The sequence below is a fragment of the Salipiger abyssi genome, assembly GCF_001975705.1.
GTDB classification, from domain to species: Bacteria; Pseudomonadota; Alphaproteobacteria; order Rhodobacterales; family Rhodobacteraceae; genus Salipiger; species Salipiger abyssi.
The window spans coordinates 3,232,501-3,346,014 of the sequence record NZ_CP015093.1; the positions used below are offsets into that span (position 1 = coordinate 3,232,501).

Consider the following 113,514-nt stretch of genomic DNA (forward strand, 5'->3'; position numbering starts at 1 on the left):
GAGACGGTGCAGTTCAAGGTGAGCGTGCCGCTGCGGTAAGTGACGCGGTCGGAACGACGCACCAAAACGGCCTCAAGTAGCCGATAGGCGGTAGGCCAAACATAAAAACGATGACACTCCGACACGGAGTGTCGGGTTGTCATCAGTGTCCAGTCTTGTGACGGCGTACCTTTTGTATAATGGGTCATCGACTTGGTCTATCTAGCAAGCTTAAGCCGGTAGGTGTAGGCGCAGCGAAAGCGAGTCTTAATAGGGCGTCGAGTTAGATGGATCAGACCCGAAACCGAGTGATCTAGGCATGACCAGGATGAAGGTAAGGTAACACTTACTGGAGGTCCGAACCCACACCTGTTGAAAAAGGTCGGGATGAGTTGTGCCTAGGGGTGAAAGGCCAATCAAACTCGGAGATAGCTGGTTCTCCGCGAAATCTATTTAGGTAGAGCGTCATCCGAATACCCCGGGGGGTAGAGCACTGGATGGGTAATGGGGCCCCACAGGCTTACTGATCCTAACCAAACTCCGAATACCCGGGAGTACTAGATGGCAGACACACAGCGGATGCTAACGTCCGTTGTGGAGAGGGAAACAACCCTGACCTACAGCTAAGGCCCCCAATTCATGGCTAAGTGGGAAAGCAGGTGGGACGACCAAAACAACCAGGAGGTTGGCTTAGAAGCAGCCATCCTTTAAAGATAGCGTAACAGCTCACTGGTCTAATCAAGTTGTCCTGCGGCGAAGATGTAACGGGGCTCAAGCCATGAGCCGAAGCTTAGGATGCCGTAAGGCATGGTAGCGGAGCGTAGTGTGACATAGCACTTGTCTTTATTATCGCCCTTCGGTCGTTGAGCACGTGTGCTCAAGTAGCCGATAGGCGGTAGCACAAGACAAAGTGCTTTCTGTGAAGCCGGGCTGTAAGGCATCCGGTGGAGAGATCACTAGCGAGAATGATGACATGAGTAGCGACAAGGAGTGTGAGAGACACTCCCGCCGAAAGTCCAAGGGTTCCTGCTTAAAGCTAATCTGAGCAGGGTAAGCCGGCCCCTAAGGCGAGGCCGAAAGGCGTAGTCGATGGGAACCAGGTTAATATTCCTGGGCCAGGAGATGGTGACGGATTGCGAAGATTGTTCGACCTTATCGGATTGGTCGGGCCGTTCAGCAGTCCCTGGAAATAGCCCTCCATGAGACCGTACCCTAAACCGACACAGGTGGACTGGTAGAGAATACCAAGGCGCTTGAGAGAACGATGTTGAAGGAACTCGGCAAAATACCTCCGTAAGTTCGCGAGAAGGAGGCCCAGTTTCTAGGCAACTAGTGGCTGGGGGCACAAACCAGGGGGTGGCGACTGTTTACTAAAAACACAGGGCTCTGCGAAGTCGCAAGACGACGTATAGGGTCTGACGCCTGCCCGGTGCCTGAAGGTTAAAAGGAGGAGTGAGAGCTCTGAATTGAAGCCCGGGTAAACGGCGGCCGTAACTATAACGGTCCTAAGGTAGCGAAATTCCTTGTCGGGTAAGTTCCGACCTGCACGAATGGCGTAACGACTTCCCCGCTGTCTCCAACATCGACTCAGCGAAATTGAATTGCCTGTCAAGATGCAGGCTTCCCGCGGTTAGACGGAAAGACCCCGTGCACCTTTACTACAGCTTCGCACTGGCATCAGGATTGTGATGTGCAGGATAGGTGGTAGGCTTCGAAGCAGGGACGCCAGTCTCTGTGGAGCCGAAAGATGAGATACCACCCTTCGCACTCTTGATGTCTAACCGCGGTCCCTCATCGGGATCCGGGACCCTGCGTGGCGGGTAGTTTGACTGGGGCGGTCGCCTCCTAAAGCGTAACGGAGGCGCGCGAAGGTTGGCTCAGAGCGGTCGGAAATCGCTCGTTGAGTGCAATGGCAGAAGCCAGCCTGACTGCAAGACTGACAAGTCGAGCAGAGTCGAAAGACGGCCATAGTGATCCGGTGGTCCCAAGTGGGAGGGCCATCGCTCAACGGATAAAAGGTACGCCGGGGATAACAGGCTGATACTGCCCAAGAGTCCATATCGACGGCAGTGTTTGGCACCTCGATGTCGGCTCATCTCATCCTGGGGCTGGAGCAGGTCCCAAGGGTACGGCTGTTCGCCGTTTAAAGAGGTACGTGAGCTGGGTTTAGAACGTCGTGAGACAGTTCGGTCCCTATCTGCCGTGGGTGTAGGATACTTGAGAGGAGTTGCCCCTAGTACGAGAGGACCGGGGTGAACGATCCACTGGTGGACCAGTTGTCGTGCCAACGGCAGTGCTGGGTAGCTATGATCGGACAGGATAACCGCTGAAGGCATCTAAGCGGGAAGCCCCCCTCAAAACAAGGTATCCCTGAGGGCCGTGGTAGACCACCACGTCGATAGGCCGGAGATGTAAGCATGGTAACATGTTCAGTTGACCGGTACTAATGGCCCGATAGGCTTGATTTGATCCAGTAACAGACAGGCTCACACCTATCTGAAAACTGGTCAGAAGCATACACACCAATAAAGTGTGACTTGGACAACGTGATTTGATCGCTGCGCCTGAAATGGATAGGTGCGGGAACGCGTTATCGTCTGCGACGAAACGCTGCCTCCCGCAAATACCAAATCGCGTAGCGATTTGGTATTTCCTCGGTTTGGTGGTCATAGCGCGAGCAAAACACCCGGTCCCATTCCGAACCCGGCCGTTAAGTGCCGTTGCGCCAATGGTACTGCGACTCAAGTCGTGGGAGAGTAGGTCACCGCCAAACCTAGTAAATACCAAATGTCTCTCTAATCGATGAAAACGAGAACCCAACAAAAGCGCCCATAGGGCGCTTTTTGCGTTCAAAAAGCAGACTAAGCCAAAAAACATACGCAAAAACGCACTCATACCGACGCACCGTCAGGGGGGGGGACGAAATTTCCTCGCGCTTTGCTTTACGTGACGTAAGTCGGTTATGGGGTAGAGAGCGGGCCTTCATATTATTAGGCTACGTCGCGTAATGCCGATTTTTCAGTCGGTACGACAAAAACTGACTAATATAACGGACCATTTTATGCCGGAACTTGAGCTCTCGCCCCTCACCACGGATTTTACCTATAACCCATGGCAGGGGGGGCCGACGCGGGTTCCGCTTTACCGCGATGTGGCCGCCTTGCCGGAGGGCGGATTCGTGTCGCTCTGGAGCACGGATGCCGGCGTTTACGCGCGGTTTCACGATACCGAAGGGCAGGCCGAGGATGGCGGCGTCGTGGTCTCGGGCGCGGGCTCGGCCCGGGTCGATGCCGAGGTGCTGGCCGATGGCACGGTCGCTGCGTTCTGGATGACCGATGGCGAGCTGCGGGTGCAGCGTTTCGACACGGACGGTACATTGATCGGCGCATCGGTTTTGCTGGCCGAAGACGATCCGAACTATCCGAGCCAGGATCTCAATTCGCTCCATGCCAGCGCTCTCGCGGATGGCGGCTATGCGGTGAGCTGGCGGTTGGGAAATAACTTTGACGCCAATCTGGCCTTTTTCGATGCCGATGGCACCGCACGCGGGGCCAGTATCGAGATCGACAACCGCGACGCGCTCGACGCCAACGAGTCGGCCGGGCAGGGCCGGGTGCTCGATATGGTCGAGATGACCGACGGTACGCTGGCGGTGCTGTTCCGCGGAGACGGCCGGGACAATACGGTCGACAGTTTCACCACATTTTCCGATCTTTATGTGCAGCGCTTCAATGCCGATGGCAGCGCGGTCGACGATCCGTTTCGCCTGACCGACGCTCCGGGCACCGAGCTGCGCGGCCAGATCGCGCAGCTCGCCGATGGCAACCTGGCCACCGCCTGGCAGACGGGGAACGGCATCTTTGCCCAGGTGGTCACCGCCGACGGCACGGCGGTCAGCGCGCCGGTGCTGCTCGACGACCCCGAAGACTTCGGTAGCCACTATACCAACGGGATCGTCGCGCTGGAAAACGGCGGTTTCGCGGTGACCTATTTCGAAGGCGTCGTGGGGGACGATCCGGTCTATGCCCGGGTTCTTGATGCCTCGGGCGCGCTTCAGGGGGAGGCGCGACTCGTCGGCAGTCAGACCGACCTTGTCGACGACGCGCCGCTGATCGCCATCGGCGAGGGGCGTTACGTGCTTGGTGCCCAGGCCGATAGCGACGGGTTCGAGGTGCTTCAGCTCAATACGCAGGCCGAAGGCACCGTCGTCATCCCCGCGAGCATGGTTCTGCGTGAGGATACACCGCTGGATCCATCGGCTCTGGACCTGTCGGGGATCACCGATGCAAACGGGCTGGGCGAGATCGAGGATTACTCCGTCACCTGGTTGTTCTACGATGAGAACGGCACGTTCCTGTCGTCGCAACCGGCGTTTCCGGGCGGCGGCCAGGCCTATGCTCCGGGAGATATCTATGTCGGTGCTTCGGTCGCCGCCGAGGTGACCTTTGCCGATGCCGCTGGCAATCTGGAGACCGTCTCTTCCCTTCCGACCGGGGCGATCGAGGCGGTGAACGACGCGCCGGATGTGGCGCTGTTCCGTATATTCAGCGAGGAGCGGGTGTATACCTCACCGGGGTATTCCGTTCATCGGACGATCTATACCGATACCGTCTCGCCGGAAGAGGACGCCTATCCCGAACTGGAGGTGTCGCTGACCGGATCGATGGGGATCTATGATGCCGACGGCATCGGCGACGCGGCGGATATGAGCTATCAGTGGATGCGTGACGGTGTGGCGATTTCCGGGGCCACCGAAAGTACCTACCTCCCGGTGCAGGCGGATGTCGGGCACCGCATTACGGCCCAGGTGACCTATGTGGACGGTCAGGGCTTTACCGAAACCGTGACCACGCAGCAGACCGGCGAGGTGACGAATACGCCCGACCCTCTCACGGGCCGCGCGACCTACTTCGGCACGACGGTGCAGTACGGGACCGTCAGCGTCGATGCGTCGGGCCTGGCCGACGAGGACGGCATCGCCTCTGTCACCTATGCATGGCGTCTGGGAAACAGCGTCTTTGAAAGCGAAACAGGGTCCAGCCTCACAGTGACGGAGCAGCATCATGTGGGCTTGGATCTCTTTGCCCTGATTGGGGTGACCGACAATTTCGGTGATACCGAGACGTATCGGCTGTTCATCGGGCCCATCGTCAATGATGACGATCCGACCACAGGCGCGCCCACGATCACCGGGCTCGCGCAGCAGGACGAAACCCTTGTCGCGAATACCAGCGGGATCGAGGATATCGACGGGATCGGTTTCTTCACCTACCAGTGGCTGCGCGATGGCGCCGAGATCGCGGATGCGACGGACTCCACATATACGCTGGGGCAGGCAGATGTGGGACATGAGATCACGCTGCGGGTCCAGCACGTCGACCCCTATGGCGGGTGGGCCAGGCTGACCAGCGCCGCAACCGCCGCGGTGGCGAATGTGAACGATCCGGTGACCGGAACGGCCGAGCTCTTTGGGCCGCTTGTCGAGGATGCGGTGCTGAGCGTCGACACCTCGGAGCTCGCCGACGCGGATGGGCTGGGCGCGTTTTCCTATCAGTGGCTGCGCGACGACGACCCGATTGCCGGCGCGACGGGTCAGACCTACACGTTGGGCCAGCCCGATGTCGGCGCGGAAATGTCGGTTTTGGTGAGCTATACCGACGGCCAGGGCAGCGCAGAGCAGCTCCTTGTGGAGCCTGTCGATTATAATGTCGTGCAGAATGTGAATGATCCGGTCACCGGCGTGCCGGTCATTCAGGGGATCGCGCTCGAAGACGAGCTTCTGCGCGCGGATACGAGCGGCGTCGCAGATGAGGACGGTATCGGGTTGCTGGAATACCGGTGGTTCGCGGACGGCGTTCAGATTGGCGGTGCGACACTGTCCGAGTACCGCCCGCGTGAACATAGCATCGGCGCGCAGATCACCGTCCAGGTTACGGTCTACGATGCGTTCGGCAATTCCGAGCGTATCGAAAGCGTTGCAACCGACCCGATCGAGGCGCTGCCGCGTCTGCTGGTCGGCACCAATCTCAACGACGATCTCGTCGGGAATATGGGCAATGACACGCTGATCGGCGAAGAGGGCGACGACCGCCTTGTCGGCTTCGGGGGCGATGACAGTCTGGTTGGCGGTGATGGCACCGACACGCTGAACGGTGGCGACGGCAACGATACGATCGCCGGCGGAACGACAGCGCTGGATCTGCGCGATTTCATCTATGCCGGAAATGGCAACGATCTGGTCGATGCGGGGGCCGGCAACGATCTGGTCTATGCGGGGGCTGGCAACGACACCGTGACCGGCGGGCTGGGCGTCGACGAGATCATCGGTCAGCTCGGCGATGACGTGCTGACGGGCCAGGCATGGTCGGATGCGCTTTTCGGGGGCGATGGCGACGATTTCCTCAATGGCGGGTTCGGGTTCGACCGGCTGAACGGCGGCGCGGGGGCGGACAGGTTCTTCCATCTCGGTGCGGCCGGGCATGGCAGCGACTGGGTGCAGGATTACAGCGCCGCCGAGGGCGATTTGCTGCTCTATGGCGGTGTGGCAACGGCGGATGATTTCCTGATCCAGCGGGCGAATACCCCCGGCGCCGGCGATGCCGGCATCGAGGAGATTTTCGTCACTCATGTGCCGAGCGGCCAGATCCTCTGGGCGCTTGTCGATGGCGACGCGCAGTCCTCCATCCATCTTCAGAGCGGCGGTATCGTCTACGACCTGCTGGCGTGATCCGCCCGGCTCGGGGTTGGGCCGCAGACCTTGCGGCCGCAGCGCCGGGCGGTCGCCGGCCTTTTCGGCAATCGGGACCTCCGGCGCATAAAGCCGGGGCCCGGGACAGCGATTTCTTGCCCACGCGACGCGCGGCTGTCATGCTGCGAGGGGACAAGGGCAGGGCACAAGCAGGGATTTCAGGAGCGGCATGGCAGTCTTCAACGGAACGAGCGGCAACGATCCGCTGACAGGCACCGACGATCCCGATACGCTGAATGGCTTCGGCGGCAGCGACGAACTGGTTGGCAATGCGGGGAATGACCGGCTCGACGGCGGCGCGGGATCCGACCGTGTGGTGTATTTCCGTGAGACTGGGCCTTCCGGGATATTGGCGGATCTGGAGACGGGTCGGGTCACGGATACCTGGGGCGATACGGACACGCTGATCGGGATCGAATGGCTTTACGGCTCGGCGCTGAACGACACGATCCGGGGGTTCAGCAGCGGCAACGACCTGATTTTCGGCAATAGCGGCAACGATTCCATCGACGGGCGCGGCGGTGACGACGTGCTGATCGGCGACCAGGGCAACGATACGCTGCAGGGCGGGGCGGGCTCCGACCAGGCGGCCTATTTCTTCGAGACCGGGTCGCTGGGGATCTCGGTGAACCTGATCGCCGGCACGGCGACGGATACCTGGGGCCACACCGACACGCTGTTCAATATCGAGCGGATCATCGGGTCGGACCATGCCGACACGCTGCGCGGTTCGGCGGCGGCGGATTATTTCCACGGCCATGCCGGTGCGGACCTGCTGGAGACCTATAGCGGCGAGGATACGCTGGTCGGCGGCGCCGGGGCCGACACGCTGCGCGGCGGCGGCGGCGCCGACATGGTGGGCTATTTCCTGGAGGGCGGCGGCAGCGGGGTCACTGTCGATCTGCGCGCCGGCACCGCCACCGACAGCTGGGGCGACAGCGACACGCTGGAGGGGATCGAATACGTCCACGGCACCGATCACGGCGACACGCTGCTGGGCTCTGACGCGCATGGCGACCGGTTCTTCGGCTATGCCGGCGACGATTACATGGACGGTCGCGACGGCAACGATCTCTATTACACCGGCGCCGGCAACGACACGATCGTCGTCGGCGGCACCATCGCCGATGCCCGCGACACGATCGTGGTCAACGGGGCGGGGCACAACACCGTCATCGGCGGCGATTCCGAGGGCACGCAATACGGCCATCACATCGTCTTCACGCTGAACGAGGCGGTGACGGTCAACCTGGCCACCGGTCTGGCCAGCTCGGCCAGCATGACCACGGATTTCAGCGCGGCGCTGTATTTCCTCGAGGTCAACGGCACGATGCATGACGACCTCCTGGTCGGTGGCAACCCGCGCTTCGACTATCTGGAATGGTATACCGGCAACCAGGGCAACGACACGATCGACGGTGGCAGCGGCACCGCCGACACGGTGGTCTATCAGCCCGAGGAAGAGATCGGGTCGTATAATTTCGATCTCGGCCGGGTCGAATACGGCACCATGGGGGTGGTGGTGAACCTGGCCACCGGGGTGGCACGGGACACGTTCGGCGACACCGACACGCTGATCAATATCGACCATGTGCGCGGCACGCGCTTTGCCGACGCGATCACCGGCAGCGCCGAGGGCAATGCCTTCTGGGGTCTGCAGGGCAACGACACGTTCAACGGCGGTGCCGGCGAGGACACCGTGCATTACGGCGAGGATTACCTGCGCGGCGGCACCGCCGGGGTCACCGTCAATCTGTTCAACCAGACCGGCATCGACGGCTATGGCAACACCGACACGCTGATCAGCATCGAACATGTCCATGCCACCGCGCGCAACGATTTCCTGACCGGGGACAATGCCGGCAACCGGCTGTTCGGCGAGGAGGGCAACGACACGCTGGTGGGCCATGGCGGCCGGGATGTGCTGGTGGCGGGCGCCGGCAACGACGCGCTACGCGGCGGCGCCGAGCATGACGAGCTGGTGGGCGACGCGGGCAATGACACGCTAGATGGCGGCGAGGGCGACGATCTGGCGCGCTACCGCGACGACCCTGCCGGGATCTCGGCGGATCTGCTGACCGGGCGGGTCGCCGACGGTTATGGCGGCACCGACACGCTGATCAATATCGAGGGGATCCACGGCTCGGATCACGGCGACACGCTGTCGGGGGATGCCGGGGCGAACGAGTTTTCCGGCTTCGGCGGCAACGATCTGATCGAGAGCCGCACCGGGGCCGACACGCTGCTGGGCGGCGACGGGCGCGACACGCTGCGCGGCGGCGGCGGCAATGACGAGCTCTGGGGCCAGGCCGGCACCGACACGCTGGACGGCGGCGCCGGGGTCGATCTGGTACGCTATCGCGACAGCGCTGCGGGGGTTTCGGCGAGCCTGGCCACGGGCAGCGCGCAGGACGGGTTTGGCGGCACCGACACGCTGCTGAATATCGAGGGCATTCACGGCTCCGATCACGGCGACACGCTGACCGGCGATGCCGGCGACAACGAGCTGTCGGGCTTCGGCGGCAACGATCTGCTCGACGGCCAGGGCGGCGACGACACGCTGCTGGGCGGGGCGGGGCGCGACACGCTTCTGGGCGGCACCGGCGCCGACGAGATCTGGGGCGAGGCGGGCGACGACACGCTGGACGGGCGCGGCGGGTTCGACCTTGCGCGCTACGGCAACTCGGCCTCCGGGGTGACGGCGGATCTGGCGGCGGGCAGCGCGCAGGACGGGTTCGGCGGCACCGATGCGCTGAGCAATATCGAGGGTCTGCACGGCTCCGATCACGGCGACGTGCTGCGCGGCGACGCCGGCGGCAACGAGCTGTCGGGTTTTGCCGGCAACGACACGCTGCAAGGCCAGGGCGGCGCCGACACCATCCTCGGCGGCGACGGAAACGACAGCATCCAGGGCGGAGCCGGAAATGACACGATGCTCGGCGGTGCCGGCAACGATACGTTCGAGGGGGGCGAGGGGGCCGACCTCGTGCGTTATCGCGACAGCACCTTGTCGATTTCGGCCAATCTGGCGGCGGGCCGGGTGCAGGACGGGCTCGGCGGCACCGATACGCTCGTCAATGTCGAGAATGTCGATGGTTCGGATTTCGCGGACGACATGACCGGCGATGGCGCCGACAACCGGCTCTTCGGTTTTGACGGCAATGACACGATCTCCGGCAATGGCGGTTCCGACACGATCCTCGGGGCGCCGGGAATGACAGCCTGTCGGGCGGCGCCGGCAATGACCAGATCTGGGGTGAGGCGGGCAACGACACGATCGACGGCGGCGCCGGAACCGATCTGGTGCGCTACCGATATGCCAGTTCGGGGCTCGTGGTGGATCTGGTGCAGGGCACCGCCACCGGCGAAGGCACCGATATCCTCTCCAATGTGGAAAATGTAGACGGCTCCGATCAGGCCGATCTGTTCATCGGCTCCAGCGCGATCAACGTGTTTTCAGGCTTTGGCGGCGCCGACACCTTCATCAGCGGTGCCGGCAGCGATGTGCTCTCCGGACGCCAGGGCGGCGACCGCTACGAGTTTCGCGCCGGCGACGGGTCGGATGTGGTCAACGATCTTGGCGACGGCACAGGCACGGACCGTGTCGTGTTCCACGATTACACCGCTGACAACGCCACCATCGTGCGGCAGAATCCCGCGAACGAGGCGATCCTGATCCTGTTTGGCGACACCGGCGACATGGTGGTGCTGGCCAATACGCTGAACGCCGGGCACAGCGGCGCGATCGAGCAGATCGAATGGGCCGACGGCTCGGTTTGGAACCATGCGGATCTGATCGCGGCGATAGGCCAGCATGGCGAGGTGGAAGAGCCTCCGGTCAGCAGCGGCGGGCTGAACGAGACCGGCGATTCCGGTTCGAACCTCATGGAGGGCACGAGCTATGCCGACAGCCTGAGCGGCCTGCGCGGCAGCGATACGCTGATCGGGCTGGAGGGCAACGATACGCTGCGTGGCGGCGATGGCAGCGATACGGTCAATGGCGGCACCGGCGACGACGTGCTCTTTGGCGGCGACAGCGAGGACGATCTGCGCGATGTCATCTATGGCGGTGCCGGCGACGATGCCCTGGACGGCGGCTATGGCAATGACGAGCTGCGCGGGGATGCCGGCAACGACACGATCGTGGGCGGTTACGGGGTCGATGAAATTATCGGCGGCGCGGGCAATGATCAGTTGACGGGCCAGGCCTGGTCGGATCTCATCCTGGGCGGCGATGGCGACGATTTCATCAATGGCGGGTTCGGTTTCGACCGCGTGAATGGCGGCGCCGGCGCCGACCAGTTCTATCACTTGGGCGTGTTGGGGCACGGTTCGGACTGGATCCAGGACTACAATGCCGCCGAAGGCGACCGTCTGGTCTATGGTGGCGGCGTGGCCACCGCGGACGATTTCCTGATCCAGCGTGCCAGCACCGGTGGCGCCGGCGATGCGGCCGTACAGGAAATCTTTATCACCCATATCCCAAGCGGCAATCTGCTCTGGGCGCTGGTCGATGGCGATGCCCAATCGGAGATAAACGTGGTGATCGGCGGAGTGGAATACGATCTGCTGGTCTGATAGCTTCTCTGCGTGGGAGATTCTCCCGCGCATTTCCTCAATGTCGTTACCGGAGAAAAAATGCCTACTGTATTCGTAAGTCGTGCCGTTGCCGAAGAAAGTTATAACTCATACCTCCAATTTACTGTGACATTGTCGGAACCGGCGGTGGATTCGGTCACTCTGGACTACCGCACTTTGCTGAATGGCACGGCGTCCGATTTCGACACCCGTTACGCCAGCACCAGCAGCAGCAATAACGGCACCGTCACCTTCGCTCCTGGCGAGACCAACGCCACGATTTCGATCCGTGCGGACTCTGACACCACCGACGAACCAGACGAAGCCATCACGCTGGAATTGAGCAACCTGTCGGAGAATGCCGACTTCGCCAATGGCGAGGCGGTGACCCGCGTTTTCGGCACGATTCTGGACAATGACGGCGACGGCTCGAACCTGTCGGTCTTTGTCTCCGATCCGGTGATCGTCGAAGGTGACAACGGCGCCCGTGAGGCGGTGTTCGACATCGTTCTTTCGCGCGAAGTCAACGACAGCTTTTCGCTGAGCTATTACACTGTCGACGGATCGGCACAGGCGGGCAGCGACTACACCGCGACGAATGGCAGTGCCACTTTTCTGCCGGGACAGACCTCAACCCAAATCAGCGTTCCGATCACGACGGATACGGTTGCGGAAACCAGCGAGTATTTTTCACTCGTCGTTTCGCCGCCGTTGTCGCCGCAATTCGACACGACCGGCGCGGTCGGAAACGCGCATATTCTGGATGATGACAGCGGCGCCGGAGCAGTGGTCTCAATCGAGGGCAGCGCCACCCAGGAGAGCTATAACAACTATGTGCGCTTTACCGTCACCCTGTCCGAGCCGCCGGTCGATGCGGTCAGCATGGACTACCGCGTGCTGTTGAGCGACAGCGCTGGAAATGACGACCTCCGCTACTATTCGACCTCGACTTCGAACAACGATACGCTGACATTCGCGCCCGGGCAGACGACGGCCAGCGTTTTTGTCCGGCTGGACAGCGACAGCATTGACGAGCGCGACGGCGCTTTCACGCTGGAACTGACCAATCTCTCCGAGAACGCGACATTCGCCGGTGGCGGCAACAGCCTCTCGGCGCTCGGCTTTTCGCTGGATAATGATGGCGTCGGCGCAAATGCAATTCTCGAGGTTCTCGATCCTGTCCTGACGGAAGGCGATGGCGGCATTCAATATGCCGTGTTCGAGATCCAGCTTTCCCGCCCGGCGACCACCGCCTTCACCGTTGATTACGAAACCGCCGATATCACGGCCTTTGCCGGCAGCGATTATGTGGCCACCTCGGGCACGCTGACCTTTGAAGAAGGCCAGGACAGGGCCGCTGTCCGGGTTCGGGTTCTGGGGGATACGCTCAGCGAAGCGACCGAGAGCTTTGCTCTGAACCTCTCGACCTCGCCCAACGTGTCGCTGGGCACGGCCGGTCTCTCCGGTGAAGCGACCCTCATCGACAACGATTCCGGGTCCGGGCTGCTGCCGGTTCTGTCGATCACCGACACGGTGAATACCAATGAAAGCTATAACGGCTATCTGCGCTATGTGGTGACCCTGTCGGAGCCCTCCGACGAACCGGTCACGGTGGACTACACGACCGTGCTTGGGTCGGCTCTGGACAGCGATCTCTATTACACCTCGAGCAGCAGCAGCAATAACGGGTCGCTGACCTTCCAGCCCGGCGAAACCAGCCACAGCATCTATCTGCGGGCGGACAGCGACAGCCTCGACGAGCGCGATGAATCGGTTCTGATCCGGCTCGAAAACCCGGCCGGCGCCGTGCTTGCCGGTGGCGTGTCCAGCCTGACCGCCGCGGCCTTCATCCAGGACAATGACGGTCTTGGGCTGAACATCGCCGCGGTCGGACAGCCCGCGCGGATCGACGAGCCGGCCTCCGGTGCGGTCACGGTCGCCGTGCCGCTGACCCTGTCGCAGGCGCCGGACGAGGAACTGGTTTTCAACGTCTATGTCACCGGGGGCACCGCCTCGCAGGGGCAGGATTTCTCGCTGGTGTCGTCGCAAGTGGTGTTCGCCGCAGGACAGACCAGCTCGGCCGTGCGGTTGACCGTATCTTCGGATTTCGCCGACGAGGCGCCGGAAACGGTGATCCTGAACTATCAGCCGGTCGCGGGCTCCGAATTCGCAGGGACCATCCCCGAGCATATCTTGACGCTTGGAAACTTCACGCAGGCCACCGAGCTCGACGACAGCATTCGCGGATCTGTCGGCAACGACTCCATCGACGGGCTGGCGGGCAATGACTGGATCCTCGGCGAGGATGGGAACGATACGCTGCGCGGCGGCAATGGTGTCGATACGATCAGCGGTGGCAGCGGCGACGATTTCATTTTCGGCGGCGGCGATGCGGCGGATCTGCGCGACGTGATCTACGCCGGTGCGGGCAATGACAGCGCGGATGGCGGCTACGGCAACGACGAGCTGCGCGGGGATGCCGGCAATGACACGCTGGTCGGCGGGTTCGGCGCCGACACGATCATCGGCGGTGACGGCAATGACGTGCTGACCGGTCAGGCCTGGTCGGATGCGATCTTTGGTGGCAACGGCAACGATTTCATCAATGGTGGTTTCGGCTTCGACCGGGTCAATGGCGGCGCAGGGGCGGATCAGTTCTATCACCTGGGCGCCGATGGCCATGGCTCGGACTGGATCCAGGACTACAGCGCGGCGGAGGGCGACCGTCTGGTCTATGGCGGCGGCGCGGCTACGGCTGACGATTTCCTCGTACAGCGCGCCACGACCCCCGGCGCCGGCGCGGCGGGGGTGCAGGAGGTCTTTATCACCCACATCCCGAGCGGCGATCTGCTCTGGGCGCTGGTCGATGGCGACGCGCAGGGCGCGCTCATGGTGACGGCGAACGGCGTGAGTTTCGACCTGTTGGCATAGAGGCGGCAAGCAACGCCCTCAGCGCAGTTTCGAGGCGGGCGCGGGACCAGTCCCGCGCCCGTTTTGCGTTCCGCGCGCAAGGAGGGCAGCGGTAACGCGATGCTTGCCAGAGCGCTGTATCCTATTTAACGTCACGTCACTTCATTAAGACCACCAAGAGATTTCGACATGACAACAGGTACTGGCGGTACGTTTTTCCTCGGCCCCGAGGGGCTTTCGCAATTTGGCAGCCTCGTCCGGATGATCGGAGATCTGAACGGCGACGGCATTGTGGACATGGCCATCACCGCGCCAAGAGCGGGCAACGGCTACGCCACGGCCGGGTCGGACAACATGGATCAGGTTGGCGTGACCTGGATCGTCTATGGCCGGTCCGGCGACCTGAATCCGCTCTACGATTTTGCGTTCGGCGGCGATTTCAGCCCGGATGGCGCCACGGTCTCCGTGATCCAGGGCGCGGAAGCCAATGGCAACCTCGGCTATACGCTGAACCCGGCGGGCGATGTGGATGGCGACGGGATCGACGATCTGCTGATCGGCTCGGACCGCCTCGACGGCAGCAGCGGCGGGGCCTTCGTGATCTATGGTCAGCCGGGCGGGCTGCCCGCGGTGGTGGATGTTGATGCGCTCGGGCCGGGAACGGGCACCGCCCTGACCGGCGCGTCGTCGGTCCAGTTCGCGCTGCTGGCCGACGGGCCGGGCGACGTGAACGGCGACGGGCATGACGATATCTACATCACCAGCCAGAACGACAACCTGGCCTATCTGGTCTTTGGCAATGGCGCCGATCTGCCCGCCACGATGGATCTCGACAGCGCCGCTGTCGCCGGCCGTGTGCATGTGTTCGAAAATGCCGACACGCGCGGCGGTGCCATCGGCGATATCAACGGCGACGGGATCAACGATCTGCTCGTCCAGCGAGAGACCGGATCGGACTCCGTGGTGCTTTTCGGAGGCGCGGGGCTACAGCCCGGGCGCACCGATCTCGATACCGCCGTGTTCGATGGCAGCAACGGCTTCGTGCTGGAGGCAGGCGGTTTCTGGACGGCAGAAGGACTGGACGACGTCACCGGGGACGGGATCGGTGATCTGCTGTTGCAGGGCTACAGTTATAGCTATCTGATCTTCGGCTCCGACGAGGGCTTTCCGGCGGTGCTCGACGTAACGGCGCTGGACGGCAGCAACGGCCAGCGCCTTTCGGGCGGCGTCAGCATGTCTGCGGGGGGTGTCGGCGATGTGAATGGCGACGGTATCCGCGATTACGTCATCGGCTCGCGCAACGATGCGACGGCGGGCACGGGGGCCGGGGTCACCTATCTGGTTTTCGGCCAGGTCGAGGGGCATGCGGCGGATGTGGATCTCACAACGCTCGACGGCAGCAATGGCTACCGGATCTATGGCTCTGCCAATTTCGACAATGTGGCCGGGGGGCAGCTCGGGGACGTCAACAATGATGGGTTCGCGGATCTCCTGACCGGCATTATCCGCTATGACGGTCCTCCGGTGAACGGCATTCCCGCCTATGATATCGGCGGCGCGGCGGTGATCTACGGCGGGCCTGCGCGGCTCGCGGCGCTGGATGCGGCGGATGGCGCGGTGGATGGGGTGCTCGATCTGACCCATCTCGCCGACAGCCTGAGCTTTACCGAGCCCGAGCCGGTACCGATCGGCACCGGCACGCCCGAGGGCACCGAGGGGGACGACCGGCTGACCGGGGGGGCGGCAGGTGACGTCATCGACGGGCTCGATGGCAACGATACGCTGGACGGTGGCGCGGGCGCCGACACGCTGGATGGCGGCGATGGCACGGATACGCTGATCGGCGGGGAGGGCGACGATGTGCTGATCGGCGGCACATCCGAGGCGGATCTGCGCGACGTGGTCTATGGCGGCGCGGACGAGGATTCCATCGACGGCGGCTACGGCAATGACGAGCTGCGCGGCGATTCCGGAAATGACACGATCATCGGCGGCTACGGTGCCGACACCATCATCGGCGGTGCGGGCGACGACGTGCTGACAGGCCAGGCCTGGTCGGACGCGATCTTCGGCGGCGACGGCATGGATTTTATCAATGGCGGCTTCGGCCACGACCGGGTGAATGGCGGCGCGGGCGCGGACCGGTTCTATCATCTCGGCGTGGAGGGGCACGGGTCCGACTGGATTCAGGATTTCTCCGATGCCGAGGGCGACGCGCTGGTCTATGGCGGCAGCGCTGGGATCGGGGATTTCCAGGTCAATTTCACCGAAACCGCCAACGCCGGCGCGGCGGGGGTCGAAGAAGCCTTCGTGATCTACCGGCCCACCGGGCAGATCCTCTGGGCGCTGGTGGACGGCGCCGCGCAGGATCACATCGACCTTCTCATTGGCGGCGTGAGCTACGACCTGCTGGCGGTCTGAGAGCCGCCGTGCCGAGGGGCTTGTCGGCGCGGCGGACCTCTGCTTGACTCCTGTGGAAAGGGCGCGCCGTTGCGCGCTGTCTCCGGAACAGGGCAGGGCATGTCGCGCAAGAAGGACAGGCGCCAGAAGGCGATCCTCGATCAACTATCGATCAACCCGACGCTGCGTGTCGGGCGATTGTCGGACCTGCTGGAGGTGACCACGGAAACCATCCGCCGCGATCTCGAAGAACTGGCGGCTGAAGGGCTCATCAGCCGCACCTATGGCGGTGCGATGCTGCGCCAGCCGGCGGAGCCGTCGCTGTCGCAGCGCCATACCGAGCTGGTGGAGGAGCGCGCGGCGATCGGGCGGGCTGCGGCGCCGCTGCTGAGCGGCGCGCGGGTGCTCATGCTGGGCTCGGGCGCCACCACGACGCAGCTCGCCAAGCGCATCGCCTTCGAGATGAGCGATCTCACGGTGATCGCGCATTCGGTCAGCGTGGCGGCGGCGCTGGCGATGAACCCCACGATCCAAGTGGTGATGGCGCCGGGGATCTATCATCCGGGCGAGGGCGCGCTGCACGGTGCGCAGACCGTGCGCTTCCTCTCGGATTACTCCGCCGACTGGTCGGTGACCGGCGCCAGCGCGATCTCGCCGCTGGGCCCGTCGGATGCGCTGATGGAGGCGGGCGATGTCTATGCCACGATGCTGCGGCAGAGCGCGCGGCACATGGTGCTGGCGGATCATTCGAAATTCGACCGCATGGCCACGGCACGTTACGCCGACTGGGGCGAAATCGACGTTCTGGTCAGCGATGCACGTCCGCAGGGGCCGTTGCAGCGCGCGCTGAAGGCGGGTGGGGTGGATCTGCGGCTGGCGCGGGGCTGAGGGCGCTCAGGGCAGGACCGCGCCGGCGAAAGCCTCGGTGAAGCGGTCGGCCTCGGCCTGGCTGAGGCAGAGAGGTGGGCGCAGCTTCAGCGTCGCGCCATAGCGTCCGGCGGCTCCGATCAGCACGCCCGCGTCGCGCATCGCGTCGATGACCTGCACGGTGAACGCCGCATCCGGCGTGCCGGGCGCATCCGGCGCGCAGAGATCGACGCCGAGAAACAGCCCCGCGCCACGCACCGCCGCCACCCTGGGCGCGCGCGCCGCGATCTCTTCGAGATCGGATTTCAGCCGCGCGCCGACGCGCTGCGCGTTGTCCTGAAGCCCTTCCTCCTCGATCACCCGCAACACCGCCAGCCCGGCGGCGCAGGCCACGGGATTGCCGCCGAAAGTGTTGAAATAGCCGGTGTCTTCGCAGAAAGCGGCGAGATGCTCGGGCCGCGCCGCCATGCCGGCCATGGGAAAGCCGTTGCCCATGGGTTTGCCCATGGTGACGATATCGGGGGCCACGCCGTGGCGCGCATAGCCCCAGAAGGCGCTGCCGGTGCGGGCGAAGCCGGGCTGCACCTCATCGGCGATATAGAGCCCGCCCGCCGCTTGCACCGCCTCGACGGCGGGGCGCAGAAAGCCCGGCGGATCGGCAAAGATCCCGTCGGAGGAAAAGATCGAATCCGCCAGAAGCGCCGCCGTGCCGATGCCGCGCGCGTCGAGCTCGGCCATGGCGGCGCGTATGGCACGGGCGAACCCGCCCGCGATGTCGTCGCCATAGGCTTCGCGACCCGGCGCCGGGACGGTGACCACATGCGCCGGCGGGGCGGTGCGTTTCAGTGCCGAGGGCGAGGCTTCGGTCACCAAGGCGGTGTTACCGTGATAGGCGGTCTCGGTGACGACGAACCCGCCCGCGCCGCTCACCTGCCGCGCCACCCGCATCGCCAGATCGTTGGCCTCGCTGCCCGAGCAGGTCAGCACGACGTTCGACAGCGCCGAAGGCAGCCGCGCCTTCAGCGCTTCGAGATAGGTGTCGACCCCGGCGACCAGATAGCGGGTATGGGTGTTGAGCGTCGCGATCTGCCGCGACACCGCCGCGACCACCTCCGGGTGGGAGTGACCGACCGAGGGCACGTTGTTGTAGAAATCCAGATAGCGGGTGCCGTCCACCGCGACCATCCAGGCGCCCTGTGCGGAGACCATCTCGATGGGGGCGCGGTAGAACAGCACCGAGGCCGCGCCGAGATTGTCGAGCCGCCGCGCCACCGGCCCGGCACCGCCCTGACGGTTGTCGAAGGCGTTCATCTCGAGAATCCGGCGCGGTTCGCTCATCTCTCCTGCTCCGCGAGATAGGCCTCGGCCAGCGCCACGGTGCCCTCGGTATAGGCGGCGTGCCCGGCCATGGCGGCGGTTTCGGTCTCCGCATGGCTGGCGATCCAGGCGGTGAGCAGCAGGCGGCGGAACATGATGAAGGTCGGGATCATCGCCACGTCCTCGTCGGACAGCGGCGCGACCGAGCGGTAGCCGCGTACCCAGGCCGCTTGCAGCGCCGGCACGATCGAGTCGGTTTCGAGGAAGGAGATCGCTGCGGCGAAATCGTAGATGAACCAGGAAAACCCGCAATCGTCGAAGTCGATCACCGCAAGATTGTCGCCATCGGCGAGCAGGTTGGCGAGCCGCAGATCCGCATGCACCAGCCCAAAGCGCTCCGGCCCGGCGCCATAGGCGGCGAGTTTCTGCTCCAGCACATTGCAGAGCCGCTCCAGCAATGCTCCCTGCGCCACGGTCAGCCCCAGCGCCGCGCGCCAGTCGCCCCAGAGCGGGGCGGGGCCGAAGGCGGTCTCGAAATTCCAGGTCTTGCGCAGGAAATGCTCGGGCGGTGTCCAGTTGCGGCTGTGCCCGTGCAGCTGGGCGGAGATCGCGCCCAGCGTCTCGAAACCGGGCACGAGGCTGGCATCCGCATCGGGTTCGCGCCCGGGCATGAATTCGAAGCCCACCACATGGCGGGTCTGGCCGCTCTCCTCGAAACTGGCGATATGGCTGCCGTCGCGCAGGCGCAGCGGCTCCGGCGTCAGCACCGCGCCGCTCTCGCGTAGGGCGGAGATCCAGGCGAGCTCGGACTCGATCTCGGCGCGGCTGTGGTAATCGGGCCGGTGAACGCGCAGGATCAGCGGCGCGTCGCGGGCGGGATCCTCGGCAAGGAAGGTGGCGTTTTCCGACAGCGTCAGCAGCCGGATCGTCGTGTCGGGGCCAAGACCCCATTCCGGCGCGAGCGCTTCGGCCCCCCGCCGCAGGCGCTCGACAAAGTCGTCCTCATACAGTCCCGACATCTGCCTGCCCTTTTCTTCCGCATCGCCCCATCGGGGTAACCAGAGAATTTGTATCTTGCAACATTTTGCTTGCTCACCTCCACATTCGTGCAAATCATCCGCTTCAGATGCGCAAAAAACACCCACGCCGCCGGCGGATGCGCGGCGGGCGCGGGGACCTCGAACAACCTCGAACAAGGAGCACTGATATGCTGACATCCATTGCGGGAAAATCGGTGATCGTGACCGGCGGGTCAAAGGGGATCGGCAAGGGCATCGCCACGGTCTTTGCCCGGCAGGGGGCAAAGGTGATGATCGCGGCGCGCGGGCAGGCAGCGGCGGAGGCCACGGTGGCCGAGATCGCGGCGGCGGGCGGCACGGCGGCCCATACGTGCTGCGACGTGGCGGACTGGGACAGCGTGCAGGCGATGGTGGCGGCCACGGCGGAGGCGTTCGGCGGCGTCGATATCCTCTGCGCCAATGCCGGGATCTTTCCGCAGGTGAAGCTGGTGGATATGGACCCGGAGCAGTGGGACAGCGTCCTGTCGACCAATCTCAAGAGCAGTTTTCTCTGCGTGAAGGCCTGCATCCCGTATTTCGAAAAGGCCGGCAAGGGCCGGGTGGTGCTGACCTCGTCGATCACCGGGCCGGTGACGGGCTTTCCGGGCTGGGCGCATTACGGCGCGTCGAAATCCGGCCAGCTCGGCTTTCTCAAGACCGCCGCGATGGAGCTGGCGCGCTATGGCACCACGATCAACGCGGTGATGCCGGGCAATATCTATACCGAGGGGCTCCAGGATCTGGGCGAGGATTATCTGAAGACCATGGCCGCCTCGATCCCGCTGAAACGGCTGGGCGCGGTGGAGGATATCGGCAACGCGGCGCTGTTCTTTGCCAGCGACGAGGCGGGCTATATCACCGGCCAGCAGATCGTCGTGGATGGCGGACAGATCCTGCCGGAGAGCCTTGAGGCGATGGAGGAGATCTGAACACGTCCCGTGCCCCGCTCCGGGGCATCTTTTCACCGGTGAGGCCCCGGATCAGGTCCGGGGCGGGTTGGGAGACAAGACCCATGAGCTGGAAAACCGCCTGGCGCTCGTTCTATTACGAGACGGCCGAAGAGCCCGAGGATATCGTGCTGGAGGCGCCGAAGACGGCGCTTCTGGTGATCGACATCCAGAACACCTATCTGGAGCTGCCCGACGACCCGGCGGAGGCCGCGCGCTGGGCGCCGTTTTTCGAGCGGATGCGCGAGGTGGTGATCCCCAACACGGTGGCGTTACAGGCCTGGGCGCGGGCAAACGGGATCGAGGTCATTCACGCCCGCATCGCCTGTCTGAAAGAGGACGGGCGCGACCGCTCGCTGTCGCAGAAAAAGCCCGGCTTCAACTATCTGCTGCTGCCAAAGGACCGCCCCGACAGCCAGATCGTCGACGCAGTGGGCCCGGCAGGGGACGAGATCGTGGTGACCAAGACCACGGATTCTGCGCTGACCGGCACAAACCTGCGGATGATCCTGCACAATATGGGCATTCGCGACGTGATCGTGGCGGGGATCTTCACCGATCAATGCATCTCGTCTTCGGTGCGCTCGCTGGCGGATGAAAGCTTCGGCGTCGTGGTCGTCGAGGATTGTTGCGCGGCGGCGACGCGGGAGCTGCACGAGGCCGAGCTGCGGATCATCAACATGATTTATTGCCATGTGGTGAGCAGCGCCGAGGTGAGGGGCTTTCTGGCCTGAGCGATGCTAGGGCCCGCACAGGGCCTCACTCGGTCATCGGATAGCCCTTGAGCCGCAGGAACAGGCTTTCCTCGTCGTCATTGCGGAAGAACGGCACCGAGGCCGACGGGGCGTCGTCGCGGGCGCGGGCGGTGACCTCGGCCAGCACCACCTCGGTGATGAAGGGCATGTCGAAATGCCGCAGCTCCTCCAGTCCGATCCATTGCAGGTGGCTCAGTTCGTCGCAGGCGGCGGAGAAATCGTCGGGGTCGGTGGCGATGGCATCGGCATCGACGAGAAAGAACCGCGCGTCGAAGCGGCGGGGACGGCCCGGCGGCGTGATGGCGCGGAAGACAAAGCGCAGCGCCGAGGCGTCGGGCACATGGCCGGTCGCGGCAAAGCTGCGCCAGTCGGCGGGCGGGTCGGCCCAGTCGCCGGGGGTGCCGAGGATGAGGCCGGTTTCCTCCCAGAGTTCGCGAATCGCCGCCACCGCCAGCGGATGCGCCATGCCGGCGCGGGAATCCTCGGACAGCCGCGTCTGGCAGAGCGGCGGCAGCGGCCGGGTGAGGGGCACATCGGCATCCTCGCGATCCACCGCGCCGCCGGGAAAGACGAACTTGTTGGGCATGAAGGCCGCGGTGGCGCCGCGCTGGCCCATCAGGATGCGCGGTGCGCTGTCGCGGTCGCGCATCACGATCACCGTGGCCGCGTCTCGGATCGCCGTCTTGTCGATGCCCATTCCTCCTCCTGCCGCCGGGGCGTGGCGGCGCGCTCAGCCTGGGGCCGCGCCTCCCCGCGCTAGAACCCGTGCATGTGGCGCGCCCACTGGAACCCCACGATCGCCCCTTTCAGTCTGGGCAGAAGATAGAGCGACAAACCGATGCAGCCAATGGAGAAAATGGTGATCAGGATCAGCGGCTCCGGGCGCCAGGTGGTGAACACCCAGAGCAGCGCCGGCGCCATGATATGGCCGACGATCAGGATCGTCAGATAGGCCGGCCCGTCATCGGCGCGGTGGTGGTACAGCTCTTCGCGGCAGACCGGGCAATGGTCGCGCACCTTGAGATAACTGCTCAGGATCGGGCCGGTGCCGCAATTCGGGCAGCGCCGGCGAAAGCCTTTCCAGATCGCGGGCCAGGTTTCGCGCTCCTCCTGCGCGGCGGCGGCGCTGGTATCGGGGGCGGCATCGAGCGCCACTTCCGCGGGGTCGATGGGGCGGGCCGTCTCGGTGGCGGTCTCATGTTGTGTCATTTCGGACATCGGGTTCCTCGTCTCCTCCCGGCACGGTGCAGCAGGCGGACATAACAAAAAAGTGGGCAGACTGTCCTTGCGGCGCGATGTCGCAAATCGGGGTGAAGCATACATCTTTGATTTTCGCGGCAGCACGCGGCATGTGCAAATATTTTCGACGGGATGGCGGCGCTGCCGCGTGCAAGGAACAGATCGGCGCCGCAGAGGATGCCGACACAGACGCGACAAACAGGAGATCGCAGCCATGACACGCATGACCAAACTTCTTACCGGTGCCGCCATCCTCGTGATGGGCACGGCGGGTCTTGCCTCGGCTTTTCCCGGTGGCAACGGGCAGGGCGGCAATGCCCAGGGCCGCGCGCCGATGTTCCAGCAGATGTTCGAGCAGCTCGATACCGATGGCGACGGCAGCGTCACCCAGGCGGAACTCGACGCGATGGGGCCGGGCTCGGCCTTTGCCGACGCCGATGCCAATGATGACGGGCTGCTCGAAGGCGACGAGCTGCTGGCCTTCCAGGCTGCACGGCAGGCCGCCCGCGAGGCGCAGCGCCAGCAGCGCATGCTGCAACGTTTCGATGCCGATGGCGACGGCAAGCTGAGCCTTGAAGAGCTTCAGGCGAATGCGCAGGGTCCGCAGCGCATGTTCGACCGTCTCGACGCCGACAATGACGGGGCGGTGAGCGAAGAGGAAATGGGCGCCTTCGATTTCGGGCGTCAGGGCAACGGCTCCCGCATGCGGATGAACCGTCCGGACGACCGCCAGCGCGGCCCCGATATGAACCGCCAGTATATGCGCGGGCAGTGGGGGGCGCCGCACGGCCATTACGGCCATGGCATGTATATGCACGGTCAGGGCTACGGCCACCAAGGCTACGGTCCGCAGGGCTATGGTCCGCAAGGGTACGGTCCCCAGGGCTACGGCCCGCAGGGTGGCATGCGCCCCGGCGATTGCGGCCAGATGCCGCGCTGGGGCCGCTGAGCCAGAGGCGAGGCTCCGGGCGGCGCCTGCCGCCCGGGACCGTTGCGCCGCGCCCGGCTTCGGGCTAGCGCATTGGGATGGACCGGATGCCGTATGACGCGATGAGTGACAGGAGCGACGAGTCTCTGCTGGCCGCCTATGCGGAGGGCGAGCCTGAGGCGGCGCGCGCGCTCACGCTGCGGCTGGGGCCGCGTGCTTTCGGTCTCGCCATGCGGATGCTGAAGGACCGGGCCGAGGCCGAGGACGTGGCGCAGGAGGCGCTCTTGCGGCTCTGGCGCGCGGCGCCGGGCTGGCGCGAGGGCGAGGCCAAGGTCTCGACCTGGCTCTACCGGGTGGTGTCGAACCTGTGCATCGACCGGATGCGGCGGCGGCGCGGCGGCCATGTCGATCTCGACGCGATTGCCGAGCCCGCCGATCCCGCGCCTTCGGCAGAGAGTGAATTGCAGGAGAGTGAGCGCGGCGCGGCCTTGCAGGCGGCGCTCGACACATTGCCCGAACGGCAGAAACAGGCGGTGGTGCTGCGGCATCTCGAAGGGCTCTCGAACCCCGAGATCGCCGGGATCATGGACATTGGCGTGCGTGCGGTCGAAAGTCTGACCGCGCGCGGCCGCAAGGCGCTGGAGGGGCTGTTGCGCTCCAGGCGCGCGGAGTTGGGATATGACGATGACTGACAAGCGCAAGGCGGAGGAAGGGGGGCTGGCCCCCTGGTTCGAGGCGGGCCGCGCCGAGGCGCCGGCGCCGTCGGGAGACTGGCTCGCGCGGATGGAGGCGATGGCGCTGGAAGAACAGCCCGCGCGGCGTTCGGCTGAAGCGCCTGTCGCACGGGCGCGCCGCAGCCGGCTGCGCGAGATGTTGGCGGCGCTGGGCGGCTGGCCGGCCATGGCCGGTCTGGCAGCGGCCTGCGCCACCGGCATCTGGTTCGGCGCGGCGGCGCCCTCGGGGCTGCCCGACTGGCTGCCGGTGTCCGAGGGCGATGCGATCACCGCGCTCGAACCGGCAAGCGGGTTCGATTACGCCATGCTGGGGCTTTGACCGATGAGTGATGACGCGAAAACACCGACGAAACCGGCGCGCGGGCTGCGCCTTGCGCTCTTTGCCTCGCTGGCGGTGAACCTGGCGGTGCTGGGCCTCGTGCTCGGCGCGGTGCTGCTGCGCCCGCCCTTCGACCGGGCCGGGCCGCCGCACGGGCGCGATTTCGTCTTTCCCTATACCCGCGCCTTCGACGAGGGGCAGCGCCACGAGCTGGGCCGCAACCTGCGCGGCGCCTTCGAGCGGGATCGCGAGCGCGATCCGCTGCGCCCCCATGGCGGTCTGCTCGGCGGCTATCGCGCGGCGCTCGAACTGCTGCGCGCCGAGCCCTTCGATCCGCAGGCCTTCGGCGCCGCGCTCGACGCGCAGAGCGCCCGGGCCGAGGCGCGTCAGGCGGCGGGCCAGCGCGTGCTGATCGACTATGTCGCCTCGCTGACGCCCGAAGAACGCGCGGCCTATGCCGGGCGCCTGGAGGCCGAGATCGAGCAGATGGCGGAGCGGTTCCGGAAATACCGCCGCTGAACACGCGCGGCGTCGCTCAGGGCGCGGCGGAGGCGGCGCGTCCGGCATCGTCCCAACCGGTATCTTCGGCCAGTGCGATACGGTTTCGACCGGCATCCTTGGCTTTGTAGAGCGCCCTGTCGGCGCGGTCGAGCAGGGCTTCGGGCCGTTCGGTCACACCGCGCCTCGCCAGCGCCACGCCGATGCTGACGGTCGTGCCGATGCGCGCGCCATCGCCCGGCAGGGTGACGGTACTGCATTCGATCACCCGGCGCAGCCGCTCGGCGGTGCGCAGTGCCGCCTCCCGCCCGGTATCCGGCATCGCCACGAGAAACTCCTCGCCGCCGATCCGCGCCACAAGATCCGCCACCCGCAGGTTTTCGGAGATCCGGCGCGCCACCTCGGTCAGCACCGCGTCACCGGTGGCATGGCCATGGCTGTCATTGATCTGCTTGAAGCGGTCGAGATCGGCAAGCAGCAGCGCGTAGGGCCGGTTCTGTCCGGCGGCGCGATCCGACAGACGCGCAAGATGGGGCAGGGCATAGCGGCGGTTGTAGAGCCCGGTCAGCGGATCGGTCACCGCCGCGCGCAGCCCGTGCTGCATATTGGCGCGCAGCCGGTCAGCCGTGCGCTTGCGCGAGATCTGTTTCGGCAGGCGCAGGATCAGCTCTTCGGGATCGAACCCGTTGACCAGCAGGTCATTGGCGCCGAGATCGAGCGCGCTGGCGGCCTCCTGCCGGCAATCGGCCCGTGTGACGTAGACGATGGCAGTCTGCCGCAGGTCAGGGGAGGTGCGCAACTGGGTCAGCAGCGACAGCCCCGCGCCGGACATGCTGCCGGTATCGACGATCACAAAGACCTCGGGCACCGGCGCGTCGAGATGCAGCGCCTGTTCCGGGGTCATCTCTTCGAACCGGTCGGGCAGGCAGGACCGCATCGCGGCGATGCCGTCGCGCAGGGGGATATCCATTTGGACCGGAACGATGGCGATGCGCGCGGGCACCTCGAGCCCGGCCGGCGGTTCGGCCAGCCCCAGAGCACGGCGGGTGTCGTCGCGCAGACGCAGCTCATCTTGGGCGTGGCGCGCCCGCAGCAGGCTGCGCAGCCGTGCCTGAAGCACCAGCTCGTCGATCGGGCGGGCAAGCACATCGTCGGCCCCGGCGGCCAGCGCGCGCATGCGCTGGCCCCGGTCCGGTTGCGGATGCACGAGGATCACCGGCGTGTCGGCGGCATCCGGCATCGCCCGCAGCCGGGTGCAGAAATCCCGCCCGGTCATGTCCGGTAGGTCCGTAGCGGCGAGGACGAGATCCGGTTTTTCCCGCCGGACCGCCAGCAGCGCCTCGGCGCCCGAAGCGGCTTGCAGCACCTCGTAATAGGCGGCGGTCAGCTTGACCCGCATGATGATGCGGTTGGTCGGCACACCATCGGCGATCAATATCCGTCCTGTCATTGCACCGGTTCCGGCCATGGGGTAGGCAAACGCATGGCTTGCGCTTCCTGTCGAAGGCAGTCTTCCTTAAAAACGGTTAACAAACTCTTTCGGATTTGAGGCGAAATCATGCTGTCGCGGGAATCCGCCGAAATGATCGGGTTGCAGGCCGTCGCCTGGCTGGCGGCGAATGAAGAGCTTTTGCCGGTGTTTCTGGGCGCGACCGGGGCCTCGGCAGAGGAGTTCCGCGCCGGGCTCGAGGATCCCTCCTTTCAGGGCGCGGTGCTGGATTTCATCCTGATGGACGATGCCTGGGTGTCGGCGTTCTGCGAGGCGGAGCGTCTCGACTACGAACGCCCGCGCGCCGCCCGCGCCATGCTGCCCGGCGGCGGCGAGGTGCACTGGACATGAGCCTGCGCGCCGATGCGGTGCTGTTCGACAAGGACGGCACCCTGTTCGAATTCGGCGCCACCTGGAACGCTTGGGGCCACGGAGCGCTGCGCCATCTTTCCGGCGATTGCGACGTGGCGCTGGGCGCACTGGCCGCCGCATCGCGCTTTGATCTCGCGCGCGGAGAATTCCTGCCCGACAGCCCGGTGGTGGCCGGCACCAACCGCGAGGCGGCGGAGTGTTTGGCCGGAGCGCTGCCGCATCTCGTGGCCGAGGAGGTCGAGCGCTACCTGACGGAGACCGGCAGCGAGGCGCCGATGGTCGAGGCGGTGCCGCTGATGCCGCTGATGGCTCAGCTCGAGGCGCTGGGGCTGGCGCTTGGGGTGATGACCAACGATGCCGAGATCGCCGCCCGCGCGCATCTGCGCAGCGCCGGGATCGAGACGGCGTTCCGCTTTATCGCGGGGTTCGACAGCGGCCATGGGGCCAAGCCCGACCCCGCGCCGCTTCTGGCCTTTGCCGATGCCATGGGGCTGCTGCCCGCGCGCGTGGTAATGGTCGGCGACAGCCCGCACGACCTCTCTGCCGGTCGCGCGGCGGGCATGCACACCGTGGCGGTGCTGACCGGGCCTATCGGGGCGTCGGAACTGGCGCCGCTCGCCGATGTCGTGCTGCCGGATATCGGCCATCTGCCCGCCTGGCTCGGCGCCGCCTGAGCCACCGCGTTTTTCCAACAATTTTGTCTATTACCGACTTCTTAAACCGGCTCTGCAATTCTGCCCAAAACGACAGGCAAGCGGGACAAGCAGATGCACGGGCTGATCGCCAGGACACTCCAGTGTTTCCTGCAAGATACCTACGGGCAGGGCGCGTGGCAGGAAATCGCGCGCAGGGCAGAGATCGACTTCGCCGATTTCGAGGCGATGCTCGACTATGAAACCCGGGTGGTGGAGCAGGTGCTCGACGCCGCCGTGACGCGGCTCGACAAGCCGCGCGAGGCGATTCTGGAGGATATCGGCACCTATCTCATCACCCATGCCAACAACGAGGGGCTGCGCCGCCTTATGCGCTATGGCGGGGTCGATTTCATCGACTTCCTGCATTCGCTCGAGGATCTGCCGGGGCGCGCCCGGCTGGCCGTTGCCGATCTCGACCTGCCCGAGCTGGAGTTGACGGATTCGTCCCCGGGCCAGTTCCTGCTCTCCTGCAATGGCAGCCTGCGCGACGCGCCGGGATTCGGACATGTGCTGGTGGGGGTTCTGCGGGCGATGGCGGACGATTACGGCGCGCTGGTTATACTCGATCACCGCGGCGCGCTCGACGGGGCCGAGATCATCGATATCACCGTGGTCGAGACCGATTTCGCCGAGGGGCGGGAGTTCGATCTCGGCGCGGTGCTGCCGGCGCGGCGGAGTACCGCGCCATGAGCCTGCCGCCGGAAACCATGGATACGCTCTGCCCGATGTATCTCCAGATCGGGGCGGACGGGCGCGTGCGGCGCATGGGGCCGACGTTGCACAAGCTGCTGAAAGGACGCTGCGGGCGCGGCATGCCCTTCGCCGAGGTGATCCACATCTACCGCCCGAAACGGGTGACCACGTTGCCGGGGCTGCTGGCGATGGCCGGCCGCAAACTGCAATTGCGGCTCTGCTGCGGGCCGCGCATGACGCTCAAGGGGCTGGCAATGCCGGACGGGGAGGACGGCGCGATCATCAACCTGTCCTTCGGCATCGGCGTCGTCGAGGCGGTTCGGTGTCATTCGCTGACCAGCACCGATTTCGCGGCCACCGACCTGGCCATCGACATGCTTTATCTGGTGGAGGCGAAATCCGCGGCGATGGAAGCGTCGCGGACGCTGAACCGCCGGCTTCAGGGCGCCATGCTTGCCGCCGAGCAGCGTGCCTATACCGATACTCTGACCGGGCTGCGCAACCGCCGCGCCATGGACCATGTGCTGCAACGGCTGATCCGGGTCGGCGAGCCGTTCGCGGTTCTGCATATCGACCTCGATTTCTTCAAGCAGGTCAACGACACGCGCGGCCACGCGGCGGGCGATCAGGTGTTGCAGGCCGTGGCACGGGTGATGCTCGATCTGACCCGCAAGGAGGACACGGTGGCGCGGGTCGGCGGCGATGAATTCGTCATCCTGCTGGCGGGGCTGACCGATGTCGCGCGCCTGTCGGAGCTTGCCGAGCGGCTGATCCGTCGCATCGAGCGACCGATCTCGCTTGACGGGTCGCTGTGCCGGATCTCCGCCAGCATCGGACTCGCCCTCAGTCAGCCTGACAGCGAGTCGCCGCAGACCGCCGAAGCGCTTTTGGAACAAGCGGATATCGCGCTTTACACCGCCAAGCGGCTCGGCCGCGGGCAGCATGCCTTTCACGAGCCCGAGAGCGTCGCGAACCCGCGCTGACAGCTTCGCAAGAAAGGTGCGTTTTTTTGCGATTGGAGGTCTTGATCCCCGTGAATTGGTAGCGTAAGACCGCCGCCACGGTTGGGGTGTAGCCAAGTGGTAAGGCAACGGTTTTTGGTACCGCGTACCGCAGGTTCGAATCCTGCCACCCCAGCCAGTGTTTCCCTTGATGCTCGAAATGAGTCACTCGCGGCGATCAAGTGAGCGCTTCTGAGCCCGCTTGCTCAGCCGAGCCGCCGGCATCGCATGCGTGCAGCTCGTATGGAGGCAAAGGGGCCAGCAGAAAGCCGATCTCGGTCTCTCTGATTGCACGGCCTTGGGGGTGCGCCAAACTTGAGTTTGGAAACCGTTGCGGGCAGTTGGCGTGATCGCTTTACTGACCAGCAAATCTTCATGACAGAGATCACGCGGCCACAAGGAGATCTCATATGGAGACACGTACCGGCGGCTGCCTGTGCGGTGCGGTCCGCTTCGTGGCGAGCGGCCTGCCCGAGCGCGTGGGAATATGCCATTGCATGGACTGCCGGAAGCACCATGGCGCTGTCTTCTACGCCGCCGCGGTTTTTCCGGAGAGATCGTTCCGATATTCTGGGAACCCAAAAGAGTACGATGGCAGGTTTTTCTGTCCAGACTGCGGGTCGTCGGTATTCTCGAGAAGCGAAAACGAGGTGGAGGTGCATCTGGGGGCGTGCGATGCCCCTGGCCAGTTCGAGCCGACATATGAACTCTGGTGCTGCCGCCGCGAGCCCTGGCTGCCGCCTTTCCCCAACATGAGGAAGTTCACTCGGAACAGGACGGTCGACGACAGCGCCGAATAGGCTGAGCGGCTTCGAACGGCAACAAACGCTACCGGGAAGCGCACTAACCTCGTCGCGGGCCCCCGTCTTAACGCGGTGGATCTATTCCATCGCCAGGATCATGTTGCGCACCACCGGATAGATCTCGTTGTCCCAGCGGCGGCCGTTGAAGACGCCGTAATGCCCGACATTGGCCTGAAGATGGTGGCGCTTGAGATGCGGGCGCAGGGTCGAGCAGAGATCATGCGCCGCCGTGGTCTGGCCTAGCCCGCAGATATCGTCGCGCCCGCCCTCGACGGTGAGCAGGGCGGTGTTGCGGATCTTCGACGGGTCGACCTTGCGGCCGCGATAGGTGAAATCGCCGGTGGCGAGCTCGGCCTTCTGGAACACCCGGTCGATGGTCTCGATATAGAACTCCGCCGTCAGGTCGAGCACCGCGAAATACTCGTCGTAGAAATCCTTGATCCTCTGGGCGTCCTTGTCCTCGCCCGCCGCCAGAAGCTCGTAGAGCTTGCGGTGCTGCGCCTGGTGGCGCTCCATGTTCATGGTCATGAAGGCGGTGAGCTGGACGAAGCCCGGGTAGACCTTGCGCCCGCCGCCCGGGTAGCGCATCGGCACCGTCGAGATGACATTGCGCTTGAACCACGAGAGCGGCTTTTCATTGGCCAGATCGTTCACCGAGGTCGGGCTTTCGCGCACATCCACTGGCCCGGCCATCAGCGTCATCGAGCGCGGCGTGGCGGGGTTCTTGTCCTCCGACATCACCGCGACGGCGGCCAGCGTCTGCACGCAGGGTTGGCAGACGCCCAGAACGTGGCAGCCCGGACCCAGCTCTTCGAGAAAGCGGATCACGTAGCTGACGTAATCCTCCACCCCGAAATCGCCGGCGTCGCGCGGCACGTCGCGGGCGTTTTTCCAGTCGGTGATATAGACATCGTGATCGCGCAGCAGCGTGCGCACCGTGCCCGCCAGCAGCGTCGAGAAATGCCCCGAAAGCGGCGCGGTCACCAGCACCTTTGGCTGGTAGGTGTCGATGTCCTTCCTGAAATGCAGCAGCGTGCCGAAGGGCAGGTCGAGCGCCACCTCCTCGGTCACCGGCACCTCTCGGTTTTCCACCGGCACCGAATGGATGCCGAAGGGCGGACGCTCATGGCTGAGCTGGAAACGCGAGATCATTTCCATCAGTGCCGCGTTGCGGCGAAGCATCTCTCCGAACGGTCCGATATCGCGGGGCGAAAACGCCAGAGCCGAGAGCGCGGCGGTGCGAAAAGGGGCGATAATATCATCAAGCCCTTGATAAGCTGCATAAAGCACGATGATCAGACCTTATTGTTCCATGAAATATCTAGCCAAAACCAGATGGCTGTGCGACAAAAAATTACCGCAGTGCAGCATGAGGGGCGAAGTGAAGACGTCATGACACAGGCCACGCTCACGATTTCATCGAAAAACTACTCCTCCTGGTCGCTGCGCGGCTGGCTTCTTTGCAAGATGTCCGGGCTTGATTTCAAAGAGCAGCCGGTCGACCCGACCGATGCCGATGTGCGCCAGGAACTGCTGCTGCTCTCGCCCACCGTGCGGGTGCCGCGCCTGACCCATGGCAAGGTCGAGGTCTGGGACACGCTGGCCATCGCCGAATATCTCTACGAGATCTTTCCCGATGCCGGGCTCTTCCCCGAGGACGTGGCGCAGCGTGCCCATTGCCGCGCGGTCGCGGGCGAGATGCATTCGGGGTTCTACAACCTGCGCTCGGCGCTGCCGATGAATCTCAAGGCGCGGCATGAGAGCTTCAAGATCTTCTCCGGCGCGCGCCCGGATGTGGAGCGCGTCAAGGAGATTTGGGGCGAGTGTCTCGATGCCCATGGCGGGCCGTTCCTGTTTGGAAAACCGACCGTGGCGGATGCGATGTACGCGCCGGTCTGCACCCGGTTCCGCACCTATGCCGTCACACTCGACGATCGCTTGGAGGGGTATATCGACACGGTACTGAACTGGGCGCCGATGCAGGAATGGACCGAGGCGGCGCTGGCCGAACCCGAAGAGATCGAAGAGCTCGAAGTCGAGTTCTGAGGCCCCTCTGCCGCAGCGCCGGGGCGGTAAAACTCTGGCAAAACGCGGGTTTGGCCTCTATAGCTCGGGCCTGTCCGGTCCTCAGGTGCATGCCATGTCGAATTTCCTTCTCCGCGATCCCGATTGCATTCTGATCCACATTCCCAAGACCGGCGGCTCCTCGATCCGGCGCGGGCTCTGGCAGGGGCGCTATGACGGCCCGGCCTTTGGCGAGATCCCCGAAGACTGGCCGCAGCTCTTTCGCTTTGCCTTCGTGCGCCATCCGCTCGACCGTTTCGTCTCGGCCTATGCGGATTTCACCCAGATCCGCGGCTACAAGGGCAGTATGGGACGCTTTGCCGATATCGTCATGGACGAGAGCGTCGGCTATGGCGAAGAGCGCGCCACCCGCAAGGAGCGCATCCGCCACCACACCATCCCGCAGACCCACCCGTTCAACTGTCTCGATCTCGCCGATACGGTCTATCGGTTCGAGGCGTACGAGGCCGAGGTCGCGCGGCTGGCGGAAAAGACCGGCGTTTCGCTTGACGGGCTCCAGCACCGGCGCAGGACGCGGCACGAGGGCTGGCGCGAGATGCTGGAGCCGGAGCTGGTCGGGAAACTGACCGGGTTCTACGAAGAGGATTTCACCCGGCTCGGCTACGCGCTGCCCTGAGGCGCCGCGGGCACCATCCTGCGGGCCAGCGCCAGCGCTCCGTCGAGCGCGCTGCCCCTGGCGGGGTGCAGCGCCTGCGCCATCTCCCGGGGCAGCCAGTCGGCATAGCTCGCGGCCACGCCGCCGATCAGGCAGAGCGGCTCTTCCGGCCCCCAGCCGAGCGCGTTGAGCCCGGTGGCGATATAGCCCGCGCCGCGCCGCATGAGAAAATCCGCCACCGCATCGCCCCGGGCGCCGGTGACCCTCGGCGCAAGCGTGCCGAAATCCCGCGGCGTGGCACGCGCTGCGAACGTCACGATGCCGGGCGCGCCGCCCATCTCCTCCAGCACCGCGTCGGTGAGCGGGCTGCGCACCTCGAGCCCGTCCCGCGCCCGGAGCACCTGGACCAGCAGCTCGCGCCCGAGCCAGGCGCCCGAGGCCTCGTCGCCCAGCACCAGCCCGTAGCCGCCCAGCGTGGCAAAGGCATCGCTCTCCTGCCGTGCGAGAAAGCTGCCGGTGCCGATCCCGGCGACGCAGCCCGTCTGCTCGCCGAGCGCGCCCGCCACCGCCGCGCGACGGTCCTCCTCGATCACCGCCTGATCGAGCGGCAGCGCCGCCGCGACGCGGGCGGCGATCTCCGGCCCGGTCACGCCCGCCAGCGCCAGATAGGCCGGGCAGGGGCGCAGCGCGTCGAGGCTCAGCCCGGCCTGTTTCGCTATTTCGGAAAGACCCGAAATAAGCGTCCGCAGCGCGCCGTCGAAATCGCTGGTGACATTGGCCGCGCCCAGCCGCGTCTCGATGCGTTCGCCGTCGCGCTCCAGCGCGAGACGGCAGGTGGAGCCGCCCGCATCCGCCGCGAGGATCATCGCGACAGCTCCCGCATGCCCCGGTCGATCCCCTCCAGCGTCATCGGCACCATGCGCTCCTCAAAGATCTCGCGGATCATTGCGATACTGTGCGTATAGCCCCAATGCGGCTCGGGCACCGGGTTGATCCAGAGGTGATCGGGCCATTGCGCCCGGGCGCGCTCCAGCCAGGTCTGGCCGCTCTCGGCGTTCCAGTGCTCGTTGGCGCCGCCGGGATAGGCGACCTCGTAGGGCGACATGGAGGCGTCGCCGACAAAGATGCATTTGTAATCCGACCCATAGGTGTGCAGCACATCCCAGGTCGATATCTGCCTGTCCCAGCGGCGGCGGTTGTCGCGCCAGACGCCTTCGTAAAGGCAGTTGTGGAAATAGTAATGTTCGAGATGCTTGAACTCGGCGCGCGCCGCCGAGAACAGCTCTTCGACCACGCGGATATGGTCGTCCATCGACCCGCCCACATCGAGAAACAGCAGCAGCTTCACCGCGTTGCGCCGCTCCGGTCGGGTCTTCACGTCGAGATAGCCGTGCTCGGCGGTGGCACGGATCGTGCCGTCGAGATCCAGCTCGTCATGGGCGCCGTCGCGGGCCCATTTGCGCAGCCGCTTCAGCGCCACCTTGATATTGCGCGTGCCGAGCTCGACGCTGTCGTCGAGATTGCGGAACTCGCGCTTGTCCCAGACCTTGACCGCGCGGCGGTGGCGGCTTTCGTGCTGGCCGATGCGCACCCCCTCGGGGTTGTAGCCATAGGCGCCAAAGGGCGAGGTGCCGGCGGTGCCGATCCATTTATTGCCGCCCTGATGCCGGCCTTGCTGCTCCTTCAGCCGTTCCTTCAGCGTCTCCATCAGCTTGTCGAAGCCGCCAAGCGCCTCGATCTCGCGCTTCTCCTCTTCGGAGAGATGCTTCTCCGCCATCTTCTTCAGCCAGTCGGCCGGCAGGTCCACCGCCTCCAGCATCTCCTCGAAAGTGATCTGCTCCAGCCCCTGAAAGGTCGCGCCGAAGGCGCGGTCGAAGCGGTCGAGATGACGCTCGTCCTTCACCATGGCGCTGCGCGCGAGGTAATAGAACGCCTCGACATCATAGGTGGCGAGCCCGGCGCGCACCGCCTCCAGAAAGGTCAGGTATTCGCGCAGGCTGACCGGCACCTGGGCTTTTCGGAGATTCTCGAAGAAGGGCACGAACATGTGCGGTCCTTTCGGGCGGCTGCCGCCATCCTACGCAAACGCGCGCGCGCTGCAACCGCCGCGCCCTGTGCGTTTCCATTGGCTGAAAATATCCCGGGGAGTCACGGCTTTGCCGTGACGGGGCAGCGCCCCGATCAGGTCGCGAGTTTCTCGATCGCGATGGTCAGGACGAGGCCCGCCAGCCCGAAGGCGATGGCATAGACCACCACGAACTGCGCAATATCGGCGGCATTGCCCTTGCGGCGACGCGCGGTCAGCCCGCCCAGAATGGCGCCGATCAGCACCCCCGCGATCACGATCATGGCTAGCCCTCAGCCCCCCTTGAGCGGATTGAGCGAGCCGATCTCGCGCAGCTTGGCGCGGACGGCCCAGTCCGAGCCGAACCCGTATCGCGCCCAGCCCAGGGAGTCCAGTCGCACCTGCCGACCTTCCGACACCCGGCCCGACAGCTCCAGCGCCTCGGCGCGCAGCAGCATCAGCGTGGCGAGCAGCGCCGCGTTCTCGTGCCGTGCGGCGGTGTCGAGGTGCCGGCCGAGCAGCGCCAGCGCGTCCTCGGGGCGGTTGTCGTTGATCGCATAGGCGGCGAGCTGCGAGGCGACATAGGCCTGGTGCAGCTGTGTGTTCGGCGAGGCGGCGAAATAGTGCTGTGCCCGCATGAACTGATCCTGCGCGTCCTCGGCGCTCACCCCTTGCAGGATGCGTCCCATGGCATAGTGGGAAAAACCCCTGCGATGATCGGTCCAGCCCAGAGACATCGCGGTGTTCAGCGCGCGGGTGGCGGCGGCGCGGCGCTCGGCGGGGCTGGCGCCGGGGCCGAGCGCGGTCTGGATCGCGTCGATCCAGACCCTTGGCGTGGCGGGCAGGTCGCGGGCGGGCAGCGTCTCGCCCTGCGGATTGACGCGGGCGAGGATGGCGGGCAGCCGCGCGGCGACATCATGCCGCGACATGCCCGAGCGCAGCGACGGGTCGTAATAGGCGCGCAGCACGGTCATGTCGAAGCCGGTCAGCACCGTGTGCACGTTGTCGTCGTTGAAGACGCTGTCGGCCAGCCGGTAGAGATCGTTGAGCGGCCCGAGCGCCTGTGCGATTTCCTCGTGGAGGCAGTCGCGCACCTCCTGCGGGGCGGCGTCGGCGGGCAGGAAGATCGCCAGCGTTTCGCGCCGCGCCACCCGCGTCCAGCTCACGGCGCTGGAACGCCGGGCGGAGAGGTACTCCCGGAGCGACGAGACATTGGGCACCACGAAACAGGCGGCCTGCGGCAGGTGGCGGCGGATCTCGGCGCGCGGGATGGCGACGAGGGTGATATTCGCCTGCGGTCCCGAGACCTGGCGGATGTCGATCTGCGCCTCGCTCCGCAGCCGGTGAAGCAGACGATTGAGATCGGGCGCCAGCGCCGCCGGCGGGCTGCCGGTGACGCGCAGCGTGATCGGCCCCTCAAAGCGGGTGAAGGCGGGCAGGGCGCGACCGGATTCCAGCGAAAAGGCCAGATCCAGGAAATCGCGTGCCAGATCCGCGTTCGAGACCACCGGCGCCATCGGGCGCGGGGTCGCAAAGCTCTTCATCGCCGGCAGGCCGCTGACACTGGTTACCGAAGCGGCGGCGCGGGTGGCGGTGTCGGGTGAGGGCACCGGCATGCAGGCACTCACCGCGAGACACAGCGGAAGAAGAAGCCGCCGCATCAGGGGCGCTGATACTTGATGAACGGGGTCAGCGTGCCGATGCGGTCGTAAAGCTGCCGCGCGGTATGGTTGAACTCCTGCGTCAGCCAGTAGACTGAGGGCGCGCCGGCGCGGTCCGCCTCGGCATAGACCGCCTCGATCAGCGCGCGCCCGACGCCCTTGCCGCGCGCCTCGGGCGCGGCATAGAGATCCTGAAGGTAGCAGACGTTTTCCACGCGCCAGCAGTGACGGTGAAAGAGGTAGTGCACGATGCCCACCGGCACGCCGTCGATCTCGGCCACGAGCGCGTGGAATTCGTGTTCTTCGGGGCTGAGCAGCCGGGCGAATGTGGTGCGATAGACCTCTTCCGGCACGGAGCTTTCATAGAAGACGAGATACGCCTTCCACAGCTCGCGCCAGTTTTCTTCGTCTTGCGCGGTCAGCGGCCGCACGATCACGTTGGAATGGGACACTGTCTTCAAAGCCTGCCTGCTCTTGGTCTCGGATGTTTGGACGATCCGATGTTTTTCTGTCCTCTATGGGGACAGTATAAGGCAAAACCGGGATTTCTGCACAGCCTGAGAGAAAGGCGGTGCAAAGTTTTTGCAACCCATGCGGGTTCTTGAGGTAAGGCTTTGTTTTTATAGGGCCGGAGCAGTGCATCTCTGCAACAATCGCCTGTTCGGGTGGCGACTGTTTCCAAGTGCAAAATGGCAAACCAGCCCCATTTCGCACCCGGCCCGGGGCCGGAGATCAGCCGCCGGTATGGCTCATGTGGCGCGAGACGCGGCCTTCGACCGACTGGCGGGAATAGTCGAAATCGTGCCCCTCGGGCTTGCGCTCGATGGCGGCACGGATCGCCGCCTCCAACGCCGCGTCGCTGTCCGGATGGTTGCGCAGCGCGCTGCGAAGATCGGCGCGGTCTTCCTGACCGAGACACATGAAGAGCTCGCCGGTGCAGGTCAGCCGCACGCGGTTGCAGCTTTCGCAGAAATTATGTGTGAGCGGGGTAATGAATCCGACCTTCTGACCGGTTTCCTCCAGCCGCACATAGCGCGCCGGGCCGCCGGTGCTCTCGGCGAGATCGGTCAGCGTGTATTGCTCGGAGAGCCGGGCGCGCAAGTCGCTCAGCTTCCAGTACTGATCCAGCCGGTCCTCGTTGCCGATATCGCCCATCGGCATGACCTCGATCCAGGTCAGGTCCATGCCGCGCTCGGCGCACCATTCGGTGATGGGGAAAAGCTCGTCTTCGTTGAAGCCCTTGAGCGCCACCGCGTTCAGCTTGACCCGCAGCCCGGCCTCCAGCGCCGCCTCGATACCGCGCAGCACCTGGGGCAGGCGGCCCCAGCGGGTGATTTCGGCGAATTTCTCCGCATCCAGCGTGTCGGCGGAGACGTTCACCCGGCGCACGCCGGCCTCGTAGAGCGGCTTGGCGAATTTTTCCAGCTGCGAGCCGTTGGTGGTCAGCGTGAGCTCGCGCAGGGCGCCGGAGTCCAGATGCCGCGACATCGACTGGAAGAATGTCAGGATATCGCGCCGCACCAGCGGTTCGCCGCCGGTGATGCGGAGCTTTTCGACGCCCATATGCACGAATGTCGAACACAGCCGGTCGAGCTCTTCGAGCGTCAGCAGCTCCTTTTTGGGAAGGAAGGTCATATGCTCGGACATGCAGTAGACGCAGCGGAAATCGCAGCGGTCGGTGACCGAGACCCGCAGGTAAGAGATCGGGCGCGCGAAGGGGTCGATGAGCTTTTCCATATCGTGAACCTAAGCACGAAACCGCCGCGCGGCAAGCGCGGTCGCGATTGTCTCGCGGACACTTTGGTCCTAGGTTGCGTGGCATGAAGCCGCTGTTTCTCCTCCCGCTCCTCGTGCTGGCCGCCTGTTCCGAGCTGCCGCGTCTCAATGCGCCGTCGTCAGAGCCCGCAGCCGGCGGGGCCGAGGCGACCCGCCCGCAGGCGCGCCCTGCCGCGCCGCCGGCCGGCGCGCGCACGGCGGAGGCCTACGACACCACCACTGCCGAGGAGCGCGCCGAGGCCTCCGCGCCGCAGGCGGCGGGTGAGCGGCTGCTGGGACGCAGCGTCGCCTCGCTGGGCGATCCGGCGCGGCCCGGCTTCTGGGTCGAGACGCCGCTGGTGAGCGCGCCGACGCAGGGGCGCGTCGTGGCGCCAGGCGGCAAATCCGCCCGGGTCGAGCTGATTCCCATCGAGGGGCCGGCCAGCGGGGGCAGCCGCCTCTCGCTCGCCGCCATGCGGCTCATCGGCGTGCCGCTGACCGATCTGCCCACCGTCGAGATCTATTCCGGCGGATAGGACCGGGCGCGGGATAGGGGCTCAGAAATTCCTTGGCAGTCGCGGGCGCTTTGGCCATGCTGCCGCCAGACGGTCCCGGCCGGGATAGGCCATTGGTCTAATATGCCCGACGCTTGCAGCGTGTAGTCTGGGACTCAGGAGAGAGAGGACCACCCACATGCACATGAGCGACACCCGCGAGATCAAGGCCCCCCGGGATCTGGTCTGGGCGGCGATACTGGATCCCGAAGTGCTCAAGCAATGCGTGCCCGGCTGCACCGAGATGTCCGGCAGCCCCGAAGAGGGGTTCGAGGCCTCGGTGACGCAAAAGGTCGGCCCGGTGAAAGCCACCTTCAAGGGCCAGGTGACGCTGTCGAACATGAACGAGCCGGAGAGCCTGACGCTCTCGGGCGAGGGCAAGGGCGGGGCTGCCGGCTTTGCCAAGGGCGGCGCCGATGTGACCCTGACCGACAAGGGCGACGGCGTGACCGAGCTGCATTACGAGGTCGAGGCCAAGGTCGGCGGCAAGCTGGCACAGCTCGGCAGCCGCATCATCGACGGCTTTGCCAAGAAGATGGCCGATCAGTTCTTCACCAATTTCCAGGAGGCGGTCGAGGGGCCGAGCGATCCCGAAGCGGCGCCCGAGGCCGAGGGCGATGCCGCAAGCGACGGAAAGAAGAAGGGCTGGTTCAAGCGCATGGTCTCGAGCTGACGCCGCGCTGCGGCGTTTCGGGACGGGCGGGCAGGCAAGCGGCCCGCTGAACGACGACACAACAGGACACAATAGAATGGGACACCCAGGGAGGACTTGATGACCAAGGTGACGATGACGGTGAATGGCAAAGCCGTCTCGAAAGAGGTCAGCGGCAACACGCTGATGACCGAGTTTCTGCGCGACGCGCTGCATCTGACGGGCACCCATGTGGGCTGCGACACCAGTCAGTGCGGTGCCTGCGTCATTCATGTGGACGGCAAGAGCGTCAAGGCCTGCACCATGTTCGCCGCCGAGGCCGAGGGGGCCGAGGTGGTGACCATCGAGGGCATGGCCAACCCGGACGGCTCACTCTCGGTGATCCAGCAGGCGTTTCAGGACCATCACGGTCTGCAATGCGGCTTCTGCACGCCGGGCATGGTGATGACGGCGGCAAAGCTGCTGGAAGAGAACCCCAGGCCCTCCGAACATGAGATCCGCGATTATCTCGAGGGCAATATCTGCCGCTGCACCGGCTACCACAATATCGTCAAGGCGATCATGGCGGCGAGCGGTCAGGACGTGAGCGGAATCGCCGCCGAGTAAGGCGCCTCTGCCGTGGCGCCGCGCCCTCTGGCGGGCGCCGCGACGGGAGTATTTGCAGAAAGATGAAAGGACGGGGCGCGGGGAGGAACGCGCCCGGATCCGCAGTCGTCTCGGGCGGGTAGGACCGCCAGGTTTTTGGGAGGAGTTTTCATGCCGAAGGATCATGGGATCGGCGCGGCGCAGAAACGCCGCGAGGACGTGCGGTTTCTGACCGGCGCCGGGCAGTATACCGACGATATCAGCGTCTATGGCCAGACCTATTGCGCGTTCCTGCGCTCGGATGTGGCGCATGGGACGATCAAGAGCATCGACACCAGCGACGCGGAGGCGATGCCCGGCGTGCTGCGCATCTTCACCGGCAAGGATTTCGAAGGCATCGGCGGGCTGCCCTGCGGCTGGCAGGTGACCGACAAGCATGGCGAGCCGATGAAGGAGCCGGGCCACCCGGTGCTGGCGCAGGGCAAGGTGCGCCATGTGGGCGATCCGTTCGCTGCCGTTATCGCCGAGACGCTGGAGGAGGCGCGCGACGCCGCCGAGGCTATCGTCTACGATATCGAGGAGCTGCCGGCGGTCGTGAACATGAAGGCCGCGCTGGAAGAGGGCGCCACCAAGGTGCATGACGATCTGTCGGACAACCTTTGCTACGACTGGCAGTTCGGCTCGGATCAGACGGATGTGGACAAGGCCTTTGCCGAGGCCGCGCATATCACCACGCTGGAGCTGGTGAACAACCGTCTGGTGGCGAACCCGATGGAGCCGCGCGTGGCGCTGGGCGAGTACAACCGCGCCAATGACGAGAGCACGCTTTACACCACCAGCCAGAACCCGCATGTGATCCGGCTGCTGATGGGGGCGTTCGTGCTCGGCATCCCGGAACACAAGCTGCGCGTGGTGGCGCCCGATGTGGGCGGCGGTTTCGGCACCAAGATCTTCCACTATGCGGAGGAGGCCTTTGTCACCTTCGCCTCGCGGCAGCTCAACCGGCCGGTGAAATGGACCTCGACGCGGTCGGAGGCCTTTATGTCCGACGCGCATGGCCGCGATCATGTGACGAAGATCGAGCTGGCGCTGGACGCCGAGAACAACTTCACCGGGCTGCGCACCGATACGCTGGCCAATATGGGCGCCTATCTCTCGACCTTCTCGAGCTCGATCCCGACCTGGCTGCACGGCACGCTGATGGCGGGCAATTACAAGACCCCGGCGATCCAGGTGAACGTGAAGGCGGTGTTCACCAATACCGTGCCGGTCGATGCCTATCGCGGCGCCGGACGGCCCGAGGCGACCTTCCAGCTCGAACGGCTGGTGGACAAGGCGGCGCGCGAGCTGGGGGTCGATCCCATCGCGCTGCGCCGGCAGAACTTCATCGACAGCTTCCCCTATGCGACGCCGGTGGCGGTGGAATACGACACCGGCGATTACGTCGCGACCATGGACAAGCTCGAAGAGATGATCGACCGGCAGGGTTTCGAGGCGCGCCGCGAAGAGAGCCGCAAGCGCGGCAAGCTGCGCGGGCTCGGGGTGAACTGCTATATCGAGGCTTGCGGTATCGCGCCGTCGAACCTTGTGGGCCAGCTCGGCGCGCGGGCGGGGCTTTACGATGCCGCCACCGTGCGGGTGAACGCCACCGGCTCGATCTCGGTCATGGTGGGGGCGCATTCCCACGGCCAGGGGCACGAGACGGCGTTTCCACAGGTGGTGGCCGAGATGCTGGGCATCGACGAGAGCATGATCGACATCGTGCATGGTGACTCGAGCAAGATCCCCTTCGGCATGGGCACCTATGGCTCGCGGTCTCTGGCGGTCTGCGGCTCGGCCATGGTGCGGGCGACCGAGAAGATCATCAACAAGGCGAAGAAGATCGCCTCGCATCTTCTGGAAGCGTCCGAGGCGGATATCGAGCTGAAGGACGGCCAGTTCACCGTGGCGGGCACCGACAAGTCGGTGGCCTGGGGCGACGTGACGCTCGCGGCCTATGTGCCGCATAACTACCCGCTGGAGGAGATCGAGCCGGGTCTGGAGGAGACGGCGTTCTACGATCCGTCGAACTTCACCTATCCGAGCGGCGCCTATGCCTGCGAGGTGGAGGTGGACCCCGAGACCGGCCGGGTCGAGATCCTGAGCTTTGCCGCCGCCGACGATTTCGGCAATGTGGTGAACCCGATGATCGTCGAGGGGCAGGTGCATGGCGGCATCGCGCAGGGGATCGGTCAGGCGATGCTGGAGAACTGCGTCTATGACGAGAATGGCCAGCTTCTGAGCGCGTCCTACATGGATTACGCCATGCCGCGCGCCGAGGACGTGCCGTTCTTTCAGGTGGATCATTCCTGCGCCACCCCCTGCACCCACAACCCGCTGGGGGTGAAGGGCTGCGGCGAGGCCGGGGCCATCGGCTCGCCGCCGGCGGTGGTGAACGCGGTGCTGGATGCGCTGAACGCGGGCGGGATGAAGGTCGATCACATCGACATGCCGCTCTCGCCGCACCGGGTGTGGAAAGCGATGCAGGGCTGAGCCTTTCTCCGGCGGCAGCGCTTGACGCCGCCGCCGGGACCGTGAGTATTTGGAGAAAGATGAAAGGGTAGGGGCGCGCGAGGCCCCGGACCCTTCGCCAGGAGGATGGAAGATGTACAGCTTCGAGATCGAAAGCCCGGTGAGCGTTGCGGATGCGGTCGCAGCCCTGGGCAAGGAAGAGGCGCAGGCGCTGGGCGGCGGGCAGACGCTGATCCCCTCGCTGAAGGCGCGGCTGGCGGCGCCGGCGGTTCTGGTGAGCCTGTCGAAGATCGACGAGATCAAGGGGATCTCGGCGGCGGATGGCGTGCTGAGCATCGGCGGCGGCGCCACCCATGCCAGTGTCGCGTCGGAGGCGGGCGCCTATCCGGCACTGGCGGCGCTGGCGGTCAATATCGGCGACCCGGCGGTGCGCAACCGAGGCACCATCGGCGGCTCGCTGGCCAATAACGACCCGGCGGCCTGCTACCCGGCGGCGGCGCTGGCCTCGGGCGCGACCATCGTCACCAACACCCGCGAGATCGCGGCGGACGATTATTTCGAGGGCATGTTCACCACCGCGCTGGAGGATGGCGAGATCGTCACCGAGGTACGCTTTCCGATCCCCGAGAAGGCGGCCTATGTGAAATTCGAGCAGCCCGCCTCGCGCTTTGCGCTGGTGGGGGTGTTCGTGGCGAAATACCCCGATGGCGTGCGCGTCGCGGTGACCGGTGCCTCGGAAGAGGGCGTTTTCCGCTGGAGCGAGGCCGAAGCCGCGCTTTCGGGCGACTTTTCGGCCTCGGCGCTGGAGGGTCTGTCGCTGCCCGCCGAGGGCATGATGGGCGATCTGCATGCGGCGCCCGATTACCGCGCGCATCTGGTCGGTGTGATGACCCGGCGCGCCGTGGCTGCGGCGCAATAAGCTCCGGAAACTCAAGTCTTTGAAGGCCCCGGTCCCATCGGATCGGGGCTTTCCCTTTTTCTCGGGCGCTGCGTGTCTATATCGGGGGAGACGACCAACCGGAAAGACCTCTCATGATCCCCGCCTCCGTTCTCGATCTCTCGCCGGTGCCCGAAGGCGGCACCACCGCCGATGCGCTGCACAACACGCTCGATCTCGCCCGCCACGCGGAGGCGCTGGGGTATCGGCGCTACTGGCTGGCCGAGCATCACAATATGGCGGGCATCGCCTCGGCGGCGACCTCGGTGGTGATCGGGCAGGTCGCCGCCGCCACCTCCACCATCCGCGTCGGCGCCGGCGGCATCATGCTGCCCAACCATTCGCCGCTGGTCATCGCCGAGCAGTTCGGCACGCTGGCAACGCTGTTTCCCGACCGCATCGACCTCGGTCTCGGGCGCGCGCCGGGCTCGGACCAGATGACCGCCATGGCGCTGCGTCGCAACCATGCCTCGGGCGACCGCTTTCCCGAGGATGTGGTCGAGCTGATCGGTTTTCTCGGCGACAGCGCCGAGAAACAGCCGGTGCGCGCGGTGCCGGGCGAGGGCACGCATGTGCCGGTTTGGATCCTCGGCTCTTCGCTCTTCGGCGCGCAGCTCGCCGCGCATCTCGGGCTGCCCTATGCCTTTGCCTCGCATTTCGCGCCGGACGCGCTGGAACAGGCGGCGCAGATCTATCGTGAGCGCTTCCAGCCCGGGGTGACACAGGCGCCGTGCTTCATGCTGGCCGCCAATGTCTGGGCCGCCGATACCGAGGCCGAGGCCAAGCGGCTGCGCACCTCGCAGCAGCAGGCGTTCGCCAATCTGCGCAGCGGCAATCCCGGCAAGCTGCCGCGCCCGGTGGACGATATCGGCGCGGTGCTCGATCCGCGTTACCTGGCGATGGCCGACCACGCGCTGAGCCTCTCGGCCACCGGCACCCGGGCGCAGGTGGCCGAGGGCCTGTCGCAGCTCCTCGCGCGCTACCGGCCCGACGAGCTGATTCTCTCCAGCGCGATCCACGATCCCGAGGCGCGCAGGCACAGCTATGCCCTTGCGATGCAGGCCTTGCAGGATCTGGGGTGAATTTGCCCGGTCTTCAGCTTTCGGAAACACCTCCTGCGTTATGACGGGCTCCAAAGCATCCTTTGGAGGAAATGCGCATGAGGTTTTTCGGCAGGTCTAAGGCGCCGAAAGCGGCTGATGTTTCGGGTGACGAGGCAATCTTGCAGATTGTCGAGCGCACGCAGGCGGTGATTCACTTTGCGCCGGACGGCACGATCCTTCAGGCGAACGAGAATTTTCTGAACGCGCTCGGCTATACCGCCGATGAGGTGCTGGGCAAGCCGCACAGTATGTTCGTGCAGCGTAAATTCCGCGAAACCGCCGCCTATGCCCAATTCTGGGAGGATCTGCGCGCCGGCAAGTTCTTTGCCGACGAGTTTCCCCGTATCACCAAGGAGGACGAGGTGATCTGGATCAGCGCCACCTATGCGCCGGTCTTCGACGAGGCGGGCAATGTGGTGCGGATCACCAAGATCGCCACCGAGATCACCCGCCAGCGCGAGGCGATCAAGGAGCTTGCGCGCGGCCTCGCAGCGATGAGCGACGGCGATCTCTCTTACCGGGTCGAGATGTCCGATGCCGACCGGCTGTCGGAACTGGGCGATGCCTATAATGTCGCGGTGGAGAATATCGCCAAGCTCATCACCAAGGTGCAGGCGGTCTCTACCACGATCGACGAGATCGCCGATCAGATCGGCGGCAATTCCGACGAGCTGTCGCGCCGTACCGAGACCCAGGCCGCGACGCTGGAAGAGACCGCCGCCGCCGTCGAAGAGCTTAACGCCAACGCCAAATCCGCCGCGGAATATGCCGCCGAGGTGGGGCAGGAGGCGGATGACACCAAGATCGCCGCCGAGGGCAGCAGCAAGGTGGTGGCCGATGTGACCGCCGCCATGAAGCGGATCGAGACCTCTTCGGATTCGATCTCACAGATCATTTCGGTGATCGACGACATCGCCTTCCAGACCAACCTTCTGGCGCTCAATGCCGGGGTCGAGGCCGCGCGCGCCGGCGAGGCCGGGCGCGGCTTTGCCGTTGTCGCCTCCGAGGTGCGTTCTCTGGCGCAGCGCTCGGCGGAATCCGCGCAGGAGATCAAGGCACTCATCAGCGAGAGCGGCGGCCATGTGAAGGCCGGGGCGGAGCTGGTCGACCGGGCCAGCGGCGAGCTGGGCAATATCTTCGGCGGCGTCGAGCGGATCTCCGACCGCATCCGCGAGGTGGTGCATGGGCTCAAGGAGCAGACCATGACGCTGGGCGAGATCAACACGGCGATCTCGCAGCTCGACACGGTGACCCAGAAGAACGCGGCGATGGTCAACGAGACCACGGAGGCGACGCGCAGCCTGTCGCGTGACAGCCGCACGCTGTCGGAAGGGGTGCGGGTGTTCCGGGTCACGGGCGGCGGCGGAAGCCGTTCGAACTGGGACGCCGAGGCGCTGACCGGAAGCGCGCATCGCGAATGGTCGACAAGCTCTGCCGCCTGAGCAAGCGCCTGTTCGCCAACCTGCGTCATGCGCAACGAGGCGTGGCGACGCAACGACCACACTCAGACTTGCCTCAAAAAGAGCTCAGGCGGGCTCACCCCCGCCGGTATGTCTCCAAAAGTTGTTTCGGGATCAAAATGTGAACAGAGCGACCCGATAGATACGGAGCCTACAGGGCGCAGAGCATCTCCGAAGGCTCAGAATGCGTCAGAGAAATCATCGGGCAGATGGTTCCTGATCCCGTGGAAAAAGATGTCGATTTCCAGCGCCAGGCCCACCTCGAAATCATTGAGCTCCGGCCCGCTCCAACGGTGCTGCTCGAGGCGGGCAAGGAATTCCCGGCGGGTCTGGTCGTCGCCGGGCTCAAGCGGCGCGGTCGCGGCGGCACGCAGAAGGTCGATGCGCTTGTGGACTTCACGCATGCCAGAAAAGGCTTCCATCATCAATCGTGTCAGGCGGGGGTCCGTCTGCCAGCTCTGACCGCCGAAAACCTCCTGAACGACACGGTTTCCAGCCCCCAGGCAATCATACGCGACGCAGCCCGGAAACCCTTCCTGCGCCAGCCTGTCGTGGATCTTGCAGCTATGCCCCGAAAGGTTACGGCAGGATTCGCCCGGGTTCTTGTCGAAGGCGAAATCCTTGCCCTTGTCAAAGGCTAGGGCAAGGCAGCAGAGGGCTGCGCATTTCGAACAATCGGTCACGAGATGGTCGGTCTGAGGCATGCGGCACTCGATGTTCAGTGGTCCGTAAAGAGGAGCGGGTTGGCTGCCGTATCCCGCGAAACGCCACCGGGATGCAAGTTGCAGTCCGCCTGCTTCGATTCCGGTTTAATCCTTCCGTTCATCGCCCCTCGCAATCGCTGCGCTTGTACAATCTTGGTGTTGGCGGATGGCGCAATCACGGCGGTGGCGCCTTTGCCAACGGCACCACGAAATGGGTGACCCGCGCGTCGGTTGGCGCATCGGCGGGCAACGGCGACACGATCCACCTCTTCGCAGCCGGACGCAGCTTCTACGGAGAATCTCATGACAATTGTCCTGCACCCGCAAGGTCGCAATGAGCCGCTCGGGCTTATCAAAGCGGGCGACGAGCTCACCTTGAACGGGGAGGCGGTTGACTTTGCGGTCCTCCCCGATGGCGCGACGCTGCCGGCCGATGCGATCTCTTCGGACTGGATCACCGGCAAGGTGGAGCGAGATGAGGCTGGTGAACTGATCGTGCCCCTGGCCCTGCCGCACCCGAGGCCACCCGTTTCCCGGAGCCGCTTGAGAATGTGCCCGACGGCACGGTGGCGCTGCCGATCTACGACAACCCCGCAGAGGAGCCTCAGCCATGAGCAATATCGACCTGACCAGGATCATCACCGCCGAGGACAAGACAGCGGCTGAGCAGGCGCGGTGCAAGTCGTCGCTGCATGCGGAGCTGGTGGCCGCCAGGGCAGGGAAGCCGCCCGGGATCTCCCGCCCTGCTCCTTAGCGGGCAGATTCGCGACACGGCAAGCCGCGCCCTGGCCGGCGTGTGACCTCTCCATCACCGAAAGCCGCCTGGCGCTGGTCTGTCCGACCGCCGCGAGCGGCAGCCCCTCGCGCTTATGGCGCTGACCGAAAGGACATCATGGTGAGTGGCAAAATCGCGCGGTTCCTTCGCGTGTTCATACCGCTGCCCGCCGCCGGGATTCTGGCGGCGCTAGGAGTCATCGATCTCGACAAGGCAACGGAGGTGCTGGCGATTGATAGCAAAACGCCGCCTCCATGCCGCTGGCGGCGCTGATCTCGGCTTGGCGCGATGACTACACCCATCACCGCCCACACACGAGCCTCGACGGGCTCACGCCGTGGGAGTATCGCCAACGGTCAGTAGAGGGCCAAAACCCGAACAGAGCGAACTAAAGAATGCGGACTCCAAGGGGAGCAGGTCACACGAGACCGTATCTCGGACGAGGAAGGGCCTTCTTTGAGGGTTTCATCCTGTTGTCGGCGCCCGGAACGGACGCAACCCTATCAATCACCGCCGCGTTCTTGATGGCATAGTCTGGATTGCACGAACTGGGGCGCCATGGCGCAATCTGCCTGGGGAGTTCGGCAATTGGTCGAGCGTCTATCGGCAATTCCGAAGCTGGATGCTGGCGGGGCCTTGGGGGACGTCATGGAGGCCCTGATCCAAAGCGGGGCCGTGCCGGGCAGCCCGCAAATGAGCGAGATCACGTAGATCCGTCTTTGGTTCCGCCATTTGTCAATATGACTTGGGCTTTCCGAAAGAGGCTGAAATATGACGAAGCCGCGAAATTCTAATATCCCTCTTGCTCTTATGATTTTCAGATGCAAGGTTGTGTCAGGTAAGGAGTGGATTGAGAAAATATTCATATTTGATTCCGTTCGAATTGCTTGCTCTGCTCAGTCGGAATGGCGGCGAACGCCTTCTCGAAAAAAATAGCACGTGGCATGGAAATTTCCGGGGGATTGTATTCTTAGAATTTTTTCAATGACTTAATTTTTTCTGTTTTTTGAATATTTTCGCATTCGTTTGAGTTTCTTGAGGTGTCTTTTTATTTAAATGCGCCTCATATCTCATCAAAGATAAGAAGCCGATTAGGCCGGAGAAACATGCAAATCCCAGTGCGCTTGTGCGTCTTGCGAAAGCAGGCGCGAGACGCGGTATTTTCTGTTGAACACGAAAGGGCCAAAAATGTCAGACACTCTTTCTTTCGGAAGTCGCGTGGCGGCGGAAGCCTTCAACGTGCCCGGCGATGTGGCGATGATCGCGGTTCGTCACGGTGGCATGTTCTGCTTTTACAAACGTAACAGCGGCAGTACCGCGCTTCAGACGAATGATGGCCAGAATTGGGGGCCGGCGTCACAGACCGCCTATCTCCAGCACTGGGGCATCGTGCCGACGTCCTATAGCGGCAGAGGATCGGCACCCGATGCGACCAGCGTGATGCAGGCCGTTGCGGCGAACTGGGATGGCGAGATCCTTCTGACCGGCTTCGTGAACCTCACGGCAAGTATCAGCGTGGCCAAGGCCTTCAAGATGCGCGGGATTGTTCACCGTCGCAACTGTGGGTTTTGGTTGACGACCGACTTCCCGACAGGTGTTGACGGCGTGTTCGCGTGCTCGAATGGTGAACCGGGGCCAGTGTTCGAGAACTTCACCATCTGGGGGGATCATGGCGATGCCACGAGCTACAACACGCTGCATGACTATCCTCCCGCAATCGAGGCAAGTGAAACATCGCGAGGATATATCGACAACGTGCGCTTTGTCGGTATGCGCACCGGCATGTACATGGTCGATCCGGTGCCGAACACCGGTAACAACCCCGGCGGCTGGTATATCGGCAAAATCGAAAGCTCCTGCTACGACGTGACGGTGGACATCTCGGAGGCCCAGGATTTTGTCAAAATCGACAACATCCACAATTGGCAATTCGGTCTTACGGAACCGGGGCAGGTGGTCAGCGCGTACTACCGGGGTGACGCCATCGCTCTGCGCGCGCACAATTGCGATAATCTGAACGTCGACACCGTGGCGACCTATCGTGCCAAGGTGATCGTTGGAGTGGACGGCGGCGGTGAGCATTCGCTTCCTGTGATGATTGGAAATCTCGCTCTTGATGGCGACGACGCCGGTTTCCATGGCTATAGCGGCAGTACTCTTATCGCCAATCTCTACAGCACGACCGGCACCGCCGGTGCCGACTTCGATATTCGCGTCAAGGGCGGCGACCATACGATCGCGAACGCGCGCGTGACCTCGATGAAGCCCGACGGCGTGGCCGTGACCGGCGGCAGCCTTACGATCAGCGGAGGCAAGATCACCGCCGGTGCATATGCAGGCGGTCTTCCCACTCAGGACGGTTCCGGTCTTCGTGTGGTGGTTTGCTCCGGTGGCATACTCTCCATGGACAACGTCCTGACCAACTGGACGAATGCCGGAGGCACAAGTGATCGCACGCGCGAGCTGATCGGGCAAGACAACGGCGGCGTTCTGAAGGTTTCGCGTTTGGTGGCGCCGGATACCTACAGCAGTGGCGAGATCGTGCGCTTCCGTACAGACGCTGTCGGGAACGCTGCATTCCTTCGAGATCTGCCCGCCGGCGCGGTGATCGGCGTGGACAGCTACACCAACGGCACGTTCGAGACGGGCGATGAGGTGGCCTTCCTCCAAACGGTGAATTTCGGCAAGCCCACCGAAGACGGGAGCCATGGATCGCCGGGGACCACCCTGCGCAACGATGGCGGGGTTTTGATGACCCGCGACAGCACGGTTCCGTTGCAGGTGACCCGCATGGGCAACGCCGGCAACCTCGTGACGTGGCGCAATGGGTCGACCGTGGTTGGCTCCATCACCACGAATGGGACGTCGACGTCCTACAACGAGACCTCAGACTACCGTCTCAAAGAGAATGTCTCTCCGGCAATCGGCGCCGCCGATATGGTGATGAAGATGGCGCCGATGAGTTTTAATTTCATTGGCACCGACCAGGACCGCGTCGGTTTTATTGCCCATGAACTTGACGAGGTCTTGCCCTTTGCCGTCACCGGCGAGAAGGACGCTGTCGATGCGGAGGGCAATATCGATCCGCAGTGCGTGGACTATTCCAAGCTCGTCCCCGTCCTGACCGCGGCTCTGAAGGAAGCGCTCGAACGCATCGCCGCCCTTGAGGCCGCTATGCCCGAATGATCCTGCTCCCGGTCTTTTCCGAAGGGCAGGGGAGGTGCCTTTATCACAATGGCGGAGTGTTCCCGACGCGGGGATCACTCCAACAGAACAGATGTGCGAAGGTGCGCCTCAGATGATCCTCTGAGAGGGAGCTTTCTGTCTGAGGCTGCCCATTGCGCCGGTGGCATCTCGCCAGGAATGCGCCCCGGGGGGGGGCAGAGGATAGTTCCGATCATGCATGGCGTGATCGGGGCAATCGCCAGTTGCGGCCTGGTCGTTCTGCAACCGCGGCGATTTGCGGGCGCATCGGGTTGCCGGGCGTGTTTGTTGGCATCGCGGTTAGGGCAGCGGCCGGATCGGAGCTGATCGTACTAAGATCTGCGTGGTCCGCTGTTCCTGTAACCTATTGATTTATAGAAATTCCAGGAATGGTCACGTGGTCCGTTTGGGTGTTGATTTAAACGGAAAATCCGATTTTTGGTAGGCCCGGAGGGACTTGAACCCCCAACCAAGGCGTTATGAGCGCCCTGCTCTAACCAATTGAGCTACAGGCCCACCGTGCCTGTCTCAGTAGCATTCGGGCGGGCGGGGTCAAGGTATTCGCGCCGCCGCCATGCGCGGCTTTGCAGCTATTATCGTGGGGCGGGCGCGATCCGGGAGATGCCTGGCAGGGCAGTGCAGGCGCGCCCGCCACGTAGGGTGGGCAATCTGCCCACCGCCCGCCTCGCGAAAAGGCCCGGCCGCTCAGCGCGGGCTGCGCAGCACCATCAGCTCGCCGACATTCTCGCGGGTGATATAGCCCAGCACATGCCCGCCGGGATCGGTGACCGCCAGCGCCGGCGCGTCGGCCAGCGCGTCCAGCACCTGGCTCAGCGGCGTGCCGAGGGTCACCTGCGGCACGTCCTCCATCGCATCGCCCACGGGCAGGGTGTTGTGGCCCTCGGCCATGCCCTGGAACAGCGCCGTGCGGGTGAGGAAGCCGGCGAGCTTGCCCTCGGGATCGAGCACCGGAAATTCGTGCTGCGTGGTGCGGATCAGGGTCTGTGCCGCCACATGAAGCGGATCCTCGGGGCGCAGGCTCTCGAAGCTGGTGATCATCGCATCGCGCGCCATCAGCCCGCTGGCCACAGCGCGCGAGGTCACGTCCTGGCTTTCCGCCTGACCGGCGAAATAGACGAAGAGCGCGATCAGGAGCAGCATGAAGTTGCCCGAGGCAAGCCCCCAGAACGCAAAGAGAAACGCCATCACCTGACCGGCATTCGCCGCCGCCCGCGTGGCGTGCACCCGGTCCATGCGCGTGGCCAGCAGCGCGCGCAGCACCCGGCCGCCATCCATCGGGAAGGCCGGCAGCAGGTTGAACAGCGCCAGGAACAGGTTCACCGCCGCGAGCTGGCCGAGGAAGGCGCCCGGCGAGCCGCCGAAATTCGCCAGCTCTTCGAGATCGGTGCTGGCGCCGAAGGCGATCAGCACCGCCCAGATCACGATATTCACCGCCGGCCCCGCCAGCGCCACGAGGATCTCCTGCGCGGGTTTTTCGGGCATGCGCTCCAGCCGCGCCATGCCGCCGATCGGCAGCAGGGTGATGTCGGGCGTCTTGATGCCATAGCGCCGCGCGGTCAGCGCGTGGCCGAACTCATGCGCCACCACGCAGGCAAAGAGCGCCAGCACAAAGACCACGTTTTGCAGCGCCGCCACCGCGCCGCCCTGGGGCCAGGCCGCCGCCGCGACCCAGGCCAGCAGCAGGAAGAAGGTGGCATGCACCCGAAGTTCCGAGCCGAAAAGGCGCCCGATGGAGAAAGACCAGCTCATGCGTTGCACTCCCGTGCTTGACGTGGCGCCACCATGCGGCAGCGGCGCGCAGGCGGCAAGGCCTGCGCTATTCGGTGAAGGGCGCCGCCACCGCGCCGGTCAGGCCGGGCAGCAGATGCGCATCGAGCGCAAAGACATGGCGCGGCGTGCCGGCGGCGGCCCAGATCCGGGTGAATTCCAGCAGCTGCGGGTCGATCCAGGCGCGGATCGGGTTCAGGTGCCCGACCGGGGCCACGCCGCCGATGGCAAAGCCCGTCTGCGACCGGATGAGCGTGGCATCGGCCTTGCCCAGCGGTTCCCCCGCCAGCTCTGATGCCTTGTCGGCGCAGACCTTGTTGCCACCCGCGGTGAGGAACAGCACCGCCTCGCCGCTCTCCTCGGCGCGAAAGATGATCGACTTGGCGATCTGGTCGATCTCGCAACCGACGCTGTCGGCGGCCTCCTGTGCGGTGCGGGCCTGGCCGACCTCGCGGATATCCGGCTCCAGCCCGGCAGCTTCCAGCGCCGCGCGGACGCGTTTGAGGCTCTTGCTCATCAGGGACTCCTGTCGTTTCTTGCAGGGCTTAGAGCGCGATGAGCCCGCGGCTGCAAGCCCTTGGGGCATTGCGCAATCCCGCATCGCTCCGCCATATAGGCGGCATGAGTTTCGCATCCCGCATCACCCGCCTGCCGCGCCCCTTCGAGCCCGATCTGGGAGAAGAGGCGCGCGCCGCCGCGCCCTGGGCCTCGGACGATCTCGCCTTGCTGCTCGCCGGCGCGGGCGGGTCGAGCCCCTATCTCAACGGGCTCATTCGCAAGGAGACGGGCTGGCTGGAGGGCGCGCTGGCGGATCCCGAAGCTGCGGTCGAGACGCTGCTGGCCGGGCTGGAGGAGACGGGCGAAGGCATCGAGAGCGCGCTGCGCCAGGGCAAGCGGCGGGTGGCGCTGTTGACCGCGCTGGCCGATCTGGCCGGCGTCTGGCCACTGGAGATGGTGACCGGCACGCTCACCCGTTTTGCCGACCTCTCGGTGCGGCTGGCGTTGCAGGCGGCCATCGCGCGCGAGATCCGGCGCGGCAAGCTGCCGGGCGCCACCGAGGACGACATCGCCAGCGCCGGCGGCATGGTGGTGCTGGCCATGGGCAAGATGGGCGCCTTCGAGCTCAATTACAGCTCGGATATCGACCTCATTTGCCTCTTCGATCAGGACCGGTTCGAGCGCGACGATTTCCACGAGGCCCGCAGCGCCTTCGTGCGGGCCACGCGCAAGATGTCGGCAACGCTGAGCGACCTGACCGGCGAGGGCTATGTCTTCCGCACCGATCTGCGGCTGCGTCCCGATCCGGCGGTGACCCCGGTCTGTATCGCCATGGAGGCCGCCGAGCGCTATTACGAAAGCCTCGGGCGGGCCTGGGAGCGCGCCGCCTATATCAAGGCGCGGCCCTGCGCCGGCGATATCGCAGCCGGCGAGCGCTTTCTCGACACGCTGCGTCCCTTCGTCTGGCGCCGGCATCTGGATTACGCCGCCATTCAGGACGCCCACGATATGCGCCTGCGCTACCGCGACAAGAAAGGGCACGGGCCGATCACCCTGCCGGGCCATGACATGAAGCTGGGGCGCGGCGGCATCCGCGAGATTGAGTTCTTCACCCAGACCCGCCAGATCATCGCCGGCGGGCGCGATCCGGAACTGCGGGTGCGCGGCACGGTGGACGGGCTGCGGGTGCTGACCGACACCGGCTGGGTGCCGGGCGAGGTGACCGGCAAGCTGGCCGATCACTACCGCGCCCATCGCGAGATCGAGCACCGGGTGCAGATGGTCAACGATGCGCAGACCCATCTGCTGCCCGCCAATGACGGCGGGTTCGAACGGCTGGCGGCGCTGACCGGGCGCGAGCGCGCCGAGCTGGAGGGCGATATCCGCGCGCGGCTCGAGGAGGTGCACGAGCTGACCGAGGGGTTCTTTGCCCCCGACAGCCGCGACAGCGCGCCCTGCGAGGTGCCCGAGGCGCTGGAGACCAGCCCGCTTGTGGCGCGCTGGACGAGTTACCCGGCTCTGCGCTCGGGCCGTGCGACCGAGATCTTCAAGCGGCTGAAGCCCGAGATCCTCAGCCGGCTCGCCCGCGCCGCAAAGCCCGAGGAGGCGCTGACCGCCTTCGACGGCTTTCTTGCCGGTCTGCCCGCCGGGGTGCAGCTCTTTTCGCTGTTCGAGGCCAATCCGCAGCTTATCGACCTGCTGGTCGATATCGTCGCGACCTCGCCGGATCTGGCGCGCCACCTGTCGCGCAATTCCGCCGTGTTCGACGCGGTGATCGGCGGCGATTTCTTCAGCCCGTGGCCGGGGCCGGCGGCGCTGACTGCGGAGCTGACGGAGATCCTCTCGCGCGAGGAGGATTACGAGCGCCGGCTCGACATGGCGCGCCGCTGGGCCCGGGAATGGCATTTCCGCGCCGGCGTGCATCTGCTGCGCGGGCTGACCGAGACCGAGGAGGCGGGGCAGCATTACGCCGATCTCGCCGAGGCGGCGCTGGCGGCGGTGTTCCCGGTGGTGCAGGAGGAGTTCGCCCGCAAGCACGGCGCGCCGCCGGGGCGCGGCGCGGTGGTGGTGGGCATGGGCTCGCTCGGGCGCGGCGGCTGCATGCGCTCTCCGATCTGGACCTCATTGTGATCTACGACCCGGCGGGCGTGGAGGCCTCGGAGGGGCGCCGCCCGCTGCCCGCGCGGCAGTATTACGCCCGGCTGACCCAGGCGCTGATCACCGCGATGACCGCGCCCATGGCCGAGGGCAAGCTCTACGAGGTCGATATGCGGCTGCGGCCTTCGGGCAATCAGGGGCCGGTGGCGACCTCGCTGTCGTCTTTCACAGCCTATCATCGCAAGGAAGCCTGGGTCTGGGAGCATCTGGCGCTGACCCGGGCGCGGGTGGTGGCGGGCCCGGCGGAGCTTGCCGGCGAGGTCGAGGCGCTGCGGGCAGAGATCCTGTCCGCGCCACCGCCGCGCGACAAGGTGCTGGGCGAGCTGGCCGGGATGCGCGAACGCATCGCCGCCGCCAAGGGGCAGGGCGACCCGTGGGATCCCAAGATCGGGCGCGGGCGGATGCAGGATATCGAGCTTCTGGCGCAGGCCGGTGCGCTGCTCTCGGGCCAGGCGCCGCGCCGCACCGCGCGCGGGTTGACGGCGGCGGCGCGCGAGGGCTGGCTGGAGAAAGCCGGCGCCGATCACCTCGCCGCCACCTACCGGCTGTGCTGGAGCCTCCAGATCGGCGCGCGGCTGATCACCGAGGGCGCGCTCGATCCGGAGACGGTGGGCGCGGGGGGCTGCACCTTCCTCACCCGCCTGACCGGAACCAAGAGCGCGGCGGAGATGCGGACAAAGCTCGCCGAGATGACCACGAGAGCGGCCGAGATCATCGACGCCGCGCTGCGGGAGGCAAAACCATGAAGAAGAAGGGCACGCCGGACGACCCCAAGGGGCTCATCGCCGAGGCCTACAAGATCGACGGGATCGGCATCGGCGAATGCCGCTCGATCTTTCTCGACTGGGCGCTGTCGCTGCCCCGCGACGCCGAGGCGCGCGAGCATGTCGAGGCGCTGCTGGCGCGCCACGGGCAGGAGGGCCATCCGATGACCGAGGTGCTGCGCGAGGGGCTTTCGCGCTCCGGCCCGCCGCGCCGGCGGGGCGGGGCATCCGGGCGCCGTCACTAAGCCGCAAGGGGGCGACCAAGGCAGCGCTTGCCCCGGGCGCGCGCATGCGCTTGGCTGGGGCAGGCGAGGAGAGAGAATGCCCGAATACGTGCCCATCGCGATCCCCGATCACCCGCGGCTCGCGCAGAACATCATCCATTTCGCCCGCGCCCTGCGCCGCGCCGGCCTGCCGGTGGGGCCGGGCCGGGTGATCGACGCGATCCGCGCGGTGGCGGCGGCGGGCTTCACCGACCGGATGGATTTCTACTGGACCCTGCATGCCTGTTTCGTGAACCGGCCCGAGCATCGCGTGGTCTTTGCCCAGATCTTCCGGCTCTACTGGCGCGATCCGCGCTATCTCGAACACATGATGTCGATGATGCTGCCGGCGGTGCGCGGCGTGCAGGAGGAAAAGCTCGCCCAAAGCGCCGAGAAACGCGCGGCGCAGGCGCTGCTCGGCGATCAGATTCCCGAGCTGCCGAAGCCCGAGGGCGAGGAGGAGGAGGCGACCAAAATCGAGGTCGACAGCTCTTTCACCATCTCGGCGGAGGAAAAGCTCAAGACACTGGATTTCGAGCAGATGTCGACCGAGGAGATCATGCAGGCCAAGCGCATGCTGGCGCGGCTGAAACTGCCGGTGAAGCCGATCCCCTCGCGCCGGGGCATGGCGGCGGTGGACGGGCGGCGCATCGACTGGCGCCGTACCCTGCGCGCCTCAATGCGGCAGGGCGGCGAGATGCGCTCGCTGGCGCATCTCAAGCCGCGCCCGCGCTGGCCCAATCTTGTGGTGCTCTGCGACATCTCCGGCTCGATGAGCCAGTATTCCCGCATGGTGCTGCATTTCCTGCACGCGGTGGCGAACGAGAAGGGCGCGGGCTGGGCCAAGGTGCATGCCTTTACCTTCGGCACGCGGCTCACCAATATCACCCGCCATCTGGCGACCCGCGATGTGGATGCGGCGCTGAAGGCGGCGGGCGCCGAGGCGCAGGACTGGGAGGGCGGCACGCGCATCGGCGACTGTCTGCACGCCTTCAACCGCGACTGGTCGCGCCGGGTCATGGGGCAGGGCGCGGTGGTGCTGCTGATCACCGACGGGCTCGACCGCGACGACGCGGCGGCGCTGGAAAGCGAGATGGAGCGGCTGCATCTCTCGGCGCGCCGGCTGATCTGGCTGAACCCGCTGCTGCGCTGGGACGGGTTCGCGCCCAAGGCCTCGGGCATCCGCGCGATGCTGCCGCATGTGGACAGCTTCCGCGCCGGGCATTCGATTGCCTCGCTGGAGGATCTCGCACAGGCGATCTCGCGCCCCGAGGATGCGGGAGAGAAGGATCGGCTGATGCGGATGATGGCGGGGTAGCGGCGTCACCGTTTGAGCCTTTTCCCGGCGCGGAACAAGGCGAAGCCGCCGCGCCATCGCCGGACCGCCCCTGGGCCGGCGATTTGGTGACGCCAACGCAACGTGTCGAAGTCTTTCGGATTTGGCAGGGACAAAGTAAGGGGTTCCATCTGTCAGATCGCCAACCCGCGGTCCGGCGATGGCGCAGCTTTTGTTGCGCTTGGCGAGCTTTTCCGAACCACGGTGCTGCCTTGACGGGTCAGACAGGTCTTTGAACCGCCAGCCTCTCCGATGTCAGCGCGATTTGATCCAAATCATGCGATATATGGAATGTGTTTGGTATGCGTTTTCCAGAATATCTCTGGATCGGGAGGGTCATTCATGACTTTGAACTGGAAACTGGGCGGGCTGCTGCTGGGCGCGGTGTTCTTCGCCGCCGTCCTGCTGGTGAAGCCCATCGGGGTGAGCACGCAATTCGTGATCCTGGATGGGATCATCGCGGATACGGTGGCCACCGACTTCATCACGCAGACCGACGAGGGCTATAGCTCGACCAACGCCTATATGGCGAAATCCGGCGGCAAATACGCTAAAAACGCCGCCAACCCGCTGAATTACAGCTTTGTCTTCGTGCTGGCCATGGTCGGCGGTGCATTCCTGTCGAGCATGCTGCGCGGCGGGCTCTCGAAGGAGGAGCGCAGCGCCCCGGCAATCTGGCGGGCGAATTACGGCGACACCCCGTGGAAACGCTACGCGGTGGCCTTTCTCGGCGGCTTCGTGGTGCTGTATGGCGCGCGCCTGGCGGGCGGCTGCACCTCGGGGCACATGATGTCGGGCATGATGCAGACCTCGCTCTCGGGCTATATCTTCGCGGCCGGCGCCTTCCTGACCGCCGTGCCCACCGCCATGCTCATGTATAAGGAGGGCTGAGCCATGCAGATCGTTCTCGCCATCCTCATCGGCGCCGCGTTCGGCTTTGTGCTCGACCGGGTCGGCGCCACCAACCCCAATGTGATCGGCGGCATGCTGACCCTGCGCCGGCTGCGGCTGATGAAGACCATCCTTCTGGCCATCGGCACCGGCTCGATCCTGATGTTCGGCGGGCAGATGCTGGGCCTCGTGGATGTGGCACACATGTCGGTCAAGGCCTCCTATATCGGCGTCTTCATCGGCGGGCTGCTGCTCGGTGCGGGCTGGGCGGCCTCGGGCTATTGTCCCGGCACCGGCGTCTGCGCCGTCGGGGCAGGGCGCAAGGACGCGTTCTTCTACATCGCGGGCGGGCTGCTGGGCGCCGCCGCCTATATGGCGACCTACCCGGCCTGGAAGGCCAGCGGACTGCTCGACGATATCGCCGGCGGCAAGGTGACGCTGGGCGCGGTGCCGGGCTCGGAGTTCGATGGTCTCTTCGCCGTCTCCGGCGACCTGCTGGGCATCGCGCTGGGGCTGGTCTTTGTGCTGGTGGCCTTCGTCTTGCCCGAGAACATCTCGGGCGCACGGGCGCAGGAAGTCCCTGCGGAATAGGGCGCGCGTCCGGGAAACATCTGGCGGCCCCGGCGATGACCTCCGGGGCCGCGCTGTTTTGAGAGGGCGGAATATGAGTATTTTTCAGAAAGATGAAGACACAGCTCCGCGCTTTCATCTTTCCGGACAATACTCCCGCCGGAGGCCGGCCCGAGGCGGACGCAATCGCGCGCTTTCAGAAGATGGCGCAGCGTTTGGTCGGAAGCAGGGCTTCGCCCGTTATCTCCTCTAATGCTCCACCGGAACCCTTGCCGGGCAAAGCCGGGTCCGAAGATCACACCATCATTTCCTTCGTCGCACTCAGCGTGACATCGGGGTAATCCCGCACCACCCGGTCGATATCCCATTGCAGCCGGGTCAGATAGACCACGTCGCCATCGTTGTCATGGGCGATATGCTGCTTGTTGGCGTTGATGAATTTCTCCACCGCCGCCTTGTCGCCGGACACCCAGCGCGCCGAGGTGAATTGCGACGGCTCGAAGCGCACCGGCAGCCCGTATTCCTGCTCGATCCGCGCGCCCAGCACTTCGAATTGCAGCGCCCCCACGACGCCGACGATATAGCCCGAGCCGATATCCGGCTTGAAGACCTTGGCGGCGCCTTCCTCGGCAAACTGGAACAGCGCCTTTTCCAGATGCTTGGCCTTCATCGGATCGCCCGCCCGCACGCTCTGCAAAAGCTCCGGCGCAAAGCTGGGGATGCCCGTCACCTTCAGCGCCTCGCCCTCGGTCAGCGTGTCGCCGATGCGCAGCTGGCCATGGTTCGGAATGCCGATGATATCGCCGGCCCAGGCCTCTTCCGCCAGCTCCCGGTCGGAGGCCAGGAACAGCACCGGCGCCGAGACCGTCATCGGCTTTTTCGTGCGCACATGGGTGAGCTTCATGCCGCGGTTGAAATGCCCCGAGGAGAGCCGCACGAAAGCCACCCGGTCGCGGTGCTTGGGGTCCATATTGGCCTGCACCTTGAAGACGAAGCCCGCGACCTTCTTTTCCTCCGGTGCGATCTCGCGCGGCGAGGCCTTGGTCGGCTGCGGCTCCGGCGCCAGCGCGCCGATCCCGTCCATCAGCTCCTTCACCCCGAACGAATTGATCGCCGAGCCGAACCAGATCGGCGTCATGTGCCCCTCGAGCACCGATTGCGGGTCGAGCGCCGGCAGCAGCTCGCGTGCCATCTCGATCTCTTCCTTGAGCTGCTCGAGCAGCTCTTCGGGCACATGCTCGGCCAGTTTCGGGTCGTCCAGCCCCTCGATCTTGATCGATTCCGCCAGCTTGTTGCGGTCGGCGCGGTCCATCAGCTCCAGCCGGTTGCGCAGCATGTCGTAGCAGCCGATGAAATCGCGCCCCATCCCGATGGGCCAGCTTGCCGGCGTCACGTCGATGGCTAGGTTTTCCTGGATCTCGTCGACGATCTCGAAGACATCGCGCGCCTCGCGGTCCATCTTGTTGCAGAAGGTCAGGATCGGCAGATCGCGCAGCCGGCAGACCTCGAAGAGCTTCTGCGTCTGGCTCTCCACGCCCTTCGCCCCGTCGATCACCATGATCGCCGCATCCACCGCCGTCAGCGTGCGATAGGTGTCCTCGGAGAAATCCGAGTGGCCGGGCGTGTCGACCAGATTATAGCGATACTGGCCGTAATCGAAGCTCATCGCCGAGGCGGAGACCGAGATCCCGCGCTCCTGCTCCATCTTCATGAAATCCGATCGCGTGCGCCGCGCCTCGCCCTTGGCGCGCACCTGACCAGCCATCTGGATGGCGCCGCCATACAAAAGGAACTTTTCGGTAAGCGTGGTCTTGCCCGCATCCGGGTGCGAGATGATCGCAAAGGTACGGCGGCGGGCGATTTCCGCGGGCAGGTCGGGGCGGTTCGTGGGCGTATCCAGCATGAGCGCGCATATAGCCCCGCTGAAGGAGCAAGGGAAGAGCGGAACCCGCGCGCCGCGCCACGGGTTTCCGTCGCAAAGGAGGATGCACAAGATGCCCGACCCGAGCCTGAAGAACGAACCGCTTTACGAGGAACTGCGCGACAAGGGGATGTCAAAGGAAAAGGCGGCGCGGATCTCCAATGCGCAGGCAGATCCCGACCGCGACCCGTCGAAAAAGGGCGGCAAGGCACCGCCCTATGAGGACTGGACGAAAGACGCGCTCTACGACCGTGCCCGCGAACTCGGCATCGAGGGCCGCTCGAAGCTCTCCAAATCTGAGCTTGTCGAGGCGCTGCGCGATCATTAGCGGCCCCTAAAACGACGGCGTGCCCGGTCGCAGCGTCGTGCCTGCCTCCGGCGGGGATATTTTCAGCCAATGGAAATCCCGGGCGCAGCCCTGCGTGTTTCCATTGGCCCGAAATATCCCGGGGGGACGCGCGCCCCGGCGCGCGAGGGGGCAGCGCCCCCAAACCCGGCGACGCCCGAAGGGCGGCGCAATCCCTCCTCAGCAGCTTGACGCCTTGCGCAGCAGATCCGCCAGATCGGGGCGGTCGAGCAGCGCCTCATGCACCTCCAGCGCGCGGTGATCGCTGCGGTCGTGGCCGGGCAGGAGCTGGCCGAGCGAGGCGGTGAGCTCTTCGGGAAGTGCTGCTCGGGTGCGGGTGTTGACAAGCATGGATTCCGCCGCAATGCCCTCGGCATAGATGATCTGGTGGTGATCGAAGAGCATCTGGTAGTAATCCACGAAACCGCCCGTGGCGCGGGTGATCGTGTCGCCGTTGAGCAGGTGTCGTGCGCGCACCAGAAGCTCGGAGCGGCCGGCGCCCAGCCGGTCCTGGCGCTGGTAGATGAACAGGCGGTGATCCGGGCTCACCAGCAGATCGGCGGAATTGTTGAGCGTGCCCTCGCGGATGCGGATCGGGGCGAAGGCGCCCACGGCGCGCACCGTGTGATGGCCGATCCAGCGGATCTCCTGCGGGCCGTCGTCGCGGGTCAGCACCCGGTCGCCGACAACCAGATCCTCCACCGCGCGCTGCGCGCCCGAGGCCAGCGTGATCATCGTGCCGCCGGTGAAGGAGACGCAGGCGACCTGCGCGAATTTCTGGAGCGCGCCCTCGCGCGTGATGCCAACCAGCGCGTAATCCTGGCGCGGGCTCATCGCGCCGAGCGGCAGGAATAGGATCCCCGCCACATCGCCCTCGCCATCGGTTTCCACCAGCACCAGCCCCTCGGTTGTCTCGCCATCGCCGGTCATGAAGGTCAGCACGCAGTCGAGATGCAGATCGGCGCCGGGCGTGCCGATCTCGGTCTCGCGGGCGATCTCGAAGGGCGGCTCGCTCGAGGGATAAAGGCTCAGCCGATGTTGCGCCGCCAGCGGCGAGAGCCGGTAGATATCGTCGGGAATCAGCTCTTCGGCAAAGCTCAGCCCGTCGCCGAGATTGGCGCCGTTGATCACGCGGATCTGCTCGGCGCGATAGACGCTGACGCTATGCGCGGCGCGCGCGTTCTGCGAATGGCTCATGACAGCCTCATCCCTGACAGTCTTTCCCGGCGCTTCACTATCTGCCGCCGCGGGCCCTCCGGCAATGTCGCGGCGGGCTTTCATGTCCCCTTATGACATGAGATTGTGGCGTCAACTAGGTCAGGCCCCGGCGTTTTCCCGACACCCGTGGCGCCGCAAGAAGGAGACTGCCCCATGGATCTGAAGATTGCCGGAAAGCGCGCGCTGGTCTGCGCCTCGTCGAAAGGGCTGGGGCGCGGCTGCGCCGAGGCGCTGGCCGAGGCCGGCTGCACGCTGGTGATGAACGCGCGCAGCGCCGGCCCGCTGGAGGCGGCGGCGCAGGAGATCGCCGAAACCCACGGGGTCGAGGTCACCGCGGTGCCCGCCGATATCGTCGATCCCGAGGGCCGGGCGGCGGTGCTCGAGGCGGCGGGCGAGGTGGATATCCTCGTGACCAATGCCGGCGGTCCGCCGGCGGGGCACTGGACCGACTGGGACCGGGGCGATTTCATCGACGCGCTGGATCAGTCGATGCTGGCGCCGATCGCGCTGATGCAGGCATTGGTGCCGGGGATGATGGCGCGCGGCTGGGGGCGGGTGGTCAATATCACCTCGCGCTCGGTCAAGGCGCCGCTGCTGCCTCTGGGCCTGTCGAACGCGGCGCGCTCGGGGCTGACCGGCTTCGTGGCCGGCACCTCGCGGCAGGTTGCGGGCAGCGGCGTGACGATCAACAACCTGCTGCCCGGCGTGCACGACACCGACCGCATCGACGAACTCGACGATGTCGTCGCCGCGCGTGAGGGCATCGGTCGCGACGCCGCGCGCGATCAGCGCATCGCGGGCATCCCGGCGGGGCGCTACGGCGATCCGGGCGAGTTCGGCAGGATGTGCGCGTTCCTCTGCTCGGCGCATGCGGGCTATATCGTTGGGCAGAACATCCTGCTCGACGGCGGCGAAACCTTTTCGACGATCTGAGGCGCGGCATGGCGCGAGGCCCCGACGGCAAGGGCGGCGGCGCGGGGTTCTCGCTCGCCGACCAGCTCTTCAACGCCGAGACGGCGCGCGACCTCGCCGCCGGGTTCTCGGTGCTGCCGGGCTTCGATGCCGGGCGGTTTCTCGACACGGTGCTGCCGCGCTTCGAGGGGCTTGGCGTGCATGCGCGGCTCGACGTTCTGGCGGATGGGCTCGAGGCGCAATTGCCGCGTGATTTCAGCGCGATGGCGGAGGCTCTTGAAGCGGCGATGCCGCCGCCGCTCTCGCCCGATCTGCGCGATGACGATTTCGGGCGCTTCATCCATGCGGTGCCCGGCGTGCTGGCGGCGCGGCACGGGCTGGAGACGCCGGAGCGCGCGCTCGATCTGCTGCACGCGGCGACGCAGCGCTTTTCCATGGAATACGCGATCCGGCCCTTTCTGAACCGCTGGCCCGATCTGGTGCTCGACCGCATGGCGCTCTGGGCGCGCGATCCGCATTACCATGTGCGCCGGCTGGTCTCCGAGGGCACGCGCCCGCGTCTGCCCTGGGGGGCGGGGATCACGCTCGATCCGCTGCGGCCGCTGGCGCTGCTCGATCTGCTGCACGCCGACGAGGCGCGCTTTGTGACGCGCTCGGTGGCCAATCATCTCAACGACCTGTCGCGCCCGCATCCCGACGCGGTGCTGGAGCGGCTGCGCCGCTGGCGCGAGGCCGGCGCGCAGGGGCAGGCCGAGCTCGACTGGATGACCCGCCACGCGCTGCGCACGGCGGTGAAGCGCGGCGAGCCCGGTGCGCTGGCGCTGCTGGGCTACCGCGCCGATCTACCGGTCTCGGCGCGGCTGGAGCTGCCGGCGCAGGTGCGGATCGGCGAGGCGCTGGATTTTGCGGTGACGCTGGACGGCGAAGAGCCGGGGCCGGTGCTGGTGGATTACCGCCTGCGCTTCGCGCGGCCCTCGGGCACGGCGGAGAAGGTGTTCAAGCTGAAGGCCGCGCGGATCGTGCCCGGCACACCGCTGCGGCTGGAAAAGCGCCACCGGATGAAGGGCGACGCGACCACCTTCCGGCTCTATCCCGGGCCGCATGCGGTGATCGTGCAGGTGAACGGGCGGGACGTGGCCGAGGGTTCTTTCGAGCTGCTCGGCGCGTGATGGGGGATGGTGGGCAGATTGCCCACCCTACGGGGCAACGCCCGGGCAACGCTCAGTAGGGTGGGCAATCTGCCCACCGTTCCGGGGACACATCCCGGCGCTATTCCGCCGCCTTCAACGGCGGGATCGCGTCCGGACGCGGGGCATCGGCAGGCGGCAGATCGTCCCAGAGGATCTCCGGCGCCTTCACCTTGCGTGCCGCCCGCGTCAGCGCCCAGTCGCGCGCCGCGCGGCTGCCGCGCCCGAAGGACAGCGCCGCCAGCGCCCGGGCGATCCACATCAGATAGGTGTTGAACCACACCCGCAGCGCCAGCATCGCCGGCGTGAAGACCAGCGTCAGCACCGTGGCGATGCCGAGCCCGAACACCACCGCCGTGGCCAGCGGCTTCCACCAGAGCGAGGTCGGGCTGTCGATGGCATAGCCGCCGCCGAAGAAATCCAGCGACAGGCCGATCATCATCGGGAACAGCCCCGCCATGGTGGTGATCGTCGTCAGCAGCACCGGGCGGATGCGGTCCTCGGCGGTGCGGATGATCGCCTCGATCCGGGGCATGTAGCGGGCGTAATCCTGGAAGGTGTCGATCAGCACGATATTGTTGTTCACCACGATCCCGGCCAGCGCCACCACGCCGGTGCCCGACATGATGATCGAGAAGGTCTGATCCATCACGATGATGCCGAGGAACACGCCGGCGGTCGAGAGCACCACCGCCAGCAGCACCAGCACCGCGTTGTAGAAGCTGTTGAACTGCGCCAGCAGGATGATGAACATCAGCGCAAGGGCTGCGGAAAACGCCTGTGCGAGGAAGGCCTGGCTGTCGGCTTCCTCCTCCTGGTCGCCGGTCCATTCCCAGGTGACATCGGCGGGCAGGGGATCGGTCTCCAGCCACTCGGTCAGCGCCGCGATCCGCTCGTTCGCGGTCACCGGCATTGCGTGCAGCGCGCCGCTTTCGGCGAGATCCGCCAGCGTGGCGGCGCTCTGGCCGGTGCCGGGCAGGGTCACATCGTAGCTCTTGCCGCGCAGCGCGACCGCACCGCCGGTGGTTTCCTCGCCATAGCCCACCGTCTCGCCATCAGCGGTGAACTTGACCAGACCGTCCTGCACGCCGGCCCGGATGTCGAAATGGCGTTTCTGGTCGACACGCTCGATCTCGGCCAGTTTCGCCACCGGCTGGCGGGTGATGAAATTCGACAGCGGCACGAGGCCGTCGGCTGTCCGCACCTTGAGGCTGTCCAGCGTCGAGAGCACCCGGTCGTCTTCGGGCAGGCGCACACGGATGTCGATCTCCTCGTCGGAGCTGTCCACCCGCATCGTGTCGAGCGTCAGCCCGCGTGTCACCAGCTGCACCATGGCGCCCACCGTGGCCACATCGGCGCCGTAGCGCCCGGCTTTTTCCACATCCACGTCGATCTGCCAGTCGATCCCGGGCAGCGGGCGGGTGTCTTCGACCAGCCGCAGCCCGGGCAGGGCGTCGAACTGGGCACGGGCCTCGGCGGTGGCGTCCTGCAAGGCCTGCCAGTCGTCGGATTTCAGCCGCAGATGCACCGGCTTGGCCGAGGCCGGCCCCATGGCGAGATCCATGATCTCGATCTCGATGCCGGGGATCGCCTGCATCGCCTCGGTCAGCTCTTCGAGCACCAGATTGCCGTCGAGCTCGGGCCGGTCGCGGCGATCGTCCCACGGCACGATTTCGAGCTGGATCTGCCCGATCGTGTCCTTGGGCGCCTCGGCGCCGCCGGTATTCGAACTGAGCCCGCCATCGCCGGCAAAGGCAAAGGCGGTCTCGATCCCGGGATGGGAGAGCACGATGCGCTCGGCGCGGCGCACCAGCGCGTCCTTTTCCTCGAGCGAAAGATTGCCGCGCGCGCGGACATAGACCAGTGCCTGTTCCGGCTCGCTGTCGGTGAAGAACTGCGTGCCGTTGTTGTTGTCGCCGTAATAGCCGAAGACCGAGACCACAAAGAACACCACCGCGCCGATGGTGACGAGCGGCATCACCGGGTTGCCGGCGACGAGCTGGATGCCGCGCCCGAAAAGCGTGCGGCGATAGCTGCCGCGGATGCGGGTCGCGCCATGCTCGGGGCGCGCGGCGTCGAGAGAGACGGAGGCCAGCACGGAGAAGGCGAGAAAGACCGCGACGCCGGGCAGCCGCGCGCCATAGCCGGAGAACGGGCTGTAGAACAGGAAATCCGGGTTCAGCACCATCATCGCGCCGGTGAACATGCCGAGCAGCGCCACCGGCACCAGCGCGGCGCGCGCCCACCAGCTTGGCCAGGCGTGGCGCAGCTTCTCCGAGGCATGGTGCAGCACCCGCGAAAACCGCCCCGAGACGCCGCCCATCACCGGCAGATAGATCAGCGCCACCACCAGCGAGGCCGACAGCACGAAGATCAGCGTCACCGGCAGCATGCCCATGAACTGCCCCGCGACACCGGGCCAGAACAGCATCGGCAGGAAGGCGCAGAGCGTCGTGGCGGTGGAGGAGACCACCGGCCAGAACATGCGCTTGGCGGCCTCCACATAGGCGTGCATCGGGCCTGTGCCCTGGGCGATGCGCTTGTCGGCATATTCCACCACCACGATGGCGCCGTCGACCAGCATGCCCACCGCGAGGATCAGCCCGAACATCACGATGTTCGACACGGTGATCCCCATGCCCCAAAGCAGCAGGAAGCAGAGCAGGAAGGAGGTGGGAATCGCGAACCCCACCAGCAGCGCCGCACGGGTGCCGAGCGCCGCCAGTACCACGATCATCACCAGCGCGATGGCGGTCAGCACCGAGCCTTCGAGCTGTTTGACCATGGAATCCACGATCACGCTTTGATCGTTTGAGGCGGCGACGGTCACCGAGGCACGCAGTTCGGGCGGCCAGTCGGCCTGCGCCGCATCGACCACCCCGCGCACGGCGGCGGTGGTGTCGATCAGGTTGAAGCCCTTGCGCTTGACCACCTGGAGCGCGACCGTGCTGTTGCCGTTGAAGCGCGCGGTGCCCTGACGGTCCTCGAAGGTGAGGTGGATCGTCGCCAGATCGCCCAGCGTCACCACCCGGTCGCCATTCACCTTGACCGGCAGGTTATAGACATCGCGCGGCTCGTCGAAGCTCGACGGGATCTTGACCGAAAAGGCGCCGTTGCGGGTCTCGACCTCGCCGGCGGCGACCAGCAGGTTGTTGTTCTGCACCACATTGATCAGCTCGCTGGCGGTGACGTTGTAGCTTTCCAGCCGCAGCGGGTCGATGGTGACCTCGAGCATCTCGTCGCGGTTGCCGGCGATGCCCGCCTCCAGCACCGAATCGAGCGATTCGACCCGGTCCTGAAGATCCTTGACCACCTGTGCCATGGTACGCTCGGGCACCGGGCCGGTCAGCGAGACGATGAGGATGGGGAATTCCGAGAAATTGATCTCGTTGATCGAGTATTTCTCGGCGCCGTCGGGAAAATCGGCCTCGGCGGTGTTCATGGCGTCGCGTACATCGGCCATGGTCTCGGTCTTGTCCCAGCCGAATTCGAATTCCAGCGCCACGCCGGCATAGCCCTCGGCGGCGGTGCCCGAGAGCGTCTTGAGCCCGTCGAGATCGGCAAGCTCGGTCTCCATCGGCTTGACCAGCAGCTTTTCGCTGTCCTCCGCCGAGATGCCGGGGAAGGGGACCGAGACGAAGAGCGCCGGGATCTCGATATCCGGCTCCCCCTCCTTGGGCAGGGTGACATAGGCATAGGCGCCGGCCACCAGCGACAGGAAGACGAAGGCCAGCACCATGCGGGCGCGCCGGGCGGCCCAGTCGACAATGCCGGTCACTGGATCACCTCCTCGAAGCTGGGCACCACCGGCACGCCGTCGGTGACGTATTCCTGACCGACGGTGATCACGTCGACGGTTTCGGGCAGCCCGCCGACCCAGAGCCCGTCGCGGGTGTCGCGCAGGATCTCCACCGGCAGGAAGCGCGCGGTGCCCTCGGCAGAGACCGCGCGGATGCCGAGCGCGCCGTCATCGTTCAGGGTGAGCGCCGAGGCGGGCAGCAGATGCGCCATGGCGCCCTCGGCCTCGATCCCGATCTCGGCGGTCTGGCCGGCGCGGATCGCCAGATCGGGATTGGGCAGGGTGATGTCGACGCGGAAGGTGCGGGTGGTCTCGTCGGCGCGGCGGGCGACGAAGCTGACGGTGCCGGTCACCATGCGCTCGCCGGTGAGCCTTGCACCGGCGCGGGCGCCGAGTGTGACGCGCGATACATCGGTTTCGGGCACATAGCCCACCAGCCGGATCGGATCGAGCTGGAGCACCGAGGCGCAGCTTGTGCCGACGCTCATCAGGCTGCCGAGCTCGGCGGTGTCGCTTTCCAGCACCCCGTCAAAAGGCGCCTCGATGGTAAGATCGGCGACAGTGCTCTCGGCGCGGGCGACGGAGGCGCGGGCGCTTTCGATCCGCGCCTCCAGCCCGCCGCGCCCGGCACGGGCGGCTTTCAGCCCGGCCTCGGCGCTGCTCACCCCGGCCTCGGCGCTGCGCTGGGCGGCGCGGGCGGAGGCCAGTGCTGTGCGCGAGCTGTAGCCGTTCTTGGAAAGCTCCTCGGCGGCGGTGAGGTTGATCTGCGCCTCTTCGAGCTGCGCCTGGGCCTGGGCGAGCGCGGCCTGCGCCTCGGGCACGCGGGCCTCGACCTCGGGGCGCTGGGCCTGCGCCTCGGCGAGCGCCGCCTCGGCCTCGGCCAGCGAGGCGCCGGAGGTGCCGGGGTCGAGCTTGCAGAGCACCTGTCCCGCCTCGACCGCGCTGCCCTTGGGAAGCGGCGCGGAGATCACCCGGCCGCCGGTCTCGGCCATGACGTCGACCTCGCGCGAGGCCTGGGTTTCGCCGCGCAGCACAACGGCGCCGTCGATCTCCTGCGCGGTGGAGCGCATCGCCATGACCGAGACGGCGCCGTCGGGCGTGTCTTCGGGCGGGACCGCCTCCTCGGCATTGGACGCATCGGCGGTTGCATTGGAATTTGACGCGCCCGCAGGCGTCTTGGAACTGGACGCGCCGGCGGGCGCATTGGAACTTGACGCGCCGGCGGGCGCGATGGCCTCGGCCCAGCCGATCAGCCGCTCGCGTTCTATGATCACGCCGTAAAGGGCGGCAATCACCAGCAGGGCCGTAAGGATCGAGATAATCCGCATCGTCCGGGCCTTTCCACCTTGTCCGCGTCGCGGCGGACATTATTATGTTACCATAGCATGGCAAGCCCGCCCGATCTGGGCATTGTGCCGCATCCGGTGCGCGAGACACCGCTTCCCGAAATAACTAAACCGATTGGTTCAGTTTAGCCTTGGCCGCTCCGCCGATCAAGCGCTTGTCGCGAATTGCGGCGATTGTGCCTGGCCGCGCTTCGAAACGGCGGGCGGTGATGCCTTGGCAGGCCCGGCGCGGAGCTGTAAGGAGGGGCAAAGCAAGCGCAGCGAGGCCCCCTTGAGCGACACCGACAGTTTCATCGACGAAGTGACCGAAGAGGTCCGCCGCGACAGGCTTTTCGCGCTGCTCAAGCGTTATGGCTGGCTGGCGGTGCTGCTGGTTCTGGTGCTCGTGGGCGGCGCCGCCTGGCGCGAATATGCGGCGGCGCGCGACCGCGCGGCGGCGCAGGCGCTGGGCGACGAGATTCTCGCGGCGCTCGATGCCGACGAGGCGGCGGCGCGGGTCGATGCGCTGGCCGCGATCGACGCACCGACACCCGGCGCGCAGGCGGTTCTGGCGATGCTGACCGCCGCCGAGGCCGGTCGTGCGGATGAAAATGACGTTGCGGCACAGAGCCTCGAAGCTGTCGCCGCGAATGGCGATGTGCCCGAGATCTACCGCGAGATCGCCGGGTTCAAGGCGCTGAGTCGCCCCGACTCCGGGCTTTCTGTCGAGGAGCGCCGCGTCGGGCTCGAAGCCCTGGCGGTGCCGGGCAAGCCGCTGCGGCTGCTGGCCGAGGAACAGCTGGCGCTGATCGAGATCGAAGAGGGCGCGCGCGACGAGGCGGTGGCGCGGCTGCGGCGCATCATCGAGGATTCCGAAACCAGCACGGGCTTGCGCCAGCGTGCGTCTCAGTTGATTGTGTCGCTGGGCGGCACGCTCGAGGCCGGGTAAACCGGTGCAAAGACCGCAGGAATGACGGGGGCAGGGCATTTGCGTATCACCACGATCACGGCGGGGCTGCTCGGGCTGACGATGCTGTCCGCCTGCGAGGAGCCGGAGATCATTCTCGCCGGCGAACGCTACGGCACGCGCGAGGTGCTGCAAACCGAAGCACCGACGGACGAGGCCGCGCCGGAAAACACCGCGCGCGCCATCGCGCTGCCGGCGGCAAGCCGCAACGCGGACTGGGCGCAGAGCCCGGTCTCGCCCTTTGCGCGGGTCGGCAACGCGGCGCTCGGCAATTCGCTGAACCGGGTGTTTGCGGTGAATATCGGCGCGGGCGACAGCCGCCGCGAGCGGCTCAATGTCGATCCGGTGGTCGCCGGCGGCCGCATCTTCACCATGGATGCCGAGCATACGCTCAGCGCGGTCAGCTCCGCGGGCGAGATCCTCTGGCAGAAGAGCATGGTGCCCGAACGCGACGCGGCCAAGCAGGCGCAGGGCGGCGGGCTCGCCGCCGCCGATGGCCGGATCTATGTCGCCTCGGGCTTTGGCCGGCTGACGGCGCTCGACGCCGCCACCGGTCAGGAAATCTGGACACAGCGTCTCGGCGGCACCGCCACCGGCGCCCCGACCGTCTCGGGCGGGTTGGTCTACGTCACGTCTGATGACAGTCGCGGCTGGGCGATCGAGGCCGAGGATGGGCGCGTCCGCTGGCAGATCGAGGGCATCGAGGACATTCACAACGTGGCCGGCGCGCCGCCGCCGGCGCTGAGCGGAGACAAGGTGATCTTTGCCTTCGGCAGCGGCGCGGTGCAGGCGGCCTTCCGTCAGGGCGGGCTGCGGCTCTGGAGCGCCGATGTGGCGGGCACGCGCAACGGCACGGCGCTGGCGTCGATCAGCGATATCACCGGGGCGCCGGTGATCTCCGGCGAGCGGGTCTTTGTCGGCAACCATTCGGGCCGCGTCGTGGGCTTCAACCTCGGCAGCGGCGAGCGGCTCTGGACGGCGCGCATGGGCGCGCGCGGGCCGGTCTGGCCGGCGGGCGACTCGGTGTTCTTCGTCTCCGACGTGAACGCGCTGGTGCGGCTCGACGCCGCCACCGGCGAACAGATCTGGTCGGTGGACCTGCCGGGCTACGAGCCGGTGCGGCGTCCGCAGCGCAAGCGCGACAGCGCCTTTGCGCATCACGGGCCGGTTCTGGCCGGCGGGCGTCTGGTTCTGGCCTCCTCGGACGGGCTGCTGCGCAGCTTCAACCCGGAGAACGGCGCACTGCTCTCGGCGATCGAGATCCCGGGCGGTGCCACCACCGCGCCGGCGGTGGCGGGCGGCACGCTCTACGTGGTGACCAAGAAGGGCCAGCTCGTCGCCTATCGCTGAGGCGCGGGCGATGCGTTCACGCCCCTTTCGCCGTGGCGGCAAATGCGCTATCGGGGCGGCTTGTGATCAAGGACGCATGAGATGAGCTTTTCCCTCGCCATTGTGGGCCGCCCGAATGTGGGCAAATCCACGCTGTTCAACCGGCTGGTCGGCAAGCGCCTGGCGCTGGTCGACGACCAGCCCGGCGTGACCCGCGACCTGCGCGAGGGCGTGGGCCGGCTGGGCGATCTTCGCTTCACGGTGATCGACACGGCGGGGCTGGAAGAGGCCACCGACGAGAGCCTTCAGGGCCGCATGCGCAAGCTCACCGAGCGCGCGGTGGACATGGCCGATATCTGCCTCTTCATGATCGACGCGCGGGTGGGGGTCACCCCCACCGACGAGGTCTTTGCCGAGATCCTGCGCAAGCGCGCCAAACATGTGATCCTGGCGGCCAACAAGGCCGAGGGCGCTGCCGCCGATGCCGGCGTGCTGGAGGCCTATGCGCTGGGTCTGGGCGAGCCCTTGCGGCTTTCGGCGGAGCATGGCGAGGGCATGCCGGATCTCTACGGCACCTTGCAGCCGCTGGCCGATGCCTTTGCCGAGCGCGCTGCCGAGGAGGCGCCGGAGACGGATGTGAGCCTCGACGAAGAGGTCTCGGAAGAGGCCGATGAGGCGCTGCCCGAGATTACCGCCGCGAAGCCCTTGCAGATCGCCGTGGTGGGCCGGCCCAATGCCGGCAAGTCGACGCTGATCAACAAGATCCTCGGCGAGGACCGCCTGCTGACCGGCCCCGAGGCGGGCATCACCCGCGACGCGATCTCGGTGCAGCTCGACTGGGACGGCACGCCGATGCGGATCTTTGACACCGCCGGCATGCGCAAGCGCGCCAAGGTGCAGGAAAAGCTGGAGAAACTCTCGGTCTCCGACGGGCTGCGCGCGGTCAAGTTCGCCGAGGTCGTGGTGGTGCTGCTGGATGCGGCGATTCCCTTCGAGCAGCAGGATCTGCGCATCGCCGATCTCGCCGAGCGCGAGGGCCGTGCGGTCGTGGTCGCGGTGAACAAATGGGATGTGGAAGAGCACAAGCAGGAAAAGCTGCGCGATCTGAAAGAGGCCTTCGACCGGCTGCTGCCGCAGCTGCGCGGCGCGCCGCTGGTGACCGTCTCGGCGCGCACCGGGCGCGGGCTCGACCGGCTGCACGCGGCGGTTATCAAGGCCTGGGAGGTCTGGAACCGCCGCATCCCCACCGGCCAGCTCAACCGCTGGCTGGAAGGGATGATCTCCTCGCACCCGCCGCCCGCGCCGCAGGGCCGGCGGATCAAGCTGCGCTACATGACCCAGGCCAAGACCCGTCCGCCGGGCTTTGTGGTGATGTGCTCGCATCCCGACAAGATCCCCGAAAGCTACACGCGCTATCTGGTCAACGGTCTGCGCGAGGGCTTCGACATGCCGGGCACGCCGATCCGGCTCTATATGCGCGGGCAGGGCGACAAGAACCCCTATAAGGGCCGGCGCGAGAAGAACGCCGGCGCGCTGAAGAAGCATCTGGGCCGGCGCAAGGACTGAGCGGGGCGCATAGCGCCCCCTTCTGCGTGGGGCGCAGGGGAAGCCGGGCCAAATGTAAGGGTTCAGGTACAAAAATCAGTGCGCTTTGACTGTCACCCTCCGCCAGAGCGCGACCGCTGGGGCCCCGGATCGGGTCCGGGGCGGGTAGGGTGGGCAATTCTGCCCACCGCAACCTGTACCAATCGGAAACGTTTTATGCCCGCCGCAGCCAGCGATGGGCAAAGCCCAGCTTGTCGCGCACCCCCTGCGCCAGAACGAACGGGTAGAGATCCGGCAGGTCCAGCGCCCGGTTCACATGGTTCATCGCGATCGACAGATCCACCGCCAGCGTGATCTCGGCCTCGGTGTCGCTCTCGGCATAGGCGTCGTAACCGGGGGCGGGCCGCCCGGAACGGCCAGGCCCGCCGCCGCCGCGCTGTCGAGCAGATCCACCAGATGCAGCAGATGCGCGATGCTCTCGGCCCAGTCCTCATGCGGATGCGCCGTGGCATAGCTGGTGACATGGTCATAGCCCGCAGGCTGCGGTTCGGCGTAATGCGCCTCAAGCGCGGCGCCGTAATCCTGTCGCTCGTCGCCGAAGAGCGACCGAAATGCCTCTAGAAAGCCGGGCTCGGCGCTCAGCCGCAGGAACAGGTAATGCGCGATCTCGTGGCGCATATGGCCCAGCATCGTGCGGTAGAGTTCGCCGAACTGCTCCTGCCGCAGCGCCAGCACCGCGTCGCTGGCCTCGGTCACATTGATGGTGATGATGCCGTTCGCATGCCCCATCACGATCTCTTTAGGCCCGACGGCGGTGTTCTCGGACAGCAGCCGGAACACCGGCCGCCCGCCGGGATCGGCCTCGGTGAACCAGCCCCATCGCGCGAGATTGGCCAGCATCCAGCGCTTGGCGCGTTCGGAGATCTCCCAGAGCGGCCGGTTCTCCGCCTCGCGCAGATCCGGCAGCGTCTCGGTCATCGCGCAGGAGCGGCAGAGCCCGCCGGCCTCGGCCTGCCAGTTGCAGCCGATGATCTCGCGATTCGCGCAGACCTCCGCCGCAGGCTGCATGAGCTGGCGCTCCGGATCGAAACTGACCTGCTGTCCGCAGGTGCAGCCGGTATTGTGAAAGTAGAGCGGCGCCCCGCAATTGGGGCACTGAAAGATCTGCATGGTAAGCGGTCCTGGCTGGGGGCGTCGCGAAGACAACCGGCAGGGGGCCGCCCGGGTTCCGGGCGGTGGCCTCACCGGGCAAGGATGACCGAAAGCGCCGGCGCCGCAAGCCCGGAAACCGCCCGGGCGACTATTCCGTATCGGTGCCGCGCAGCGCCAGGATGGCGAAGATCCCGATCAGCGCCAGCCCCGCCACGGCGATATTGAGCGGCGAGGAATTGGCCACGATCACAGCGATCAGCGCCCAGATCACCGTGATTCCGTAAAGCGGCGCCCGGTGCAGCCGGTATTGCATCACCAGCGCGATGGTGAGCGCGATGACCAGCGCCACCAGCGCGGCGGTGGTCTCGGGCAGCCAGCCATAGCCCGCCAGCAGCAGCCCGACCGAGACCGGTGCCGCCGCGGTCAGCCAGCCCGAATAGATCGCCAGCGGCGAGATCTGCAACCAGCGGTCCATGTCGCCGGTGCGGAACAGCGCCAGCAGCGCGGCGGTCAGCATCACCCAGATCATCGCCGTGGCGGCGAGCGGCGAGACCTGCGCCACCGGCAGCCAGACCACGCCGATGCCGAGGCTCAGCAGCAGCGCCGGGCGGTGGCTCTGCCAGTCGGGGTCTTCGGCGCGGCGCAGCAGGCCGAAGCCGGTGCCCGCCACGAGCCAGAGATAGATCAGCCCCCAGATCGCGAAGGCATAGCCCGCCGGCTGCACCGGCGGCTCGTCCTGCGGCACCGGGAAGGCATGGGGCGCGAAGCCGCCGAAGCCGGGCCACAGCACCGGCCCGGCGGCAAATGCCACCGCTGCCAGGAATACCGCTGCCGCCCAGAGCTTGTTCATGATCAGACCAGATCTCCATCCGCCGTGAGCGTGGTCTTGCCGCGCAGCCACGGATGCAACGCCTCGGGCAGCTTGACCGAGCCATCCGCCTGCTGGCCGTTCTCCAGCACCGCGATCAGGCAGCGACCGACGGCCAGACCCGAGCCGTTTAGCGTATGCACATAATCCGGCTTGCCACCGGCGCCCGGCTTGAACCGCGCGTTCATCCGCCGCGCCTGGAAATCGCCGCAGACCGAGACCGAGGAGATCTCGCGATAGGTGTTCTGTCCGGGCAGCCAGACCTCGATATCATGCGTCCGCCGCGCGCCGAAGCCCATGTCGCCGGTGCAGAGCACCACGGTGCGATAGGGCAGGCCCAGCCGTTCGAGAATGCCCTGCGCGCAACCGGTCATCCGGTCGAGCTCTTCGCGGGAGTTTTCCGGATGCGTGACCGAGACCATCTCGACCTTCTCGAACTGGTGCTGACGCAGCATGCCTGCGGTGTCGCGCCCCGCAGAGCCCGCCTCCGAGCGGAAGCACTGCGTATGCGCCACATAGCGGCGCGGCAGGTAATCTTCGTCCACGGTCAGCCCGTTGACGATATTGGTCAGCGTCACCTCGGCGGTGGGCACCAGCCACCAGCCCTCGCGGGTCTGATAGCTGTCCTCGCCGAATTTCGGCAACTGGCCGGTGCCATACATCATCTCTTCGCGCACCAGCACCGGGGTCCACGTCTCGGTGAGCCCGTTCTCCTCGGTATGGGTGTCGAGCATGAACTGCGCCAGCGCCCGGTGAATGCGCGCCACGGCGCCCGAGAGCACCACGAAGCGCGCGCCGGAGAGCTTGGCGGCGGTTTCGAAATCCATGCCCTTCTGCACGCCCTCGAGCTGGTAATGCTCCTTGGGGGCGAAATCATAGGCCGCCGGCGTGCCCCAGCGGCGGATTTCGACATTGTCGTCCTCGTCCGCGCCCTCGGGCACATCGTCATAGGGCAGGTTCGGCACGCCCATCAGCAGATCGGTGAGCTGGCTGTCGAGCTCCTTGGCCTTGGCCTGCATCTCCGCCACCTCGGCCTTTTTCGCCGAGACCAGCGCGCGCAGCCGTTCGAACTCCGCCTCGTCGCCGGAGGCCTTGGCCTTGCCGACCTCCTTGGACGCCCTGTTCTGCTCGGCCTGCGCGGTTTCGGCGGCGTGGATCGCGGCGCGGCGTTCCTCGTCCATGGCCAGGACCGAGGCCGATTGCGACTCCAGCCCGCGGCGAGACAGCGCCGCATCCCATGCGGCGGGGTTTTCTCGGATGGCGCGGATGTCGTGCATCGTCCCTTGTCCTTCTTTGGGTGCGAGTCGCGGCGGTTATGCCCTCTTTTTAATCCGAGGTGTAGGGGGCGCCCCGCAGCAGCCGCGCGCGAACCCATTCATCCACCGGCACCGCCAGCGTATCGCCTTGCGCATAGGCAGTGACCACCGCTGTCACCTCCCATGCGCCCGGCCCGCCGCTCAGCACCGGCCCGCCGGAATTGCCGGGCCGCACCGGGCAGGCGATGCGCAGGAGCGCGTGGTCCTTGTGACCCTTGCAGTCGAACCGGCCCGAAAGCCGGTGCGGCCGGTGATCGTGATAGCCGATCAGCGCGAAGGGCGGGGCGAAACCGCTGCCGATGGGCAGCGGCGCGATGTCGAGCGGCTGGGCCAGAGTGACCAGCGCCAGATCGTGCTCGATATCGAGATGCAGGTTGTCATAGGCCCTGGGGTGCAGCTCATACCCCGCGACGGCGCTCTCCCCGGCATAATCGCCGCCGAGCCAGCCCGCGACGAAATGCAGGTTCTCCGCCCGCTCGGGCGTGCCGCCGGGGCCGGCGAGACAATGCGCGGCGGTCAGCACGGTATCGGGCGCGATCAGCGCCCCGGAACACATGCCGCGCCGGTTGTAGCCCTTGGTGTTGAGCCGGCCCACGGCCTGCCACTGAGAGTGGTCTGCAAGGGGCAGGGCGGGCAGATCCTGCGCGGTGGCTGGGGTGGCGAGGAGGAGGCAGAGCAGCGCGGCGCGGATCATTGCGGGTTGTCGGGGTCCATGCCCATCTCTTCGCGCATCCATTTGTGCCAGGCGGTTTCGAAGTCGCTCCAGTTGAGCTCTTCGTCTTTCCAGTGCCGGGGACGGCGCTCGCCCTCCGGCAGTTGCACGGTGCCATCGGCAAAGATCTCCTGCCAGAACGGCTGCAATTTTGCTATGGTGGTATCATCCACCGATCTCAGCGCAGCCCCTCGGAGAGTAGCGGCGCTGAGATTGGTGCGATCGTCCATCTTCGCCTCGCTGAGGATCGCCCCCTGCATCTGCGCCGCGCCGAGGTACGCCCCCTGCATCTGCGCCCAGCTAAGGTCCGCCCCCTGCATCTGCGCGTCGAAGAGGTTCGCGTTTCGCAAATCTCGCGAAGCCAGATCCCGCGATTTCAGGTTAATCAGATGCGCGTGCCAATAGCGCTCCCACTCGGATTCGAAGCTCCGGGCGCGTTCGGACAGCCGCGTTTGGCAGTCTTCTTCCGACGCGTCCGTACCGAATATTTCAGCGCAATACCTTGTTCGCTGCGCTTGCGCAGTCTTGTCGAGGTCGATTTCAGATTGCACGAGGGTTTCGCAAATCGGGCTTGGGACGCCGCGCTGTTCGCACCAGCGCCAGCGGTATGCCTCGTGTGCTTCGTTGAAGCCAAGCCAGCCCTCCGGCACATAGGACAGATCGACGCCAGAAAGCTGTGCCGGTGCAAGCGCGACGAGCGGGTGGCCCGGAATGTCATCGCTTATGGGGTGATTGTAGGCGAATGCGTCTTCTTCCTCCAGCCCGTCGTGTGCGGCCAAGGCTTCTGCGTCCAGCCGGGCATAGATTGTCCGGGCATAGGTGCTTGCGGGTTCGGCAGCGCGGAACCAGCCAAGTAGGCAGATTGTCACGAAAACGAGCGTGATCGCGGATCGCCATGCAATGCGAAGCGCCTTTGGCTCCTTTGCCTGCCAGTCGGGGCCTCGCTTGCCGTTCAGACGGCGCATCTGCCGCCAGCTCGCTTGGGCCATGTAGAGCGCTAGCAGAAGGCTCGCCCCGCATGCCCCGAGGGTCAGCCACGGGTCGTGCTTGGGCATGGAGCGCCACCAGAACCAGCCAAGCACGATGAGCGGTGCGGCGTAGGCCAGAAAGAAGCTGACAACCCAGACCAGCCAGCGCGCAGGACGGCGGCGCAGGGCGCCTTTGCGACTCATCAGCGCGTAATCTGTGATAAGCCAAGGCAGGACATGTTCGCCCAATGTCCGGATCCGGGGTTCCTTGAGCGCGTCGAACAGGGCCTCCCACAGTTTTAGTAGCTGGAGGTGGAAATAGATGAACAGCGCTGCTCCAAGAACGGGGGCGACATAGAAGAAGGTTTGGGTGGGGACCGAAACGTTGACGAGCGGCAGTTGGGTTTCGCGTTCGACAATGAAGAAATCCGCGTCCTGCACGCCGACGAGAGTCACGCCGACGAAAGCCATATAAGACAGCAGACCGAACCAGTTTGCTTTTGCGCCTCTGGTCAACACGTCCACCCGGTCGATCAGGGGCTGAAGGTTGGTTGGCAGTCCTGCCATTCTCATTCACCTCGTCAAATCATGACCGTTTTGCAGACGTCATATACAGAAACGCCGGCCCGGCCCCTCGTTACCGGGGCGAGCCTAGCCTGTCTCGGCCCGGTTGGAAAAGAGCCTCCCGCCCCGGGCTTGATCCGGGGCCTCATGGCCGACGCCGAGGCCCCGGGTCGAGCCCGGGGCGGGTGTGCGGGGGAGGGGCCGGATCGCGTCCGGGGCGGGACAGGCGGGGCGCGTCAGGCAGGCTTGCGTGAGCGGGGCCTCAGCCGCCTTGCATCCGCTACCGTTCGCACATAGGTTCCGCGCGACTTGCAAGGGGGGCCTCCCCCGCCACCATCCAACGAGGAGCCCGCCCATGGAAGGCAGCGCCATTGCCCAGTTCGTCCCGCTGATCCTGATCTTCGGGATCATGTATTTCCTGCTCATCCGTCCGCAGCAGAAGAAGGTCAAGGAACACCAGAAAATGGTGTCGGCGCTGCGCCGGGGCGATCAGGTGGTGACCCAGGGCGGGATCATCGGCAAGGTCGCGAAGGTCAAGGAAAACAACGAGGTCGAGATCGAGATCGCCGAGGGCGTCAAGGTCCGCGTCGTGCAGAACACCATCAGCCAGGTGCTCTCCAAGACCGAGCCGGCCGAAAGCTGATCTCTGACCGAAGAGGGCGCGCGTAAGCATGCTGCAAATCGATACCTGGAAGCGCGTCCTGATCTGGGCGCTGGTGGTCGCGGGGCTGGTGCTGGCGGCGCCCAACCTCTTCTATAACCGCGTCGAGACTCACAACGACGCCGTGAAAGCCATCGAGGCAAGCGGCGCCACGCCCGAACGCGAGGCGCAAGCGGCCGGGTGGCCGAGCTGGCTGCCCTCGGATCTGGTGAATCTCGGGCTCGACCTGCGCGGCGGCGCGCATCTGCTGGCGGAGGTCAAGGTTGCCGATGTCTATGCTGCGCGGATGGAGGCGCTCTGGCCGGATGTTCGCGACATCCTGCGCGATGCCCGCGACGAGGTCGGCACCGTGCGGCTGCAACCGTCGGAGCCCGGCACGCTGCGGGTGCGGATCTCCAACCCCGACGGCATGGAGCGCGCGCTGGAGCTGGTGCGCGGTCTGGCGCAGCCGGTGGTCTCGCTCACCGGCGCCGGTGCCACCGACCTGCAAGTGGCGGGCGAGGGCAGTGACGTTATAGTCACCTTCTCGGAGGCCGAAAAACAGGCCACCGACGAGCGCACCCTGCGCCAGTCGCTGGAGATCATCCGCCGCCGCATCGACGAGGTCGGCACGCGCGAACCCACGATCCAGCGCCAGGGCGCCGACCGGATCCTCATCCAGGTGCCGGGCATCGGTTCCGCCGCCGAGCTGAAGGAGATCATCGGCACCACGGCGCAGCTCACCTTTCAGCCGGTGATCAGCCGGTCCACCAACGCCAATGAAAGCCCCGGTGTGGGCAACGAGATCCTGCCGTCGCAGACCGAGGACGGCGTCTATTACATCCTCGAACAGGCGCCCGTTGTGACCGGCGAGGAACTGGTCGACGCGCAGCCTTCCTATGACCAGAACGGCCGCCCGGCGGTGAATTTCCGCTTCAACCCCTCGGGGGCGCGCAAGTTCGGCGATTACACCGCCGAGAATATCGGCTCGCCCTTCGCCATCGTGCTCGATGACGAGGTGATCTCGGCGCCGGTGATCCAGAGCCACATTCCCGGCGGCTCGGGCATCATCACCGGCAATTTCTCGGTCGAGGAAAGCACCAATCTCGCCGTGCTGCTGCGCGCCGGCGCGCTGCCCGCGGGCATGGAGTTCCTCGAGGAACGCACCATCGGCCCCGAGCTCGGGCAGGACAGCATCGAGGCGGGCAAGCTCGCCACCGGCGTGGCCTTTGCCGCCGTGCTGGTCTTCATGGTGCTGAGCTACGGGCTCTTCGGGCTCTTCGCCAATGTGGCGCTGATCCTCAATATCGCGCTGATCATGGGTATCCTGTCGCTGATCGGGGCGACGTTGACGCTGCCCGGCATCGCCGGCATCGTGCTGACGGTCGGCATGGCGGTGGACGCCAACGTGCTGATCTTCGAGCGCATCCGCGAAGAGCTGAAATCGGCGCGCGGCCCGGCCCGGGCCATCGAGCTCGGCTATGAAAAAGCCCTGTCGGCCATCGTCGACGCCAATATCACCACCTTCATCACCGCCGTGATCCTCTATGTCATGGGCTCCGGCCCGGTGCGCGGCTTTGCCATCACGCTGGGGCTCGGCATCGTGACCTCGGTCTTCACCGCGATCTGGGTGACGCGGTTGCTGCTGGTGATGTGGTTCGAACGCCGCCGCCCCCGGACTCTGGAGATCTGATATGCGCCATCTGAGACTGGTCAAGGACGGAACCGCGTTCGATTTCTTCAGGCACTGGAAGATGTGGCTCGGCATCTCGGCGTTCATGATCGTGCTGGCCATGGTCAGCTTTGGCCTGCGCGGGCTGAATTACGGCATCGACTTCCGCGGCGGCACGACGATCCGGACGGAGAGTACGCAGCCGGTGGATGTGGGCGCCTATCGCGACGCGATCTCGGCGCTGGGGCTGGGCGACAGCACCATCTCCGAGGTGTTCGACCCGAGCTTTGGCCCCGACCGCAATGTCGCCATGGTGCGCATCCAGGCACAGGACGATCAGGAGGCGGTCACCCAGGAGACCATCGCCGCGGTCGAGGGCGCGCTTCAGGAGATCGCGCCGGACATCCAGTTCGTCTCGGTGGAGAGCGTCGGGCCGAAAGTGTCGGGCGAGCTGATCCAGACCGCCTTTCTGGCCGTGGGCCTCGCGATCGCGGCGGTGCTGATCTATATCTGGCTGCGCTTCGAATGGCAGTTCGCGCTCGGCGCGGTGCTGGCGCTGGTGCATGACGTGCTGCTGACCATCGGCGTGTTCTCGGAAGTCGGCATCAAGTTCGATCTGGCGATCATCGCGGCGCTGCTGACCATCGTGGGCTATTCGCTGAACGACACGGTGGTGGTGTTCGACCGGGTGCGCGAGAACCTGATCAAGTACAAGAAACGCCCGCTGAAAGAGGTGCTGAACCTCTCGATCAACGAGACGCTGAGCCGCACGATCATGACCTCGCTGACCACGCTTCTGGCGCTGTTCTCGCTCTTCGCACTGGGCGGCGACGTGATCCGGGGCTTTGTCTTTGCGATGATCTGGGGCGTGTTCGTCGGCACCTATTCCTCGATCTTCGTGGCTTCGGCGATCCTGCTCTGGCTGGGCGTCAAGCGCGACTGGTCGAAACCCGAGGCGGAGGCCGAGGCCAAGGCGGCGGGCACGAGTGTCTGAGGCCTTCGCCCAGGCTCTGGCGGCGCCGGGGCTCTGGGCGATGCTGGCCACCTGCTTTGTCGCGGGCCTGGTCTATGGCTTTGCCGGCTTTGGCGCGGCGCTGGTCTTTATGCCGGTGGGAGCGATCTTTCTGCCCGTCGAGGCGGCCATTGCGTCCTTTAATATCGCGGCCATGGTCTCGGTCGTCACGGTGCTGCCGCGCGCATTGGGCGAGGTGAACCGCAAAGCGACCGGGCTCATGGTGCTTGCGGCGCTGCCGATGGTGGCGCTGGGGATCCGGGTGCTGAAGCTCGCGGATGTCACGGTGCTTCGCTGGGCGGTGGTCGGCGTGGCGGCAGTAACGCTGGTGGCGCTGGTGACCGGCTGGCGCTATCGCGGCGTGCCGGGGCCGGGCATGCGCGCGGCGGTGGCCGGTGCGACCGGCTTCGTCGGCGGTGCCACCGGGCTGCTGGGACCGGTGCTGATCCTTTTTCAACTTGCGGGGCAGGACAGCGTGGCGCGTTCGCGCGCAACGATCCTGGTCTTTCTCACCGTCACCTCTGTGTTGCTTTTGCCCCTCATGGCGATGCAGGGCGTGTTGACGCGTTCGGCCATCCCCCTTGGTCTTCTGATGCTTTTGCCCTATGGTTTGGGCACGAAAGTGGGCCAGGCGCTGTTTGATCCGGCACGGGAGGGGGAATACCGTGTCGTGGCCTACCTGATCATCGCGACGGCAATCGTGCTGGGATTGCCTGTGTGGGACTAGGGGACAACCATGCAGATGAATGAAATCAGCTTTGGCGGCGCTCAGCCGGTCGACGGTTACGGCCCGGGATTCTTCCGGGTCGGCGGGCGGCCTCTGGGCGGCGCGCTGTGCCTGTCGAGCGACGGCTGCCGCTCCTGGGGCGGGCTGGACGATGCCGAGGCGCTGCTGGCGCTGGCGGGCGATGTCGATGTGCTCTTCGTCGGCACCGGCGCCGAGATCGCACCGCTGCCGAAGCCGCTCCGCGAGCGGCTCGAAGCCGCCGGGCTCGGGGTTGAGGTGATGAACACGCCCTCGGCCTGCCGCACCTATAACGTCCTGCTGGGCGAGGGGCGCCGGGTGGCGCTTGCGGTGGTGCCGGTCTGAGAGGCCTGTGGCGGGGTCTGCTCGGGCAGGCCGGCGTGGCGCATCTGGCCAGGCTGCGATTTTTGAGTATTTGCAGAAAGATGAAAGCCGCAGGTGGGCGCGGGGGATGCGCGGTTTTGGCGCTTTCCCCACGGGCTTTGCTGCGGTAATGGCTCGGCCATGATGCTGAGCGTGCGCGATCTTGCGGTCTCCCGGGGCGGGGTGCCGGTGCTGGAAGGGGTGAGCTTCGATCTCGCCGCCGGCCGGGCGCTGGTGCTGCGCGGACCCAACGGTTCGGGCAAGACCACGCTCTTGCGCACCGTGGCCGGGCTGCAACCGGCGCATGAGGGCCGCATCGAGGGCGCCGGCGAGCGCATCGCCTATGCCGGCCATTCCGACGGGCTCAAGGCCATGCTGAGCGTCACCGAGAACCTGAGGTTCTGGGCGCAGGTCTTTGGCACCAAAGAGATTTCCGACGCGCTGCGCGATTTCGACCTGGAGGCGCTCAGCGACCGTCCGGCGGGCACGCTCTCGGCAGGGCAGAAACGCCGGCTGGGGCTGGCGCGGCTGATGGTGACCGGGCGCCCGGTCTGGGTGCTGGACGAGCCGACCGTATCGCTCGACGCGGCCTCGGTGGCGCTTTTCGCCGCTGCCGTGCGGCGGCATCTGGAGGCGGGCGGCGCGGCGCTTATGGCGACCCATATCGAGCTGGGGCTGGAAGAGGCCGAGATCTTCGACGTCACCCCCTTCAAGGCGGCGCCGCGCGCGGCGAAACAGGACGAGGCCTTTCTGTGATCGCGCTTTTGACACGGGATCTGCGGCTGGCGGTGCGCGCCGGCGGGGGCTTTGGCCTGGGGCTGGCGTTTTTCCTGATCGTCACCGTGCTGGTGCCCTTCGGCGTCGGTCCGGAAACCGGCCTGCTGGCGCGGATCGCGCCCGGCGTGCTGTGGATCGGCGCGCTGCTCGCCTGCCTGCTGTCGCTCGACCGGATCCTTGCGCTCGACTGGGAGGACGGCTCGCTCGATCTGCTGGCCACCGCGCCGCTGCCGATGGAGGGCATCGTCTCGGTCAAGGCGCTGGCGCACTGGATCACCACCGGGCTGCCGCTGGTTCTGGCGGCGCCGCTGCTGGGGGTGCTGCTGAGCCTGCCGCGCGATGGCTATCTCTGGCTGTTGGTCTCGCTGGCGCTCGGCACGCCGGCGCTCTCGGTGATCGGCACCTTCGGCGCGGCGCTCACGGTGGGGCTGAAGCGCGGCGGGCTGCTGCTGTCGCTGCTGGTGCTGCCGCTCTACGTGCCGACGCTGATCTTTGGCGCCGAGGCGGCGCGGCGCGGAGCGGAGGGGCTGGCGGTGCAGACACCGCTCCTGATGCTGGCGGGCATCAGCGCCGGGGTGATCGCGCTTTTGCCCTTTGCCAGTGCCGCCGTGTTGCGCATCAACCTGCGCTGAGCCGGGGCCGCCCGCGCGGCGCGCGGCAGGGCGTTGACCGCCCGGTGTCCGCATGTCATGCCACGGGAATAGCGGTCCAGGGATGAGAAGCGCATGAAGGTCATCATTTGCGGTGCGGGGCAGGTCGGCTGGCAGATCGCCCGGCATCTCTCGGGCGAGCGCAACGACGTCACCGTCGTCGACAACAACCCCGATCTGGTGCGCCGCGCCACCGACACGCTCGACGTGCAGGGGATCGCGGGCTTTGCCTCCTACCCGGATGTGCTCGACAAGGCGGGCGCGCGCGACGCCGACATGATCATCGCCGCCACCTATTCCGACGAGGTCAATATGGTGACCTGTCAGGTGGCGCATTCGATCTTTGCCATTCCGCGCAAGGTCGCGCGGCTGCGCTCGCAATCCTATCTGACGGCGATCTATTCCGATCTCTACCGCCGCGATCACATGCCCATCGACGTGGTGATCAGCCCCGAGAAAGAGGTGGCCGAGGCGGCGCAGCAGCGGCTCTCGGCCCCCGCCGCCTTTGACACAGAGCGGTTCCTGAACGGCGGCGCGCAGCTTCTCGGCCTCACCATCGAGGATGGCTGCCCCATCGTGAACACGCCGCTGCGGCAGCTCTCGGATCTGTTCTCGACCCTGCGCTCGGTCGTGGTGGGGGTGCGGCGCGAGGGGACATTGTTTGCACCCGAGCCGGGCGACCAGCTTTTCCCCGGCGATTCCTGCTACGTGATCGTGCACAAGGACGATATCCGCCGCACGCTGGAGATCTTTGGCAAGTCGCAGCGCAAGCAGGAGCGCGTGGTGGTGATCGGCGGCGGCAATGTCGGGCTGGCGGTGGCAAGCGCGCTGGAGGCCCGCACCGAGCGCATCCGCGCCAAGGTGATCGAGCGCGACCGCAAGCGCGCCGAGCGGGCGGCGGATGCGCTGGAGCGCACCATCGTGCTGCATGGCGACGGGCTGGATGCGGGGCTGCTGGCCGAGGCCGGGATCGACCGCGCCGACGCGGTGCTGTGTGTTACCGACGACGACAAGACCAACATGCTGGCGGCGGTGCGCGCCAAGGCGGCGGGCTGCCCCTTTGCCATCGCGCTGGTCAACGACCCGACCATGGTGCCGCTGATGGAGCCGCTGGGGGTCGATGCCTATATCAACCCGCGCGCCACCACCGTGAGTTCGATCCTGCGCCATATCCGTCACGGGCGGGTGCGCTCGGTCTATTCCATCGGCGATGCCGAGGCCGAGGTGATCGAGGCCGAGGTGCTCTCGACCTCCTCCATGGCCGGCAAGACCATCCGTGAGATCGACTTTCCCGAGGGTGTTCTGGTCGGCGCGGTGCGCAAGGGTGACAAGGTGGTCAAGATCACCGGCGGGCTGCGCATCGACGACGGCGACCGCATCGTGATCTTTGCCATGGCCAAGGATGTCGCGCAGGTGGAGCGGCTGCTCCAGGTCTCGATCGACTTTTTCTGAGCCATGGGAGCCCTTTACCGCCTGCCGCTCTTCCTGCTGCTCACCGGGCTCGCGAGTGCGTCGATGGTCCTGCCGGCGGTGGTGGCGCTGGCCGAGGAAGAGTTTCACGACGCGCGGGCCTTTTTCTATTCGGCGCTGGTGGGCATGGTGCTGACCGTGCTCATCGCCATCGCGCAGGCGACGCGGCGGCACAACCGTTCGGCCTCGCGGCAGCTCTTGGCGCTGATGGGGGCCTTTGTGCTGCTGCCGGCGGTGCTGGCGGTGCCGTTCCACGAGGCGCTGCGCACCACCACCTTTCTCAATGCCTTTTTCGAGATGGTGTCGAGCCTGACCACCACCGGCGCCACGCTCTTCGAGCCGTCGCGCCTGTCCTCGGCAGAGCATCTCTGGCGCGCGCAGGTCGGCTGGCTCGGCGGGTTGCTGATGTGGGTGGCGGCGGCGGCGATCCTGGCGCCGCTGACGCTGGGCGGGTTCGAGATCACCGCGCGCGGCGAACCGGGGCAGAGCGTCGATGCGCTGGCCGGGCGGCGCGACATGTCGGACCCGGCGCAGCGGCTGGGAGCGTCCTCGCGGATCCTGGTGCCGGTCTATGCCGGGCTGACGCTGGCGCTGTGGATCATGCTGCTGCTGGCGGGCGACCCGCCGCTGGTGGCGCTCAGCCACGCGATGTCGACCATGGCGACCTCGGGCATCTCGCCGGTGGGCGGGCCGATCAACGCGCCGAGCGGGCTTGCGGGCGAGATGATCATCTTCTGTTTCCTGTTCTTCGCGCTGTCGCGGCTGACCTTTTCCGGCGACACCGGCGCCTCCTACCGCCCCGGGCTGCGCGAAGACCCCGAGTTCCGCATGGGGCTTTCCATTGCCGCGCTGGTGCCGGCGGTGCTGTTCCTGCGGCACTGGATCGCGGCCTTCGATGTGGGCGGCGAGCAGAATCTCGAACTGGCGCTGCGGGCGCTCTGGGGCGGGGTGTTCACCGCGCTCTCCTTCCTGTCGACCACCGGTTTCGTCAGCGCCGACTGGGCCGAGGCGCAGGGCTGGTCGGGCCTGTCGACGCCGGGGCTGATCCTGATGGGGCTGGCGATTGTCGGCGGCGGCGTGGCGACCACGGCGGGCGGGGTGAAGCTGCTGCGGATCTATGCGCTCTATCTCGCCGGCAAGCGCGAGCTGGAGCGGCTGGTGCATCCCAGCTCTATCGGCCGCTCGGGCGTGATGGCACGGCGGATCCGGCGGCAGGGGGCGTTCATCGCCTGGGTCTTCTTCATGATGTTCGCCATGTCCATCGCGGTGTTCTCGCTGATCTTCGGCCTCTTCGGCATCGACTTCGAGAACGCCATGGTGCTGACCATCGCGGCGCTTACCAATTGCGGCCCGCTGATCCCGGCGGCGGCGGAGCTGCCGGTGGATCTGGCGGGGCTGAGCGCCGGGGCCAAGCTCACGGTCTGCGCGGCGATGGTGCTGGGTCGGCTGGAGCTGCTGGCCATTGTGGTGCTGCTGACGCCGGATATCTGGCGCGACTGAGCGCGGCCCGTCGCGCCCCTGCGGCAGGAGGCGTCATTGCGCCTGACGGAAATTTCAGGTGAAACCGGGCGATGTTTGCGATAGAGGCAGGGCCATGTCGATCTGGGAATATGCCAACCCCGTCAAATTCATCCGAACCACGGATATCGTGCTGCCGTGGATCTCGGCGGCGGCGGTGCTGTGCCTCGTGACCGGGCTGATCTGGGGGTTCTTCTTCACCCCCGACGATTACCGTCAGGGCTCGACGGTCAAGATCTTCTACATCCATGTGCCCGCCGCGATGATGGCGATCAACGCCTGGGCGATGATGCTGGTGGCGTCGCTGGTCTGGATCATCCGGCGCCACCATGTCTCGGCGCTGGCCGCCCGCGCCGCCGCCCCGGTGGGCGCCACCTTCACGGTGATCGCGCTGGCCACCGGTGCGCTCTGGGGGCAGCCGATGTGGGGCACCTGGTGGGCGTGGGATCCGCGCCTGACCTCGTTCCTGGTGCTGTTCCTGTTCTATCTCGGCTATATGGCGCTGTGGTCGGCGATCGAGAATGACGACACCGCCGCCGACCTGACCTCGATCCTCTGCCTCGTGGGTTCGGTCTTTGCGATCCTGTCGCGCTATGCGGTGCTGTTCTGGAACCAGGGGCTGCATCAGGGCGCCTCGCTGTCGCTGGACGCCGAGGAGAACGTCTCGGACGTCTACTGGTATCCGGCGCTGGTCTGCATCGCGGGCTTTGTGCTGCTGTTCATCGCGCTGGTCTTTCTGCGCACGCAAACCGAAATCCGCGCCCGCCGTGCGCGCGCGCTGCTGGCACGGGAGCGCCGGGCATGATGCCGGATCTGGGAAAATACGCCTTTGCGGTGCTGGCCTCCTACGGGGTCAGCCTGGGGCTGCTCGTCGTGCTGGTCGGGCTGAGCATCGCGCGCGCCCGCAAGGTGCGGGCCGAGCTTGCGAAAATCGAGGAACGGATCAAATCCAATGGCTGACACGCAGACCGGACCCAGGAAGAAGATCTCGCTGCTGATGATCCTGCCGCCGCTGATCTTTGCCGCCTTCGCGGTGATGGCCTATCTCGGCATGCAGCGCGGCGACACCAGCATTCTGCCCTCGACCTTCATCGGCCGTCAGGCCCCGGCGCTGCCGGAGGAGACGCTCGAAGGCTTCCCCTCGGTCGCCGATGCCGATCTGCGCAGCGGCGAGGTGACGGTGGTGAATTTCTGGGCCTCCTGGTGCCCGCCCTGCCGCGCCGAACATCCCCGGCTGCTGGAGCTTCAGGACGAGGGCGTGCGCATCGTCGGCGTGAACTTCAAGGACAAGGCCGGTGCCGCATCGGGCTATCTGGCGGAGGCGGAGTCGCCCTTTATCGGCGTGCCCTACGATCCGCAGGGGCGCACGGCGATCGAATGGGGGGTGACCGGCCCGCCCGAGACCTTCATCGTCGCGGGCGACGGCACGATCCTGCACAAGCATACCGGCCCGCTGGCCGGCACGCTCTATACGGATGTGTTCCTGCCCAAGCTGCACGAGGCGCTCGGGCGCTGACCCGGTCGGGGTGCCGCAGAAATCTCCTCAGAGATCGCAGGGCGTGCTGATCTCGGTGTTGCTCGCATCGCAGCTCGGTGGCTGGCCATGTGCGGCATAGGCGCCGAACACGGCCAGAACGGCAAGTGCGGCGGCCTGGAGGATGGTGAGGGTTTTCATTCTGCTGCCTCGGGGATTTTTGTTGTTTTTGCTCGTCTCGTGACAGAAATGTGCGCCGCGCCCGGGCTTTTTCAAGCCTGAGAAATGTGGCGGGCGCGCTGTGGCACCCCGTCTGGCGGAGAGTTGCGCAGCAAAGCGGCGGTGGGGCGGATTTCCGCGCGTCAGAGCGGCGAATTGCGAAGAAGGCGGCTCAGCGCACCACGATCTCGTCGGCGCGCATCAGGCCCAACACATCGCGGGCCTGCTGATCGAGCAGATCGAGATCGAGATAATCGTCCGACAGGCGCCGCGTCAGGTTTTCCATGCGCGCCACCTCGGTTTCGAGCGTGTCGAGCTCGGCGGCGAGCCGTTCGCCCTCGACCTCGATCTCGGCGCGGCGGAACAGCCCGAAATCGCCCTGCACGGCGGCAAAGACGAAATACCCCGAAAGACTCAGGGTGATGGCCGCGTAGATCACGACTCCGAATGCGGGTTTGCGCCTTGCGCTCATGGGGTGCGCTCTTGCTCTGCCTTGTCAGCCGCATCTCTGGCGGATGCGTGACAGGGACTATGCCACAGGTGATTCGCGAAGGGAATCCCTCCTGGCAGCGCTTGCGGTGAAAAACTTCGTGACCGTGGTGGCAGGAAAACCCGGCGAGGGCGTTGGACTGGCCAAGAGGGGATGGGCAGGGATTAGGTGCCCGCCAGCGCGCCGGAGGTTCACTTTGGAAAACGTGAGACACAAGCCGCGTCATCGACGGGCTGCGGGCTGGCGGCCCGACAGATAGATCCTCTCGATTTATCCCGGCCAAATCCGAAGGACCTCGCAACGATACGCGGACGTCGGCAAATCGCCGGCCCGGGGGGCGGCCCGTCGATGGCGCGGCGGCTTCGCCTTGTTCCGCGCCGGGGCAACGCTCAAAAAGTTGCGGAAACAGGACCGGCGTTTTCCGAGGGAAGCGACGGTGAGCAGATCTGCCCACCGTCTACCGGTATTGGGAATCGCTGGCGACCGTGTGGACCGGCTCAGCCCAGGGCGGCGACGCCGGGCAGGACCTTGCCTTCCATCCATTCCAGGAAGGCGCCGCCGGCGGTGGAGATATAGGTGAAATCCTCCGCCGCGCCGGCCTTGTTGAGCGCCGCGACCGTGTCGCCGCCACCGGCGACCGAGACCAGCTGACCATGCGCCGTGGCAGCCGCCGCGTGGGCGGCCGCGGCATTGGTGGCCGCATCGAAGGGCGCGATTTCGAAGGCGCCGAGCGGGCCGTTCCAGATCAGCGTCTCGGCCTTGTCGATGGCGGCCTTGACCGCCTCGACGCTGTCGGGGCCGGCATCGAGGATCATCGCATCGGCGGGGCAGGCATCGGCGGGCACGGTTTCGGAGGGGGCGTTTTCGCGGAATTCGCGCGCCACGACCACATCGCCCGGCAGCAGGATCTCGCAGCCGGCGGTTTCCGCTTTGGCGATGATCTCCTTTGCGGTGCCGGCCATCTCGTGCTCGCAAAGCGATTTGCCGACATCGATTCCCTTGGCGGCGAGGAAGGTGTTGGCCATGCCGCCGCCGATCACCAGCAGATCGACCTTTTCCACCAGATTTCCCAGCAGTTCCAGCTTGGTGGAGACCTTGGCGCCGCCCACGACCGCCAGCACCGGGCGCTTCGGCGTGCCGAGCGCCGCGTCGAGCGCTTCCAGCTCGGCCTGCATCAGCCGGCCGGCGCAGGCCGGCAGCAGATGCGCCAGCGCCTCGGTGGAGGCATGGGCGCGGTGCGCCGCCGAGAAGGCGTCGTTGCAGTAGATATCGCCAAGCGCGGCATAGCGTTTCGCCAGCTCCGCGTCGTTCTTTTCCTCGCCCGGCTCGAAGCGGGTGTTCTCCAGCAGCACCACCTGGCCGGCATCGCAGGCGTCGATCACCACCTCGGCCTCGTCCAGCGTGGCGAAATGCACCTTGGTGCCAAAGGCCGCCTCGATCGCGGGCACCAGCATCTTCAGCGACATCTCGGGCACCACCTTGCCCTTGGGCCGGCCGAAATGCGCCAGCAGCACCGGCTTGCCGCCGCGCGACAGGATGTCCTGCACCGTGGGGCCGACGCGCTCGATGCGGGTGGCATCCGTCACTTCGCCGTTTTCCACCGGAACGTTGATGTCGACACGGGTCAGCACGCGCTTGCCGTCCAGGTCCATGTCGTCGAGGGTCTTCCAGGCCATACTGTCCTCCTGCACATTCGTTGCCAAAGGTCTGCCCCGAAGGGCCGGCGGCGTCAATGCACGCGCGTCCCTTGGCAATCGCGCGGTGGCGGATTAAGTCGGAGACAAGCTTTAGGCGCATAGGAGAGACGCGACATGGCCGAGATCAAGGACCCCGAGAACACGATCCTCATGGAGCTGAAGGGCGGCACCGTGACGATCGAACTGCTGCCCGACGTGGCGCCGAAACATGTGGAACGGATGAAGGAGCTGGCGCGCGCCGGTGCCTATGACAATGTCGCCTTTCACCGGGTGATCGAGGGGTTCATGGCGCAGACCGGCGACGTGGCCCACGGCAATATGGAACAGGATTTCAACCTGAGCCGCGCCGGCACCGGCGGTTCGGACCTGCCCGACCTGCCGGCGGAGTTCTCGAAACTGCCGCATGACCGGGGCACGCTGGGCGCGGCGCGCTCGATGAACCCGAACTCGGCGAATTCGCAGTTCTTCATCAATTTCAAGGACAACCACTTCCTGAACGGGCAGTACACCGTCTATGGCCGGGTGGTCGACGGCATGGCGCATGTGGATGCGATCACCCGCGGTGAGCCGCCGGCGGAGCCCGACCGCATGGTCAGCGTGAAAGTGGCCTCCGATGCGTAGTCTCGTCGCCGGCCTCTTCTGCGTTCTGGCCGCGCCGCTTTCGGCGGCGGGGCTGGACGTGACCGTCGAGGGCGAGGGAGCGAATGGCAGCTTCCATATCGAGCTTTTCGACGACGTGGCACCGCAGCATGCAGAGCGGATCACGACGCTGGCCGAGCAGGGCGCCTATGACGGGGTGGTGTTCCACCGCGTGATCGAGGGCTTCATGGCGCAGACCGGCGACGTGCAATACGGCAAGCGCGGCGGCGACATGCGGCTGGCGGGCACCGGCGGCTCGGACCTGCCGGACCTGCCGGCGGAGTTCTCCGACCGGCCCTTCACCCGGGGCGCGGTGGGCATGGCGCGCTCGCAGAACCCGAATTCGGCGAATTCGCAGTTCTTCATCATGTTTGCCCCGGCGCCGCATCTGAACGGGCAATATACCGTTGTCGGCGAGGTGACCTCGGGCATGGATGTGGTCGACGCGATCAAGCGCGGCGCCGGGCGCAACGGCGCCGTGGTCGGCGCGCCCGACGTGATGGTCTCGGTCGAGGCGACCGACTGAGCGGGGCGCGTCCGTGCCGGGCGCGCGCAGGGTTTGCGCCCCGCCGCCTGCGGCGGCCGGGCGCCGCGGGAGGAGGGCGCTGCCCTCCTCTTGGCCCCCGAGGGGGCCAATTCACCACCCGGGATATTTTCAGCCAATGGAAACGCCTGTTGTGTTCAGGCGGCGAGCCGCGCTGGCAGATGGCGGGCGAGGGGCGCGAGCGCGCCCATACGCAGCCAGGTGCCGCCCAGCCGGTGCGCGGAGGCGCCGCTGCGCAGCTTGAACCGGGCGAGGCCGGGGGCGTCGTCGGAATTCAGCATGCCGAGATCGAGCAGGTCGTGGCCGTGGCCGGCCAGCCAGCGCATCGCCTGCCAGAGCAGGGCGTTCATGGCGCCGAGGCGGCGGCCCTCCGTCAGCGTGACGCCGATCTGCCAGCTTGCCATGCGACCGTGGCGCAGCACCGCGATGGCGGCGACCGGGCTGCCCCTGTGGCGCGCTTCCCAGATCAGCGCCTTGCCGGGATTGGCGCGGGCGAAGGCGGCGATGAGCCCGGGCGGCAGGGCGCGGTAGCGGCGGGCGCTTGCCTGGCGCGCCTCGGCCTCCAGCAGCCAGTGGTTGCCTGAGAGCGGCAGGCGGGAGATCTTCAGCCGGTGCCGCGTCGCGCGGTTGAGCTGGTTGCGCCATTTCTGGTGCATCGCGGCGCGCATCGCGTCTTCGGATCCGAGCGGCAGCAGCGCCAGGGTCGCCGGGGTGAGCAGCGGCCAGAAGCCGCCCGCGCGCAGCGTCGCGGCCGCGATGCCGTCGGCATTCAGCAGCAGCGGTACGCCGGGGCGGCGGCAGCGTGTGAGTGCGGCATCAAGATCCGCGGGATCGCGCGCCACCGGGCCGCGCGAGAGCAGATCGACCGCGCCCAGCACCGGCAGGCGGCGCGACTGGACCTGCCAGGCGACACTGTCTGCATGCGCGCCGCGCAGAGCGATCCCCAGCATCCGCAGGGTGCGGGCATATTCCGGCGATTGCGGCAGCGGCAGGCGAAGCGGGTCCATGATCTGGATTAAGGATCTGGAAAGTGAATCCGTGGTTAATTTCTGCCATGGCACAGATTCGTTCCCCGCGCCGTGAGGCGCCCCGATCCATCGCCGCCGTGGCGCCCCGTCCGAAACCCACCGCTGCTGCGGCGCTGCTGCTGGCCACTGCGCTGTCGCTGCCATTCGTGGTGCTGGGGCTGTTGCAGGCGGTGTTCTGAGGCGGTGCCAGAAACCGGGCGTCCCCCATCGGGCGCGAGGCCCCGGATCGGGTCCGGGGCGGGAGGCCGTTGGGGCAGGGCCCGGGTGGGCAATCCTGCCCACCGCTCCTCCTGCCCACCGCTCCTGATGTCCTGGGCGAGAGATCCTAGGCGAGCTTCACCAGCGCGTGGCGCTTCTTGCCCGCCGAGAGCTTGACCGGCGCGGCCAGCGCGCCCGCGTCCAGCATCAGCCCGGCATCGGTGAGCGGCGCGTCGTCGATCCGCGCGCCGTTCTCGGCGATGAGGCGCTTGGCCTCCTTGCCGGATTTCGCCAGCCCCGCCCGCACGATGACCTGCACGATGGAGATGCCGGTGCCGATCTCTTCCGCCGTGAGTTCCAGCGTCGGAAGGTCGTCGCCCACGCCGCCCTTCTCGAAGACCTCGCGCGCGGTGGCTTCCGCCGCCGCCGCCGCCTCGGCACCGTGGCAGAGCGTGGTCACCGCGTTGGCCAGCGCGATCTTGGCTTGGTTGATCTCGGAGCCGGCCAGCGCGCCGAGGCGTTCGCACTCGTCGATATCCATCTCTGTATAGAGCTTGAGGAAACGGCCCACATCGGCATCGGTGGTGTTGCGCCAGAACTGCCAGAACTCGTAGGGCGAGCGCATATCGGCATTCAGCCAGACCGCGCCGTCCTGCGATTTGCCCATCTTCTTGCCGTCCGAGGTGGTCAGCAGCGGCGAGGTGAGTCCAAAGATCTCGGTATCGAGCACCCGGCGGGTGAGGTCGATGCCGTTGACGATATTGCCCCACTGGTCCGAGCCGCCCATCTGCAGGACGCAGCCGTAACGGCGGTTCAGTTCGAGGAAATCATAGGCCTGGAGGATCATGTAGTTGAATTCCAGGAAGCTCAGCGACTGCTCGCGGTCGAGCCGCGATTTCACCGATTCAAACGACAGCATCCGGTTGACCGAGAAATGCCGCCCGATATCGCGCAGGAAGTCCAGATAGTTGAGCCCGTCGAGCCATTCGGCGTTGTTGAGCATCAGCGCCGGATTGCCGTCTTTCTCGTAGTCGACATATTTGGCAAAGACCTGCTTGATCCCGGAAATATTGTCGTCGATCTGATCGGGCGTCAGCAGCGGGCGCTCGTCGGCGCGAAAGCTCGGATCGCCCACCTTGGTGGTGCCGCCGCCCATGAGGGTGATCGGCTGATGACCGGTCTTTTGCAGCCAGCGCAGCATCATGATCTGGATGAGCGAGCCCACATGCAGCGATTTGGCCGTGGCGTCGAACCCGATATAGCCCGGCACCACCCCCTTGGTCAGCGCCTCGTCGAGGCCCTGATAATCGGTGCAATCGGCAAGAAAGCCACGCTCGATCATGACTTGCATGAAATCCGATTTGGGATGGTAGGTCATGGGGTATCCCTCATATAGTTCAGGGGTTCCTATAAGGGTGGGGCGAGCAGAGGTGAAGGGTAAGTTGACGGAAGCGCCGGTCTGGGCGCTGGGGTCGATGTCGGGCACATCGCTCGACGGGGTGGACGCGGCATTGGTGCTGACCGACGGCCACAGGATTTTCGAATTCGGAGAGAGCGGCTATCGGCCTTATACGCCGGATGAGCGCGCGGTGCTGAAAGCGGCGCTGGGGCGCTGGCAAGAGGACGACGTCTCCGAGGCGCTGGCGGTGGTGCAGAGGGCGCATGAGGAGCTGCTGGCGCGGTTTCCGCAGGCGCAGCTCGTGGGGTTTCACGGCCAGACGCTGGCGCATGAGCCGCAGGGGCGGGGCACGCATCAGCTCGGCGATGGCGACGCGCTGGCCGAACGGCTGGGGCGTGACGTGGTCTGGGATTTCCGCTCGGCGGATGTGGCGCTCGGCGGCGAGGGTGCGCCGCTGGCGCCGTTCTTCCATTTCGCCTGTGCGCAATGGATGAAGGCGCGCGAACCGGTGGCCTTTCTCAATCTCGGCGGGGTCGGCAACCTGACCTGGGTCGATCCGCTCTGGCCGAAACCCGAGGTCGAGGGCGCGCTGCTGGCCTTCGACACCGGCCCGGCGAACGCGCCGCTGAACGATCTGGTGGCCGAGCGGCTGGGGCTCGATTGCGACCGCGACGGCGCGCTGGCATCGCGCGGGCGGGTCGTGGAAGGGGCGCTGGAGCTGTTCCTGGAAGAGGCCTATTTCCGCAAGATGCCGCCGAAATCGCTTGATCGGGACGATTTCGCGCTGATGCTGGATCTGGTGCGCGAGCTCTCCGATGCGGACGCGGCGGCGACGATGACGGCGATGGCCGCGGCGGCGGTGATGCAGGGGCTGGAGCATTGCCGCAACCAGCCGTCGCGGCTGCTGGTCACCGGCGGCGGGCGCAAGAATCCGGTGATGATGGCGATGCTCGCGGCGGGGCTCGACTGCCCGGTGGAGCCGGTGGAGGCGGTCGGGCTCGACGGCGACATGCTCGAGGCGCAGGCCTTTGCCCATCTCGCGGTGCGGGTGATGCGCGGGCTTCCGATCTCGGCGCCGGAGACGACGGGCGTGGCGGCTCCGGTGAGTGGCGGGCGGATCAGCCGGGTTTGAAGCGGGCGAGGGCGGCGGCGCGCTGCGGCCCGCCTCGCGTAGGGTGGGCAGTCCTGCCCACCTCACGCCAACCGCCAAGCGCACACTCCCGCAGTAACCGCCCCTTGACGCGCCCGGCCTCCCGACATAGCGCATCGGACATGGCACAGGCACCGCTTCTCCAACTCTCCGACATCTCGCTCACCTTCGGCGGCGAGCCGGTCTTTTCCGGCCTCTCGCTCAATGTCCAGCCCGGCGACCGCGTCGCGCTGGTGGGTCGCAACGGCTCGGGCAAATCCACGTTGATGAAGGTCATGGCCGGGCTCGTGGAGTCCGACACCGGCACCCGCGTGGTCCCCGCCGGCACCAGCGTCGGCTATATGGAGCAGGAGCCGGATCTGAGCGGTTTCGAGACGCTGGGCGACTATGCGGCCGAGGGGCTGGGACCGGCGGAGATGTATCTGGTCGAGGCCGCGGGGCAGGGGCTGGGCTTCGATCCGGCGCGTCCGGTCGCCACCGCCTCGGGCGGCGAGCGGCGCCGTGCGGCGCTGGCCCGGCTGATGGCGCAGGATCCGGATGTGCTGCTGCTCGACGAGCCCACCAACCACCTTGATATCGCCGCGATCCAGTGGCTGGAAAGCGAACTCAAGGGCACCCGCAAGGCCTTTGTCCTGATCAGCCACGACCGGCGGTTCCTTGAGGAGCTGACCCGCGCGACGCTCTGGATCGACCGTGGCGCCGTGCGGCGGCATGAGCAGGGCTTCCGCGCCTTCGAGGAATGGCGCGACAAGATCTGGGCCGAGGAAGACGAGGCGCGCCACAAGCTCGACCGCAAGATCAAATCCGAAGCGAAATGGGCGGTCGAGGGCATCTCGGCCCGGCGCACCCGCAACCAGGGCCGGGTGCGCGCGCTGAAGGCGCTGCGCCAGGAGCGCGCCGGCATGATCCGGCGGCAGGGTGTGGCGGCGATGGAGCTGGCCTCGGCACCGACCTCCGGCAAGAAGGTGATCGAGGCGCAGGGCATCGCCAAGGCCTTTGGCGACAAGACCATCGTGTCGAATTTCTCGATCACCGTGCAGCGCGGCGACCGGGTGGCCTTTGTCGGGCCGAACGGCACCGGCAAGACGACGCTGATCCGCATGCTGATCGGCGAGCTGGCACCCGATGACGGCCTCGTCAAGCTCGGCACCAATCTCGTGCCGGCGGTGTTCGACCAGTCGCGCGCCCAGCTCGATCCGGACATGAGCCTCTGGGAAAGCCTCACCGGCGACAAGGAGATGCGGGTCTCGGGCAAGGCCGATCAGGTGCTGGTGCGCGGCGAGCCGCGCCATGTGGTGGGCTATCTCAAGGATTTCCTCTTCGACGAACGCCAGGCGCGGGCGCCGGTGCGCTCGCTCTCGGGCGGCGAAAAGGCGCGGCTGCTGCTGGCCAAGCTGATGGCGAAGGAAAGCAACCTGCTGGTGCTGGACGAGCCGACCAACGATCTCGATGTCGAGACGCTGGACCTGTTGCAGGATCTGCTGGGCGAGTACGATGGCACGGTGCTGATCGTCAGCCACGACCGCGATTTCCTCGACCGCATCGCCACCACGACCATCGCCATGGAGGGCGATGGCCGCGCCGTGGTCTATGCCGGCGGCTGGAGCGATTATCAGGCGCAGAAGGCCGAGACCGCGCCCGCCGCTGCCAAACCCGTGAAACCGGCGAAGGAGGAGGCGGCGAAGGCGAAACCCGCGCCGAAACCGCAGGCGCCGGGGCTGAGCTTTACCGAAAAGCACCGGCTGGAGGAGCTGCCCGGGGTGATCGCGCGGCTGGAGGCGGAGATCGGCAAGCTCGAGCAGCTGCTGGCCGATCCCGAGCTCTTCACCCGCGAGCCGGTGAAGTTCCGCAAGGCCACCGAGGCGCTCACCGAACGGCAGGAGCGGCTCGCGGCGGCGGAAGAGGAATGGCTGGAGCTCGAGGAAAAGGCCGAAGCGGCGGGCTGACCGCCGGGCCGGGCGCGCAAGAGTTTTCGAAAACTCTTGCAACGTCCTTCGAAGGACGTTGCGGGCGGCCTCAGCCCTCGGACAGGTTCACATGCCGTTCGGCGAGGCTCATGAAGCCCACGGTGAACAGGATCCGCACCACATGGTGCAGGCTCACCAGCGCCGGGTTGGCGGCGAGGCTGAGCGCCACCACCGACATCTCGGTCACGCCACCCGGCGAATAGGAGATCATCAGCAGCAGGAAGGGCACGCCGGTGACATGCGCCAGCACCGTGGCAAAGCCCGCCCCCAGCAGCAGCATGAACAGCACCGAGGTCACGCTCAGCCCCAGCGACCGGCGCAGCATCGCCAGGCTGATGCCGGAAAACCGCATCCCCAGCGACACGCCCACCACCACCTGCGCACCGGCGATCAGCCAGAACGGCAGGTGCAGGTCCACGAGCCCGGTTGCGGTCAGCGCCCCCGAAAGCAGCAGCGGCCCGGTGATCTGCGCCGCCGGCAGGCGGATCACCTGTCCGAGCGCCAGCCCGGCCGCCGCGGCGATCACGATCAGCACCAGCGCCAGCGGTGTCACGGGCTCTGCCGCGCTGCCGCCGAACCCCGCCGCGCTGCCCACCGGATGCCCCACCCAGAGCGACAGCGCCGCCGGCACCAGCGTCACCACGAGGATGATCCGCAGGAATTGCTGCACCGTGAGCTGCGCCGGATCGGCCCCGGCGCGCTCGCCCATCACCAGGCTCTCCATCAGCCCGCCCGGCGTGCCGGAATAATAGGCGGTGGCGCGGTCGAACCCGCCGAGCCGCCGGTAGATCAGGTAATTGCCGCCATGCGCCAGCATCACGAAAACCGCCAGCATCGCCAGCGTCAGCAGCATGTCGCCCGCCACGTCCAGCAGCTCGGGCTTGACCTGCGTGCCGATCATCACCCCGATCAGCCCGATGCAGAGCGTGCGGAACCGCATGGGAAAGCTGTAATCGCGCAGCGCCCCGTCCTGGAAAAGCGCGATGGCAAGCCCCGAGCTCGCCAGACTGCCCAGCATGAAGGGCATCGGCAGGTGCAGCGCCTTGGCCAGCAGGCCGCTCAGCCCGCCGCAAGCGAGCAGCAGAATGGTCAGACCGATGGTGCGGAGGGTCAGCGTGGCGCCAAACATGGCGCGACATAAGCGGAAGCGCGCGGGATGTGCAACGGGCCCCGAGCGTTTTCCGCAGCGCCTGTGTTGCGCTTTCCGCCGGTGCCGATCCGCCCTAGATAAGCCCCATGCAACGCGCGTTTTTCATCGGTTCCGAGATCTATCGCGGCTCGCGCTACGGCGCCCGCCATCCGCTCTCCATCGAGCGGGTGCCGGCGGCGACCGATCTCGCCCGCCTTCTGGGCTGGCTGCCGTCACGGCTCTACCGCACCAGCCCCCGCGCGCGCCCCGCCGCGCTCACGAGCTTTCACAGCCCCGCCTATGTCGCGGCGCTTCAGGCGGCGGAGGCGTCGGGCGCTGTCAGCGACGCGATCCGCGAGCGCCACGGGCTCGGCACTCTGTCGAACCCGGTCTTTCCCGAGATGTACCGCCGCCCGGCCACCGCCGTGGGCGGCGGGCTGCTCGCTGCCGAGCTGGTGATGTCGGGGCAGGTCCGCGCGGTCTACAATTCCGGCGGCGGCACCCATCACGCCCTGGCTGACCGCGCCGCCGGGTTCTGCTTTCTCAACGAGCCGGTGCTGACCATCCGGCACCTGCTGCGGCTCGGTGCCCGCCGTGTCGTCTATGTGGATATAGACGCCCATCACGGCGACGGGGTGGAGATCGCCTTTCACGGCTCCTCGCAAGTGCGGGTGATCTCTCTGCACGAAGACCGGCGCTGGCCCTTCACCGGCGCGCTTGCCGATACCGGCGGTGGCGCGGCCTTCAACCTGCCGGTGCCGCGCGGCTTCAACGACAGCGAATTCACCTACGCGCTGGAAGAGCTGATCCTGCCCGCCGTCGAGGGGTTTGCGCCCGACGCCGTGTTCCTGCAATGCGGCGCCGACGCGCTCACCGAAGACCCGCTGTCGCGGCTAACGCTCTCCAACAACAGCCATTTCCGCGCGGTCGCGGCGCTCTTCGCGCTGGCGCCGCGCCTGATCGTCTCGGGTGGCGGCGGCTACAACCCGTGGTCGGTGGCGCGCTGCTGGGCCGGGGTCTGGGCGACGCTCTCGGGACAGGATCTGCCCGACGCGTTGCCCGAGCCCGCCCGGACGCACATGCGCGGGCTCAGCTGGGCGCGCAAGGGCCGTCCGGCGCCCGAGCTGCTCGCCACCCTGCGCGACGCACCGCGCGACGATCCGATCCGTGACGAGATCCGCGCGGGCATCGCGCATCTGCGCCAGCGGCTCTGATCCCTATTTCGGGAAACCCCGAAATACCGCTCAGAGATATTTCGAGGCTTCGCGAAGCGCGAAAGGCTTCATGCGTGGCCCATGGGTCTCCAGAAAGGCCCGGGTGCGCGCCACATCGTGTTTCGACAGATCGCGCAGCCACCAGGCCACCGCCTTCTGGATGAACCAGTCGCGGTCAGGCACATAGCCCGCCGCCCAGCCGAGCACCCGGTCGCGGATCGCCAGATCCGCCTCGGTCGGGTGGTTCATGCGCGCCCAGGGCAGGGTGATCACCAGCGCCGCCCGGCGCGTCCACATCAGCGGGCTCTGGGTCCAGCTCTCGATCCCGGCGACCCGGCTGCGATCCGCCGTCAGCCGCCGCTGCCCGGCCTGACAGGCGTGATCGGCGATGGCCCAGCTGTCAAAGCTTGGCACCCAGCTCCGGATCAGCGCCCAGACCGCATCGTCGGGCCGGATCCGCGCCTGTGTCAGCAGCTTGGCCGCCGCCACGCGCGCCTCGTAGATATCGGTCTGCCAGAGCCCATCCGCCAGCGCCACGCGCGCCGGCACATCCAGGCTCTGCCGCCAGGCGCGGGTGAGATCGTTGAGCACCGGGGTCGGCACGCCGAGATAGCGCCGGTCGACCTTGTGATAGGCGCGCATCTCCTCGGCCTTGCCGGGGATCGCCCCCGCCGCAATCTCCGCCAGCGCGTCGTCCGGTGTCATGTGGCGTCAGCCTCGATCCCGGTGGGGGCACCGTCGAGCGTTGCCGCGTTCTTCTCCGCCCAATAGGCGCGCAGCCCGTCATAGCCCTTGGTCTCGGCCCAGCGGCGCAGCGTGTCGCGCTCGCCGGCGAATTCCATATAGGGCACCGCATAGCCGCAGGAATTCTGCACCAGCTCCACCGCGATCTCGCAGATCTGCCGCGCGCCGGGCAGGTCGGGAAAGAGATCCAGCATCTCGCCCCAGCCGGGATCGCTGTGCTGGATCATCCGCGCGGTGCCATAGGCGCGCAGGATCAGCGGACGCTTTTCGAAACCGCACCACATCAGCGTGATCCTGGGATCCTGCAACAGATGCCCCGCGGTCTCGTTGCCCGAGCCGGTGAGATTCAGAAAGGCGATCCGGTTCGGCCCCAGCACCCGCAGCGTGTCCATGCCCTTGGGGCTGACATTGACCCGCCCCGTGGGCGCGGCGGAGCCGACGAAGAACATGTGCTGCGCCTCGATAAAGGCGATGTGCTCCTCGCTCAGCGCGTCGAACTGTTTTGCCATACCAAACTCCGAAAGACATGCTGCGCCGCAGACTATGCCCGTCTTTCATCTTTCCGCAAATACTCACCGCGACCGTGCCGCCGGACGCGAGGCCGGGCAGGCTGTGCGCGGTCGGATTATTCCACCGTGACCGATTTCGCCAGGTTGCGGGGCTGGTCCACATCGGTGCCCTTCGCCACCGCCGCGTGATAGGCCAGAAGCTGCGCCGGCAGCGCATAGAGCAGCGGTGACAGGCGCTCATCCACCGCCGGCAGGGTGATCACCTGCCAGACGCCTTCGCCGGCCTGCGCCGCACCCGCCGCGTCGGTGATCAGGCAGACCTTGCCGCCGCGCGCCATGACCTCCTGCATGTTCGACACGGTCTTGTCGAAGAGCGAGTCATGCGGCGCCATGACGATCACCGGCACGGTCTTGTCGATCAGCGCGATGGGGCCGTGCTTCAATTCTCCAGACGCATAAGCTTCGGCGTGTATGTAGCTGATTTCCTTTAGCTTGAGCGCGCCTTCCAAAGCAAGAGGGTACATCAGACCGCGGCCCAGGAACAGCACGTCGCGCGCCTCGGAGATCTGTTTCGCGGCCTTTTCGATGGTCGCGTCGCGATCGAGCGCGGCGTTGAAGAGCCCCGGCAGAGCGCGCAGCTCGGCGAGCAGCGCGGCGGCGTCGGACTCTGGCATGATCCCGCGCGCGGTGGCTGCCTTTATTGCCAGCAAAAGCAACACGTTGAGCTGGCATGTGAAGGCTTTGGTGGAGGCGACGCCAACCTCGACGCCGGCATGGATCGGTAGCGCCAGATCGCTCTCGCGCGCGATGGAGCTGGTCTCCACATTGACCACCGAGACGATCTTGTCGGCTTTTTCCTTGCAATAGCGCAGGGCGGCCAGCGTATCGGCGGTCTCGCCCGATTGCGAGACAAAGAGCGCCACGGTGCCCGGCAGTACCGGCGGTTCGCGATAGCGGAATTCCGAGGCGATATCGACCTCGACAGGCAGGTGCGCCAGCCGCTCGAACCAGTATTTCGCCGTCAGGCAGGCGTAGTACGCGGTGCCGCAGGCCACCAGCGTCAGCCGATCAACCTTATTGAAATCAAGATCTTCCGAGGGGATATTGATGCTTTCCCCGTCGAGGTAGGCCCCCAGCGCATCGGCGAGAACGCTGGGCTGTTCGGCGATCTCCTTGGCCATGAAATGCTTGAACCCGGCCTTGTCGACCCGCGCCGCATCCATGCGGATCTTACGGGCCTCGCGGTTCACAAGACGGTTCTCCATGTCGAAGATCTGTGCGCCCTCGCGGGTCACAACCGCCCAGTCGCCGTCTTCGAGATAGGTGATCGTGTCGGTAAGCGGCGCCAGCGCGATGGCGTCCGAGCCGACGAACATCTCGCCCTCGCCATGGCCGATGGCCAGCGGCGCTCCCTTGCGGGCGCCGATGATCAGGTCGTCTTCCCCGTCGAAGAGAAAGGCCAGCGCAAAGGCGCCTTCCAGCCGCGACACGGTTTTCGCCGCTGCCTCGGCGGGGCTCAGCCCGGCGTCGAGATAGTGCCGGGTCAGCATCGCGACCGGCTCGGTATCGGTGTCGGTCTCGGGCAGGAGGCCGTGCTCGCTCAGCTCTTCGCGCAGCTCGCGGAAATTCTCGATGATGCCGTTATGGACCACCGCCACCGGCCCGCAGCGATGCGGGTGGGCGTTGCGGGTGGACGGCGCGCCATGGGTGGCCCAGCGGGTCTGGCCAATGCCGGATTTGCCCGCCAGCGGCTCGTGCACCAGCAGGTCGGAGAGATTGACCAGCTTGCCCACCGCACGGCGGCGGTCGAGCCGACCGTCGTTCACCGTGGCGATCCCCGCGCTGTCGTAACCGCGATATTCCAGCCGCCGCAGGGCCTCGACCAGCATGGGGGCGACTTCGTGCGACCCCAGAACGCCGACAATTCCACACATATCCGTTACCCCTTGGTCTGTTTTGCTTTTTTGGCGCGCAACATGTCGAAGAGCCGGGTTGCGAAGCCGGGTTTCGTCACCTGTTTCGCACGCCCCAGCGCCAGCGCGCCCGGCGCCACGTCCTCGGTGATGACCGAGCCCGAGCCGGTCATGGCGCCATCGCCCACGGTGACCGGGGCCACCAGCATCGTGTCGGAGCCGATAAAGGCGCCCTTGCCGATGGTGGTGCGGTGCTTGAACACGCCGTCGTAATTGCAGGTGATGGTGCCGGCGCCGATATTGCTGCCGTCGCCGATATCGGCATCGCCGAGATAGGTCAGGTGATTGGCCTTCACGCCCTCGCCGAGATAGGCGTTCTTGACCTCGACGAAATTGCCCACATGGCTGTCTTCGGCAAGCTCGGCGCCCGGGCGCAGCCGGGCGAAGGGGCCGACCACGGCACCGCGGCTGACATGGGCGCCCTCGAGATGCGAAAAGCCGCGGATGCGGGCGCCGGATTCCACCGTGACGCCGGGGCCGAAGATCACGTTGGGCTCGATTTCCGCATCGCGGCCGACGGCGGTGTCCCAGGCGAAAAACACCGTGTCGGGCGCCTGCAAGGCGACGCCGTCCGCCATGAGCCGGGCGCGGAGGCCTTGCTGGAACGCCGTCTCGGCGCCGGCCAGCTCGGCGCGGGAGTTGATCCCGAGCGTCTCGGCCTCGGCGCAATGCACGACGCCGGCGGAGAGGCCGCGCGCGCGGGCGATGGTGACGATGTCGGGCAGGTAATATTCGCCGGCGGCGTTGTCGTTCGTCACCGCCGAGACCAGCCCCATGAGGGTCTGCGCGTCGGCGGACACAACGCCGGAATTACAAAGCGTTATGGCGCGTTCCTCATCTGTGGCATCCTTGAATTCCACGATGCGGGTCAGCGTGTCACCCTCGGTCACCAGCCGCCCGTAGCGGCCCGGATCGGCGGCCTCGAAGCCCAGCACCACCACGTCATGGGCGGCACGGGCGCGGGCCATGGCCTCCAGCGTGTCCTGGCTGATAAAGGGCGTGTCGCCGTAAAGCACGATGGCGTCGCCTTCGAACCCGTCGAGCTCCGGCGCGGCCTGCGCCACCGCATGGGCGGTGCCGAGCTGCTTTTCCTGGATCACCACCCGGGCCTCGGGGGCGTAATCATGCGCGGCCTGGGCCACCTGTTCTGCCTCATGGCCCGCGACCACGATGGTGCGGGCGGGCTCAAGCGTCTGGCCGGCGCGCATGGCGTGCCAGAGCATCGGCGCATGCGCGATGCGGTGCAGCACCTTGGGACGGTCGGACTCCATGCGGGTGCCCTTGCCCGCAGCAAGGATGATCAGGGCGATGCTCATGCCGGTTTCTCGTTTGTGTTCTGCCTGAGCCCGTTTTATCGGGTCAGGGAACAGGGGCAAGATGGTGCGTATCACGTTGGATTTCGGCGTGTGACAGGAAAGGGCGGCACATGCGGACGGTGATCTTCGATCTCGACGGAACGCTGGCGGATACCAGCGGCGATCTGATCGCCGCCGCGAACCGGTGTTTCGAGCGCATGGGCGGGCCGGTGCGGCTCGATCCCGTTGCCGATGCCTCGACGGCGTTTCGCGGCGGTCGCGCCATGCTGCGGCTGGGGCTGGAGCGTGCGGGCACGCCGGACGAGGCGGTGGTGGAACGCTGGTATCCGGAACTGCTCGACGCTTATGGTGATGCGATCGACACGCACACGGTGCTCTATCCCGGCGCGGTTGCGGCGGTGGAGGCGCTGCGCGCGGCGCATGTACCCGTTGGCATCTGCACCAACAAGCCCGAGGCGCTGGCCGAGACGCTGCTGCGCCGGCTGGGGGTGCGCGATCTTTTCGGCGCGCTGATCGGGGCGGACACGCTGCCGGTGCGCAAGCCAGATCCGGCGCCGCTGGCCGAGACGGTCCGGCGACTGGGCGGAGTGTTGGCGCAAAGCTGCCTCATCGGCGACACCGAGACCGACCGCAAGACCGCCGCCGCGGCGGGCGTGCCCTGCATTCTGGTGACCTTCGGCCCCGATGGCGAGGCGGTGCGGGCGCTGACCCCCGAGGGGGTGATCGGGCATTTCGACGAGCTCGGCGCCGAGTTGGCGCGGCTGACGGGGTGAGGCCGGAAAATCTTTCGGAGGAAAGATTTTCGCCGCCGGTGCGGCAAGATTTTTCGTACGAAAAATCTCCGGTGCGGCGCGGATTGACGCGGGCGGCGCGCGGGCGCATGTAAGACGCATGGAAGAGCGCTTTACCGGCAGTTTCACCCAGCAGGAGCCGATCCCCGAAGAGGGCATCGCGGCGGCGCTTTCGGTTTTGCGCCACGGGCGGCTGCATCGCTACAACGTCGCCCCGGGCGAGCTTTCCGAGACCGCGCTGCTGGAGCAGGAATTCGCCGCGATGACCGGCGCGCGCTTTGCGCTGGCGGTGGCGTCGGGCGGTTATGCGCTGGGATGCGCGCTGCGTGCGGTGGGCGTGCAGCCCGGCGACCGGGTGCTGACCAACGCCTTCACGCTGGCGCCGGTGCCCGGAGCCATCGCCTCGGTCGGCGCGGAGCCGGTCTTTGTCGGCGTGACCGAGGATCTGGTGATCGATCTCGACGATCTGGCGGCCAAGCTCGACCGCGCCCGCGTGCTGATGCTCAGCCATATGCGCGGCCATATCTGCGACATGGGCCGGCTGATGGCGATGTGCGACGAGGCTGGCGTCACGGTGATCGAAGATTGTGCCCACACCATGGGCGCCGCCTGGGACGGCGTGCCCTCCGGGCGGCACGGCGCGGTGGGCTGCTATTCGACCCAGACCTACAAGCATATGAATTCCGGCGAGGGCGGCTTTCTCGTCACTGATGACGAGGAGATCGCCGCGCGGGCGGTGATCCTCTCGGGCTCCTACATGCTGTATGAGCGGCATCTTGCGGCGCCGGGGCCGGAGGTGTTCGAGCGGGTGAAATACCACACGCCCAACGTTTCGGGCCGCATGGACAATCTGCGCGCCGCGATCCTGCGGCCGCAGCTGCGCACGCTCGACGAGCAGGTGGCGCGCTGGAACGAGCGTTATCGCGTGGTCGAGGAGGGGCTGCGCGGCGTGCCCGGGCTGACCCTCATCGCGCGCGACCCGCGCGAGACCTATGTCGGCTCCTCTATCCAGGTCCTGCTGCTCGACTGGGCGCCTGAGGCGCTTCAGGAGGTGCTGGCGCGCTGCGCCGCGCGCGGGGTGGAGCTGAAATGGTTCGGCGGGGCCGAGCCCGTGGCCTTTACCTCACGCTACGATTCCTGGCGCTACGCCGAGACCGAGGCGCTGCCGGCGACCGACCGGGTGCTGGCCGGGATCGTTGACATGCGCCTGCCGCTGACCTTCAGTCCCGAGGATTGCGCCCAGATCGCCCGGATCATCCGCGCCGAGGTCTCGGCGGTGTTTCAGCGCGGCTGAGGCGGCGGGCGACAGAACAGCGGCGCGCTGCGCGCCGGAGATATCGGTGGGAGGACCGGTCATGACCACAGTCAACACAATTCCCGAGACGGCGCTGGCCTGGCATCGCGACGGCAGGGGCGCGGTTCTGGCAACGGTGATCGAGACATGGGGCTCGGCGCCCCGCCGTGTCGGCGCGCAGCTCGTGGTGTCGGGCGCGGGCGAGATCGAGGGCTCGGTCTCTGGCGGCTGCGTCGAGGGCGCGGTGATCGTCGAGGCGCTGGAGGCGCTGGAGGAGGGCGCCGCGCGCGAGCTGGAATTCGGCGTCTCCGATCAGGATGCCTTTGCCGTGGGTCTGGCCTGCGGCGGCACCATCCGGGTGCTGGTCGAGCCGGTGGGCAAGGTGCTGCCCGAGGCGCTGCTGGCCGGGCTCTGCGCCGAGCGCGCGGCGCGGCGGGCGGTGGCCTATGTGGCCGATCTCGACAGCGGCGCGCGGCGGCTCGACAGCACCGGTCACGAGACGCGCTTCCGCATGGATCGCTCGGGGTTCGAGGAGGAGAGTCGGACATTCGTCGCCATCCACAACCCGCCGCTGCGGCTGATCGTGGTGGGCGCGGTGCATATCGCCCAGGCACTGGTGCCGATGGCCAAGATCGCCGGCTACGACCCCGCCATTGTCGACCCGCGCGAGACCTTCGGCGCAGACTCCCGCTTTCCCGGCGAGACGCTGCTCAACGACTGGCCCGACGAGGCGGTGGAAAAGCTCGGGCTCGACGGGCGCACCGCGCTGGTGCTGCTGACCCACGACCCCAAGCTCGACGATCCGGCGCTGGAGCTGGCGCTGCGCTCGGACTGCTTCTATATCGGCGCGCTCGGCTCCACCCGCACCCATGCCAAGCGCGTGGCGCGGCTGACAGAGGCCGGGTTCTCCGAGGCAGAGATCGCGCGCATCCACGGGCCGGTTGGGCTCGATATCGGCGCCTCCGGCCCCTCGGAGATCGCCGTGTCGATCCTTGCCGAGATGACCCGGGTGCTGAGGAAGGGCGCATGAAATTCGGCCCCGTTCCCCTGGCCGATGCGGTTGGCGGCGTACTGGCGCATTCCGTCGAGCTGCCGGACGGGCGGCTGCGCAAGGGCAGGGTGATCGCGGCGGAGGATCTGGCGCGGATCGAGGCGGCGGGGCTGCGCGAGCTGGTGGTAGCGCGGCTGGCGCCCGGCGATGTGGGCGAGGACGACGCCGCCGCGCGGCTGGCGCGGGCGCTGGTGCCCGATCCGGAGGCGGCGGGACTGCGGCTCGGCAAGGCGGCGACGGGGCGGGTGAACCTCTTCAGCGAGCGCATCGGGGTGATCGAGATCGACGCCGCCCGCATCGACGCGGTGAATGCGATACATCCGATGATCACCGTCGCGACGCTGCGCCCCTGGGCGCGGCTGCCCTCGCGCGGCATGGTGGCGACGATCAAGATCATCTCCTACGCGGTGCCCGGCGCGGCGCTGGAAGCGGCGTGCAAGGCGGCCTCCGATGCGCTGCGCCTGCGCCCGGTGCGCTACGGCTCGGCGCAGCTCATCGAGACGGTGATCGGCGGCAAACCGCATCCCGACAAGGGCCGCCGCTCGGTCGAGGCGCGGCTGACGCGGATGGGCGTTGAGCCGACCCAGGGCGCCGAGGTGCCGCATGACAGCGCCGCGCTGGCGGCGGCGATTGCCGCCTCGCCGGCGGAGGTTGTGCTGATCCTGACCGGCTCGGCGACCTCGGATCTGCACGACACCGCCCCCGAGGCGCTGCGCGCGGCGGGCGGGACCGTCACCCATTTCGGCATGCCGGTGGATCCGGGCAACCTGCTGTTTTTCGGCGAGATCGGCGGCAAGCCGGTGATCGGCCTGCCGGGATGCGCCCGCTCGCCGGCGCTGAACGGCGCCGACTGGGTGCTGGAGCGCATTCTCTGCGGTGTCGAGGTGACCTCGCGCGACATCATGGGCATGGGGGTGGGCGGTCTGCTCAAGGAACCGCCCTCGCGCCCGCGCCCGCGCGAAGGCTGATTCCCCGCGCAGGGCAGGTGGCCGCGCGGGGCATCTGACGGGCGGCGCCACGCGCCGTGCCCGGAGCAGCGACGGGGTGCCCTGCAAAAAAGAAAACCCGCCGGCGATGCGGCGGGTCGTTCCTTTTGCCAGGGGCTCGGCGCTTATTTGGCGAGCGGTCCGATCATCATGATCATCTGGCGGCCTTCCATCTTGGGCATGTTCTCGACCTTGCCCAGATCCTTGACGTCCTCGGCCACGCGCTCGAGCAGTTCGCGCCCGAGATTCTGGTGCGCCATCTCGCGGCCGCGGAACCGCAGGGTGATCTTTACCTTGTCGCCATTTTCGAGGAATTTGAAGACGTTACGCATCTTGACGTCATAGTCGTGCGTGTCCGTGCCGGGGCGGAACTTGACCTCTTTGACCTCGATGATCTTCTGCTTCTTGCGGGCTTCGGATTCCCGCTTCTGCTGTTCGTATTTGAACTTGCCGAAATCCATGATCTTGCAGACGGGCGGATTCGCGTTGGGCGAGATCTCGACAAGATCCAGCCCCGCCTGCTCTGCGAGTTCCATCGCACGGCGCGGCTGCTGAACGCCCAGGTTTTCGCCCTCGGCGCCGATCAGGCGGATTTCGGGGGCCCGGATACGGTCGTTGACGCGGGGGCCGGTGTCGCGCGTGGGGGGCGCGTTGTGAGGTCTGCGGGCTATGGTATCGGTCCTTTTTCCGTGAAGACTTTGGAGGCGCAAAATAAGCTTGGCCCTTCGGTGTTTCAAGCGCCAAATCCGCGGAACCATGCCTATGGCACGCGAGTTCCCCTTGTACTCCATGCAACCGCAATGCACATCCGGGAACTCAAGGGGCAGGAACCGCTGCCGCGCAAGCCATAGAAGGGGGCAATACAATATGAAGAAACTGATTCTTGTTCTTGTCGCGCTGGTCGTCCTGGGCGGGATCGCCTGGACACTGCAAGGCGTGCCGTCCGGAGAGGACATGAGCGAAACGGAAGCGGCGCCGGTGGAAGTGGAAGAGGCCGAAACCGCAGCCGAAGAGACCGTCGAGGACGCCGCAGACGATATGTCGGACGCCGCAGAGACCGCCACCGAGACGGCAGAAGAGGCGGTGGACAATGCTGCCGAGGCCGCCAGTGACGCGGCTGCGCAGGCCGAGGCTGCCGCGAATGAGGCGGCGGATGCGGTGCGTGAGGCCGTGGAAGATGCCGCCAACGCTGCCGAAGAGGCAGGCGAAGCCGCCGCCGACACCGCAGGCGATGCCGTGGACGCGGTCAATGAGGCTGCCGAGGATATGATCGAGAGCATCACCGGCGCCGAAGACACCGCCACCGAGGAGGCCGCGGAAGCTGCCGCCCAGGCGACCGATGCGGCTGCCGAGGCTGCGGACAGCGCGGAAACCGCGGCAGAGAACGCTGCGGATGCCGCCTCCGACACCGCCGCCGAGACGGCTGAAGGCGCGGCCGAAATGGCCGAAGACGCTGCCGAAAGCGCCGAAAGCGCGGCCGACACCGTGGTCGACGATGCCACCGAGGCAACCGAAGGCGCCGCTGACAGCGCCGCAGAAGCGACCGAGACCGGCGAGGCGGCGACTGCCGCAACGGAAGAGAGCGCTGCCGATGCGCCCGAGATGCTCACCGTCGACGGGTTCGATTACGACCGCGTCATCGACTATGTGGATAATTCCGACCTTAGCCCGGTCGTGAAGGCCACCACGAAGACGACGCTTGAGCAGGTGCGCGACAATCCCGCGCTGCTCGAAGCCGCGCTTGAAAAGCTGCGTGAGCAGCTGGGCATGTAAGACGCCGCAAAGCGTCAAACGACAAACGCCGCGCAATTCCTTGCGCGGCGTTTTTTCTTGGGCAGCGATATGTCCTCAGTCGAGGAAGGCCTTTTCCACCACGTAATGCTTGGGATCGGAATTGGCGCCTTCCTCCAGCCCGTAATCCTCCAGCATCTCTTTCAGTTCGAGATTGAAGGCGAGGTTGCCGCAGATCATCGCGCGGTCGGTTTCGGCATTGAGCGGCTCCACCCCCAAATCGGCAAAGGCCTCACCCGAGCGCATCAGATCGGTGATGCGGCCCATCTTGGCGCTCTCTTCGCGGGTGGTGGTGGGGTAATACTTGATCTTCTTCCAGAAGCCCTCGCCGATCACCTCGTTCAGCAGCTCGTCGTCCTTGAGGCTTTCGATCAGCTCGGCGCCGTATTGCAGCTCGCCCGCCTCGCGGCAGGTATGGGTGATGATGACCTCGTCGTAATCCTCATAGGTCTGCGGCTCGCGCAGCAGCGAGGCGAAGGGGGCGAAACCGGTGCCGGTGGCGAAGAACCAGATGCGCTTGCCGGGCAGCAGAGCGTCATGCACCAGCGTGCCCACGGGCTTGGGCCGCAGGATGATCTGGTCGCCCACCTTGATGTGCTGGAGCTTCGAGGTCAGCGGGCCGTCCTGCACCTTGATCGAGTAGAATTCCAGCTCTTCGTCCCAGGAGGGGGAGGCAATGGAATAGGCGCGCAGCAGCGGCTTCTGCTTGCCGGTCTCGGGGTGCGGATCGCCCATCAGGCCGATCATCACGAATTCGCCCGAGCGGAAGCGCAGCGACGCGGGGCGCGTCACGCGGAACGAGAACAGGCGGTCGGTCCAGTGCTTGACCGCTGTGACGGTCTGGGCATCGGGCAGCACCATCTTTTTCGGCGCTTCGGCATTGGCGGCGTTGGCGTTGGTGTCGGTCACGGGCGTCATCTCGGTCATGGCTGATGTCTCGGGCGCGTGCATGCCTATCGTTCGCACACAAACGAAACCCGAGTCCTTTTCTAGGGTGTATTATATGATTTTGAAAGGCGACTTAACCGCGCAGACGGCTTTGATAGTCGTGTTGCCGCCAATTTGATCGGAACTGCCAGTCCGCCTCGGGCTGGCGCGCGGCCAGCTCGTCGGAGATTTCGACATCGTCAAACCCCGCGCGGCGCGCCATGGTGTATTGATCGGCGATCACATGGCCGCGCGCGCGCAGCCGTCCGTCATAGCCGCGTAGCCGCAGCAGCCGCGCCAGGGTAAAGCCGCGCCCGTCGGCGAAGCTGGGAAAGTCGATGCGGATCATCTCGACGCCCGGAGCGATCTCCAGCGCCGCCGGATCGGTGTCGGAGGCCAGGTCGAGCGTGGCACCCTCCCGGTCCTGATCCCAGTCGTCGGGGCCGAAGCCCGCATCAGTCACGATAACGCTCATGTGCTCGGTCCTTTGGTTTCTTCGGCATCCTCGCCGGGCCGCACCATGCGGCCATTGACGAAATGGATGCCGCATTCCTGTTTGTCCTCGCCGCGCCAGCGCCCGGCGCGCGGGTCTTCGCCCTCGGCCACCGGCGAGGTGCAGGGCGCACAGCCGATCGACGGATACCCCCTGGCCACCAGCGGGTGCCGGGGCAGGCGGTTCTCGTCCATATAGGCGCGCACATCCTCGGGCGCCCAATGCGCCAGCGGATTGACCTTGATGCGGCCGGTTTCCTCTTCGAGCTCGAA

General features: G+C 66.4%; 98 protein-coding genes, 2 tRNA genes, 2 rRNA genes and 5 pseudogenes (2 of these 107 cut by a window edge). 68 read left to right on the top strand and 39 right to left on the bottom strand.

Annotated features, from left to right (window positions below; all coding sequences use genetic code 11):
• The 8 genes and pseudogenes from Ga0080574_RS19340 to Ga0080574_RS19375 form a co-directional block, all read left to right on the top strand.
• Positions 1–2,447: ribosomal RNA gene (locus Ga0080574_RS19340) — 23S ribosomal RNA — on the top strand (it extends 1,104 nt beyond the left edge of the window).
• 190 nt (positions 2,448–2,637) lie between these two features.
• Positions 2,638–2,752: ribosomal RNA gene (gene rrf / locus Ga0080574_RS19345) — 5S ribosomal RNA — on the top strand.
• Between the two features lie 288 nt (positions 2,753–3,040).
• Positions 3,041–6,706, top strand: coding sequence for a hypothetical protein (locus Ga0080574_RS26570; protein WP_076703417.1), 3,666 nt, complete (start codon positions 3,041–3,043; stop codon positions 6,704–6,706).
• Positions 6,707–6,896: 190 nt separating this feature from the next.
• Positions 6,897–9,914, top strand: a pseudogene (locus Ga0080574_RS19355) (calcium-binding protein); the annotation flags it as partial.
• A gap of 62 nt (positions 9,915–9,976) precedes the next feature.
• A complete protein-coding gene (locus Ga0080574_RS19360) occupies positions 9,977–11,305 on the top strand; it encodes a calcium-binding protein (protein ID WP_503647076.1) in 1,329 nt (442 codons plus the stop codon).
• Between the two features lie 60 nt (positions 11,306–11,365).
• Positions 11,366–14,236, top strand: coding sequence for a Calx-beta domain-containing protein (locus Ga0080574_RS19365; RefSeq protein ID WP_076703422.1), 2,871 nt, complete (start codon positions 11,366–11,368; stop codon positions 14,234–14,236).
• Positions 14,237–14,404: 168 nt separating this feature from the next.
• On the top strand, positions 14,405–16,636 hold the full coding sequence (locus Ga0080574_RS19370; protein WP_156876412.1) for a calcium-binding protein: 2,232 nt from the start codon (positions 14,405–14,407) through the stop codon (positions 16,634–16,636).
• Positions 16,637–16,735: 99 nt separating this feature from the next.
• A complete protein-coding gene (locus tag Ga0080574_RS19375) occupies positions 16,736–17,503 on the top strand; it encodes a DeoR/GlpR family DNA-binding transcription regulator (RefSeq protein ID WP_076703426.1) in 768 nt (255 codons plus the stop codon).
• Positions 17,504–17,509: 6 nt separating this feature from the next.
• On the opposite strand, the gene Ga0080574_RS19380 is transcribed toward Ga0080574_RS19375, so the two are convergent.
• Positions 17,510–18,820: an aspartate aminotransferase family protein gene (locus Ga0080574_RS19380; protein WP_076703429.1), complete on the bottom strand. Its 1,311-nt coding sequence runs from the start codon at positions 18,818–18,820 to the stop codon at positions 17,510–17,512.
• A complete protein-coding gene (locus tag Ga0080574_RS19385; protein ID WP_076703431.1) occupies positions 18,817–19,818 on the bottom strand; it encodes a phosphotransferase enzyme family protein in 1,002 nt (333 codons plus the stop codon). Before Ga0080574_RS19385 ends, Ga0080574_RS19380 begins: the two co-directional genes overlap by 4 nt.
• A gap of 188 nt (positions 19,819–20,006) precedes the next feature.
• Here Ga0080574_RS19385 and fabG point away from each other — a divergent pair, with 188 nt between their 5' ends.
• Positions 20,007–20,786, top strand: coding sequence for a 3-oxoacyl-ACP reductase FabG (gene fabG, locus Ga0080574_RS19390; protein WP_076703433.1), 780 nt, complete (start codon positions 20,007–20,009; stop codon positions 20,784–20,786).
• Between the two features lie 83 nt (positions 20,787–20,869).
• Entirely contained in the window at positions 20,870–21,538 is a 669-nt protein-coding gene (locus tag Ga0080574_RS19395; protein WP_076703435.1) for a cysteine hydrolase family protein, read from the top strand.
• 25 nt (positions 21,539–21,563) lie between these two features.
• Here Ga0080574_RS19395 and Ga0080574_RS19400 read toward each other — a convergent pair whose 3' ends face one another.
• The gene (locus tag Ga0080574_RS19400) at positions 21,564–22,256 is read right to left on the bottom strand and encodes an NUDIX hydrolase (RefSeq protein ID WP_076703437.1); all 693 of its coding nucleotides are present in this window, start codon (positions 22,254–22,256) and stop codon (positions 21,564–21,566) included.
• A gap of 59 nt (positions 22,257–22,315) precedes the next feature.
• On the bottom strand, positions 22,316–22,777 hold the full coding sequence (locus Ga0080574_RS19405; RefSeq protein WP_083716901.1) for a DUF983 domain-containing protein: 462 nt from the start codon (positions 22,775–22,777) through the stop codon (positions 22,316–22,318).
• A 235-nt stretch (positions 22,778–23,012) separates the two neighbouring features.
• Here Ga0080574_RS19405 and Ga0080574_RS26290 point away from each other — a divergent pair, with 235 nt between their 5' ends.
• The 4 genes from Ga0080574_RS26290 to Ga0080574_RS19425 all read left to right on the top strand — a co-directional run bounded on the left by Ga0080574_RS26290 (position 23,013) and on the right by Ga0080574_RS19425 (position 25,298).
• The gene (locus Ga0080574_RS26290) at positions 23,013–23,747 is read left to right on the top strand and encodes an EF-hand domain-containing protein (protein WP_237219290.1); all 735 of its coding nucleotides are present in this window, start codon (positions 23,013–23,015) and stop codon (positions 23,745–23,747) included.
• Between the two features lie 86 nt (positions 23,748–23,833).
• Positions 23,834–24,418 carry an RNA polymerase sigma factor gene (locus tag Ga0080574_RS19415; RefSeq protein WP_380658270.1) on the top strand — a complete coding sequence of 195 codons (585 nt, stop codon included), beginning with the start codon at positions 23,834–23,836 and terminating at the stop codon, positions 24,416–24,418.
• The gene (locus tag Ga0080574_RS19420; RefSeq protein WP_076703441.1) at positions 24,405–24,779 is read left to right on the top strand and encodes a hypothetical protein; all 375 of its coding nucleotides are present in this window, start codon (positions 24,405–24,407) and stop codon (positions 24,777–24,779) included. The genes Ga0080574_RS19415 and Ga0080574_RS19420 overlap by 14 nt, the downstream gene beginning before the upstream one ends.
• A gap of 3 nt (positions 24,780–24,782) precedes the next feature.
• Positions 24,783–25,298, top strand: a complete 516-nt coding sequence (locus Ga0080574_RS19425; RefSeq protein WP_076703443.1) for a periplasmic heavy metal sensor — start codon at positions 24,783–24,785, stop codon at positions 25,296–25,298.
• Positions 25,299–25,314: 16 nt separating this feature from the next.
• Here Ga0080574_RS19425 and Ga0080574_RS19430 read toward each other — a convergent pair whose 3' ends face one another.
• On the bottom strand, positions 25,315–26,727 hold the full coding sequence (locus tag Ga0080574_RS19430) for a diguanylate cyclase (RefSeq protein WP_076706067.1): 1,413 nt from the start codon (positions 26,725–26,727) through the stop codon (positions 25,315–25,317).
• 105 nt (positions 26,728–26,832) lie between these two features.
• Here Ga0080574_RS19430 and Ga0080574_RS19435 point away from each other — a divergent pair, with 105 nt between their 5' ends.
• The 6 genes from Ga0080574_RS19435 (at position 26,833) to Ga0080574_RS19460 (ending at position 30,327) form a co-directional block, all read left to right on the top strand.
• Positions 26,833–27,117 carry a DUF3572 domain-containing protein gene (locus tag Ga0080574_RS19435; RefSeq protein WP_083716902.1) on the top strand — a complete coding sequence of 95 codons (285 nt, stop codon included), beginning with the start codon at positions 26,833–26,835 and terminating at the stop codon, positions 27,115–27,117.
• Complete coding sequence (locus Ga0080574_RS19440) at positions 27,114–27,812, top strand: HAD family hydrolase (RefSeq protein WP_076703445.1); 699 nt, start codon at positions 27,114–27,116, stop codon at positions 27,810–27,812. The genes Ga0080574_RS19435 and Ga0080574_RS19440 overlap by 4 nt, the downstream gene beginning before the upstream one ends.
• Before the next feature lie 93 nt (positions 27,813–27,905).
• Positions 27,906–28,523: a heme NO-binding domain-containing protein gene (locus Ga0080574_RS19445; RefSeq protein WP_076703446.1), complete on the top strand. Its 618-nt coding sequence runs from the start codon at positions 27,906–27,908 to the stop codon at positions 28,521–28,523.
• A complete protein-coding gene (locus Ga0080574_RS19450; protein WP_076703448.1) occupies positions 28,520–29,509 on the top strand; it encodes a GGDEF domain-containing protein in 990 nt (329 codons plus the stop codon). The genes Ga0080574_RS19445 and Ga0080574_RS19450 overlap by 4 nt, the downstream gene beginning before the upstream one ends.
• 82 nt (positions 29,510–29,591) lie before the next feature.
• Positions 29,592–29,666, top strand: a tRNA-Gln gene (locus Ga0080574_RS19455).
• Positions 29,667–29,937: 271 nt separating this feature from the next.
• A complete protein-coding gene (locus tag Ga0080574_RS19460) occupies positions 29,938–30,327 on the top strand; it encodes a GFA family protein (protein WP_076703450.1) in 390 nt (129 codons plus the stop codon).
• A gap of 81 nt (positions 30,328–30,408) precedes the next feature.
• Here the strand turns inward: Ga0080574_RS19460 and Ga0080574_RS19465 are convergent, their stop codons facing one another.
• Positions 30,409–31,620: a polyhydroxyalkanoate depolymerase gene (locus tag Ga0080574_RS19465; RefSeq protein WP_076703451.1), complete on the bottom strand. Its 1,212-nt coding sequence runs from the start codon at positions 31,618–31,620 to the stop codon at positions 30,409–30,411.
• A 102-nt stretch (positions 31,621–31,722) separates the two neighbouring features.
• On the opposite strand from Ga0080574_RS19465, the gene Ga0080574_RS19470 reads away from it, so the two are divergent.
• Positions 31,723–32,376: a glutathione S-transferase family protein gene (locus Ga0080574_RS19470; protein ID WP_076703452.1), complete on the top strand. Its 654-nt coding sequence runs from the start codon at positions 31,723–31,725 to the stop codon at positions 32,374–32,376.
• A 94-nt stretch (positions 32,377–32,470) separates the two neighbouring features.
• Positions 32,471–33,031 carry a sulfotransferase family 2 domain-containing protein gene (locus Ga0080574_RS19475; protein WP_076703453.1) on the top strand — a complete coding sequence of 187 codons (561 nt, stop codon included), beginning with the start codon at positions 32,471–32,473 and terminating at the stop codon, positions 33,029–33,031.
• Here the strand turns inward: Ga0080574_RS19475 and Ga0080574_RS19480 are convergent.
• The 6 genes from Ga0080574_RS19480 to moaA form a co-directional block, all read right to left on the bottom strand.
• On the bottom strand, positions 33,016–33,876 hold the full coding sequence (locus Ga0080574_RS19480) for a glucosamine kinase nucleotide-binding domain-containing protein (protein WP_076703455.1): 861 nt from the start codon (positions 33,874–33,876) through the stop codon (positions 33,016–33,018). The two genes, Ga0080574_RS19475 and Ga0080574_RS19480, sit on opposite strands and share 16 nt — an antisense overlap.
• A complete protein-coding gene (locus tag Ga0080574_RS19485) occupies positions 33,873–35,057 on the bottom strand; it encodes a vWA domain-containing protein (protein WP_076703457.1) in 1,185 nt (394 codons plus the stop codon). The genes Ga0080574_RS19480 and Ga0080574_RS19485 overlap by 4 nt, the downstream gene beginning before the upstream one ends.
• A gap of 134 nt (positions 35,058–35,191) precedes the next feature.
• Positions 35,192–35,359 (bottom strand): Z-ring associated ZapG family protein, encoded by a 168-nt coding sequence (locus tag Ga0080574_RS19490; RefSeq protein ID WP_076703460.1) that lies wholly within the window; start codon positions 35,357–35,359, stop codon positions 35,192–35,194.
• Positions 35,360–35,368: 9 nt separating this feature from the next.
• On the bottom strand, positions 35,369–36,736 hold the full coding sequence (locus tag Ga0080574_RS19495; RefSeq protein WP_076703461.1) for a DUF2927 domain-containing protein: 1,368 nt from the start codon (positions 36,734–36,736) through the stop codon (positions 35,369–35,371).
• Complete coding sequence (locus tag Ga0080574_RS19500; protein ID WP_076706068.1) at positions 36,736–37,188, bottom strand: GNAT family N-acetyltransferase; 453 nt, start codon at positions 37,186–37,188, stop codon at positions 36,736–36,738. Before Ga0080574_RS19500 ends, Ga0080574_RS19495 begins: the two co-directional genes overlap by 1 nt.
• A gap of 280 nt (positions 37,189–37,468) precedes the next feature.
• On the bottom strand, positions 37,469–38,473 hold the full coding sequence (gene moaA / locus Ga0080574_RS19505; protein WP_076703463.1) for a GTP 3',8-cyclase MoaA: 1,005 nt from the start codon (positions 38,471–38,473) through the stop codon (positions 37,469–37,471).
• Between the two features lie 83 nt (positions 38,474–38,556).
• Here moaA and Ga0080574_RS19510 point away from each other — a divergent pair, with 83 nt between their 5' ends.
• From Ga0080574_RS19510 to Ga0080574_RS19540, 7 genes are all read left to right on the top strand, one after another.
• Complete coding sequence (locus Ga0080574_RS19510; protein ID WP_076703465.1) at positions 38,557–39,027, top strand: hypothetical protein; 471 nt, start codon at positions 38,557–38,559, stop codon at positions 39,025–39,027.
• 157 nt (positions 39,028–39,184) lie between these two features.
• Positions 39,185–39,718 carry an SRPBCC family protein gene (locus Ga0080574_RS19515; RefSeq protein ID WP_076703467.1) on the top strand — a complete coding sequence of 178 codons (534 nt, stop codon included), beginning with the start codon at positions 39,185–39,187 and terminating at the stop codon, positions 39,716–39,718.
• Positions 39,719–39,817: 99 nt separating this feature from the next.
• Positions 39,818–40,303 (top strand): (2Fe-2S)-binding protein, encoded by a 486-nt coding sequence (locus tag Ga0080574_RS19520; protein ID WP_076703468.1) that lies wholly within the window; start codon positions 39,818–39,820, stop codon positions 40,301–40,303.
• Positions 40,304–40,453: 150 nt separating this feature from the next.
• Positions 40,454–42,814: a xanthine dehydrogenase family protein molybdopterin-binding subunit gene (locus Ga0080574_RS19525; RefSeq protein WP_076703469.1), complete on the top strand. Its 2,361-nt coding sequence runs from the start codon at positions 40,454–40,456 to the stop codon at positions 42,812–42,814.
• Between the two features lie 112 nt (positions 42,815–42,926).
• Positions 42,927–43,712, top strand: a complete 786-nt coding sequence (locus tag Ga0080574_RS19530; protein ID WP_076703470.1) for an FAD binding domain-containing protein — start codon at positions 42,927–42,929, stop codon at positions 43,710–43,712.
• A gap of 113 nt (positions 43,713–43,825) precedes the next feature.
• Positions 43,826–44,812 (top strand): LLM class flavin-dependent oxidoreductase, encoded by a 987-nt coding sequence (locus Ga0080574_RS19535; protein ID WP_076703472.1) that lies wholly within the window; start codon positions 43,826–43,828, stop codon positions 44,810–44,812.
• Between the two features lie 140 nt (positions 44,813–44,952).
• On the top strand, positions 44,953–46,275 hold the full coding sequence (locus Ga0080574_RS19540) for a methyl-accepting chemotaxis protein (protein ID WP_237219291.1): 1,323 nt from the start codon (positions 44,953–44,955) through the stop codon (positions 46,273–46,275).
• A 197-nt stretch (positions 46,276–46,472) separates the two neighbouring features.
• On the opposite strand, the gene Ga0080574_RS19545 is transcribed toward Ga0080574_RS19540, so the two are convergent.
• Positions 46,473–46,997 (bottom strand): hypothetical protein, encoded by a 525-nt coding sequence (locus tag Ga0080574_RS19545; RefSeq protein ID WP_076703475.1) that lies wholly within the window; start codon positions 46,995–46,997, stop codon positions 46,473–46,475.
• 610 nt (positions 46,998–47,607) lie between these two features.
• On the opposite strand from Ga0080574_RS19545, the gene Ga0080574_RS26045 reads away from it, so the two are divergent.
• The 5 genes and pseudogenes from Ga0080574_RS26045 to Ga0080574_RS19565 all read left to right on the top strand — a co-directional run bounded on the left by Ga0080574_RS26045 (position 47,608) and on the right by Ga0080574_RS19565 (position 50,958).
• Positions 47,608–47,751, top strand: coding sequence for a hypothetical protein (locus Ga0080574_RS26045; protein WP_156876413.1), 144 nt, complete (start codon positions 47,608–47,610; stop codon positions 47,749–47,751).
• A 141-nt stretch (positions 47,752–47,892) separates the two neighbouring features.
• Complete coding sequence (locus Ga0080574_RS26295) at positions 47,893–48,045, top strand: hypothetical protein (RefSeq protein WP_198039860.1); 153 nt, start codon at positions 47,893–47,895, stop codon at positions 48,043–48,045.
• Positions 48,042–48,164, top strand: a pseudogene (locus tag Ga0080574_RS25675) (integrase core domain-containing protein); the annotation flags it as partial. The gene Ga0080574_RS26295 and the pseudogene Ga0080574_RS25675, both read left to right, overlap by 4 nt.
• A gap of 40 nt (positions 48,165–48,204) precedes the next feature.
• Positions 48,205–48,480, top strand: a pseudogene (locus Ga0080574_RS26970) (transposase); the annotation flags it as partial.
• A gap of 480 nt (positions 48,481–48,960) precedes the next feature.
• Entirely contained in the window at positions 48,961–50,958 is a 1,998-nt protein-coding gene (locus tag Ga0080574_RS19565) for a tail fiber domain-containing protein (protein ID WP_083716905.1), read from the top strand.
• A gap of 457 nt (positions 50,959–51,415) precedes the next feature.
• On the opposite strand, the gene Ga0080574_RS19570 is transcribed toward Ga0080574_RS19565, so the two are convergent.
• From Ga0080574_RS19570 to Ga0080574_RS19580, 3 genes are all read right to left on the bottom strand, one after another.
• Positions 51,416–51,492, bottom strand: a tRNA-Ile gene (locus Ga0080574_RS19570).
• 189 nt (positions 51,493–51,681) lie between these two features.
• A complete protein-coding gene (locus Ga0080574_RS19575) occupies positions 51,682–52,746 on the bottom strand; it encodes a site-2 protease family protein (protein ID WP_076703480.1) in 1,065 nt (354 codons plus the stop codon).
• A gap of 67 nt (positions 52,747–52,813) precedes the next feature.
• A complete protein-coding gene (locus tag Ga0080574_RS19580; RefSeq protein ID WP_076703481.1) occupies positions 52,814–53,281 on the bottom strand; it encodes a YbaK/EbsC family protein in 468 nt (155 codons plus the stop codon).
• Between the two features lie 104 nt (positions 53,282–53,385).
• On the opposite strand from Ga0080574_RS19580, the pseudogene Ga0080574_RS19585 reads away from it, so the two are divergent.
• From Ga0080574_RS19585 to Ga0080574_RS19605, 5 genes and pseudogenes are all read left to right on the top strand, one after another.
• Positions 53,386–56,165 (top strand): annotated as a pseudogene (locus Ga0080574_RS19585) (bifunctional [glutamine synthetase] adenylyltransferase/[glutamine synthetase]-adenylyl-L-tyrosine phosphorylase).
• On the top strand, positions 56,162–56,428 hold the full coding sequence (locus Ga0080574_RS19590; protein WP_076703482.1) for a hypothetical protein: 267 nt from the start codon (positions 56,162–56,164) through the stop codon (positions 56,426–56,428). Before Ga0080574_RS19585 ends, Ga0080574_RS19590 begins: the two are co-directional and overlap by 4 nt.
• A gap of 76 nt (positions 56,429–56,504) precedes the next feature.
• Positions 56,505–57,764: a vWA domain-containing protein gene (locus Ga0080574_RS19595; RefSeq protein ID WP_076703483.1), complete on the top strand. Its 1,260-nt coding sequence runs from the start codon at positions 56,505–56,507 to the stop codon at positions 57,762–57,764.
• A 360-nt stretch (positions 57,765–58,124) separates the two neighbouring features.
• Entirely contained in the window at positions 58,125–58,673 is a 549-nt protein-coding gene (locus Ga0080574_RS19600; RefSeq protein ID WP_076703484.1) for a YeeE/YedE thiosulfate transporter family protein, read from the top strand.
• 3 nt (positions 58,674–58,676) lie between these two features.
• Entirely contained in the window at positions 58,677–59,264 is a 588-nt protein-coding gene (locus tag Ga0080574_RS19605) for a YeeE/YedE thiosulfate transporter family protein (protein ID WP_076703489.1), read from the top strand.
• A gap of 274 nt (positions 59,265–59,538) precedes the next feature.
• On the opposite strand, the gene Ga0080574_RS19610 is transcribed toward Ga0080574_RS19605, so the two are convergent.
• Positions 59,539–61,146: a peptide chain release factor 3 gene (locus Ga0080574_RS19610; protein WP_076703491.1), complete on the bottom strand. Its 1,608-nt coding sequence runs from the start codon at positions 61,144–61,146 to the stop codon at positions 59,539–59,541.
• A 91-nt stretch (positions 61,147–61,237) separates the two neighbouring features.
• Here Ga0080574_RS19610 and Ga0080574_RS19615 point away from each other — a divergent pair, with 91 nt between their 5' ends.
• Positions 61,238–61,492 carry a DUF7218 family protein gene (locus Ga0080574_RS19615; RefSeq protein WP_083716973.1) on the top strand — a complete coding sequence of 85 codons (255 nt, stop codon included), beginning with the start codon at positions 61,238–61,240 and terminating at the stop codon, positions 61,490–61,492.
• Between the two features lie 198 nt (positions 61,493–61,690).
• Here the strand turns inward: Ga0080574_RS19615 and Ga0080574_RS19620 are convergent, their stop codons facing one another.
• A complete protein-coding gene (locus Ga0080574_RS19620) occupies positions 61,691–62,707 on the bottom strand; it encodes a Hint domain-containing protein (RefSeq protein ID WP_076703495.1) in 1,017 nt (338 codons plus the stop codon).
• A 174-nt stretch (positions 62,708–62,881) separates the two neighbouring features.
• Here Ga0080574_RS19620 and Ga0080574_RS19625 point away from each other — a divergent pair, with 174 nt between their 5' ends.
• Together Ga0080574_RS19625 and Ga0080574_RS19630 are read left to right on the top strand one after the other, a co-directional pair.
• Positions 62,882–63,661 (top strand): SDR family oxidoreductase, encoded by a 780-nt coding sequence (locus Ga0080574_RS19625; protein ID WP_076703497.1) that lies wholly within the window; start codon positions 62,882–62,884, stop codon positions 63,659–63,661.
• Between the two features lie 8 nt (positions 63,662–63,669).
• Positions 63,670–64,809 carry a YhaZ family DNA alkylation repair protein gene (locus Ga0080574_RS19630; RefSeq protein ID WP_076703499.1) on the top strand — a complete coding sequence of 380 codons (1,140 nt, stop codon included), beginning with the start codon at positions 63,670–63,672 and terminating at the stop codon, positions 64,807–64,809.
• Positions 64,810–64,909: 100 nt separating this feature from the next.
• Here the strand turns inward: Ga0080574_RS19630 and Ga0080574_RS19635 are convergent, their stop codons facing one another.
• Together Ga0080574_RS19635 and Ga0080574_RS19640 are read right to left on the bottom strand one after the other, a co-directional pair.
• Positions 64,910–68,605: an efflux RND transporter permease subunit gene (locus Ga0080574_RS19635; RefSeq protein ID WP_076703502.1), complete on the bottom strand. Its 3,696-nt coding sequence runs from the start codon at positions 68,603–68,605 to the stop codon at positions 64,910–64,912.
• Positions 68,602–69,954 (bottom strand): efflux RND transporter periplasmic adaptor subunit, encoded by a 1,353-nt coding sequence (locus tag Ga0080574_RS19640; protein WP_076703504.1) that lies wholly within the window; start codon positions 69,952–69,954, stop codon positions 68,602–68,604. Before Ga0080574_RS19640 ends, Ga0080574_RS19635 begins: the two co-directional genes overlap by 4 nt.
• Positions 69,955–70,243: 289 nt before the next feature.
• Here Ga0080574_RS19640 and Ga0080574_RS19645 point away from each other — a divergent pair, with 289 nt between their 5' ends.
• The 3 genes from Ga0080574_RS19645 (at position 70,244) to der (ending at position 73,813) form a co-directional block, all read left to right on the top strand.
• Positions 70,244–70,900 (top strand): tetratricopeptide repeat protein, encoded by a 657-nt coding sequence (locus tag Ga0080574_RS19645; protein ID WP_076703506.1) that lies wholly within the window; start codon positions 70,244–70,246, stop codon positions 70,898–70,900.
• Between the two features lie 21 nt (positions 70,901–70,921).
• Positions 70,922–72,268, top strand: a complete 1,347-nt coding sequence (locus Ga0080574_RS19650; protein WP_076703508.1) for an outer membrane protein assembly factor BamB family protein — start codon at positions 70,922–70,924, stop codon at positions 72,266–72,268.
• A gap of 81 nt (positions 72,269–72,349) precedes the next feature.
• Entirely contained in the window at positions 72,350–73,813 is a 1,464-nt protein-coding gene (gene der / locus Ga0080574_RS19655) for a ribosome biogenesis GTPase Der (RefSeq protein WP_076703510.1), read from the top strand.
• Between the two features lie 193 nt (positions 73,814–74,006).
• Here the strand turns inward: der and Ga0080574_RS19660 are convergent.
• The 5 genes and pseudogenes from Ga0080574_RS19660 to Ga0080574_RS19680 form a co-directional block, all read right to left on the bottom strand.
• Positions 74,007–74,962: pseudogene (locus tag Ga0080574_RS19660) on the bottom strand (zinc-binding metallopeptidase family protein).
• A 130-nt stretch (positions 74,963–75,092) separates the two neighbouring features.
• Positions 75,093–75,794: a TspO-related membrane protein gene (locus Ga0080574_RS19665; RefSeq protein ID WP_076703512.1), complete on the bottom strand. Its 702-nt coding sequence runs from the start codon at positions 75,792–75,794 to the stop codon at positions 75,093–75,095.
• A gap of 2 nt (positions 75,795–75,796) precedes the next feature.
• Positions 75,797–77,089: a serine--tRNA ligase gene (serS, locus tag Ga0080574_RS19670; protein ID WP_076703514.1), complete on the bottom strand. Its 1,293-nt coding sequence runs from the start codon at positions 77,087–77,089 to the stop codon at positions 75,797–75,799.
• A gap of 49 nt (positions 77,090–77,138) precedes the next feature.
• Entirely contained in the window at positions 77,139–77,822 is a 684-nt protein-coding gene (locus Ga0080574_RS19675) for a trypsin-like serine peptidase (RefSeq protein WP_076703516.1), read from the bottom strand.
• Complete coding sequence (locus tag Ga0080574_RS19680; RefSeq protein WP_076703518.1) at positions 77,819–79,375, bottom strand: pentapeptide repeat-containing protein; 1,557 nt, start codon at positions 79,373–79,375, stop codon at positions 77,819–77,821. Before Ga0080574_RS19680 ends, Ga0080574_RS19675 begins: the two co-directional genes overlap by 4 nt.
• 352 nt (positions 79,376–79,727) lie before the next feature.
• On the opposite strand from Ga0080574_RS19680, the gene yajC reads away from it, so the two are divergent.
• The 12 genes from yajC (at position 79,728) to Ga0080574_RS19740 (ending at position 89,735) form a co-directional block, all read left to right on the top strand.
• Positions 79,728–80,015 carry a preprotein translocase subunit YajC gene (yajC, locus tag Ga0080574_RS19685; protein ID WP_076703520.1) on the top strand — a complete coding sequence of 96 codons (288 nt, stop codon included), beginning with the start codon at positions 79,728–79,730 and terminating at the stop codon, positions 80,013–80,015.
• A 28-nt stretch (positions 80,016–80,043) separates the two neighbouring features.
• Complete coding sequence (gene secD / locus Ga0080574_RS19690) at positions 80,044–81,705, top strand: protein translocase subunit SecD (RefSeq protein WP_076703522.1); 1,662 nt, start codon at positions 80,044–80,046, stop codon at positions 81,703–81,705.
• Between the two features lies 1 nt (position 81,706).
• On the top strand, positions 81,707–82,678 hold the full coding sequence (secF, locus tag Ga0080574_RS19695) for a protein translocase subunit SecF (protein WP_076703524.1): 972 nt from the start codon (positions 81,707–81,709) through the stop codon (positions 82,676–82,678).
• Positions 82,671–83,423, top strand: coding sequence for a sulfite exporter TauE/SafE family protein (locus Ga0080574_RS19700; RefSeq protein ID WP_076703526.1), 753 nt, complete (start codon positions 82,671–82,673; stop codon positions 83,421–83,423). Before secF ends, Ga0080574_RS19700 begins: the two co-directional genes overlap by 8 nt.
• A 9-nt stretch (positions 83,424–83,432) precedes the next feature.
• Entirely contained in the window at positions 83,433–83,786 is a 354-nt protein-coding gene (locus Ga0080574_RS19705) for an Mth938-like domain-containing protein (protein WP_076703528.1), read from the top strand.
• A 159-nt stretch (positions 83,787–83,945) separates the two neighbouring features.
• Positions 83,946–84,560, top strand: coding sequence for a heme ABC exporter ATP-binding protein CcmA (ccmA, locus tag Ga0080574_RS19710; protein ID WP_076703531.1), 615 nt, complete (start codon positions 83,946–83,948; stop codon positions 84,558–84,560).
• Complete coding sequence (gene ccmB, locus Ga0080574_RS19715; protein ID WP_076703533.1) at positions 84,557–85,213, top strand: heme exporter protein CcmB; 657 nt, start codon at positions 84,557–84,559, stop codon at positions 85,211–85,213. Before ccmA ends, ccmB begins: the two co-directional genes overlap by 4 nt.
• Positions 85,214–85,306: 93 nt before the next feature.
• Entirely contained in the window at positions 85,307–86,683 is a 1,377-nt protein-coding gene (gene trkA / locus Ga0080574_RS19720) for a Trk system potassium transporter TrkA (RefSeq protein ID WP_076703535.1), read from the top strand.
• 3 nt (positions 86,684–86,686) lie between these two features.
• A complete protein-coding gene (locus Ga0080574_RS19725) occupies positions 86,687–88,201 on the top strand; it encodes a TrkH family potassium uptake protein (RefSeq protein WP_076703537.1) in 1,515 nt (504 codons plus the stop codon).
• 94 nt (positions 88,202–88,295) lie between these two features.
• Positions 88,296–89,024 carry a heme ABC transporter permease gene (locus tag Ga0080574_RS19730; protein WP_076703539.1) on the top strand — a complete coding sequence of 243 codons (729 nt, stop codon included), beginning with the start codon at positions 88,296–88,298 and terminating at the stop codon, positions 89,022–89,024.
• Complete coding sequence (gene ccmD, locus Ga0080574_RS19735) at positions 89,021–89,179, top strand: heme exporter protein CcmD (RefSeq protein ID WP_198039749.1); 159 nt, start codon at positions 89,021–89,023, stop codon at positions 89,177–89,179. Before Ga0080574_RS19730 ends, ccmD begins: the two co-directional genes overlap by 4 nt.
• Positions 89,172–89,735: a DsbE family thiol:disulfide interchange protein gene (locus tag Ga0080574_RS19740; protein WP_237219292.1), complete on the top strand. Its 564-nt coding sequence runs from the start codon at positions 89,172–89,174 to the stop codon at positions 89,733–89,735. The genes ccmD and Ga0080574_RS19740 overlap by 8 nt, the downstream gene beginning before the upstream one ends.
• A 27-nt stretch (positions 89,736–89,762) precedes the next feature.
• On the opposite strand, the gene Ga0080574_RS26745 is transcribed toward Ga0080574_RS19740, so the two are convergent.
• The 3 genes from Ga0080574_RS26745 to Ga0080574_RS19750 form a co-directional block, all read right to left on the bottom strand.
• Entirely contained in the window at positions 89,763–89,894 is a 132-nt protein-coding gene (locus Ga0080574_RS26745; protein WP_257787897.1) for a hypothetical protein, read from the bottom strand.
• 190 nt (positions 89,895–90,084) lie between these two features.
• Positions 90,085–90,384, bottom strand: a complete 300-nt coding sequence (locus tag Ga0080574_RS19745; protein ID WP_076703541.1) for an FtsB family cell division protein — start codon at positions 90,382–90,384, stop codon at positions 90,085–90,087.
• A gap of 515 nt (positions 90,385–90,899) precedes the next feature.
• Complete coding sequence (locus tag Ga0080574_RS19750) at positions 90,900–92,078, bottom strand: phosphoglycerate kinase (RefSeq protein WP_076703543.1); 1,179 nt, start codon at positions 92,076–92,078, stop codon at positions 90,900–90,902.
• Positions 92,079–92,213: 135 nt separating this feature from the next.
• Between Ga0080574_RS19750 and Ga0080574_RS19755 the strand changes: the two genes are divergently transcribed.
• Both Ga0080574_RS19755 and Ga0080574_RS19760 read left to right on the top strand, forming a co-directional pair.
• The gene (locus tag Ga0080574_RS19755) at positions 92,214–92,720 is read left to right on the top strand and encodes a peptidylprolyl isomerase (RefSeq protein ID WP_076703545.1); all 507 of its coding nucleotides are present in this window, start codon (positions 92,214–92,216) and stop codon (positions 92,718–92,720) included.
• Positions 92,713–93,264, top strand: coding sequence for a peptidylprolyl isomerase (locus Ga0080574_RS19760; protein ID WP_076703547.1), 552 nt, complete (start codon positions 92,713–92,715; stop codon positions 93,262–93,264). The genes Ga0080574_RS19755 and Ga0080574_RS19760 overlap by 8 nt, the downstream gene beginning before the upstream one ends.
• Before the next feature lie 155 nt (positions 93,265–93,419).
• Here Ga0080574_RS19760 and Ga0080574_RS19765 read toward each other — a convergent pair whose 3' ends face one another.
• On the bottom strand, positions 93,420–94,289 hold the full coding sequence (locus Ga0080574_RS19765; protein WP_076703549.1) for a GNAT family N-acetyltransferase: 870 nt from the start codon (positions 94,287–94,289) through the stop codon (positions 93,420–93,422).
• 47 nt (positions 94,290–94,336) lie between these two features.
• Here Ga0080574_RS19765 and Ga0080574_RS26300 point away from each other — a divergent pair, with 47 nt between their 5' ends.
• A complete protein-coding gene (locus tag Ga0080574_RS26300) occupies positions 94,337–94,489 on the top strand; it encodes a hypothetical protein (RefSeq protein ID WP_198039750.1) in 153 nt (50 codons plus the stop codon).
• 146 nt (positions 94,490–94,635) lie between these two features.
• Here the strand turns inward: Ga0080574_RS26300 and tyrS are convergent, their stop codons facing one another.
• A complete protein-coding gene (gene tyrS / locus Ga0080574_RS19770; RefSeq protein WP_076703551.1) occupies positions 94,636–95,886 on the bottom strand; it encodes a tyrosine--tRNA ligase in 1,251 nt (416 codons plus the stop codon).
• Between the two features lie 64 nt (positions 95,887–95,950).
• Between tyrS and Ga0080574_RS19775 the strand changes: the two genes are divergently transcribed.
• Positions 95,951–97,039, top strand: coding sequence for an anhydro-N-acetylmuramic acid kinase (locus Ga0080574_RS19775; RefSeq protein WP_237219293.1), 1,089 nt, complete (start codon positions 95,951–95,953; stop codon positions 97,037–97,039).
• Between the two features lie 140 nt (positions 97,040–97,179).
• Positions 97,180–99,003, top strand: a complete 1,824-nt coding sequence (locus Ga0080574_RS19780) for an ABC-F family ATP-binding cassette domain-containing protein (RefSeq protein ID WP_076703555.1) — start codon at positions 97,180–97,182, stop codon at positions 99,001–99,003.
• A gap of 70 nt (positions 99,004–99,073) precedes the next feature.
• On the opposite strand, the gene Ga0080574_RS19785 is transcribed toward Ga0080574_RS19780, so the two are convergent.
• Complete coding sequence (locus Ga0080574_RS19785; protein WP_076703560.1) at positions 99,074–100,153, bottom strand: AbrB family transcriptional regulator; 1,080 nt, start codon at positions 100,151–100,153, stop codon at positions 99,074–99,076.
• Positions 100,154–100,260: 107 nt separating this feature from the next.
• On the opposite strand from Ga0080574_RS19785, the gene Ga0080574_RS19790 reads away from it, so the two are divergent.
• Positions 100,261–101,367 (top strand): acetoin utilization protein AcuC, encoded by a 1,107-nt coding sequence (locus Ga0080574_RS19790; RefSeq protein WP_076703562.1) that lies wholly within the window; start codon positions 100,261–100,263, stop codon positions 101,365–101,367.
• A 30-nt stretch (positions 101,368–101,397) separates the two neighbouring features.
• Here Ga0080574_RS19790 and Ga0080574_RS19795 read toward each other — a convergent pair whose 3' ends face one another.
• The 4 genes from Ga0080574_RS19795 to glmU form a co-directional block, all read right to left on the bottom strand.
• The gene (locus Ga0080574_RS19795; RefSeq protein ID WP_076703564.1) at positions 101,398–102,072 is read right to left on the bottom strand and encodes a DNA alkylation repair protein; all 675 of its coding nucleotides are present in this window, start codon (positions 102,070–102,072) and stop codon (positions 101,398–101,400) included.
• Complete coding sequence (locus tag Ga0080574_RS19800) at positions 102,069–102,620, bottom strand: pyridoxamine 5'-phosphate oxidase family protein (protein WP_076703567.1); 552 nt, start codon at positions 102,618–102,620, stop codon at positions 102,069–102,071. Before Ga0080574_RS19800 ends, Ga0080574_RS19795 begins: the two co-directional genes overlap by 4 nt.
• A 116-nt stretch (positions 102,621–102,736) precedes the next feature.
• Positions 102,737–104,554: a glutamine--fructose-6-phosphate transaminase (isomerizing) gene (glmS, locus tag Ga0080574_RS19805; RefSeq protein WP_076703569.1), complete on the bottom strand. Its 1,818-nt coding sequence runs from the start codon at positions 104,552–104,554 to the stop codon at positions 102,737–102,739.
• 5 nt (positions 104,555–104,559) lie between these two features.
• Entirely contained in the window at positions 104,560–105,909 is a 1,350-nt protein-coding gene (gene glmU, locus Ga0080574_RS19810; RefSeq protein WP_076703571.1) for a bifunctional UDP-N-acetylglucosamine diphosphorylase/glucosamine-1-phosphate N-acetyltransferase GlmU, read from the bottom strand.
• A gap of 110 nt (positions 105,910–106,019) precedes the next feature.
• Between glmU and Ga0080574_RS19815 the strand changes: the two genes are divergently transcribed.
• The 4 genes from Ga0080574_RS19815 (at position 106,020) to Ga0080574_RS19830 (ending at position 110,013) form a co-directional block, all read left to right on the top strand.
• On the top strand, positions 106,020–106,682 hold the full coding sequence (locus Ga0080574_RS19815; RefSeq protein ID WP_076703573.1) for an HAD-IA family hydrolase: 663 nt from the start codon (positions 106,020–106,022) through the stop codon (positions 106,680–106,682).
• Between the two features lie 118 nt (positions 106,683–106,800).
• The gene (locus Ga0080574_RS19820; RefSeq protein WP_076703576.1) at positions 106,801–107,994 is read left to right on the top strand and encodes a DegT/DnrJ/EryC1/StrS family aminotransferase; all 1,194 of its coding nucleotides are present in this window, start codon (positions 106,801–106,803) and stop codon (positions 107,992–107,994) included.
• Between the two features lie 61 nt (positions 107,995–108,055).
• Positions 108,056–109,024: an XdhC family protein gene (locus Ga0080574_RS19825; protein ID WP_076703578.1), complete on the top strand. Its 969-nt coding sequence runs from the start codon at positions 108,056–108,058 to the stop codon at positions 109,022–109,024.
• Positions 109,021–110,013 (top strand): molybdopterin-binding protein, encoded by a 993-nt coding sequence (locus tag Ga0080574_RS19830; protein ID WP_076703580.1) that lies wholly within the window; start codon positions 109,021–109,023, stop codon positions 110,011–110,013. Before Ga0080574_RS19825 ends, Ga0080574_RS19830 begins: the two co-directional genes overlap by 4 nt.
• A gap of 143 nt (positions 110,014–110,156) precedes the next feature.
• Here the strand turns inward: Ga0080574_RS19830 and infC are convergent, their stop codons facing one another.
• Entirely contained in the window at positions 110,157–110,789 is a 633-nt protein-coding gene (gene infC / locus Ga0080574_RS19835) for a translation initiation factor IF-3 (protein WP_335743513.1), read from the bottom strand.
• A 109-nt stretch (positions 110,790–110,898) separates the two neighbouring features.
• Here infC and Ga0080574_RS19840 point away from each other — a divergent pair, with 109 nt between their 5' ends.
• Positions 110,899–111,804 (top strand): hypothetical protein, encoded by a 906-nt coding sequence (locus Ga0080574_RS19840; protein WP_076703582.1) that lies wholly within the window; start codon positions 110,899–110,901, stop codon positions 111,802–111,804.
• A 75-nt stretch (positions 111,805–111,879) separates the two neighbouring features.
• Here Ga0080574_RS19840 and Ga0080574_RS19845 read toward each other — a convergent pair whose 3' ends face one another.
• The 3 genes from Ga0080574_RS19845 to Ga0080574_RS19855 all read right to left on the bottom strand — a co-directional run.
• Positions 111,880–112,749, bottom strand: coding sequence for a ferredoxin--NADP reductase (locus Ga0080574_RS19845; RefSeq protein WP_076706072.1), 870 nt, complete (start codon positions 112,747–112,749; stop codon positions 111,880–111,882).
• Between the two features lie 94 nt (positions 112,750–112,843).
• Entirely contained in the window at positions 112,844–113,224 is a 381-nt protein-coding gene (locus Ga0080574_RS19850; RefSeq protein WP_076703584.1) for a DUF934 domain-containing protein, read from the bottom strand.
• Positions 113,221–113,514: the 3' portion of a phosphoadenylyl-sulfate reductase gene (locus Ga0080574_RS19855; RefSeq protein ID WP_083716908.1), read on the bottom strand. Its footprint extends 522 nt past the window's final position; the window shows 294 of its 816 coding nt (coding positions 523–816); the start codon falls outside the window, past its right edge; it ends in the stop codon at positions 113,221–113,223. The genes Ga0080574_RS19850 and Ga0080574_RS19855 overlap by 4 nt, the downstream gene beginning before the upstream one ends.

Coding starts and splice junctions, on each gene's coding strand:
- Ga0080574_RS19790 (WP_076703562.1), top strand. CDS start 100,261: ATGCAACGCGCGTTTTTCATCGGTTCCGAGATCTATCGCGGCTCGCGC.
- Ga0080574_RS19565 (WP_083716905.1), top strand. CDS start 48,961: ATGTCAGACACTCTTTCTTTCGGAAGTCGCGTGGCGGCGGAAGCCTTC.
- glmU (WP_076703571.1), bottom strand. CDS start 105,909: ATGAGCATCGCCCTGATCATCCTTGCTGCGGGCAAGGGCACCCGCATG.
- Ga0080574_RS19520 (WP_076703468.1), top strand. CDS start 39,818: ATGACCAAGGTGACGATGACGGTGAATGGCAAAGCCGTCTCGAAAGAG.
- Ga0080574_RS19575 (WP_076703480.1), bottom strand. CDS start 52,746: ATGAGCTGGTCTTTCTCCATCGGGCGCCTTTTCGGCTCGGAACTTCGG.
- Ga0080574_RS19815 (WP_076703573.1), top strand. CDS start 106,020: ATGCGGACGGTGATCTTCGATCTCGACGGAACGCTGGCGGATACCAGC.
- Ga0080574_RS19590 (WP_076703482.1), top strand. CDS start 56,162: ATGAAGAAGAAGGGCACGCCGGACGACCCCAAGGGGCTCATCGCCGAG.
- ccmD (WP_198039749.1), top strand. CDS start 89,021: ATGATGCCGGATCTGGGAAAATACGCCTTTGCGGTGCTGGCCTCCTAC.
- Ga0080574_RS19480 (WP_076703455.1), bottom strand. CDS start 33,876: ATGATCCTCGCGGCGGATGCGGGCGGCTCCACCTGCCGTCTCGCGCTG.
- Ga0080574_RS19750 (WP_076703543.1), bottom strand. CDS start 92,078: ATGGCCTGGAAGACCCTCGACGACATGGACCTGGACGGCAAGCGCGTG.
- Ga0080574_RS19765 (WP_076703549.1), bottom strand. CDS start 94,289: ATGGACCCGCTTCGCCTGCCGCTGCCGCAATCGCCGGAATATGCCCGC.
- Ga0080574_RS19665 (WP_076703512.1), bottom strand. CDS start 75,794: ATGAACAAGCTCTGGGCGGCAGCGGTATTCCTGGCAGCGGTGGCATTT.
- serS (WP_076703514.1), bottom strand. CDS start 77,089: ATGCACGACATCCGCGCCATCCGAGAAAACCCCGCCGCATGGGATGCG.
- Ga0080574_RS19800 (WP_076703567.1), bottom strand. CDS start 102,620: ATGGCAAAACAGTTCGACGCGCTGAGCGAGGAGCACATCGCCTTTATC.
- Ga0080574_RS19630 (WP_076703499.1), top strand. CDS start 63,670: ATGGCGCGAGGCCCCGACGGCAAGGGCGGCGGCGCGGGGTTCTCGCTC.
- Ga0080574_RS19780 (WP_076703555.1), top strand. CDS start 97,180: ATGGCACAGGCACCGCTTCTCCAACTCTCCGACATCTCGCTCACCTTC.
- Ga0080574_RS19615 (WP_083716973.1), top strand. CDS start 61,238: ATGCCCGACCCGAGCCTGAAGAACGAACCGCTTTACGAGGAACTGCGC.
- Ga0080574_RS19625 (WP_076703497.1), top strand. CDS start 62,882: ATGGATCTGAAGATTGCCGGAAAGCGCGCGCTGGTCTGCGCCTCGTCG.
- Ga0080574_RS19400 (WP_076703437.1), bottom strand. CDS start 22,256: ATGGGCATCGACAAGACGGCGATCCGAGACGCGGCCACGGTGATCGTG.
- Ga0080574_RS19825 (WP_076703578.1), top strand. CDS start 108,056: ATGACCACAGTCAACACAATTCCCGAGACGGCGCTGGCCTGGCATCGC.
- Ga0080574_RS19530 (WP_076703470.1), top strand. CDS start 42,927: ATGTACAGCTTCGAGATCGAAAGCCCGGTGAGCGTTGCGGATGCGGTC.
- Ga0080574_RS19640 (WP_076703504.1), bottom strand. CDS start 69,954: ATGCGGATTATCTCGATCCTTACGGCCCTGCTGGTGATTGCCGCCCTT.
- Ga0080574_RS19525 (WP_076703469.1), top strand. CDS start 40,454: ATGCCGAAGGATCATGGGATCGGCGCGGCGCAGAAACGCCGCGAGGAC.
- Ga0080574_RS19490 (WP_076703460.1), bottom strand. CDS start 35,359: ATGATCGTGATCGCGGGGGTGCTGATCGGCGCCATTCTGGGCGGGCTG.
- Ga0080574_RS26300 (WP_198039750.1), top strand. CDS start 94,337: ATGGCACAGATTCGTTCCCCGCGCCGTGAGGCGCCCCGATCCATCGCC.
- Ga0080574_RS19415 (WP_380658270.1), top strand. CDS start 23,834: ATGCCGTATGACGCGATGAGTGACAGGAGCGACGAGTCTCTGCTGGCC.
- Ga0080574_RS19745 (WP_076703541.1), bottom strand. CDS start 90,384: ATGAGCGCAAGGCGCAAACCCGCATTCGGAGTCGTGATCTACGCGGCC.
- Ga0080574_RS26290 (WP_237219290.1), top strand. CDS start 23,013: ATGACACGCATGACCAAACTTCTTACCGGTGCCGCCATCCTCGTGATG.
- Ga0080574_RS19485 (WP_076703457.1), bottom strand. CDS start 35,057: ATGTTCGTGCCCTTCTTCGAGAATCTCCGAAAAGCCCAGGTGCCGGTC.
- secF (WP_076703524.1), top strand. CDS start 81,707: ATGCGCCATCTGAGACTGGTCAAGGACGGAACCGCGTTCGATTTCTTC.
- Ga0080574_RS19755 (WP_076703545.1), top strand. CDS start 92,214: ATGGCCGAGATCAAGGACCCCGAGAACACGATCCTCATGGAGCTGAAG.
- Ga0080574_RS19450 (WP_076703448.1), top strand. CDS start 28,520: ATGAGCCTGCCGCCGGAAACCATGGATACGCTCTGCCCGATGTATCTC.
- Ga0080574_RS19610 (WP_076703491.1), bottom strand. CDS start 61,146: ATGCTGGATACGCCCACGAACCGCCCCGACCTGCCCGCGGAAATCGCC.
- Ga0080574_RS19385 (WP_076703431.1), bottom strand. CDS start 19,818: ATGTCGGGACTGTATGAGGACGACTTTGTCGAGCGCCTGCGGCGGGGG.
- moaA (WP_076703463.1), bottom strand. CDS start 38,473: ATGGAAAAGCTCATCGACCCCTTCGCGCGCCCGATCTCTTACCTGCGG.
- ccmA (WP_076703531.1), top strand. CDS start 83,946: ATGATGCTGAGCGTGCGCGATCTTGCGGTCTCCCGGGGCGGGGTGCCG.
- Ga0080574_RS19845 (WP_076706072.1), bottom strand. CDS start 112,749: ATGACCGAGATGACGCCCGTGACCGACACCAACGCCAACGCCGCCAAT.
- Ga0080574_RS19705 (WP_076703528.1), top strand. CDS start 83,433: ATGCAGATGAATGAAATCAGCTTTGGCGGCGCTCAGCCGGTCGACGGT.
- Ga0080574_RS19760 (WP_076703547.1), top strand. CDS start 92,713: ATGCGTAGTCTCGTCGCCGGCCTCTTCTGCGTTCTGGCCGCGCCGCTT.
- Ga0080574_RS19730 (WP_076703539.1), top strand. CDS start 88,296: ATGTCGATCTGGGAATATGCCAACCCCGTCAAATTCATCCGAACCACG.
- Ga0080574_RS19605 (WP_076703489.1), top strand. CDS start 58,677: ATGCAGATCGTTCTCGCCATCCTCATCGGCGCCGCGTTCGGCTTTGTG.
- Ga0080574_RS19460 (WP_076703450.1), top strand. CDS start 29,938: ATGGAGACACGTACCGGCGGCTGCCTGTGCGGTGCGGTCCGCTTCGTG.
- Ga0080574_RS19725 (WP_076703537.1), top strand. CDS start 86,687: ATGGGAGCCCTTTACCGCCTGCCGCTCTTCCTGCTGCTCACCGGGCTC.
- Ga0080574_RS19445 (WP_076703446.1), top strand. CDS start 27,906: ATGCACGGGCTGATCGCCAGGACACTCCAGTGTTTCCTGCAAGATACC.
- Ga0080574_RS19850 (WP_076703584.1), bottom strand. CDS start 113,224: ATGAGCGTTATCGTGACTGATGCGGGCTTCGGCCCCGACGACTGGGAT.
- secD (WP_076703522.1), top strand. CDS start 80,044: ATGCTGCAAATCGATACCTGGAAGCGCGTCCTGATCTGGGCGCTGGTG.
- Ga0080574_RS19535 (WP_076703472.1), top strand. CDS start 43,826: ATGATCCCCGCCTCCGTTCTCGATCTCTCGCCGGTGCCCGAAGGCGGC.
- Ga0080574_RS26045 (WP_156876413.1), top strand. CDS start 47,608: ATGAGCAATATCGACCTGACCAGGATCATCACCGCCGAGGACAAGACA.
- Ga0080574_RS19650 (WP_076703508.1), top strand. CDS start 70,922: ATGACGGGGGCAGGGCATTTGCGTATCACCACGATCACGGCGGGGCTG.
- Ga0080574_RS19375 (WP_076703426.1), top strand. CDS start 16,736: ATGTCGCGCAAGAAGGACAGGCGCCAGAAGGCGATCCTCGATCAACTA.
- Ga0080574_RS26570 (WP_076703417.1), top strand. CDS start 3,041: ATGCCGGAACTTGAGCTCTCGCCCCTCACCACGGATTTTACCTATAAC.
- Ga0080574_RS19495 (WP_076703461.1), bottom strand. CDS start 36,736: ATGCGGCGGCTTCTTCTTCCGCTGTGTCTCGCGGTGAGTGCCTGCATG.
- Ga0080574_RS19820 (WP_076703576.1), top strand. CDS start 106,801: ATGGAAGAGCGCTTTACCGGCAGTTTCACCCAGCAGGAGCCGATCCCC.
- Ga0080574_RS19545 (WP_076703475.1), bottom strand. CDS start 46,997: ATGCCTCAGACCGACCATCTCGTGACCGATTGTTCGAAATGCGCAGCC.
- fabG (WP_076703433.1), top strand. CDS start 20,007: ATGCTGACATCCATTGCGGGAAAATCGGTGATCGTGACCGGCGGGTCA.
- Ga0080574_RS19600 (WP_076703484.1), top strand. CDS start 58,125: ATGACTTTGAACTGGAAACTGGGCGGGCTGCTGCTGGGCGCGGTGTTC.
- yajC (WP_076703520.1), top strand. CDS start 79,728: ATGGAAGGCAGCGCCATTGCCCAGTTCGTCCCGCTGATCCTGATCTTC.
- Ga0080574_RS19795 (WP_076703564.1), bottom strand. CDS start 102,072: ATGACACCGGACGACGCGCTGGCGGAGATTGCGGCGGGGGCGATCCCC.
- Ga0080574_RS19620 (WP_076703495.1), bottom strand. CDS start 62,707: ATGAGCCATTCGCAGAACGCGCGCGCCGCGCATAGCGTCAGCGTCTAT.
- Ga0080574_RS19580 (WP_076703481.1), bottom strand. CDS start 53,281: ATGAGCAAGAGCCTCAAACGCGTCCGCGCGGCGCTGGAAGCTGCCGGG.
- Ga0080574_RS19595 (WP_076703483.1), top strand. CDS start 56,505: ATGCCCGAATACGTGCCCATCGCGATCCCCGATCACCCGCGGCTCGCG.
- Ga0080574_RS19365 (WP_076703422.1), top strand. CDS start 11,366: ATGCCTACTGTATTCGTAAGTCGTGCCGTTGCCGAAGAAAGTTATAAC.
- Ga0080574_RS19785 (WP_076703560.1), bottom strand. CDS start 100,153: ATGTTTGGCGCCACGCTGACCCTCCGCACCATCGGTCTGACCATTCTG.
- Ga0080574_RS19380 (WP_076703429.1), bottom strand. CDS start 18,820: ATGAGCGAACCGCGCCGGATTCTCGAGATGAACGCCTTCGACAACCGT.
- Ga0080574_RS19440 (WP_076703445.1), top strand. CDS start 27,114: ATGAGCCTGCGCGCCGATGCGGTGCTGTTCGACAAGGACGGCACCCTG.
- Ga0080574_RS19420 (WP_076703441.1), top strand. CDS start 24,405: ATGACGATGACTGACAAGCGCAAGGCGGAGGAAGGGGGGCTGGCCCCC.
- Ga0080574_RS19515 (WP_076703467.1), top strand. CDS start 39,185: ATGCACATGAGCGACACCCGCGAGATCAAGGCCCCCCGGGATCTGGTC.
- Ga0080574_RS19840 (WP_076703582.1), top strand. CDS start 110,899: ATGAAGAAACTGATTCTTGTTCTTGTCGCGCTGGTCGTCCTGGGCGGG.
- Ga0080574_RS19405 (WP_083716901.1), bottom strand. CDS start 22,777: ATGTCCGAAATGACACAACATGAGACCGCCACCGAGACGGCCCGCCCC.
- infC (WP_335743513.1), bottom strand. CDS start 110,789: ATGGTTCCGCGGATTTGGCGCTTGAAACACCGAAGGGCCAAGCTTATT.
- Ga0080574_RS19510 (WP_076703465.1), top strand. CDS start 38,557: ATGAAGCCGCTGTTTCTCCTCCCGCTCCTCGTGCTGGCCGCCTGTTCC.
- glmS (WP_076703569.1), bottom strand. CDS start 104,554: ATGTGTGGAATTGTCGGCGTTCTGGGGTCGCACGAAGTCGCCCCCATG.
- Ga0080574_RS19395 (WP_076703435.1), top strand. CDS start 20,870: ATGAGCTGGAAAACCGCCTGGCGCTCGTTCTATTACGAGACGGCCGAA.
- Ga0080574_RS19425 (WP_076703443.1), top strand. CDS start 24,783: ATGAGTGATGACGCGAAAACACCGACGAAACCGGCGCGCGGGCTGCGC.
- Ga0080574_RS19830 (WP_076703580.1), top strand. CDS start 109,021: ATGAAATTCGGCCCCGTTCCCCTGGCCGATGCGGTTGGCGGCGTACTG.
- Ga0080574_RS19680 (WP_076703518.1), bottom strand. CDS start 79,375: ATGGCAGGACTGCCAACCAACCTTCAGCCCCTGATCGACCGGGTGGAC.
- Ga0080574_RS19475 (WP_076703453.1), top strand. CDS start 32,471: ATGTCGAATTTCCTTCTCCGCGATCCCGATTGCATTCTGATCCACATT.
- Ga0080574_RS19675 (WP_076703516.1), bottom strand. CDS start 77,822: ATGATCCGCGCCGCGCTGCTCTGCCTCCTCCTCGCCACCCCAGCCACC.
- Ga0080574_RS19370 (WP_156876412.1), top strand. CDS start 14,405: ATGACAACAGGTACTGGCGGTACGTTTTTCCTCGGCCCCGAGGGGCTT.
- Ga0080574_RS19740 (WP_237219292.1), top strand. CDS start 89,172: ATGGCTGACACGCAGACCGGACCCAGGAAGAAGATCTCGCTGCTGATG.
- Ga0080574_RS19430 (WP_076706067.1), bottom strand. CDS start 26,727: ATGACAGGACGGATATTGATCGCCGATGGTGTGCCGACCAACCGCATC.
- Ga0080574_RS19470 (WP_076703452.1), top strand. CDS start 31,723: ATGACACAGGCCACGCTCACGATTTCATCGAAAAACTACTCCTCCTGG.
- der (WP_076703510.1), top strand. CDS start 72,350: ATGAGCTTTTCCCTCGCCATTGTGGGCCGCCCGAATGTGGGCAAATCC.
- tyrS (WP_076703551.1), bottom strand. CDS start 95,886: ATGACCTACCATCCCAAATCGGATTTCATGCAAGTCATGATCGAGCGT.
- Ga0080574_RS26745 (WP_257787897.1), bottom strand. CDS start 89,894: ATGAAAACCCTCACCATCCTCCAGGCCGCCGCACTTGCCGTTCTGGCC.
- trkA (WP_076703535.1), top strand. CDS start 85,307: ATGAAGGTCATCATTTGCGGTGCGGGGCAGGTCGGCTGGCAGATCGCC.